This is a genomic window from Kitasatospora kazusensis (genome assembly GCF_039529945.1).
In the GTDB taxonomy this organism is placed as follows: Bacteria; Actinomycetota; Actinomycetes; order Streptomycetales; family Streptomycetaceae; genus Kitasatospora; species Kitasatospora kazusensis.
This window is the reverse complement of sequence record NZ_BAAANT010000006.1, coordinates 57292-172634: the sequence shown is the minus strand read 5'-3', so window position 1 is coordinate 172634 and position 115343 is coordinate 57292. Positions and strand designations below refer to the sequence as shown.

General features: G+C 73.2%; 68 protein-coding genes and 1 pseudogene (1 of these 69 running past the window's edge). 42 read left to right on the top strand and 27 right to left on the bottom strand.

Annotated features, from left to right (window positions below; translation table 11 throughout):
- The 3 genes in view from ABD330_RS07760 to ABD330_RS07750 are tightly spaced (at most 17 nt apart) and all read right to left on the bottom strand, a layout consistent with a single transcriptional unit that may run on beyond the window.
- A protein-coding gene (locus ABD330_RS07760) for a hypothetical protein (protein ID WP_344462218.1) crosses the window boundary here: on the bottom strand, positions 1–1312 show its 5' portion. The gene continues 1148 nt to the left of window position 1, outside the view; the window shows 1312 of its 2460 coding nt (coding positions 1–1312); its start codon is at positions 1310–1312; its stop codon lies off the left edge, out of view.
- Positions 1313–1329: 17 nt separating this feature from the next.
- The gene (locus ABD330_RS07755) at positions 1330–2466 is read right to left on the bottom strand and encodes a methyltransferase (RefSeq protein ID WP_344462216.1); all 1137 of its coding nucleotides are present in this window, start codon (positions 2464–2466) and stop codon (positions 1330–1332) included.
- Positions 2463–3170: an SGNH/GDSL hydrolase family protein gene (locus ABD330_RS07750; RefSeq protein WP_344462214.1), complete on the bottom strand. Its 708-nt coding sequence runs from the start codon at positions 3168–3170 to the stop codon at positions 2463–2465. Before ABD330_RS07750 ends, ABD330_RS07755 begins: the two co-directional genes overlap by 4 nt.
- Positions 3171–3728: 558 nt before the next feature.
- On the opposite strand from ABD330_RS07750, the gene ABD330_RS07745 reads away from it, so the two are divergent.
- Both ABD330_RS07745 and ABD330_RS07740 read left to right on the top strand, forming a co-directional pair.
- A complete protein-coding gene (locus tag ABD330_RS07745; RefSeq protein ID WP_344462212.1) occupies positions 3729–5183 on the top strand; it encodes a DHA2 family efflux MFS transporter permease subunit in 1455 nt (484 codons plus the stop codon).
- A 34-nt stretch (positions 5184–5217) separates the two neighbouring features.
- Complete coding sequence (locus ABD330_RS07740; protein WP_344462210.1) at positions 5218–5817, top strand: TIGR03086 family metal-binding protein; 600 nt, start codon at positions 5218–5220, stop codon at positions 5815–5817.
- A gap of 85 nt (positions 5818–5902) precedes the next feature.
- Here the strand turns inward: ABD330_RS07740 and nadE are convergent, their stop codons facing one another.
- Positions 5903–6745: an ammonia-dependent NAD(+) synthetase gene (nadE, locus tag ABD330_RS07735; protein ID WP_344462208.1), complete on the bottom strand. Its 843-nt coding sequence runs from the start codon at positions 6743–6745 to the stop codon at positions 5903–5905.
- Between the two features lie 247 nt (positions 6746–6992).
- On the opposite strand from nadE, the gene ABD330_RS07730 reads away from it, so the two are divergent.
- The 3 genes from ABD330_RS07730 to ABD330_RS07720 all read left to right on the top strand — a co-directional run bounded on the left by ABD330_RS07730 (position 6993) and on the right by ABD330_RS07720 (position 12330).
- On the top strand, positions 6993–9506 hold the full coding sequence (locus ABD330_RS07730) for a helix-turn-helix transcriptional regulator (protein ID WP_344462206.1): 2514 nt from the start codon (positions 6993–6995) through the stop codon (positions 9504–9506).
- Between the two features lie 286 nt (positions 9507–9792).
- Positions 9793–11211, top strand: coding sequence for a WXG100-like domain-containing protein (locus ABD330_RS07725; protein ID WP_344462204.1), 1419 nt, complete (start codon positions 9793–9795; stop codon positions 11209–11211).
- A gap of 288 nt (positions 11212–11499) precedes the next feature.
- A complete protein-coding gene (locus ABD330_RS07720) occupies positions 11500–12330 on the top strand; it encodes a YhjD/YihY/BrkB family envelope integrity protein (protein WP_344462202.1) in 831 nt (276 codons plus the stop codon).
- An 85-nt stretch (positions 12331–12415) separates the two neighbouring features.
- On the opposite strand, the gene ABD330_RS07715 is transcribed toward ABD330_RS07720, so the two are convergent.
- Positions 12416–12769 carry a hypothetical protein gene (locus ABD330_RS07715; RefSeq protein ID WP_344462200.1) on the bottom strand — a complete coding sequence of 118 codons (354 nt, stop codon included), beginning with the start codon at positions 12767–12769 and terminating at the stop codon, positions 12416–12418.
- 172 nt (positions 12770–12941) lie between these two features.
- Here ABD330_RS07715 and ABD330_RS07710 point away from each other — a divergent pair, with 172 nt between their 5' ends.
- Positions 12942–13778 (top strand): SDR family oxidoreductase, encoded by an 837-nt coding sequence (locus ABD330_RS07710; protein ID WP_344462198.1) that lies wholly within the window; start codon positions 12942–12944, stop codon positions 13776–13778.
- A gap of 37 nt (positions 13779–13815) precedes the next feature.
- Here ABD330_RS07710 and ABD330_RS07705 read toward each other — a convergent pair whose 3' ends face one another.
- The 4 genes from ABD330_RS07705 to ABD330_RS07690 all read right to left on the bottom strand — a co-directional run bounded on the left by ABD330_RS07705 (position 13816) and on the right by ABD330_RS07690 (position 19448).
- Positions 13816–14541 carry a TIGR03943 family putative permease subunit gene (locus tag ABD330_RS07705; RefSeq protein ID WP_344462196.1) on the bottom strand — a complete coding sequence of 242 codons (726 nt, stop codon included), beginning with the start codon at positions 14539–14541 and terminating at the stop codon, positions 13816–13818.
- Complete coding sequence (locus ABD330_RS07700; RefSeq protein WP_344462194.1) at positions 14538–15629, bottom strand: permease; 1092 nt, start codon at positions 15627–15629, stop codon at positions 14538–14540. Before ABD330_RS07700 ends, ABD330_RS07705 begins: the two co-directional genes overlap by 4 nt.
- A 226-nt stretch (positions 15630–15855) precedes the next feature.
- Positions 15856–17958, bottom strand: coding sequence for a radical SAM protein (locus ABD330_RS07695; protein ID WP_344462192.1), 2103 nt, complete (start codon positions 17956–17958; stop codon positions 15856–15858).
- Between the two features lie 8 nt (positions 17959–17966).
- A complete protein-coding gene (locus ABD330_RS07690) occupies positions 17967–19448 on the bottom strand; it encodes an NAD(P)/FAD-dependent oxidoreductase (RefSeq protein WP_344462190.1) in 1482 nt (493 codons plus the stop codon).
- A gap of 330 nt (positions 19449–19778) precedes the next feature.
- Here ABD330_RS07690 and ABD330_RS07685 point away from each other — a divergent pair, with 330 nt between their 5' ends.
- The 3 genes from ABD330_RS07685 to ABD330_RS07675 all read left to right on the top strand — a co-directional run bounded on the left by ABD330_RS07685 (position 19779) and on the right by ABD330_RS07675 (position 22401).
- Positions 19779–20240 (top strand): hypothetical protein, encoded by a 462-nt coding sequence (locus ABD330_RS07685; protein ID WP_344462188.1) that lies wholly within the window; start codon positions 19779–19781, stop codon positions 20238–20240.
- Positions 20241–20319: 79 nt separating this feature from the next.
- On the top strand, positions 20320–20796 hold the full coding sequence (locus ABD330_RS07680; protein WP_344462186.1) for a hypothetical protein: 477 nt from the start codon (positions 20320–20322) through the stop codon (positions 20794–20796).
- Positions 20797–21081: 285 nt separating this feature from the next.
- Positions 21082–22401: a cation:proton antiporter gene (locus tag ABD330_RS07675; protein WP_344462184.1), complete on the top strand. Its 1320-nt coding sequence runs from the start codon at positions 21082–21084 to the stop codon at positions 22399–22401.
- A gap of 13 nt (positions 22402–22414) precedes the next feature.
- On the opposite strand, the gene ABD330_RS07670 is transcribed toward ABD330_RS07675, so the two are convergent.
- The 6 genes from ABD330_RS07670 to ABD330_RS07645 are packed head-to-tail and all read right to left on the bottom strand — an operon-like array spanning position 22415 to position 42564.
- Positions 22415–23131: a class I SAM-dependent methyltransferase gene (locus tag ABD330_RS07670; RefSeq protein ID WP_344462182.1), complete on the bottom strand. Its 717-nt coding sequence runs from the start codon at positions 23129–23131 to the stop codon at positions 22415–22417.
- A gap of 42 nt (positions 23132–23173) precedes the next feature.
- Positions 23174–23923 carry a thioesterase II family protein gene (locus ABD330_RS07665; protein WP_344462180.1) on the bottom strand — a complete coding sequence of 250 codons (750 nt, stop codon included), beginning with the start codon at positions 23921–23923 and terminating at the stop codon, positions 23174–23176.
- Positions 23920–25068: a Gfo/Idh/MocA family oxidoreductase gene (locus tag ABD330_RS07660; RefSeq protein WP_344462178.1), complete on the bottom strand. Its 1149-nt coding sequence runs from the start codon at positions 25066–25068 to the stop codon at positions 23920–23922. The genes ABD330_RS07665 and ABD330_RS07660 overlap by 4 nt, the downstream gene beginning before the upstream one ends.
- Positions 25065–26189: a saccharopine dehydrogenase NADP-binding domain-containing protein gene (locus ABD330_RS07655; protein WP_344462176.1), complete on the bottom strand. Its 1125-nt coding sequence runs from the start codon at positions 26187–26189 to the stop codon at positions 25065–25067. Before ABD330_RS07655 ends, ABD330_RS07660 begins: the two co-directional genes overlap by 4 nt.
- Entirely contained in the window at positions 26186–31675 is a 5490-nt protein-coding gene (locus ABD330_RS07650; protein WP_344462174.1) for a non-ribosomal peptide synthetase, read from the bottom strand. Before ABD330_RS07650 ends, ABD330_RS07655 begins: the two co-directional genes overlap by 4 nt.
- Complete coding sequence (locus tag ABD330_RS07645) at positions 31672–42564, bottom strand: amino acid adenylation domain-containing protein (RefSeq protein WP_344462172.1); 10893 nt, start codon at positions 42562–42564, stop codon at positions 31672–31674. The genes ABD330_RS07650 and ABD330_RS07645 overlap by 4 nt, the downstream gene beginning before the upstream one ends.
- Positions 42565–42886: 322 nt before the next feature.
- On the opposite strand from ABD330_RS07645, the gene ABD330_RS07640 reads away from it, so the two are divergent.
- Both ABD330_RS07640 and ABD330_RS07635 read left to right on the top strand, forming a co-directional pair.
- Entirely contained in the window at positions 42887–44665 is a 1779-nt protein-coding gene (locus ABD330_RS07640; RefSeq protein WP_344462170.1) for a (2,3-dihydroxybenzoyl)adenylate synthase, read from the top strand.
- Between the two features lie 10 nt (positions 44666–44675).
- Positions 44676–46010, top strand: a complete 1335-nt coding sequence (locus ABD330_RS07635) for a salicylate synthase (protein WP_344462168.1) — start codon at positions 44676–44678, stop codon at positions 46008–46010.
- A 39-nt stretch (positions 46011–46049) separates the two neighbouring features.
- Here ABD330_RS07635 and ABD330_RS07630 read toward each other — a convergent pair whose 3' ends face one another.
- Together ABD330_RS07630 and ABD330_RS07625 are read right to left on the bottom strand one after the other, a co-directional pair.
- Complete coding sequence (locus ABD330_RS07630) at positions 46050–46499, bottom strand: nucleotide triphosphate diphosphatase NUDT15 (RefSeq protein ID WP_344462166.1); 450 nt, start codon at positions 46497–46499, stop codon at positions 46050–46052.
- Between the two features lie 22 nt (positions 46500–46521).
- Entirely contained in the window at positions 46522–48048 is a 1527-nt protein-coding gene (locus ABD330_RS07625) for an SDR family NAD(P)-dependent oxidoreductase (RefSeq protein ID WP_344462163.1), read from the bottom strand.
- 199 nt (positions 48049–48247) lie between these two features.
- Between ABD330_RS07625 and ABD330_RS07620 the strand changes: the two genes are divergently transcribed.
- Positions 48248–49000, top strand: a complete 753-nt coding sequence (locus ABD330_RS07620; protein ID WP_344462161.1) for a class I SAM-dependent methyltransferase — start codon at positions 48248–48250, stop codon at positions 48998–49000.
- A gap of 3 nt (positions 49001–49003) precedes the next feature.
- Here ABD330_RS07620 and ABD330_RS07615 read toward each other — a convergent pair whose 3' ends face one another.
- Both ABD330_RS07615 and ABD330_RS07610 read right to left on the bottom strand, forming a co-directional pair.
- Positions 49004–49333 (bottom strand): SHOCT domain-containing protein, encoded by a 330-nt coding sequence (locus ABD330_RS07615; RefSeq protein WP_344462159.1) that lies wholly within the window; start codon positions 49331–49333, stop codon positions 49004–49006.
- A 286-nt stretch (positions 49334–49619) separates the two neighbouring features.
- Positions 49620–50444, bottom strand: a complete 825-nt coding sequence (locus ABD330_RS07610; RefSeq protein ID WP_344462157.1) for an arylamine N-acetyltransferase family protein — start codon at positions 50442–50444, stop codon at positions 49620–49622.
- 637 nt (positions 50445–51081) lie between these two features.
- Between ABD330_RS07610 and ABD330_RS07605 the strand changes: the two genes are divergently transcribed.
- The 11 genes from ABD330_RS07605 to ABD330_RS07555 all read left to right on the top strand — a co-directional run bounded on the left by ABD330_RS07605 (position 51082) and on the right by ABD330_RS07555 (position 66566).
- Positions 51082–51672, top strand: a complete 591-nt coding sequence (locus ABD330_RS07605; protein WP_344462155.1) for a cysteine hydrolase family protein — start codon at positions 51082–51084, stop codon at positions 51670–51672.
- Between the two features lie 56 nt (positions 51673–51728).
- Entirely contained in the window at positions 51729–52754 is a 1026-nt protein-coding gene (hypE, locus tag ABD330_RS07600; protein ID WP_344462153.1) for a hydrogenase expression/formation protein HypE, read from the top strand.
- Between the two features lie 13 nt (positions 52755–52767).
- Positions 52768–55137, top strand: a complete 2370-nt coding sequence (hypF, locus tag ABD330_RS07595) for a carbamoyltransferase HypF (RefSeq protein WP_344462151.1) — start codon at positions 52768–52770, stop codon at positions 55135–55137.
- Positions 55134–56378 carry an ATP-grasp domain-containing protein gene (locus tag ABD330_RS07590; RefSeq protein ID WP_344462149.1) on the top strand — a complete coding sequence of 415 codons (1245 nt, stop codon included), beginning with the start codon at positions 55134–55136 and terminating at the stop codon, positions 56376–56378. The genes hypF and ABD330_RS07590 overlap by 4 nt, the downstream gene beginning before the upstream one ends.
- A gap of 70 nt (positions 56379–56448) precedes the next feature.
- On the top strand, positions 56449–59085 hold the full coding sequence (locus ABD330_RS07585; RefSeq protein ID WP_344462147.1) for an ATP-grasp domain-containing protein: 2637 nt from the start codon (positions 56449–56451) through the stop codon (positions 59083–59085).
- Positions 59082–60374 (top strand): MFS transporter, encoded by a 1293-nt coding sequence (locus ABD330_RS07580; RefSeq protein WP_344462145.1) that lies wholly within the window; start codon positions 59082–59084, stop codon positions 60372–60374. The genes ABD330_RS07585 and ABD330_RS07580 overlap by 4 nt, the downstream gene beginning before the upstream one ends.
- Positions 60375–60453: 79 nt before the next feature.
- Entirely contained in the window at positions 60454–61974 is a 1521-nt protein-coding gene (locus ABD330_RS07575) for a pyridoxal phosphate-dependent decarboxylase family protein (protein ID WP_344462143.1), read from the top strand.
- Between the two features lie 44 nt (positions 61975–62018).
- The gene (locus tag ABD330_RS07570; RefSeq protein ID WP_344462141.1) at positions 62019–63236 is read left to right on the top strand and encodes a fatty acid desaturase; all 1218 of its coding nucleotides are present in this window, start codon (positions 62019–62021) and stop codon (positions 63234–63236) included.
- Between the two features lie 69 nt (positions 63237–63305).
- Positions 63306–63758, top strand: a complete 453-nt coding sequence (locus tag ABD330_RS07565) for a cobalamin-dependent protein (protein ID WP_344462140.1) — start codon at positions 63306–63308, stop codon at positions 63756–63758.
- Positions 63751–65172, top strand: a complete 1422-nt coding sequence (locus ABD330_RS07560) for a methylaspartate mutase (RefSeq protein WP_344462138.1) — start codon at positions 63751–63753, stop codon at positions 65170–65172. The genes ABD330_RS07565 and ABD330_RS07560 overlap by 8 nt, the downstream gene beginning before the upstream one ends.
- Positions 65169–66566 (top strand): aspartate aminotransferase family protein, encoded by a 1398-nt coding sequence (locus ABD330_RS07555; protein ID WP_344462136.1) that lies wholly within the window; start codon positions 65169–65171, stop codon positions 66564–66566. Before ABD330_RS07560 ends, ABD330_RS07555 begins: the two co-directional genes overlap by 4 nt.
- Positions 66567–66677: 111 nt before the next feature.
- Here ABD330_RS07555 and ABD330_RS07550 read toward each other — a convergent pair whose 3' ends face one another.
- Positions 66678–67826, bottom strand: a complete 1149-nt coding sequence (locus ABD330_RS07550; RefSeq protein WP_344462134.1) for a lactonase family protein — start codon at positions 67824–67826, stop codon at positions 66678–66680.
- Positions 67827–68529: 703 nt separating this feature from the next.
- On the opposite strand from ABD330_RS07550, the gene ABD330_RS07545 reads away from it, so the two are divergent.
- The 11 genes from ABD330_RS07545 to ABD330_RS07495 all read left to right on the top strand — a co-directional run bounded on the left by ABD330_RS07545 (position 68530) and on the right by ABD330_RS07495 (position 95205).
- A complete protein-coding gene (locus tag ABD330_RS07545; RefSeq protein ID WP_344462132.1) occupies positions 68530–70188 on the top strand; it encodes a peptide ABC transporter substrate-binding protein in 1659 nt (552 codons plus the stop codon).
- Between the two features lie 220 nt (positions 70189–70408).
- Positions 70409–71338, top strand: coding sequence for an ABC transporter permease (locus ABD330_RS07540; RefSeq protein ID WP_344462130.1), 930 nt, complete (start codon positions 70409–70411; stop codon positions 71336–71338).
- A 12-nt stretch (positions 71339–71350) separates the two neighbouring features.
- The gene (locus ABD330_RS07535) at positions 71351–72262 is read left to right on the top strand and encodes an ABC transporter permease (protein WP_344462128.1); all 912 of its coding nucleotides are present in this window, start codon (positions 71351–71353) and stop codon (positions 72260–72262) included.
- 49 nt (positions 72263–72311) lie between these two features.
- Complete coding sequence (locus tag ABD330_RS07530; protein ID WP_344462126.1) at positions 72312–73346, top strand: ABC transporter ATP-binding protein; 1035 nt, start codon at positions 72312–72314, stop codon at positions 73344–73346.
- On the top strand, positions 73339–74349 hold the full coding sequence (locus ABD330_RS07525) for an ABC transporter ATP-binding protein (protein ID WP_344462124.1): 1011 nt from the start codon (positions 73339–73341) through the stop codon (positions 74347–74349). The genes ABD330_RS07530 and ABD330_RS07525 overlap by 8 nt, the downstream gene beginning before the upstream one ends.
- Positions 74350–74605: 256 nt before the next feature.
- The gene (locus ABD330_RS07520; RefSeq protein ID WP_344462122.1) at positions 74606–77827 is read left to right on the top strand and encodes a hypothetical protein; all 3222 of its coding nucleotides are present in this window, start codon (positions 74606–74608) and stop codon (positions 77825–77827) included.
- Positions 77824–81366, top strand: coding sequence for a hypothetical protein (locus tag ABD330_RS07515; protein ID WP_344462120.1), 3543 nt, complete (start codon positions 77824–77826; stop codon positions 81364–81366). Before ABD330_RS07520 ends, ABD330_RS07515 begins: the two co-directional genes overlap by 4 nt.
- Positions 81363–82400 (top strand): hypothetical protein, encoded by a 1038-nt coding sequence (locus ABD330_RS07510; protein WP_344462118.1) that lies wholly within the window; start codon positions 81363–81365, stop codon positions 82398–82400. Before ABD330_RS07515 ends, ABD330_RS07510 begins: the two co-directional genes overlap by 4 nt.
- Positions 82401–82408: 8 nt before the next feature.
- A complete protein-coding gene (locus ABD330_RS07505; protein WP_344462116.1) occupies positions 82409–93451 on the top strand; it encodes a hypothetical protein in 11043 nt (3680 codons plus the stop codon).
- 49 nt (positions 93452–93500) lie between these two features.
- Positions 93501–94253 (top strand): G1 family glutamic endopeptidase, encoded by a 753-nt coding sequence (locus tag ABD330_RS07500; RefSeq protein WP_344462114.1) that lies wholly within the window; start codon positions 93501–93503, stop codon positions 94251–94253.
- Between the two features lie 235 nt (positions 94254–94488).
- Complete coding sequence (locus ABD330_RS07495) at positions 94489–95205, top strand: flavodoxin family protein (RefSeq protein WP_344462112.1); 717 nt, start codon at positions 94489–94491, stop codon at positions 95203–95205.
- 25 nt (positions 95206–95230) lie between these two features.
- Here the strand turns inward: ABD330_RS07495 and ABD330_RS07490 are convergent, their stop codons facing one another.
- A complete protein-coding gene (locus ABD330_RS07490) occupies positions 95231–97108 on the bottom strand; it encodes an ABC transporter ATP-binding protein (protein ID WP_344462110.1) in 1878 nt (625 codons plus the stop codon).
- 338 nt (positions 97109–97446) lie between these two features.
- Between ABD330_RS07490 and aroB the strand changes: the two genes are divergently transcribed.
- Both aroB and ABD330_RS07480 read left to right on the top strand, forming a co-directional pair.
- Positions 97447–98694 carry a 3-dehydroquinate synthase gene (gene aroB / locus ABD330_RS07485; RefSeq protein WP_344462108.1) on the top strand — a complete coding sequence of 416 codons (1248 nt, stop codon included), beginning with the start codon at positions 97447–97449 and terminating at the stop codon, positions 98692–98694.
- Positions 98681–99577: a carbohydrate kinase family protein gene (locus ABD330_RS07480; protein WP_344462106.1), complete on the top strand. Its 897-nt coding sequence runs from the start codon at positions 98681–98683 to the stop codon at positions 99575–99577. Before aroB ends, ABD330_RS07480 begins: the two co-directional genes overlap by 14 nt.
- Here the strand turns inward: ABD330_RS07480 and ABD330_RS07475 are convergent.
- Genes ABD330_RS07475 through ABD330_RS07465 form a run of 3 tightly spaced genes read right to left on the bottom strand, consistent with a single transcriptional unit; the run spans position 99543 to position 102684 of the window.
- Positions 99543–100706 (bottom strand): sugar phosphate nucleotidyltransferase, encoded by a 1164-nt coding sequence (locus tag ABD330_RS07475; protein ID WP_344462104.1) that lies wholly within the window; start codon positions 100704–100706, stop codon positions 99543–99545. The genes ABD330_RS07480 and ABD330_RS07475 overlap by 35 nt on opposite strands.
- A complete protein-coding gene (locus tag ABD330_RS07470; RefSeq protein ID WP_344462102.1) occupies positions 100703–101665 on the bottom strand; it encodes a sugar phosphate isomerase/epimerase family protein in 963 nt (320 codons plus the stop codon). The genes ABD330_RS07475 and ABD330_RS07470 overlap by 4 nt, the downstream gene beginning before the upstream one ends.
- The gene (locus ABD330_RS07465) at positions 101665–102684 is read right to left on the bottom strand and encodes a BadF/BadG/BcrA/BcrD ATPase family protein (protein WP_344462100.1); all 1020 of its coding nucleotides are present in this window, start codon (positions 102682–102684) and stop codon (positions 101665–101667) included. Before ABD330_RS07465 ends, ABD330_RS07470 begins: the two co-directional genes overlap by 1 nt.
- 172 nt (positions 102685–102856) lie before the next feature.
- Between ABD330_RS07465 and ABD330_RS07460 the strand changes: the two genes are divergently transcribed.
- The 6 genes from ABD330_RS07460 to ABD330_RS07435 all read left to right on the top strand — a co-directional run bounded on the left by ABD330_RS07460 (position 102857) and on the right by ABD330_RS07435 (position 110332).
- Positions 102857–104005: an MFS transporter gene (locus ABD330_RS07460; RefSeq protein ID WP_344462098.1), complete on the top strand. Its 1149-nt coding sequence runs from the start codon at positions 102857–102859 to the stop codon at positions 104003–104005.
- Complete coding sequence (locus ABD330_RS07455; protein ID WP_344462096.1) at positions 104002–104910, top strand: SDR family oxidoreductase; 909 nt, start codon at positions 104002–104004, stop codon at positions 104908–104910. Before ABD330_RS07460 ends, ABD330_RS07455 begins: the two co-directional genes overlap by 4 nt.
- Positions 104907–106352: a trehalose-6-phosphate synthase gene (locus ABD330_RS07450; RefSeq protein ID WP_344462094.1), complete on the top strand. Its 1446-nt coding sequence runs from the start codon at positions 104907–104909 to the stop codon at positions 106350–106352. The genes ABD330_RS07455 and ABD330_RS07450 overlap by 4 nt, the downstream gene beginning before the upstream one ends.
- A complete protein-coding gene (locus ABD330_RS07445) occupies positions 106345–107628 on the top strand; it encodes an aspartate aminotransferase family protein (RefSeq protein WP_344462092.1) in 1284 nt (427 codons plus the stop codon). Before ABD330_RS07450 ends, ABD330_RS07445 begins: the two co-directional genes overlap by 8 nt.
- The gene (locus tag ABD330_RS07440; protein WP_344462090.1) at positions 107625–108653 is read left to right on the top strand and encodes an alcohol dehydrogenase catalytic domain-containing protein; all 1029 of its coding nucleotides are present in this window, start codon (positions 107625–107627) and stop codon (positions 108651–108653) included. The genes ABD330_RS07445 and ABD330_RS07440 overlap by 4 nt, the downstream gene beginning before the upstream one ends.
- Positions 108654–108880: 227 nt before the next feature.
- Entirely contained in the window at positions 108881–110332 is a 1452-nt protein-coding gene (locus tag ABD330_RS07435) for a recombinase family protein (protein ID WP_344462088.1), read from the top strand.
- A 574-nt stretch (positions 110333–110906) separates the two neighbouring features.
- Here the strand turns inward: ABD330_RS07435 and ABD330_RS07430 are convergent.
- From ABD330_RS07430 to rpsB, 3 genes and pseudogenes are all read right to left on the bottom strand, one after another.
- A complete protein-coding gene (locus tag ABD330_RS07430) occupies positions 110907–112361 on the bottom strand; it encodes an esterase/lipase family protein (RefSeq protein WP_344462086.1) in 1455 nt (484 codons plus the stop codon).
- A 23-nt stretch (positions 112362–112384) separates the two neighbouring features.
- Positions 112385–114358 carry a CHAT domain-containing protein gene (locus ABD330_RS07425; RefSeq protein ID WP_425555476.1) on the bottom strand — a complete coding sequence of 658 codons (1974 nt, stop codon included), beginning with the start codon at positions 114356–114358 and terminating at the stop codon, positions 112385–112387.
- Positions 114359–114556: 198 nt separating this feature from the next.
- Positions 114557–115324, bottom strand: a pseudogene (rpsB, locus tag ABD330_RS07420) (30S ribosomal protein S2); the annotation flags it as partial.
- Positions 115325–115343 lie beyond the last annotated feature (19 nt).

The following is a 115343-nucleotide window of genomic DNA, read 5'->3' as shown; positions in this document are numbered from 1 at the left end:
GGCCGGCCGAGCGGGCGATGTCGTAGGTCAGTTCGCGCTCCTCCCGGTCCAGCGTGCCGCACTGCCAGAGCATCCGGACCGGTTCCCGGCCGACCAGCCGCGCCACCTCGGCCAGGGTGCCCTCGGCCACCCGCAGGACGGCGGCCGGGCGCGGCGGCGGGACCGGGACGGGCTCCGACACCGGCGCGTCCAGGACCGCGCGGGACACCAGCAGCACCACCGGCCCCTGGTCGGCCTCGTACGCCTCGAACGCCTCGGCGAGGTCCTGCGGCAGCCGGGCCGGGTCGTCGAGGTAGCAGGAGCGCAGCCGCCGGGCCCGCAGCACCTCGCGGGAGTCCTCCGCGCCGTGCACGGTGCCCTGGAAGGGGAACCAGGCGTCGGACTCGGAGTCGGCGCAGACGATGAACCCGCGCGCCCGGGCCTCGCGCAGGTTGGCGAGCGTCCCGCGGAACTCGTCCACCATCCCGTTGGTGACCACGATCAGGAACGGCGCCCCGTCCAGCTGCCAGCGCGCCAGCGCCCCGCAGGCCAGGCCGTGCTCGCTCGGGCCGCGCAGCACCGGGTTCCCGGACCGCTCCGCCGTCTGCTCCAGCTCCCCGATCAGGCCGGTGACCAGGGAGCCGGTGTAGTAGTGCAGCCCCCAGGCGGTGCCGGCCCGCGCGGCCAGGAAGCCGGTGAGCGCGTCGGCCAGTGCCCGCGCGGGCGGCGCGGTCTCGCGCAGCACGTCCGCCGCGTCGTGGAACTGGGCGAAGTCCGCCAGCGCCCGCACCACGTCGGCCGCCAGCAGCCAGGGTTCGCCGGGCAGCCGCCGGACGGTGTACGGCGGCGCCAGCCGGGCCCGCTCCGGCGCGCCCGCGTCGTCCGCGTACACCTGCACGGTGTACGCCGACAGGTCGGCCCGTACGTCCTGCGGCAGCCCGGCCCGCAGCTCGTGCAGGGCCGGTCCGACCGTCTCGGTGAGCGGATCGGCGCTCAGCCCCGCCCCGACGGCGTCCACCAGCAGCAGGGCCAGGGTGGCCGGGCGGCCGCCGTCGACCGCTTCGCGGAGCGCGTCGGCGACCTCGGACAGGGTGTCCACGCGCACCTGCTCGACCTGCTGCCCGGCCAGCGCGCGGCCGAGGAACCGGCGTGCGCGGCGCACGGTCTCGCCGTAGGCCGGGTGGTGCCCGGCCCACCCGGCGGGGTGGGCCGACGGGTCGCCGAGGGCGTCGGCGAGGGCGGCGGTGACCGTGTCGTGGAACCCGGGGGCCTTGCCGACACTCACCGCCAGCAGCCGCTCTGGCAGCGCTGCTGGCTGGTCGCTGCTGTGCATGGCTGACCTCCGGTCGGTCATGGGAGTGGGCAGGGCACGGCTTCGATCAGGCTCTCCGCGCGGGCCGATCTCAGCGGTGCGGCGCGTACCGCGCTGACCTCGAAGCCGGCGGCGGTGAGCAGGGCGCGGTACTCGGCCTCGGTGCGGTCGTGGCCGTCGAGCGTGACCAGCATCAGCAGGTCGATCAGCCGGCCCTGGAACACGGCCTGCGCCGCACGCTCGGAGGCCGGCGGCGCCGGCTCGCCGGGCTCCTCCTCCAGCCGCTCGAACACCAGCAGGCGGCCGCCCTCGGGAATCGCCTCGCGGACCCGGCGCAGGATCGCGAGGGCCTGCTCGTCGTCCCAGTTGTGCAGCACCCGGGTCAGCGTGTAGACGTCGGCACCCTTGGGCAGCGGGTCGAAGAAGCTGCCGGCCGCGAACTCGGCCCGCTCGGCCAGACCGGCCGCGGTCAGCTTTACCCGCGCCTGCTCGACGGCCTCGGGCAGTTCGACCAGCACCCCGCGCGCGGCGGGGTGCCGGGCCAGCACCCGGGCGAGCAGGCCGCCGTCGCCGCCGCCGACGTCCACCAGGGTGCCGAGCCCGGTCAGGTCGCAGGCGGCCAGCGCGGTCGGCACCGAGGCGGTGCCCATCGCCGCCGAGAAGGCCGCGCCGGTGTCCGGGTGGTCCTCCAGGTAGCTGTAGAACGGCGCGCCGTGCACCTGCTCGAAGGCCGGGCGTCCGGTCCGCAGGGTGTGCAGGATCTGCCCGAACGACTGGTACACCTCCTCGCCGAACAGCACGGCGGCGACCGCGCTGGAGCGGTTGGTCCGCGTGCAGAGCAGCCGCGTCGCGGGGGTGAGCCCGAAGCTGTCGTGGCCGTGGTCGCGGAACAGCCCGGCCGCCGCGAGGACGTTCAGCACCCGCCGCAGTGCCCGCGGGTCGCTGTCGGTGGCGGCCGCGATCCCGGTCACCGGCCGGGGGCCGTCGGCGAGCAGGTCGGGCACGCCGAGCTTGGTCAGCGCGTAGCAGCACTGGGCGATCCAGCCGCCGGTGAGCACCTCGAAGAGCGCCGTCCGGTCGGCGTAGCCGGGGGCGGAGCGCTCGTCCGGTGTGGGTGTCCCGGCCGTCGGCGGCTGTGGTGTCTGCGATGTCGGCGGTGTCGGCGTCGTGGTCATCGGGCGGCTCCGGTCGCGGGGGTGGTGGCCGAGAGGTGGGCACCGAGGCGGCGGACCGCCTCGGCCGCCGAGATCGCGTGGCAGCGGCGGTTGCCGTGCCGGCCGTCCCGGCTGAAGATGTCGGTGGCGGAGGCCGGATGGCCCGCCAGGTCGACGTGCAGGGTGCCCAGTTCGGCGGCGAGCCGACGGGTGAGTGCGGTCAGCGCGGTCAGCCGGTGTTCCAGCTCCAGCCGCGCGGCCTCGGAGAGGCGCGGTGAGCTGGTGCCGCCGAACATGCTCACCGTGATCACGTCGCTGCCCTGGTCCCGGAGCGCGGCGACGATGGCGCGCAGCTCCCCTTCCAGGGCGGCCGCGTCGAAGACCCGGCGCAGGATGTCGTAGCCGCCGCAGGCCACCAGGGCCAGATCGGGCCGGAAGGCCAGCGCCGGCTCCAGCTGGGTGGCCCGCACCTGGGCCGCCGGGGTGTTGCGCCGGCCGAGGTTGAGATAGACCGAATCCGTTCGGTGGACGGCCAGTTCACGGGCTATCCGGGCCGCCCACGGCTCGTCCGGGTAGCCCGGCACGGCGTCTCCGATGCCTTCGGCGACACTGTCCCCGACGACGACGAACCGTTGCCAGGGGTGGCCGGCCAGCACTCTCGCCGCCTCTCCCTCGCGCAGGCAGTACGGGTCGGCGGCCTCGCCGCTCGCTTGCTCGCTCAGCATGACGTCGACTCGCATTCCGTTCGGGGTCGGTCGCAGCGCGCTATCGGGCACAGGATTTATAGCACGATCGGTCAGTCAATTTGGGGGCCGAGTTGCTCCTTTCCAGGATGTTCACCGGACGCCCCTGAGGAGGGTGGCCGAGCCCCGTTCGGACGGTGGCGGCGGGCGTCGGACCCGGCTCCTCCGGAGCAGCCCGGCGGGTGCCCGGACCGGCGGCGCGGCGCCACCGGCCGGCGGGGCCCGCGAGTGTCGGGTGCCCGCCCAGCTGGGCCGCAGTACGCGATTAGCCGGATGCGGGTGGCTCTTTCGAGGCGGCGTCCGGCGGCTCGGCGGCCGTCCTCCGAGCCGCCCGGATCCCGGCGGGGCGCCGCGCGCCGTGGGGGAGGCGGCGCGCGCGGGGGCCGGTGCGTATGCGACCGGGGCCGGGTGGCCGGGCCTCCGTTCACGGCGAATTAAGTGCACGACCGTTCGTGTATGGGCTAGGCTCTGTTCGACGCCGACCGTGGCCACGATCTGCCGATTCCGCCCGGTCTGCCCGACATCGGAGGGATTCGCGCCATGACCACCGTTCCGTCGCAGCCGCCGCTGGCCCAGGCCGCGCAGGCCGCGCAGGCCGCGCAGGCCGCGCAGGCCGAGCCGCTCGAAGCGGCCGCACCGCCCCGCACATCCGTCGAACGTGTCGCGCTGGTACTGGCCTCCGGCGCCACCTTCCTGGCCGTACTCGACACCACCGTCGTCAACATCGCCTTCGCCGACCTGCGCAAGAGCTTCCCGACCGAGTCGCTCTCCCACCTGACCTGGGTGGTGACCGCCTACACGGTCGTCTTCGCCGCCCTGCTGGCGGTCGCCGGGCGGGTGGCCGACGTGGTCGGGCGCCGCCGGCTGTTCATCTGGTCCACCGCGCTGTTCACCCTCGCCTCACTGCTCAGCGGCCTCGCCCCCGGGGTCGGGATGCTGGTCGCCGCCCGCGCCCTCCAGGGCCTGGCCGCAGCCGGGATGATCCCCGCCGCCCTGGGCCTGGTGCTCTCGCACACCCCGACGGCCCGCCGCCACGCCGCCGTCGGCATCTGGGGAGCGGTCGGCAGCATGGCCGCCGCCGTCGGCCCGAGCCTGGGCGGGCTGCTGGTGGACGTCTGGGGCTGGCGCGCCGTCTTCCTGATCAACATCCCGATCGGCATGCTGATCGTGACCCTGGCGGTACGCGGGCTCAGCGCCGACACCAGCACCGGACGCCGACTGCCCGACCCGATCGGCACGGTGGCCCTCGCGCTCGGCCTCAGCGGCCTGGTCTTCGGCGTCACCCAGGGCAGCGACTGGGGCTGGAGCGACGCCCGGGTGCTGACCCTGCTGATCGGCGGCGCGGTGCTGACCGCGCTGGCCCTGCTGCTCTCGCGCCGGCACGAGTCGCCCGCGATCGAGTGGGACCTGTGGCGCAGCCGGGTCTTCGCCGGCACCAACCTGAGCTCGCTGCTGTTCGGCGCCGCGATGTACGCCTACCTGCTCAGCAGCCTGCTCTTCCTGAACGCGGTCTGGGGCTACTCCGAGCTGAGGGCGGGCCTGGCGGTCACGCCCGGCGCCTTCTCGGCGGCGATCGGCGCGGTGCTGGTCGGCAAGTTCGCCGGCCCCGGGCGGCAGTGGCTGGCCGTGCTGGCCGGCTCGGTGCTGTTCAGCGGCGCCCTGTGGGCGATGTACGCCTACCTCGGTCCCGAGCACCACTACCTCGGCTTCCTGCTGCCGATCGGGATCCCGGCCGGTGTCGGCATCGGTGCCGCGCTGACCGGCATCTCCAACGCGGCCGCCGCCGCGCTGCCCCCGGCACGGTTCGCCGCCGGCACCGGCCTGCTGATGACCTCCCGCCAGGTCGGCGGCGCGCTGGGCATCGCGGTGTTCGCCGCGATCCTGTCCAACACCGGGGTGATCGGCCCCACCGGCTACCTGCGGGCCTTCCTGGCCTCCGCGATCTGCGCCGCGGCCGCCGCTCTCTCGGCGGTCCTCCTGCGCGAGCGGGCCTGACCCACCACCTGCTGGACTTGAGGAGTACGTACCGATGGACATCCGCGCACTGCACGCCCGGGCGCTGGTCCTGGCCACCGAGGTGGTCGACCAGGTCGGGCCCGCACAACTGGACCTGCCCACGCCCTGCGAGGGCTGGACACTCGGCCGCCTGCTGGAGCACATGATCGGCGCGAACCACGGCTTCGCCGCCGCCGCCCAGGGCCTGGGCGGCGACCTGGCGCAGTGGCGGGACCGGCCCTTCGAGGGCGCGCCCGGCGCGGACTGGGCGACCTCGGTCGACGAGGTCGCCAAGACCTTCGCCGACCCGGTCGAGCAGTTCCTGATCCCGGAGATCCGGGTGGGCGCCGAGTTCCCGGCCGAGCTGGCGATCTCGTTCCACTACCTGGACACCCTGGTGCACGGCTGGGACGTGGCGGCGGCCCTCGGCCTGCCCTTCGAGCCGGCGCCCGAGCTGAGCCGGGTGCTGCTCGCGGTGGCGGCCAAGGTCCCGGCCACCCCCGAGTACCGGGCCCCCGGTGCCCAGTTCGGCCGGGTCCACGCCGTCGACCCGGCCGCCCCGGCGTTCCAGCAGGCGCTGGCCCTGCTCGGGCGGGATCCGGGCTGGGCGGCGCCGGGCGGGTCGCCCGCCTGAGCCGCTTCGACACGTGTGTGAGGGTGCCTCCCGGCCGTCGGCCGGGAGGCACCCTCACACGCGGCGGAGCCTCAGCGCGCCGGGATCAGCGCCGCCACCAGGTGTCGTGCGGGGTGGCCGGGACGGTCCGCTTGTGCCGGGTCGCGAGGTAGATCGACTCCACCTTCGCCGCCACCTCCGGCGCGACCTCGGCGCCCTCCAGGTAGTCGTCGATCTGGGCGTACGTCAGGCCGAGCGCCGTCTCGTCGGGCAGGGCCGGCCGGTCGTCCTCCAGGTCGGCCGTCGGCACCTTCTCCCAGGTGCTCGGCGGTGCGCCCAACTCCTGGAGCAGGGCCGCGCCCTGGCGCTTGCTGAGGCCGGTCAGCGGCGTGAGGTCGACACCGCCGTCGCCGTACTTGGTGAAGAAGCCGGTCACCGCCTCGGCCGCGTGGTCGGTGCCCACCACCAGCATGTTCAGCTGCCCGGCGATCGAGTACTGGATCACCATCCGCTCGCGGGCCTTGATGTTGCCGCGGACGAAGTCCCGCAGCTCGGGCCCGTCGCCCAGCAGCTCCCGCAGGCCGAGCGCCGCCTCGGCGGCGACGGCGTCCGCGCTCGGCTTGACGTTCACCGCGACCGACCGGTCGGGCCGGACGAACTCCAGGGCGATCTGCGCGTCGTGCTCGTCGGCCTGCACGCCGTAGGGCAGCCGGACCGCGACGAAGGCGGCCTCGTGCCCCTCGGCACGCAGCTCCTCGGCGGCCAGCTGGCACAGCCGTCCGGTCAGCGTGCTGTCCTGCCCGCCGCTGATCCCCAGTACGTAGCCGGTGGCCGGGGTCGACCGCAGGTACTCCTTGAGGAAGTCGACCCGTTGCCGGATCTCGACTTTGGGCACGATGGTCGTCTTGACGCCGAGCTCGGCGAGGATCTGCTCCCGTACGTTGGCCATCCACGTACTCTACTGGCCGGAATCCGACGGCGAGGAGGCGGCTCCCGACGCGGCCCCGGTGGGCCGCCGGCTGCCGGGCCGGGCGGCCGCCGCCCGCCGATCCGGCCGATTCCCCGGTGCTTCCGGCCGATTCCCTGGTGCTTCCGGGCGGTCGCCGTAATCTTGTTGCCGGTCCGCCGGCGGCACAGGCGCCGACGGGCCGGCCATCTTCTTGGTCTGGCGTCGACTCGTGGGGGCGGGCGTGGGCGTGATCGGACGTGACGGGTCCTTGGCCGTGCTGGCGGCCGCGACGGCGGAGGCCGGCGCCGGCCGGGGCGGGCTCGTCATGGTGCGGGCGGATCCGGGCCTCGGGCTGAGCACGCTGCTGGACGCCCACCTGGCGGCGGCCCGCAGCGCCGGACTGCGGACCTGGCGGGTGCCGGTGCTGCCCTCCGGCCGTACGACGCTGTCCGCCGGGGTGCCCGAGTGGACCGAGCCGGCCGTGGTCGTGATCGACGACCTGCACCGGGCGGACGACCCGACGCTGCTGGCCCTGCACACGCTCGCCGACTCGCTGCCCCGGCGGGCGCTGCTGGTCGTCGCCGGACGCCACCGGGGGGTCACGCCCGCCCGGTTCGCCCAGCTCGACCGGATCGCGCTCGGCCACGACCTGCCGCCGCTGGACCGGGACGCGGTCGACGCGCTCGTCGCCGAGCTCTTCGGGGCCGGACCGGGCTCCCCGCTCAGGGAGTCGGCCGAGGGCGCCGGCGGCAGCCCCTGGCTGCTGGCCCGGCTCACCGACCCCGACCGGGCCTCGGCGGTGACCGGCTGGGCGGCCGAACTCGCCGGCGCCGACACCGGACTGCTGCGCCTGGCGGCCCTGCTGGGCCCGGCCGCGTCGGTGGACCGCCTGGCGTCGGTGTCCGGCTCGCCGCCCGAGGAGGTGCTGGCCGCGCTCGGACGGCTGGGCGCGCTCGGGCTGGTCGAGCAGGACGCCGCGCGGGCGCGGATCCGGTACCCGCTGCTGCGGGCCGACCTGGCGGCCGCCTCGGCGGGCCTGCGTCCCTCGCTGGCCCGCCGGCTGGCGGGCCGGGACGCCGAACCCGAGGCGGTCGTCGCCCAGCTCGGCGGGGCGCCGATGGACGGCTGGACGGCGGACTGGCTCACCGCCCACGCCGACCGGCTGGTCACCCGGCCGGCGCCGGAGCTGGTGGACCTGCTGCGCCGCGCCACCGCCTGGCTGCCGCCCGGCGACCCGAGGCACCACCGGATCAGGGCCGCGCTGGCCGAGGCGCTCCAGTGGTCGGGCCGGTTGGACGAGGCCCGGCGGACGGCGGCCACCAGCCTGGCCGCCCGTCCGGAGCCGCCCGAGCGGCAACGGCTGCGCGGGGTGCTGGCCCGGATCGCCGTCGCGGAGATGGACCCGGACGGCGTCTTCGCGGCGCTGGAGCCCGAGCGGGTGGACGGACGGCTGCCGCCCCGGCTCGGCGTGCTGCACGCCTACGCCTGCGGGCTGGCCGGTGATCTGGCGGGGGCCGAGCAGGGCGTGGTGGACGCGATCCCCGCGGCCGCCGAGGACCCGGTGGTCGAGGTCTCGATGCTGAACCTGTGGGCCGTGGGCCGCTGCGTGGAGTACGACCTGGCCGGCGCGATGGAACTGCTCGACCGGGCCGACGCCGTCCTGGACATCGCGGTGTCCGACCCCGCGCAGTGGCTGCAGTCGCGGCTGATGCGCGCGGTGGTCCAGCACCTGCGCTTCGAGGCCGCCGCCTCCGACACCGTCGAGGAGGCCCGGCCGGTCGCCGAGGCCCTCGGGGCGGGCTGGCTGGCCTGGCTGCACACGGTCGCGGCGCTGGCCGCGCACAACGACGGCCGCCTCGCGCAGGGCCTGGCCGAGGTGGACGCGGCCATGGCGTTGCCCGACCAGTACGGCATGGCCCGCCCGCTGCACGCCACCGCCGCACTGATCCTGCTGCGCCAGGGGCGCCTGCCCGCCGCCCGGGCCCGGCTGGAACTCGCCGAGCAGCACCCCGGCACCGGGATCGCGATGTTCTACGAGCAGGTGCTCGCCACCACGCGGGCCCTGCTCGCCGACCTGGAGGGGAGGCCGGGACGGGCACTGGAGATCGTGCGCGGTGTGGCCGACGGGGCGGTCGGGGTGCGGGCCGCGCTCTCGGTGATGGGGGCCGGCAGCTGGCTGGTGCGGATCGCTCTCGACGGCGGCGACCACGACCTGGCGCGGCGCCTGGTCGACGAGGTCCGCAACCGGACCACCGACCCGTCGGTGGGCGTGCGGGGCGCGCTGATGTTCTGCCAGGGCATGGTGGACGGTGACGCGGAGCTGCTGCTGGCCGCCTCGCACCAGTTCGCCGGGATCGGCTCGGAGGTCGCCGCCGCCGACGCCGGCGACCACGCGGCGCGGGTACTGGCCACCTCCGGCCGGCTGGAGGACGCGCGAGCGGCCCACCGGGACGCGATCAGCCGCTACACCACCCTCGCCGCCACCGGTGACATCGACCGCTCCACCGCCGCGCTGCGCTCCCACGGCGTACGGCTGGGCGCGACCGGCTCCCGCCGCCGGCCCAAGCACGGCTGGGCGGCCCTGACCGGCGCCGAGTACCGGGTCGCCGAACTCGTGGCCCAGGGCCTGTCCGACCGCGAGATCGCCGCCCGGCTGCTCGTGTCGGTGCGCACCGTCCACTCGCACGTGTCGCGGGCCCTCGGCAAACTCGACTACTCCTCCAGGATCGAGATCGTCCTCGGCTTCCAGCAGCGCGGCTGACCCCCTCGCCCGCCCCGGCCCGCGCGGCGGCGGGCGTGCCGTGCGGCGGATCCGTACGGGTACCGAAGCGTCGGTAATCGTGCGGATGATTCCGGCGCGCGTCGGTGGTGAGCTTGCCGTCGTACCCGCTCGGCCCGAGCCGGTACGACCGCATCGCAGCGCGGTGACCGCCCGCCGGGGCGGCCACCGCGCTGCGGCGCCGCACGGACACCGGACCGACCGTCGGGTCCCATCTACATCGCCGCGCGTGGGCTCCGAGGGGGGCACGTGGCGGCTCGGGGGAGACATGGCACTGGAGCTACCGCCGGAACTTCAACCCGTCCTCGGCCTGCTCGGGGTGGACTGGCCGCAGGCGAACGAGGACGAGGTGGCCGCGCTGGCGGACCAGCTCAGGAAGCTGGCGTCGGGGCTCGACTCCGTCCAGATGACCGCCGACAAGGCTCTCGACGAGCTGGGCAAGGTCTACCACGGCGACTCCGCGGACGGGCTGGCCGAGTTGTGGAAGACCGTCTCGAAGTACTCCGGCACGGTCGTCGAGGTCTGCGGGACGATCGCCACCGCGCTCAACGCGGGTGCACTGCTCATCGAAGGGGTCAAGGGCGCGACCCTGGCCCAACTGGCCCTCACCCAGGGCGAGGTGGCGGCCAGCGCGGCCACCGCGCCGTGGAGCACCGCAGCCGTGATCGCGGCCGGCAAGCAGATCGTCTCCGGCCTCCTGGACGCCGCGGTGTCGGCGGTCGGCCAGGCGATCGCCCAGCCGGTGGGCGATCTGGTGGAGAGCCTGGTCAAGGGTGTGACCGGCGGCGGATCGAAGGCGTCCGGCGGGTCCGGGTTCGGGGTGGACCTCGCCCAGCTGGCCTCCTGCGCTCTCCAACTCCGCGGCCACGCCGACGACATCACCTCGCACGGCAGCTCGTTCCAGCAGATCGTCGGCAGTCTGGACCTGGGCCAGCCCGGCGAAGCCATCGGCCAGATCGTGGTGACCGCCGCCGAACAGATCGCCACCACCATCGGCGAGGAGGTGATCAAGCGGCTGCTCGCCGCGTTCCAGGGAACGGCCGACGGGATGGACCAGGTCGGCCGCAACGTGACCGAGAACGAGGAGACGCAGACCCAGCAGTTCAACGCCGTGCTGGCCGGTCATAGCTCCCCGGCCGCCGCCGTCCCGCTCGCCCTCGCGGGCGGGGCCGCCGCCGTCCCGTCCGCCGGCCTCCGGCACCACGGCGGGCCGACGGCCTTCGACGGGCCGGGCACCGGGCTCGACCACGCCGATCTCGGCAGCGGCGACGGCAGCGGCGACGGCAGCGGGGACGGCAGCGGTGCCCCCGGCACGGCGGGCGTCCCGGCCGGCCCCGGCACTGTCCCGCAGCAGCAGCAACGGGACGTGTCGGGCGCGCCCCAGCTCGCGGTTCCGCAGTACCGGACCGGGCCGGTGCTGTCCGGGAAGGACCTCGGCGGCGGCATCCGGGCGTCCGAGCCGGTGGGCCCCGGCCGCTCACCCGTGCCGGGCGCGATGGGTCAGGTCCCGTACGGCCAGGCGGGCGGCGGGCAGCAGCCGACCCCGCGACCGGGCGGGGGACAGGTGCGGACGGCTCTGCTGGAGCAGCAGCGGGCCGCTTCCCCCACCCGCCGGGACGCCCTCCCCGACGGCGCCGACGAGCCCGCCGCCGAACCGTCCGAGGAGGACCTGGCCTCGGCCGGCTGAGCGGTTCCGCCGGCCGGCGCCCCGGGGCGATCTCCGGGAGCGCCGCCCGCGTCGGAACCGGGCGGCGCCGGGCCGCCGCGTTACGCTCGCGTCGTCGGGAAGCCCCCGAGCCAGTGAAGCCCGGACCTGTGAAGCACCCAGACCTGTGAAGCACCCAGACCCGAGGAGGCCGGGACGGCCGCCGCCAAGCGTGAGCGCCTGGTCAGAACGCTGACGTTCTGGCTCCGCCCGGCCTTCACGCTGCGCGTCGTCAACCGCTTCCAGCGGATCGTCGGCTTCGACCGCTCGATGGCGCTGGCCTCCAGCGCGCTGACCGCGCTCGTCCCGCTCGCGGTCCTCGGCGGCGTCGTGGCGAGCCGGATCGGGCAGCGGGACCTCGCGGACCGGATCGTCAACCGCTACGGCCTCACCGGGGGCGGGGCCGAGGCGGTCCGGCAGCTGTTCTCGCCGGCCGCCGGCGAGGACGGCAGCCTGGGACTCATCGGTGTGCTGTTCCTGATCGTCTCGGTGCTGAGCTTCACCCGGGCCGCGCAGCGCCTGTTCGAGCAGGCCTGGGAGCTCAAGCCGCTCAGCGTCCGGAACACGGTGAACGGCCTGCGGTGGGTGTTCGAGCTCGCGGTCTACCTGCTGGCCACCGGCTGGCTGCGGGTCCTGCTCGGCCGGGGCCGGTTCGAACTGGGGGCCTCGCTCTGCGAGGTGCCGCTGACGGCGCTCTTCCTCGTCCTGACCGGCCGGATGCTCTCCGCGAAGCGGATCGCCTGGACGGAACTGCTGCCGTTCGGGGTGGTCGCGGCGCTGCTCACGGCCGCGTACTCGGTGGGCGCCACCTTCTACCTGCCGCACCTGTTCAACACCTACGCCACCCGCTACGGCGCGGTGGGCGCGGTCTTCGCGATGATCTCGGCGCTCTTCGGCGCGATGCTCGTCCTGGTCGGATCGGTGGCAGTGGGCCGGGAGGTCCGCGACGAGCTGGACCGGATCGCGCAGGGGCAGCGGCCGCCCGACGACGAGGTCCGGCGCCAGTGGGACAGCGTGGTCGACCAGATGCGGTCGCGCTGGCGCTCCGCCCGGCAGCAGATCTCCGCCCGCCACGACCGCGGCGGCCCGGAAGGCCCCTGAGCGCGGGCCCGCTGACGGCCCGTCCGGCGCGGGACGGGCCGGGAGGCGGGCGGACCCGGCCGGGCCGCCTCCCGGCCCGGCAGGGTCAGGCCGGGGTGACGTAGCCGACGGCGCCGAGCGCCGCGTGCGCCCGCTCCAGCGCCCGGTGGAGGTCCTCGGCCGCCGTGGTGGCGTCGGTCAAGGCGGCGGCGGCCGCGGCCAGTTCGCCGTCCAGGTCGTTCCGGTCGCTGCGGAGTGCGCCGACCGCGTTGAGTTGGGTGAGGAAGGCGAGCAACGGCTCGAAGCTCCGGGGCAGTTCCTCGGCCAGCGTCATGAGGTTCCCGACGGTGGAGTGGACCTCGGTCGGGTAGTCCAGGCCGTCGGGCACCGCCTGGCTGAGTGTACGAACCGCCTCGGCGGCGGCTGCGGCGATCTCGGTGGGCTTCTGCGGAAGGCTCATGGTGTCCATCCTGGCGGGCCGCGCCGCCGGATGCAGGTGGATTGACGCCGGGCTGTGCGGGGTACGGGGGCTGGGATCGTGGTGGGCGGTAGAGGCGATGCCGGCGCCCGGCCGGCGGCGTGGGGAGTACGCCGTCCGCCGTGGACGTCCGACCCGTACCGAGGGGGAGAAGATGACGCGCTGTTGGCTGGTGACCGGGTGTTCGTCGGGGCTGGGGCTCGCGCTCGCCACCGCCGTGGTGGGCGCGGGGGACCGGCTGGTCGCGACCAGCCGGGGGCCGTCCGCCCTCGACGGACTCGCCGCGGACTGCCCGGACCGGATGGCCACCACCCGGCTCGACCTGCGGGACGCGGACTCCTGCGCGGCGGCTGTCCGGCTCGCCGAGGAGCGCTTCGGCGGGGTCGACGTGCTGGTGAACAACGCGGGGGCCGGGCTGTTCGGTGCCGTCGAGGAGGTGTCGGACGAGGAGTTGCGCGCCCAGTTGGAGATCCTGGCGGTCGCGCCCTGGCGGCTGGCCAGGCTGGTGCTGCCGGGGATGCGCGCCCGGGGCTCGGGCCACATCGTCAACGTCTCCTCGCTCGCTGGCCGGGTGGCCTTCCCTGGGCTCGGCGCGTACGTCGCGGGCAAGTACGCGCTGGAGGGGATGAGCCAGGCACTCGCCGTCGAGGCCGCCGCGTTCGGCATCCGGGTCACCGTGCTCGAACCGGGCGGCTTCGCCACCGAGTACGGCAACTCGATCGCCGCGAGCGCCGTCCGCCTCGCCGCGTACGACCCGGCCACCGGACCGATGCGTGACGCGATGCGGGGCATGAAGGACAACGCCGACCTGAGCCGCCCCGAGGACTTCGCCGCCCTGGTGCTGCGCACCGTGGCCACCGACGGCACACCGCTGCGGCTGCCGGTCGGCCCGGACGCCTACGCGTACCTGGACACCGTCGAGGAGCACAGCCGGCAGGAGCTCGCCGCCGCCCGCGCGTTCGCGCTGGGCGACGCGCGGGCCGACGGGTGACGGCCCGCGCGGCCGGCCGCTGACGGCCGCCCCGCGCTCAGGGCTGCACGGTGTCCTGGTACTGGTCCTTCGGGGTGGCGATCGACGTGAGCCCGGTGGCGTCCAGGGCAGGGCCCGCGGTGTCCTGGTGCCAGGTCCCGGTGACGGTGACCCAGCTGTCGGTACTCGGAGCGGGGACACCGTGGATCAGCACGGTGACGACCTTGGCGTCGGCGGCGCAGCAGGTGACGATCAGCCGGCTGAGGTGCCAGGTGGTGGCGTCCACGGGGGTCACGAAACCGGTGAGGCGTACGGTCCGCCCCTTGAGCGAGCCCTTGTCGTCCCAGACGGCGCGGCTGCCGTAGTCGGTCAGGGTCAGCACCAGCGGGTCCTGCGCGGGGAGCGGGGGGAAGACGGTCCGTTTCGCGACGGCGCCGGAGCCGTCGCGGGCGACGGTGTAGGAGCCGAGGGCCGGCGGGGCGAACAGCAGCAGCATGACGGCCGGCGCGGCGAGCAGCCAGGCCGTCCGGGGGCCGGCCGGGGAGTGGCTGTGGCCGTGATCGTCGTGCTCGTCGGGTCCGTGGCGCTCCGGGGCCGTCGGAGGGCGGCGCCGGTCGCGGATCACGGCGATCACGCCGAGCGCGATCAGCAGCACCCCCGAGGCGATCACCAGCGGCCGGAGCCCGGCCTTGACGTACCGCAGGTAGAGATCGCTCAGCAGGCTGACCCGCAGCAGGGCGCTGCCGGTGAGCACGAGCAGGGCGGCGGGCGCGAAGCGTCTCAAAGCAGGATCCCTCCGACCAGGCCGCTGACCAGGACGGCCGTGGCGAAGGTCACGGCCGAGAAGCGGGCGGCGAAGGCGCGGCCGAAGGTGCCGGCCTGAAGGGCGATCAGCTTGAGGTCGACCATCGGGCCGACCACCATGAAGGCGAGCCGGGCGGTGGGCGAGAACCCGCTGAAGGAGGCCGCGACGAACGCGTCCGCCTCCGAACAGATCGACAGCAGGACGGCGAGGCCGGCCAGCAGCAGCACCGACAGCCAGGGCGAGCCGGCGAAGGTCTCCAGCAGGGGCGGCGGGACCAGGATGTTGAAGGTGGCCGCCGCCGCGGCGCCGAGCACCAGGAAGCCGCCCGCGTGCAGGAAGTCGTGCTGGAGGGCGCGGGTGAAGGCGGCGGTGCGGCTGCCGCCCGGGTCGGCCGGTCCGGTGCGGGTGGGCAGCTTCAGCCACTCGGGGCGGCCGAGCCTGAGCCAGAGCCAGCCCATCGTCACCGAGGTGGCGAGCGAGGCCAGCAGCCGGGCCAGCACCATCTCCGGCCGGCCGGGGAAGGCGATCGAGGTGGCCACCAGCACCACCGGGTTGACGGCGGGCGCCGACAGCAGGAACGACAACGCCGCCGCCGGGGCGACGCCGCGCCGGATCAGGCTGGCGGCGACCGGTACCGAGGCACACTCGCAGCCCGGCAGGATCGCCCCGGCGGCTCCCGCGACCGGTACGGCGAGCACCGGGTTGCGGGGGAGCAGCCGGGTCAGGATCCGGTCCGGCACCAGCGCGCCGATGGCGGCCGAGACCAGTGTGCCGAGCAGCAGGAACGGCACGCCCTGGATGACGACGGCGGCCAGCACCGTCCCCCAGGCCTGGAAGGCCGGGACGCCGACCCGGTGCACGAAGTCGGGGACGACCTGGGAGAGGGCGAAGCCGACCACCACCAGGCACACGGTGGCCTGCCAGACCGTGCCGAGCACCTCGGACAGCCGCGGCCGGTCCCTGTCCCGGTCCCGGTCCGGCGGGGCGTCGGGCGGCGTCGGCCGGGGCACGGCCGGTGTCGGCGGGGCCGGCGCGGTCTGCCGGGTGCGGGTCGTCTCGTCGGTCACGGTCACTCGGTCTCCGGGCGCCCGCTGCCGGCCAGCGGGGACGGGGCGGCAGCCTAGCGGTGCTCTCCGCGCCGCTCGCGGGCGGCCCCGGTCACAGGTCCGGGACCGGCCGGGCCGGCCTCGACCGTCGAGGCGCCGCGCCCGTCCGGCGGGGTCGGACGCCCGCCCCCGCCCCCTCGGTGGGGACGGGGGCGGGGAGGAGGACCACGGCGGGGCACCGTCCGCCTCACGCGTTGACCGGCACCGCCTCGCCCGCCGTCGCTCCCGCCGTCTCCGGCTCCGCCTCCGGGGCCGGAGAGGCGACCGTCCCGGGGTCGTCCCGGTCGACGGCGGACTCGCGGAGCGGCGAGACCAGCCCGCGCCAGACCAGGACCACGAACCGGCTGAAGGTCGAGCCCGGGCGGAAGTCCGCGAGGAAGCCGGGTGCCGCGCCGATCCGGCCGGTCACGGTGCCGCCGGCGGGGCCGTGCAGGTCCGGGGGGAGGTCGCCGGCCTCCCGGAGCAGGTCCAGCAGGCCGGTCGGGGCGGTGAAGGCGAGCTGCTCCCGGCGGCCCGTGATCATGGAGCGGAACACGGCTCCGGCGGCGAGGTCCAGCTCTTTGGCGGCGCGCAGCGAACCGGCGTCCGGCCGCAGGTGCCCGGGGACGGACCCCAGCAGCAGGCCGACGGCCTCGTCGACGAACCGCTCCAGCCCGTCCGGGTCCTTCACCAGCGCGTGCAGCAGGGCTTCGAAGTGGGTCTCCTGGCGGCCGTACAGCTCGCCGCTGCCGACCTCGATCCCGAGCTCCCGCTCGATCAGCTCCCGGTCGACCAGGCCCGGTTCGGTCCAGGCCAGCCGGTAGTTCCGGGCGATCGCGTGGGCGGTCGACTCCCGCGACCCCTCGAAGAGGAAGTCGCGCAGCCGTTCGCACAGGTCGACCATCCGGACGCCGCCCGCCGTGTGCAGCAGCCGCAGGGTGCAGCGCAGCAGGGACTTCTGGAAGAGGTAGAGGCAGAGCCGGAACTCCAGGCCGCGCAGCCACTCCTGCTCGGTCATCGTCGCGTGCGCCACCACGGTGTCGCCGGTCAGCTCGGGATCGCTGACGTCGACCGGGAGGTGGCGCACGACGATCTTCTGGTCCCGCCGGAACTTCTCCCGGGTGTAGTCGGTGTTGTTCAGCAGCAGCAGCGGGAAGATGATCGGCGCGCCCCCGGCGGTGAGCACCTCCTCGGTGCCGGTCAGGAAGCTCTCGTACGTCTCCCCGGGCATCCCCCAGATCAGGTCGGTGTAGGTGGGGATCCCCAGGTCGCGGAACTCGGCCTGGAGCTTGCGGAAGTTGTCCACCCGGATGTTGGACCGGTTGGCGAGGTCGAGCGCGGTGGTGCTGAAGGACTGCGCGGAGAGCGTGACCGGTGCCAGCAGCCCGCCGTCCCGCAGCAGGCCGGCCATCTCGACGATCCGCTTGTTGCAGTTCTTCGCCCAGGTGACGAAGAAGTCCACCTTCTTGTCGTACTTCCGGCAGGTCTCGACCAGCAGCCGGGCGATCTCGACGTCCCTGGGCAGGATGCCGAAGTTCGCGTCGGCCAGCGCCAGCATCATGTGCGGGTCGGCGAGCCGGATGATCCGGTCCAGGTCGGCGGCGATCCGCTCCATCGGGAACCGGCGGACCTTCGAGTTCGTCGCGCCGCCCCAGTAGCAGAACGCGCAGCCGTACGGGCAGCCCCGGTTGGTCTCGTACACCAGCAGCGAGGTGGTGGCCAGTTCCGCGTCCGAGTAGACCGAGATCGGCGACGGCACGGTGGACAGGTCCTCGATGCGGTCGGCCGCCGGGGTGGAGAGCAGCCGCCGGTCCGGTCCGGCCCCGTCCCAGTAGCTGATGCCGTCGACGCGGGCGAGGCCCTCGCCGCCGCGCAGGAACGCCCGCAGCACCTCGGTGAACCTGAACTCGCCGTCCCCGTGCACCAGGACGTCCGTCCAGGGCGCCTCGGCGAACAGCGTGTCCTGCTGGTAGCTGACGTCGTTGCCGCCCAGCACGATCCGGCACCCGGGCCAGGCCAGCTTGATCCGGCGCGCCAGCTCCAGCGACTTCGCCCGGTTCCAGAAGTAGACGGTGAAGGCCACGGCCAGCGGGTCGTCGAGCGAGGCGAGCACCTGCTCGCAGACCGGCTCGAACCAGGACCCCCGGGAGAGCAGGGCGTGCCGGGTGAACGAACAGCGGGCCGCGACCTCGGGATCGGCCTGCGCGGCCGCCTGGAGGTAGCCCAGGGTGGGGCTGTAGGTGGCACCCGCGATGGTGGTCAGGTCGACCAGGTGCACCTGGCGGCGCGGGAGGGGGGACGGCGTGGTCATCTCCCCGGTCACCGCGTCGCGGTCAGGTCGGCGCCCTGGGTGTCCCGGGCGCTCTCGGCAGCCGTAGCGGGCCGGGGCGGGCGGGCGGCCCCGCCTGCGGCGGCCGGCTCCTCGCGCCGCAGGCCGAGGCGGGGCGAGGTGACCAGGCGCAGCCGCGAGTCGTCGTCGTAGAGGTCCTTCGGCATGATCTCGACCAGGTCGAGCGGGGCCTCCTCGGCGGTGTCGTCCGGGCCCGCTCCGCCGTGTTCGGCGCGCTTGCCGTGCTCGGCGTCGAACAGGTCCGAGATGCCCGCGACGATCTCGACGAAGGCGGCGTTCGGCCGGACGGCCTCCGCCGCGGGGGTGCCGGTGAGCCGCTGCGCCAGCCAGAAGTAGTTGGCCTGGCCCTGGTACTGGTCGTACATGCGGGAGACCATGGCCAGCATCCGGGTGTACGCGTTGCGGTACAGCGACTCGTAGAAGGCTGCCGCCTCCTGCTCGGTCACCTCGCCGTCGACCACGGCGGTGATGGACGCGGCGGCCAGCAGCGCGCTGTACGAGGCGAGGTGCACACCGCTGGAGAGCAGCGGGTCGAGGAAGCAGGCCGCGTCGCCGGCCGCGAAGTACCCGGGGCCGCAGAAGCTCGCCGAGACGTACGAGTAGTCCTGTTCGACCCGCGCCTTGGCCAGCCGGGTGTCGCCGCGCAGCAGGGAGCGGACGGTGTCCGACTCGTCGACCAGCGCCGCGAGCAGGTCGTCGGGCGAGTCGTAGCAGGGGCGGCGCTCGCGGAAGGCGGACTCGTGCATCACGAAGCCGACGCTGCGCCGCCCGCCGCGCAGCGGGATGACCCAGTACCAGCCGTCCGGCGAGGAGATGATGTTGCTGCCGCCCTGCGGGGTGTCCGGCAGCAGTTCCTCGCCGTCCCAGTAGCTCCAGATCGCGACGTTGCGGAACACCTCGTGCTTGGTGCGGTTGCGGAAGTGCCGGGCGGTGAGCACCCCGGCCCGCCCGGAGGCGTCCACGACGAAGTCGAAGGTGGTGCGGCGGGGCTCGGCCGGGTCGGCCTGGCAGACCCACTCGGCGGCGACGGGCCGGCCGTCCTCGAAGACGACCTGCTTGACGGCCGCGCCCTCGACCACCCGGGCGCCCTGCTCGGCGGCGTTCTTCAGGAGCAGGTGGTCGAATTCCGAGCGGTCCACCGACCACGAGCGGACTTCGTCCCCGAACAGCTCCGTCCAGTCCGCGGACCAGTCTTTCTCGGCCCCCCAGCGGAACAGCCCGCCGTGCTTGCTCACGAAACCGAACTCGTCGACTTTCCGGGCCGCACCGGCGAGCTCAAGAATCGACCGGCAGGAGGAGGCCAGTGCCTCGCCGATGTGATAGCGCGGAAATACCTCCTTTTCGAGCAGGAGAACGTCGATTCCGGCCCGGGCGAGCAGTGCCGCCGTGAGTGAACCGGCCGGTCCGCCGCCGATGACGAGAACCTTCACATGATCGGTTTTCCTGTTCACTTGACCCTCCATCAGGATGTATGCGCATCGGATCGCTGCTCACGATAGAGGCCGGTCGGCCTAGTCCGATAGGCGGCATTGGGCCGTTCGGGCGAGGCCTGACATGCGGACGTATTCATCGTTTTCTCGGGTTGTCGGTTGAACGATTGTCGGAGTTTCCCGTTGGAAAGGATTCATACGAACGGGCGCCGTGATCGGTGTCTGAACATCCGTCAGGGCCGTTATAGTTCATTCCGTTCGCGTACGGCGCATGCGTCAGTTCGATCGGGGTCGATCAACTGCTGCGCGGACGTCCAATGAGAGTCCCTATTCGGTAGAAAGGCGTTCTCCATGAACTCAACCCGACGGCTGACGTTGGCCGCCCTGTGCGTCACCTCGCTCACCGCCGCGCTGCTGGCCGCGTCTCCCGCAGGGGCCGCCCAGCCGACCCAGCACCGCGACCCGGCCTGCGGGGCGGCGCCGTCGGACTACGACGGGACCTTCGCGGGCCTGTTCAACAGGACCGACGGAGACACCGTCTCGGTCACCTTCTCCGCGCCCCGGGCCGTGGCGACGCAGTGGAACGTCAACGGGTGGAGCGGCTCCGGCAGGGGTGAGTACGAGCTGGGCGCCACCGGCCCCCAGTGGACCAACTCCAACACCGTCTCCGGCCCGATCATGGGCACGGACTCCGAGGTCTACCGCAGCGGAGAGGTCTCCTGCGACAACGGCGGCAGCCAGGTCACCAGGATCGCCGGTGTCGTCGACTCCGGCTCGGCGCAGATCCCGTTCGTGATCGACCGTCAGAACTAGTACCCGTCGGCCGTCCACCGTGGCGGCCGGTCACCCCTTTCGGCCCTGCACCGTGCTTTCCGTAGAAAGGCGTTCCCCCATGAAGTCGACCCGACGGCTCGCGCTGTCCCTCCTCTGCGCCACCTCGCTCTCCGCCGCCCTGGTCGCGGCGTCCCCCGCCGTGGCCGTGCAGCCGCTCCAGCCCCGCGACCCCGCCTGCGGGGCCGCGGACCAGGACTACAACGGGACGTTCGCGGGCACCTTCGACAAGGCCCCCGGTGACACCATCGCGGTCGCGTTCAGCGCGCCCGACTCGGTCACCACGGACTGGGTGGTGGAGGGCTGGAAGGGCCACGGCTCGGGCACCTTCGAGCTGATCGCCAACGGCGTGAAGTGGAACAACTCCAACTCGGTCTCCGGCCCGGCCACCGGCGTCGACACCGAGACCTACCGGAGCACCAACGTCACCTGCGCCGCCGGTACCAGCGAGGTCGAGACCATCAACGGCGAGGTCTTCGCCCCCACGGCCACCGGCGGCACCGTGACGTACGCGTTCACGGTCACCCGCAGGAGCTGACCCCGGCGGAGCGCACCCCGTGAGGGGCCGGCCCGCCGCCAGGGCGGAGGGCCGGCCCCCGCTGCGCTGTGCCCCCGCTGCGCTGTGCCCCCGCTGCGCTGTGCCCGGCGCAGGCGGGTGGCGCGCAGGCTAGGTGAGGGCGCCCGCAGGTGCCACCGGCGCACCCGCCGCCGCCCTGGTGCGGCGGGCCGGCGTCGAGCAAGCTGGACGGGCCCGAACGACCGCCCTGCCGACCATGTCCGCGGGACGCAGCAGCCGAGGGGGCCGATCCTGGACACCGAACGCATGGCCACGGCAGCGATCCTGGGCACCGGGGCGGTCACCTCCCTCACCGTGCTCGCCGCCCCGGTCTGCCGGCGGATCGGACAGCCCGTCGTGGTCGGGCAGTTGGTGGCCGGCGTGGGGCTCGGCCTGCTGCCGGGCCGCCTCACCGCCGTGCTGTTCCCCGCCGAGGTGCTGCCCTTCCTCAACGTCATGGCCCAACTCGGCCTCGTCCTCTTCCTGTTCTCGGTCGGCTACGAGCTCGACCTGCGCTTCCTGCGCACCCGGCAGCGTGCCGTCCTGCTGGTGTCGGCGGGCAGCCTGCTGGTGCCGCTGGCGCTGGGCGGCGTGCTGGGGTGGGTGCTGTGGGACGCCGGGCTCCTGGGCAGCGCCCCGGGGGTGCGGGCGGGCCCCGCCGTCCTGTTCACGGCCGTGGCCCTGTCGATCACGGCCGTCCCGGTGCTGGCCGGCATCGTCCGGGAGCGCGCGCTCACCGCGAGCCTGCCCGGGGTGGTGGCGCTGGCCTCCGCCGGGGTCATCGACGCGATCGGGTGGCTGCTGCTCGCGGCCGCGGTCGCCGCGGCCACCACCGGCCGGCAGCCCGGGGGCAGGTCGGCGGCCTTCGCCGGCTACCTGCTGGTGCTGGTCCTCGTACTCCGGCCCGCCCTGCGGCGTTGGATGCCGCCGGGCCGCCCGGCCGGGCGGGAGCGGGCGCCCGTGGTCGTCGCGCTGGTGCTGGCCTCCGCCTGGTGCACCGCCCAACTCGGCCTGCACCCGGTCTTCGGCGCGCTGGCCGTCGGCGTGCTGATGCCCCGCGACCGGGACGGCTCGCCCGACCGCGACCTGCGGCACGCGGTGGAACAGGCCGGATCGGCCCTGCTGCCGCTGTTCTTCGTCGTCACCGGCCTGTCCGTGCGGATCGGCCGGCTGGACGGGGCGGACTGGCTGGTCCTGGGCGTGGTGCTGCTGCTCGCGACCGCGGGCAAGCTCGGCGGCGCGACGCTGGCGGCCCGGCTGGGCGGGCTGGGCCGCCGCGACAGTCTGATCGTCGGGACGCTGCTCAACACCCGTGGCCTGACGGAGCTGATCGCGCTCAACGCGGGGTGGAGCGCCGGACTGATCGGGCGTCATCTGTACGGCGTCCTGGTGCTGATGGCGCTGGTCACCACCGTGCTGACCGGCCCGCTGCTCACCCGGCTCGGCGTCCCGTCCCCGGGCCGCGGACACCCGCACCGGCAGCGGGGCCGCCGCCTGACCGCCCCGGCGCCGCCCCGGGCTTACGGGGAACCGCGCGGGAGCGGCGGCGGGAACGCCTCGCGTACCGGTTCGGGCGGAGCCCCGTGAGCCCGGGGCGGGCCTACCGCAGCAGGACGCCCAGCTCGGGGGTGAGCTGCTTGGCCGTCAGCCCGGTCTCGGCCGCCAGGTCCTCCAGGCCGAAGGTGTACCACTCGTGCGTGACGTCGATCTCGCGCACCGCCTCGCCGTCGCGCAGCACCCGCCAGGTGGCGGACCACCGCATCCGGTCCGGGCCGCACGGCTCGCCCGAGAGCCAGGCCTCGTACTCCTGCTCGCCGAGCCGCTGGCGGGCGATCCGCATCGGGGCGACGGGCTGCGGGACCTTGACGGCCATCAGCTCCACCACGACCGGGGCGCCGGAGGGGAGCCGGGGGAGCAGCCGGCCCCAGAGCGCGGCGCGTTCGGCCCGGTCCAGGTAGCCGAGCACCCCGCAGATCACCACGGCCGAGAGCCGCTCCGGCAGCTCCACCTCCTGCGCGCTGGAGGCCACCACCGTGACGCGGCGCCGTAGTTCCTCATCCCGGACCACCCGGCTGGTCAGGGCGGCCCGCATCGCGGGCGACGGCTCGACGGCCAGCACCCGGGCCTCGGGCAGGGCCCGCGCGATGACCTCGGTGGAGCGGCCGGTGCCGGCGCCGAGGTCGAGCACGGGGCCGTGGGCGGTGTCCGTCCCGGTGAGCGCCGTAGCGAGCAGCGGGTCGCTCTGCGTCCAGCGCTGGACGCCGACCAGGTCGTAGAACTCCGCGGTGGGGGAGTAGTAGTCGATCACTCTGAGCATTCCTCCGTGAAGACGTGAAGGCATCAAGAAGCGGGCGGGGGATCAGCGGGCGGCCGTCGCCGGAAGCAGGCAGGCGGCGAGCACCGCCGCCACCCGCTCCCGGTGCGGCAGCAGGTAGAAGTGGTCGCCGGGAAAGGTCCGGAGCTCGAACGGGCCGGTGGTGGAGCGGGCCCAGCCGCCGGCCTGGCCGGGTGTCAGCTCCGGGTCGTCCTCGGCGGCGAACGCGGTCACCGGGCAGCCGAGCAGACGTCCGGCGGTCGGCCGGTAGGTCTCGATCAACCGGTAGTCGGCCCGGATGACCGGCGCCATCAGCTGCCAGAGTTCGGCGTCCTCGAAGAGCAGCCGGCTGCTGCCGCCGAGCCGGGCGAGCTCGGCCCGCAGGGCGGCGTCGCCGCCCAGGTGGACCGTCCCGGCGACCACCTGCTCGACCGGTTCGCGCGCGGAGACGACCAGATGGACCGGCTCCGGCCGGCCGTGCCCGGCCGACCGCAGCGCCACCTCGTGCGCGACGGCCGCGCCCATGCTGTGGCCGAACAGGGCGAGCGGCCGGTCGTCCGGCCCGGCGAGCTCCTCGGCGAGCGCGTCGGCCAGCACGGACAGGTCGGTGAGCAGCGGTTCGGTGAACCGGTCCTCCCGCCCGGGGTACTGGACGGCCAGCAGCTCGATCCACGGCGGCAGCAGGCCGGGCCAGCCCCGGAAGGCGCCGGCGCCGCTGCCCGCGTGCGGGAAGCAGACCAGCCGCAGCGTGGCGGCCGGGCGGGGCAGGTAGCAGCGCAGCCAGCGGCCGGTCACACGCGCTCCAAGGTCACGTCGGGCTCCACGGTCAGTTCGCAGGGGTGGACGGGCGGTGCGTGCGTACCGCTGATCAGTTCGGGCCGGCCCAGCCGGGTGGTCAGGTCCTGCCACATCCGGCTCACCGTCAGGGTGTACTGGGCGTCAGCCGACCCGCCGGCCAGCACGGCCGCCCGCAGCTCCGCCAGCGCCCGGCGGACCCCGGCGGGCCAGAGCTCGGCGAAGGTCCGGCGGAACGGCTCCGGCCGCCCGGTGCCGAGCAGGGAGCTGGTCGGCTGGTCCAGATGCCCGGTGCCGGGGCCGTCCAGTGCCAACCGGCCGTCCGCGTCCCGGCCGACGTGCAGCCTCGGGGTCCACAGCACCGGGCCGTGGGTGTCGGCGAGCGTGAGCGTCCCCGCGTCGGTGCCGAGCGCGACGCGGTGCAGCAGGTGCGCGTGGTTGTCGGGGTCGGCCGGGTCGAGCTGGTTCTGCACCCGCAGGGTGAGCGGCACCCCGGCGATCACCCCGTGCACCAGCCGGAACGGCACCGGTACGCCGGTCGCGGCCCGGACCTCGGCCACCGGCGCAGGATCGGCGAACGCCCACGGGCCGAGCCCGCCGAGCGCCCGCCCGAGGATGTCCAGCAGCGGGAGGAGCACCTGGCTCGAACACGCGCCGTCCACGTACCGGACGGTCCGCAGCTCGCGCAGCGCCCGCGCGCCGGCCAGGAAGCGCCGCACCGGCTCCACGTGCGGGTAGAACGAGTTGAGCCGGTACTGCACGCCGTGCTCCCGGGCCAGCCGCAGGCAGCCCGCCACCTCGTCCGGATGGGCCGGCTGCTCCTGCAGCACGTGCACCCCGCGGGCCAGCAGCGCCCGGGCCAGCTCGCCGCCGGCCCCGCCCGCCACCGCCGAGCGGACCACCACGCAGGCCGCCTGGGTGTCCGGCGGGAGCTCCTCGACCCGGGTGTAGTACGGCACTCCGTACTCGGCCGCGCTCGCCCGCGAGCGCGGACTGCCGCCCGCCAGCACGCCGGTCAGCGTGAAGGACGGCTCGAAGGACCGCAGCGCCTCCAGGTAGAACCGGCCGAACACCGTCCCGCAGACCACGGTCCGCAGCGGTCCGGACGGCGCCCCGGTCACCGCCCGCCCGCTCGGAGCGTTCACAGGGCGCCCACCACGTCGGTGAGTTCGGCCGGGCCGTACGACACGTCGAGGGTGACCCCCGGGGTGGCGGCGATCCGCCGGACGGCCGCGCCGGGGTCGAGCACCTCGGCCGCGTAGTGCAGTCCGGCCGGAACCTCGCCCGCCAGGGTGGCGGCCACCGCCAGCGCGCCCACGGCGGCCGTCACCCGGTAGCTGTCGCCGGTCCCGAGCACGGCGGTGACCGCCCCGGCGGGGGAGTCCAGCGCGAACACCATCCGGTAGTACGGCCGGCGGCCGGTCAGGTCCAGCTCGGCGGCCCGGACCAGCCGGCCGGCGGCGTCGTCGAGCGGGGCCCGGCCGCCGGCCAGGGACGCCAGCACGGCCCGGACCCGCCGGCCCGGGAACACGTTGTACCAGTCGAGCCCGGCCAGACCCAGCGCCACGGCCAGCCGCTCGGCCTCGGTGCTCAGGTACGGCTGAAGGGCCACCTCGCCGGGGAAGTACGGCAGTTGGGCCGCGTCCTCGGCGCGCAGCGCCCGGCCGGCCCGGCGGCCGTCGCGCCAGGCCGCCAGCGGCTCGCCGAACGGCGGCTCCGCCGGACCGCCGCCGAGCGAGAGCACCAGATCGGCCGCCACCGTGCGGCTGCACCGCTCCAGCCCGCCCGCCCACACCGTCAGCCGCCCGCCCTCGCCGGGCCGCTGCCCGGCCAGCCACCGGGGCAGCAGCCCCGACAGGCCGGGCAGCAGGCCCGCCGACAGCACCGCGCTGCGCCCGAGCGTCGCGAGGCCGGCGCCGCGCAGCTGCTCGTACGCCGGGTCGTCGCCCGCGACGTCCACGTAGTCGGCCCCGGCGGCGAGCGCCGCCAGCGCGACCCGCCCCTTCACCTGGTACGAGGGCCCCGCGCAGTTCAGCACGGTCGAACAGCCCGCGCAGAACGCCGCCAGGCTCCCGGCGTCCGCCAGGTCCACCACGACCGCCTCCGCCGGGCCCCCCGGCAGGGCGGCCGCGGCCGCCGCCACCGCCTCCGGCCGCCGCCCGCCGAGGCGCAGCGGCCCCACGCCGAGACCGCGCAGCGCGGCCGCCGCGGCCCGGCCGACCACACCGGACCCGCCGAGCACGCCCACCGGCCGCCGGCCCGTCATGCGGCATCCCCGCCGAGCAGGCCGCGCACGGCCGCCGCCCGCGGACCGGCGATGCACCCGAAGTGGTCGCCGTCGATGTCCCTGACCTGGAGCTCGCCCAGGCAGACGCGCTGCCAGTACGCGCCCATGTCCTGCTGGAGGCCGGGCAGGAAGCCGTACGTCCCGGTGTGCCGCAGGAAGGTGATGTCACCGGCGTACGGGTCCGGCCGGTAGCGGGTGACCGCGAACAGGCTGTGCCGGAAGATCCGGTACTGCCGGGCGAGCCGGGCGTGGTCCAGCGGCCCCGCGGCCGCCGCTTCGGCGGCCCGCGCGACGGCCGCCAGCCGGTCCGCCGGGTCGCGTCCGGCCAGCGCGCGGAAGGCCGCGGCGACCTCGGCCGAATCGCCGTCCAGGGCGGCCAGCGCCCCGGCGCCGAGCCGGCCGGGGGTGTCCGCGAGCACGGCCTCGATCGCCCGGCCCAGCGCCACGCCGTCCGCCGGGAAGCCGACCGCGGCCGGGTCCACGCCGAGCGAGAGCGCGAAGGTGTACTCGGCGAGCAGGTCCTCGTGCACCTCGAAGGCCGGCCGGTAGCAGCTGATCACCGTCAGCCGTTCGACCTCCGCGCCGCTCTCGGCGAGCGCCCTGGCCACCTCGGTGGCGATCAGCCCGCCCATGCAGTAGCCGACCACGTGGAAGCGCCGCCCGCCGTCGGCCAGCAGCAGCCGGGCGTACTCCCCGCCGAGGCGGCCGATCAGCAGCGCCGGGTCGGAGTCCAGGTAGCGGCCCGGCGAGCCGGCCTCCAGGCCGACCACCGGCCCGGCCGCCGGGCGCCGCCGGTACTCCTCCAGCAGCGCCCGGTACGGCAGCAGGGTGCCGGTGCCGTCGTGCACCAGGACGGTGGTCGGGGCGTCCGTCCGTCCGGCCAGCAGCCGGGTCGGTGCGGGCGGGCCGTCCGGTTCGGCCTGCGGAGCGGCGGCCGGCCCGCCGCGCAGGAAGCCCGCGAGCGCCGCCACGGTCGGGCGCTGGAGCATCTGCCGCAGCAGCTGCTCCCACTCGACCCCGGCGGCGGCCGGCTCGCTCTCCCGCAGCCGGCCGACCAGCCGGGCCACCAGCAGCGAGTCGCCGCCGAGTTGGAAGAAGTCGTCCTCGCGCCCGACCCCGGGACGCTCCAGCACCTCGCCCCAGAGCGCGGCGATCCGGCGTTCGAGCTCGTCGGCGGGCTGCGCCGGGACGGCCGCCGCCCGGCCGGGCTCGCCGGGTTCGGGCAGCCGCCGGCGCAGCAGCGCGCGGTCGACCTTGCCGTTGGGGGTGAGCGGCAGCTCGTCCAGGATCTCCAGGTGTGCGGGGAGCAGGTGCTCGGGCAGCCGGCCGGCGAGGTGCCCGGCCAGCTCGTCCGTGGTCAGCCTGGCCCGGTCGGTCTTCACCTGCGAGAAGAAGATCTGCTGCCCGGCCTGGGCGAGCACGTCCTCGGGCGCGGGGAAGCAGAACCTGAGGTCCGCCCCGGCCTCCGCGAGCAGACCGGTCCACTGGGGGTGGGTCAGGAAGGTCTGGTCGGCAGCCTCCCGCAGGTCGCCGAACCCGCCGCTCAGGCCGTCGACGAACTCCATCGACACCAGCAACGGATGGCGCTCCACGGTGGCCTCCATGAACACCAGCCACCCGCCCGGCGCCAGCAGCTCGCGCAGCCGGCGCAGCGCCGTCCCGGCGTCCTTGGCGTTGTGCAGGACGTTGGCGCACAGTACGACGTCGAAGCCGTTCGCGGCCAGGCCCTGCCCGGCGGCGTCGGCGTTGAGGTCGAACAGCCCGTAGCGCACCCACGGGTACGGCTCGAAGCGCCTGCGGGCCTCGCCCAGGAAGAACGTCGAGACGTCGGTGAACAGGTAGTCCACCTCGGACCCGGCGAGCGCCGGGATCAGGTCGGTGCTGGTGCCGCCGACGCCCGCGCCGACCTCCAGGATCCGCAGCGGACCGGGGTGCGGGTGGCCGGCGGCCAGCTCGCGCAGCCCGGCGACGGCGACCCGGTTCAGCGTGCGGCTGACCAGGTTGTCCCGGTACGCGGCCTCGGCGACGTCCAGGTTGCCCTGCGGGAAGAGCAGCTCCAGCGGGTCCTCCTCGCCGCGCAGCAGCTCAGGCAGGTGCTCGCTGCTGGTCCGCACCAGGCGCAGCAGGTCGGGTCCGTAGTCGAGCCGGCGCCCCAGCTCCTCGACCTGCCGCCAGCCCTGCTCCGGGTCCACCGGGTCCGTCGCGGGCAGGCCGGTCCAGCGGCCGGTGGCGGGGTCGTGCCGCAGCCGGCCCGCGCGGGTGAGCGCGCGCAGCCAGCGGCGGACGGCCCGGGTGTGCCGGGCGTGCGCGCCGAGCGCGGCCGCGGCCTCCGGCGCGGTGTGCGCGGCCTCCGGGCCGGCGAACAGCCCGGCGGCGCGCAGCGTCCGGGCGATGGCGGCGAGTGCGACCTCGTCCGTCAGCGCCAGGAACCGGGCGAGCGGCTCCCGGTCGACGGCCGCTCCGGCCTCGGCCGCGGCCGCCGCGGCCGCGCGGACCACGGCGGGCGCGGTCTCGTCGGCCGGCCGGTCCGCGCGCACGGTGGTCGCGAAGGCCGCCAGCCGCCGCCGGGCCGGATCGTCACCGGTGCTCAGCGCCACCGCCGACGCCACCGCCGGGTGCGCCTCGACGGCCGCCGCGAGTTCGGCCGGCTCGACCCGGTGGCCCCGGATCTTCACCTGGTCGTCGATCCGGCCGAGCAGCTCGATCCCGCCGTCCGGGAGGTAGCGCCCCAGGTCGCCGGTGCGGTACATCCGCTCGCCGCTGCGGGGGTGGGTACGGAACCGCTCGGCGGTCCTGGCCGCGTCCCCGAGGTAGCCGAGGGCCAGCCCGGCGCCGGTGATGTACAGCTCGCCCGGTACGTGTTCGGGGCTGTCCAGCAGCTCGGCGTCGAGCACGTGCCAGCCCTGGTTGGCCAGCGGCCTGCCGTACGGGACGCTGGGTCCGCTCGTGCGCTGCGGGTCGATCGGGTGGGCGATCGACCAGATCGCCGCCTCGGTCGCGCCGCCGAGGCCGACCAGTGCGCAGCCCGGCAGGCGGCGGCCGAAGCGCTCGGCCAGCGGGACGGGGATCCAGTCGCCGGAGAGCAGCGCGAGGCGCAGCGAGGACGGCGCGGCCGCCCGGTCCGTGCCCAGGTAGTCGTCCAGCATCTCCAGCTGGGCGGGGACGGAGTTCCACAGTGTGACGCCGTGCCGGGTGATCAGCTCGGCCCAGTGCGCGGGGTCGGCGCGCCGCCCGGCCTCGGGGAGCACCAGGCAGCCGCCCCGGGAGAGCGGCCCGAAGAGGTCGTACACCGAGAGGTCGAAGCCGAGGGCGGCCAGGCCGAGCACCCGGTCGTCCGGGCCGACGGCGTGCCGGTCGTTGACGTCCTGGACGGTGTTGAGCGCGGCCCGGTGGCTGACCATCACGCCCTTGGGCGCGCCGGTCGAGCCCGAGGTGTAGATCACGTAGGCCAGGTCGTCCGGCGCGGTCGCGGGCTGCGGCACCGGGCCCGCCGGCGTCGTCCGGGTCCCGTCGACGGCCAGCACCCGCAGGCCCGCCGGCAGGCCGGCCGCCAGCCAGGGCTGGGTGAGCACCGTCCGCACCCCGGCGTCGGCCAGCATCGCGTCCCGGCGGGCGGCGGGCTGGTCGGTGTCGACCGGCAGGTAGGCGGCCCCGGCCAGCAGCGTGCCGAGCACGGCGGCCACCTGCTCCCAGCCCTTGTCCATGACCACGCCGACCAACAGGCCCGCCCGGTCGCCCTCGGCGGCCAGGGCCTCGGCCACCACGACGGCCTGGTCGAGCAATTGACGGTACGTCAGTTCGACGGTACCCGCGAGGACGGCCGTCCGGTCCGGGGTGGCGAGCGCCTGCGCGACCACCCCCGCGTGCAGCAGGGCGTCCGGCAGTGGCCGCGCCGTCCGGTTGGCCCGCTCGCGCCGGGCGCGCTGGGCGGCCGGCAGCTCCACCAGGGAGGGAGCCGTCCAGGCCCGGTCCTCGGCGGCCAGCCGCCGGACGGCCGCCTCGAAGGCGGCGAAGGCCTCCTCGGCCAGGCCGTCGGGGAAGACGTCCCGCCGGACGTCCCAGCCCAGCAGCAGGTCGTCCCGGTGCTCCATCACCTGGCAGTCGATCCACACGTGCGGGGTGCGGCTGGAGCCGAGCACGATCTCGCCCTCGTGCAGCCGGGGGGCGTCCCCGGCCGCTCCGTCGCCGAGGCCCACGGTGCTGGTGAACACCACCGGCATCAGCGCGGCCTCCTGGCCGCGCCGACGGCCGAGCTCGCGCAGCACCTCGACGCCCGAGCACATCGGGTGGTCCAGGTCCTGCCACAGCCGCGCCTGGACGGCCGCCGCGCGCTCGGCGAACGAGCCGCCCGCCGACCGGTCCACCGTCAGCAGCTCGACCGAGGTGAAGTCACCGACCAGGGACCCGACTTCGGGGTGCAATGGCAGCCGGTGGAACATCGGCAGGTCCAGTGTGAACCGGGAGCTGCCGCTCCACCGGCCGACCACCTCCGCGTAGGCGGTGAGCAGCGCGACGGTCGGTGTCACCCGGTGCGCGGCCGCCCGCCGGCGCAGGTCCTGCCACCCGGGCCCGTCCAGCCGGGCCTGCAAGCGCTCGAAGCACGGCGTGCCCCGCCCCGCACCGCGCGTACGGACCGGCAGCGCGGGCGCGGGCGCCAGTGCGTCGGGGCCGTCCTCCTCCAGCCGGCTCCACCAGTACGCGCGGTCGCGCTCGAACGAGCTCTCGCGCAGCCGCCGTTCGGCCGCCAGGTAGTCCCGGTAGCGGACGGACGGCTCGGGCGGGGCGGCGCCCGGGCGCAGACAGAGCAGCTCCAACTCGCCCAGCAGCAGCTGGACACTGGCGTAGTCACAGATCAGCAGGTCGATCGAGAGATGGACCAGCAGGTCCCGGTCGGTCCGGGTCACCCGCAGCTCGTGCAGCGGCCACCGGTCGGACTCGTAGTCACGGGTGGCGAGTTCGGCCCGGGTCCGCTCGACGGCCTGCTCCCGGGCGGCCGGGGAGGCGGCCCGCAGATCGGCGACCGGCACCGGCAGCTCCGGTACCTCGGCCAGCACCTGCTGGTGGCCGTCGGGGTGGACGACCGTCCGCAGCGCGTCGTGCCGGGCGATCAACTGCCGCCAGGCCGCGCCCACTCGCTGCGGATCGAAGGCGGGGAACCGCACCTCCAGGTACGCCTGGCAGCCGACGCCCCCGTACTCGTAGGCGCCGCTGCGCCCGAGCAGGTACGAGGACTGGACGTCGGTGAGCGGGAAGGGCTCGTACCGGGCCGCCGGGTCGGCCGTGAGCTGCGGGGCGGCCGCGCTGCGCCGCAACTCTTCGAGCACGGCGGGCTTGTGCTGCCGCAGGCGCGCGAGCCGCTCCTCCGTCATCACGTGGCGGGGCGCGCGGTAGCGCAGTAGGCCGTCCTCCTCCCACAGCCGTACGCCGATGTTCTCAAGTTCGCCGATGAGCTCGACTACCGTCACAGTGTGCCGTCCTCCGTGTCTTCGGCCTCGGTGCCGGGGTGCTGGCGCTCGATGAGCGTCGCGAGCCCGGCGATCGTCGGCTCGCTGAGTAGTTGGCGTAGGGACATCTCGCAGCCGAACCGGTCGCGCAGCCGCTGGACCAGCCGGGTCGCCAGCAGGCTGTCGCCGCCGAGGGCGAAGAAGGTCGCGTCGCGCGGTACGGCGGCCCGCCCCAGCAGGCCGCTCCACAGTTCGGCGAGCGCGGACTCCACCGGTCCGCGCGGCGCCTCGACGCCCGCCGGCCCGCCGGCCGGCTCGGCCGGCGGCCTGAGCGCGGCGCGGTCCACCTTGCCGTTGGCCGACAGCGGCAGCGCGTCGAGCACGGTCAGGCCGGACGGGCGCGCGTACGGCGGCAGCCGGTCGGCCAGGTAGTCCTGGAGTTCGGCCGTGTCCAGGGCCGCGCCGCCGGTGGCCACGAAGGCGTGCAGGCGGCGGCTGCCGCGTTCGCCCACCGGAATCACGACGGCGTGTCGGATGGTGGGGTGGTGGTGGAGGGTGGTTTCGATTTCGCCGGGTTCGATGCGGTGGCCGTTGATTTTGAGTTGGTGGTCGGTGCGGCCGAGGAATTCGAGGGTGCCGTCGGGGTGGTAGCGGCCGAGGTCGCCGGTGCGGTACCAGCGGGTGCCTTGGTGGTGGATGAATTTTTCGGTGGTGCGGGTGGGGTCGTTGCGGTAGCCGGTGGCGAGTCCGGTGCCGCTGATCCAGAGTTCGCCGGGGACCCAGTCGGGGGTGTCGTGGTGGTGGGTGTCGGTGGTGCGGTAGTGCTGGTTGGTGAGGGGGTGGCCGTAGGGGACGGAGGTCCAGGGTGGGTCGTTGGGGGTGGTTTCCCAGGCGTTGGACCAGATGGCGGCTTCGGTGGCGCCGCCGAGGGCGATGAGGCGGCAGTGGGGGAGTTGGGTGGTGAGGCGGGGGTGGAGGTCGGTGCCGACCCAGTCGCCGGAGGTGAGGGCGAGGCGGAGTGAGGGGGGTAGTTGGTGGGTTCGGGTGGTGGGGTCGGTGGTGGTTTGGTTGGTGGTTTGGTTGGTGGTTTCGGTGGTGGTGAGGAGCATGTCGAGGAGCATGGGGACGCTGTTCCAGAGGGTGACCTGGTGGTGGGTCATGAGGTCCAGCCAGCGTTCGGGGTCGCGGCGTTCGTGTTCTTGGATGAGGACGATGGCGGCGCCTGCGGTGAGGGGGCCGAAGATGTCGTAGACGGAGAGGTCGAAGTCGAGGGCGGAGAGGGCGAGGAGGCGGTCGTGGGGGGTGAGGGTGCAGCGGTTGTTGATGTCGTGGATGGTGTTGAGGGCGGCGGTGTGGGTGACTTCGACGCCTTTGGGTTCGCCGGTGGAGCCGGAGGTGAAGATGATGTAGGCGGGGGTGTTGCCGGGTGCCGGTGCCGGCCGGGTGAGTGGTTCGTATTCCGCTGCTTGTTGGAGCAGTTGTTGGTCGAGGGTGTGGTGGATGCCGGCGGTGGTGAGCATGCGTTGCCGGCGGTGTTCGGGTTGGTCGGTGCCGATCGGTACGTAGGCGGCGCCGAGTGCCAGGATGCCGAGGACGGCGGCGAGTTGGTCCGGGCCTTTGGGGAGTGTGACGGCGACGGGTTCGGACGGTTCGACGCCTTGGTGCCGTAGGAGGGCGGCGATGCGCAGGGCGTGGTCGGCGAGTTGGCCGTAGCTCATCCGGCCGTCGGTTTCCCAGTGCAGGGCGCAGCGGTCGGGGTCGGTGGCGGCGTGGGTGAAGAACGCGTCGTGGAGGGTGCCTTGGGGGATGGGTGCGGTGGTGGCGTTGACTGCTGTGCGTACGGCGCGTTGGCCGGCCGGGAGGAGGTCGGGGACGGGTGTGTTCCAGTCGGATTCGACGGTCCAGTCGAGGAGTTGGCCGTAGGCCGTGAACATCGCGTCGAGTACGCCGGGCGGGAACAGCTCCTCCACCGCGTCCCAGGTGATCAGCAGGCCGCCGTCCCGCACCATCACCTGCTCGTCCAGCCAGACCTGTGGTGTCTGCGACACGCTCCAGACCGGCCGTCGCAGGCCGTCGCTGAGTGCGTCGGCCACCCCGAGGGCGCTGGTGAACACCACCGGCAGGGTCGCCTCGGCGACCGCCTGCGGCCCGGCGGCCTCGCGCAGCAGGGCGAGGACCGGGGCGTCCCGGTGGTCCAGGTCCCGGCCCAGCCGCTCCTTCAGGCGCCGCACCCGGGCGCCGAACGGCTCTCCGGGCCGGGGCTCGTACGCCACCGGCAGCAGTGAGGTGAAGTCGCCGAGCACCCGCTCGATGTCGGGGTGGACGGCCCGGCGGTCGAACAGGGTGAGTGCGACGGTCAGGTCGCGGCGGGTGCTCCAGACCCCGAGCACCTCCGCGTAGCAGGCCAGCAGCAGCGCCGACGGCGTGCACCCCGCGTCCCGGGCGCGGGCCTGGAGCGCCTGCCAGCGGTCCGGGCCGAGCCAGGTCTCGCGGCGGACGAAGCGCGGCCGCGCCACGGCGGCCGGGTCGACCGCGAGCGGCAGCGCGGGCGGCGGCGGCAGCTCCGGCAGTCGCTCCCGCCAGTGGCTCAGCGAGCGGTCCCGCTCGGCGGGCGTCGGCCCGGCCTGGCAGGCGTAGTCGCGGAACGACACCCCGATCGGCGGCAGTTCGGCGTCCGGGTCGCGCAGCAGCAGGTCGAGTTCGGCGAACAGGACCATCATGCTGAGGCCGTCGACGAGCAGGTAGTCCAGCCCGATGCCCACCCGGGTACGGCCCCGGCCGTACCGGACGGCGCGGACGTCGAACAGCGGCCACACCGAGGGGTCCAGCACCTGGTGCGACATCTGCGCCCGCAGCGCCGCCAGTGCGGCGTCCGCCGCCGCCCCGGGGGCGTCCACCACCGGGATCACCAGCCGGGGGACCTCGGGCAGGACCAGCTGGCTGCCGTCCTGGTCGAAGACCGCGCGCAGCGTCTCGTGCCGCGCGATCAGCAGGTTCCAGACGGTCTCCAGCCGGCCCGGGTCCAGGTCCGTCCCGTCGAACTCGCAGTAGTAGTACGAGCCGACGCCGCCGAGCGTGAACGACGGCGACCGGCCGACCCAGTAGGCGCGTTGCAGCTCGGTCGGGGCGAACGGCAGGTGCCGGTCCGCCGGGACGGCCAGGACAGGCGCGGGCGGCTGCTCGGGCGGCGCCCCCAGCGAGAGCCCGGCGGCGAACCCGGCCAGCACCGGCGTGCTGAACAGGCCGCTGATCCGGGCGCCGCCCGCGCCCGCCGAGCGCAGCCGGGACACCACCTTGGCGGCGAGCAGCGAGTCGCCGCCCAGCGCGAAGAAGTCGCTGTCGCGGGCCGGGTCCGGCCGGCCGAGCACCTCGGACCACACCTCGCCCACCAGCCGTTCGGCGGCGGTGCGCGGCGGTTCACCGGCGGCGGCCGACGGAGTGGCCGGGGCGGCCGCGGCCAGTGCGGCGCGGTCGACCTTGCCGTTGGCGGTCAGCGGCAGGGCGGCCAGCAGCAGGATCTCCGCCGGTACCGCGTGCCGGGGCAGCCGTTCGGCGAGGAAGGCGCGTAGCTCGTCGACGTCCGTCCCGCCGTCGTCCGCCACCACGTGGGCCAGCAGCCGCCGCCCGGGCCCGCTGTCGTCGGCCGTGACGACGGCGTGTCGGATGGTGGGGTGGTGGTGGAGGGTGGTTTCGATTTCGCCGGGTTCGATGCGGTGGCCGTTGATTTTGAGTTGGTGGTCGGTGCGGCCGAGGAATTCGAGGGTGCCGTCGGGGTGGTAGCGGCCGAGGTCGCCGGTGCGGTACCAGCGGGTGCCTTGGTGGTGGATGAATTTTTCGGTGGTGCGGGTGGGGTCGTTGCGGTAGCCGGTGGCGAGTCCGGTGCCGCTGATCCAGAGTTCGCCGGGGACCCAGTCGGGGGTGTCGTGGTGGTGGGTGTCGGTGGTGCGGTAGTGCTGGTTGGTGAGGGGGTGGCCGTAGGGGACGGAGGTCCAGGGTGGGTCGTTGGGGGTGGTTTCCCAGGCGTTGGACCAGATGGCGGCTTCGGTGGCGCCGCCGAGGGCGATGAGGCGGCAGTGGGGGAGTTGGGTGGTGAGGCGGGGGTGGAGGTCGGTGCCGACCCAGTCGCCGGAGGTGAGGGCGAGGCGGAGTGAGGGGGGTAGTTGGTGGGTTCGGGTGGTGGGGTCGGTGGTGGTTTGGTTGGTGGTTTGGTTGGTGGTTTCGGTGGTGGTGAGGAGCATGTCGAGGAGCATGGGGACGCTGTTCCAGAGGGTGACCTGGTGGTGGGTCATGAGGTCCAGCCAGCGTTCGGGGTCGCGGCGTTCGTGTTCTTGGATGAGGACGATGGCGGCGCCTGCGGTGAGGGGGCCGAAGATGTCGTAGACGGAGAGGTCGAAGTCGAGGGCGGAGAGGGCGAGGAGGCGGTCGTGGGGGGTGAGGGTGCAGCGGTTGTTGATGTCGTGGATGGTGTTGAGGGCGGCGGTGTGGGTGACTTCGACGCCTTTGGGTTCGCCGGTGGAGCCGGAGGTGAAGATGATGTAGGCGGGGGTGTTGCCGGGTGCCGGTGCCGGCCGGGTGAGTGGTTCGTATTCCGCTGCTTGTTGGAGCAGTTGTTGGTCGAGGGTGTGGTGGATGCCGGCGGTGGTGAGCATGCGTTGCCGGCGGTGTTCGGGTTGGTCGGTGCCGATCGGTACGTAGGCGGCGCCGAGTGCCAGGATGCCGAGGACGGCGGCGAGTTGGTCCGGGCCTTTGGGGAGTGTGACGGCGACGGGTTCGGACGGTTCGACGCCTTGGTGCCGTAGGAGGGCGGCGATGCGCAGGGCGTGGTCGGCGAGTTGGCCGTAGCTCATCCGGCCGTCGGTTTCCCAGTGCAGGGCGCAGCGGTCGGGGTCGGTGGCGGCGTGGGTGAAGAACGCGTCGTGGAGGGTGCCTTGGGGGATGGGTGCGGTGGTGGCGTTGACTGCTGTGCGTACGGCGCGTTGGCCGGCCGGGAGGAGGTCGGGGACGGGTGTGTTCCAGTCGGATTCGACGGTCCAGTCGAGGAGTTGGCCGTAGGCCGTGAACATCGCGTCGAGTACGCCGGGCGGGAACAGCTCCTCCACCGCGTCCCAGTCGTAGTGCAGACCGCGCGGCGAGTCGTACACCTGGTTGTCCAGCCAGGTCTGCGGAGTCTGCGAGACGCCCCACACCCGGGGCAGCAGCCAGTCGGACAGGTCCAGCGACAGGTCGCGCGGCGTCCCCAGCGCGCTGGTGAAGACCACCGGCACCGCCCGGTCGGCGACGCCCTCGGCCCGGGCCAGCTCGCGCGCCACCCGTACGGCCGACCAGGCCCGGTGGCCCAGATCCTGCCCCAGGCGCAGTTGCAGGGCCCGGGCGCGCTCCAGGAAGCCGGCGCCGGGCGACGGCTCGTAGGCCACGAGCAGCAGCGAGGTGAAGTCGCCGACGATGTCGTCGACCGCCGGGTGCACCTCCTGCCGGTCGAACAGCGTCAGGTTGACGGTCAGGTCGCGGCGGGTGCTCCACCGCCCGAGCACCTCGGCGTAGCAGGCGAGCAGCACGGCGGACGGCGTGAGCCCGTACGCCCGGGCCCGGTCGGTGACGCGCTGCCAGGACGAGGCCGGGAGCAGGCCCGAGCGGCGGGCGAAGCGCGGCGCGGTGACCTTGGCCGGGTCGGTGGCGAGCGGCAGCCGGGGGGCGGGCGGCAGCTCGGCGAGCCGGGACCGCCAGTACCGCTCGGCGGCCGCGAGTTCGGCCTCGCCGGGCCCGGCCTGGAGCAGGTAGTCACGGAAGGACAGGCCGTCCACCGGTGGGAGGGCGGCGTCCGGCGACCGGTGGAGCGCGGCGAGTTCGGCCAGCACGATCATCATGCTGCGGCCGTCCAGCACGATGTTCGGCAGGCTCAGCCCGAGCCGCACCCGGCGCTCGCCGTCCCGCCGGTACACCACGGCCCGCAGGTCGAGGAGCGGCCACACGGCCGGGTCCCGCAGTTGGTGCGACATGGCGGCGCGCAGCCCGTCCGGCCCGGCGGCCTCGACGACGGGGATCGTCACCTCGGGCACCTCGGGCAGGATCCGCTGTCCGCCGTCCTCGTCGAAGACCGCGCGCAGCATCTCGTGCCGCGCGATCAGCAGGTTCCAGGCGGTCTCCAGCCGGGGGAGGTCGAGGTCCGGGCCGTCGAACTCCAGGTAGTAGTGCGCTCCGACGCCGCCGAGCGGCAGCCCGGCGTCGCGGCCGGTCCAGTAGGCGCGCTGCACGTCGGTGGGCGGGAAGGGGTCATGGCGGTGCGCGTGGTCGGCGGTCACGCCCGACGCCCCGGCCGCCGGGGCCGCCACGGGCGTCACGGTGGCGGCGAGTTCGCGCAGCACCGGGGTGGCGAACACCGCCGCCAGGTCGACCGCGAACCCCGCCTCCCGCAGCCGGCCCACCAGGCGGGTGGCCAGCAGGGAGTCGCCGCCGAGGGTGAAGAAGCCCTGGCCGCGGCCGACCCGGGGGAGGCCGAGCACCTCGCACCAGGCGGCGGCGAGCGCCGTCTCCACCGGGCCGTGCGGCGCGTCCTCGGTCTCGGAGCCGGCCGGATCCTCGGGGGGCAGTGCCGCGAGCAGGGCGGCGCGGTCCACCTTGCCGTTGGCGGTGACCGGCAGCGTGGTGGCGCCGAACAGCCGGTCCGGCAGCATCGCGGTGGGCAGCCGGGCCGCCAGCCACTCCCGGACGGCCGCGTCCGTGGGCAGCCCGGCGTCCGGCGCCTTGACGGCGCGCAGCAGGACGTGGCCGCCGGGCAGGGCCTCCCCGCCGGTCGCCGGGTCGAGGCCGTGGGCGGCCAGCAGCGGGTGCCACCGGGCGACCGGCAGCAGCGGGCTGCGGCGCGAACGGCGGACCGGGTCGAGGTCGGTGAAGCCACGGGTCGGTACGGCCGCGGCGATCAGGGCGAGCGGCGGCAGTTCGGTGCGTTCCACTGCGAGCAGCAGACCGCCGGGCACGAGCAACAGCGCGGCGAGGCGGGCGGCTTCGGCCGGGTCGGCCTCGGCGTGCAGCGCCTGGTCGGCCAGCACCACGTCGAACCGGGCCAGCAACCCGCCGGGCAGCAGCCCGCCCGCCAGGCGGTGGCAGCCGACCCCGCCCGGGTGGCCGGCCAGCAGCCGGGCCGCTGCGTCGAGCCGGGCGGCCGAGCCGTCGAGCAGTGTGTAGCGGTGGCCGTGGGCCGGTGCCGACCGGAGCAGCCGGTGCACGGTGGACCCGCCACCCGCCCCGAGAACGGCGATCTCCAGCCCGGGACTCCCGGGCAGCGCCGCCGCCAGCGCGGCGAGCGCCTGCTCCGCGCCGGGGGCGCGGGCGGCGAGCGCGGCGGGGGCGAGCACCGGGTCGTCGAGCAGTACGCGGTGGTCTAGGCCACCCCTGAGCACGGCGGCCAGCTCCTCGGCCCGCTGCCGGAGCCGCTCGGCGACCGGCGCGAGCCGGCCGTCGGCGGGGTCGTCCGCCGCGCGGCGGCGGCACACCTCGGCCAGCCGGGGCCCGGCCGCGTAGCCGTTCCGGTCGCGGCTCAGCACGCCGCGCGTGGTGAGCCAGTCCGACCAGAGCCCGAGCAACGGCTGCCACTCGGGCGTCGCGCCCCAGCGGCGGGCCAGTTCGGCGGGGGCGGTGGGCCGGGTGGTCACGCCCGCCTCGCCGACCAGCAGCCGGGCGAGCACGGACTCGACCAGCCGGGCTTCGTCCTCCTCCCCGGTCACGGCCGGGAGCGCGGCCGCCGGTCCGGTGCCGGCAGCGGGGTCGGGGTCGGGGTCGGGGGCCGGGGCTGCGGCCGACGGACGGGCCGCCGGGGTCGCGACGGCCACCAGCCGCCTGGCCCGGTCCGGGCCGACGGCGGCGACCACGCAGCGGCCGACCGACGGGTGGGCCCCGAGCGCGGCCTCGATCTCGCCCGGTTCGGTCCGGACGCCACGGATCTTGACCTGCTGGTCGCGCCGGCCCAGGAACTCCACGGTGCCGTCCGGCCAGTAGCGCGCGCGGTCCCCCGTCCGGTACCAGCGCCCTCCCGCGGAGTCGACGAACCGGTCCCGGGTGAGCGCGGGGTCGCCGAGGTAGCCGAGGGCCACCCCGGCGCCGCCGATCCACAGCTCGCCGGGCGTCCAGTCCGGGCAGTCGTGCCCGGCCGGGCCGACCACGCGCAGGCACTGGTTACGCAGGGGGGCGCCGTACGGGATGGACGTCCAGCCCGGGGGGACGTCGGTGACCTCGAACAGGTTCGACCAGATCGCGGCCTCGGTCGCACCGCCGAGGGCGGCGAACCGGCAGGCCGGTCCGGCCTGCCGGGCCAGCCGCCCGGGCAGGTCGAGCCCGATCCAGTCGCCGGAGACCAGGGCCAGCCGCAGCCGCGGCAGGGCCGCCGGCCCGGTCAGCAGCATGTCCAGCAGGACCGGGACGGAGTTCCAGACCGTCACCCCGTGCCGGGCGATCAGCCCGGCCCAGGCGGCGGGATCGCGCCGCTGGTCCTCGGCCACCAGCACCAGCGCGCCGCCGGCCGACAGCGGGCCGAACACGTCGTAGACGGACAGGTCGAAGTCGAGCGCGGACACCCCGAGCACCCGGTCGGCCGGGCCGACGGCGAACCGCTCGTTGACGTCGTCCACGGTGTTGGACGCCGCGCCGTGGGCCACCATCACCCCCTTCGGCTCGCCGGTGGTGCCGGAGGTGAAGATCACGTAGGCCGGGGCCCCGCCGCCCGCCTCGGCCGGGGCGGCGAGCGGCGGGTGCTCGCAGGCCGTCTCGATGTCGAGCACCGCCACCTGCGGCGGCAGCCCCGCCGCACCGGCCGCGTGCCCGGCGTCGGTCAGCAGCAGCCGGACGTCCGCGCGCCGCAGGATGCGCTCACGCCGACGCGCGGGCTGGTCGGTGCCCACGGGTACGTACGCGCCCCCGGCGGCCAGCACCCCAAGCACGGCGGCGACCTGGCCGGCGCCCCTGGGCAGCGAGACGGCCACCGGCTCGCCCGACCGCAGCCCGCGCGACCGCAGCAGCCCGGCCACCCCGAGCGCCTGCCGGGCCAACTCGCCGTAGCTCAGCGCCGATCCGTCGCCCCACAGCAGCGCGGGGCGGTCCGGGCGGCTCGCCGCGTGCCGGAAGAACTCCTGGTGCAGGCCGCGCCCGGTGAGCGGCCCGGCGGTGGAGTTGGCCCGGTCGCGGACGGCGCGCTGCCGCCGGGGGAGCGGCGGGCGGGCGGGCACCGCCCAGTCGGCGTCCGGCGCCGACAGCCGGTCGGCCAACTCCCGGTAGGCCCCGAACATGTCGTCGAGGAGGCCGGGCGGGAACAGGTCGTCGGCGGAGTCCCAGCAGAGGTCGACGCCGCCCCGCGACTCGTACACCTGGTGGTCCAGCCAGACCTGCGGGGTCTGCGAGATCATCCACCCCAACTCGCCCAGGGTGGAGCGGAACTCCTCGCCGACGAGCTCGCTGCCCAGCGTGCAGGCGAACACCACGGGTGCGCGACCTGGCCCGCCCGGATGCGTGCGGGCCAGGTCGCGGAGCACCTCCACGCCGGAGTACGCGCAGTGGGCGGCGGCCTCCCGGAAGCCGTCCTGCACCGCGCGGGCCCGGTCGGCGAAGCCGGCCTCGCCCGACAGGTCCAGGTCCAGCAGCAGCAGGTCGGTGAAGTCGGCGACCATGCCGGGGACGGCGGGATGGACGGCCTCGCGGTCGAACAGCGGCAGGTTCAGCAGGAAGCGCGGGCTCTCGCTCCAGGCCGCGAGCACCTCGGCGTACGCGGTGGCCAGCGCCATCGCGGGCGTGGTGCCGCCCTCGCGGGCGCGGCGGGCGAAGCGCTGCCACTCGGCCGGTTCCAGACGGTGCCGGCGCCGGGTGAAGCGGGGAGCACCGAGCAGGGCCGGATCGGTGGCGAGCGGCAGGGCGGGCCCGTCCGGCAGGCCGGCCAGCCAATCCTGCCAGTACTCCCGGGCCCGCTCGCGTGCCCCGGCGCGCCGGGCCGCACGGTCGGCGAGGTAGTGCGGGAAGCCGAACTCCGGTGTGGCGGCGTCCGGTGCGGCGGGGTGAGGTGCGTCGGGGTCCAGGTAGGCCCGGGCGAGGTCGGCCAGCAGGATCCGGATGCTCTCGACGTCCGCGACGAGCAGGTCGATGCCCAGGTGGATCCGGGTGGCCGTACCCGGCAGCAGGCTCAGTTCGAGGTCGAGCACCTCGCCGCGCGCCACGTCCGTCCGATGGTGCGACAGCGACTCGCGGACGGCGGCCAGCCGGGCCGCGACCCGCTCCCCGGGCTCCTCGCGGAGGTCGTGCACGACCAGGCCGGGCCACCCGCCGACGGGCATCACCTGCTGCCTGCCGTCCGCCAGGAACCGGGCCCGCAGCATGCCGTGCCGGGAGATCACCCGCCGTACGGCGTGCTCCAGCCGGCCGGGGTCGACCCGCGATCCGTCGAACTCGAAGTAGGCGTGGCAGCCCACCCCGCCGAGCACCTGGTCGTCGCGCCGGCCGACCCAGTAGGCGTGCTGGACGGGCGTCAGCGGGAAGGGCGCGGCGCCGTCCACCTCGGCGGCGGGCGTCGCGGGCAGGACGTGACCGGGGTGCGCGTGGTGGGGGTGTGTGTCCGCGGAGGCCGTTGCGGCGGGTGGCCGGGCCTCCGGGAGCCGGGCGCCGGCCAGCGCCGACCAGGCCGCGACGGTCGGACGGCGTGCCAGATCGGGGAAGGTGACGGGGACCCCCTGCCGGCGGAACCGCCCGGCCAGGTCCATCATCCGGATCGAGTCCATGCCGTGCTCGGCCAGATCGTCGTGGTCCGCGAGGTCCTGCGGGTCGCAGCCGAGCATATCGGCGACGGTATTCCTGATTCCGTCCCGCGCAACTGATTCGCGGACGGATGACTCCGTGTCGCTCCCGGTTGACGAAATACCCTGTTCCGGTGAAAGCATCCCTCGCCCCTCCCCATGGCCGCCGCTCGGACGGTGGTGCGCTGCTTCAGGTCGATGATTGTCCGCAGATTGTGCGTCCTGAAACTAATACACCAACTCTCCCGGCTCCGGCAAAGCCGTAGCGATGGTGGGAGCGAATGCCAGGTGGCGCTAAAGTGTGGCGACATCGGGGCGGCCGGGCGGGTTGGAATCGCACGGCGGGTGACTCATAGGAGATTCGGATTATTCTGATGAAATCCAGCTGCGGACGGGTATTCCGACGTCCTCCCAGGGTGCGGCCTGTCGCCCTGGCCGACCGGCCGGCCGGCGGCGGAGCGGGCCGGTGACCGCGCTGCCACAGCCGTCGGCGGCCCCGGGCGGGGGCGGGCTCCGGCACCCGGACGGGCACGTGCGCTACCCGGACGACCTGGTGGAACGCTACTGCGAGGCCGGATTCTGGCGGCCCGAGACGCTCGGCGACCTGTTGCGCACCCACGCCCGACGGCGGCCCGCCCGGCCCGCGCTGGTGGCGGACGGGCGGGTCACGGACTACGGCGAGCTGGACGCGGCCGCCGACCGGCTGGCCGGCCGGCTCGCGCTGCTGGGGATCGCCGCCGGTGACCGGGTCGTGGTGCAGCTGCCCAACTGCACGGAATTCGTACTTGTTCTCTTTGCATTTTTTCGAATGGGAGCCGTCCCGGTGCTCGCGCTTCCGACGCACCGGAAGAATGAGATCGACCAGCTGTGTAGGATGACCGGAGCGGTCGGCTACACAATCCCCGGAAGAGGGCACGAGGCCGACTCCGGTTTCGATTACACGGCCCTCGCCGAGGCCGTACGCACCGACAATCCCGGGCTGCGGCACGTCCTGCTCACCCGGACATCCGCCGGGACATCCGGTGCGGCGGCGGAAAGCGCACCGGACGAGGCATTCACCCTGCTGGACGGCGGCCGCCACCGCGCATTGCCGTCCGGCGGAACGCCGCCCGCACCCGCCCGTCCCGACCCGGCGGCCGTCGCACTGCTCCTGCTCTCCGGCGGGACGACCGGCGCCGCGAAGCTGATCCCCCGGACCCACCGGGACTACGCCTACAACCTGCGGGCCAGCGCCCGGCTCTGCGGGCTGGACGACCGGAGCGTCTACCTGGCCGCGCTGCCGGCGGCGCACAACTTCGCCCTCGGCTGCCCGGGAGTCCTCGGGACGCTGTCGGCCGGCGGCACCGTCGTGCTGGCCCCGGACGCCGGGCCCGACCGGGCCTTCGCGCTGATCGAGCGCGAACGGGTGACGGTGTCCGCGCTCACCCCGCCGCTGCTGGCGCTCTGGCTGGCCGAGGCCGAGTGGACGGGCGCCGACCTGTCGAGCCTCGCGCTGCTCCAGGTCGGCGGCGCCCGGCTGGGCCGGGCGGCGGCGGAGCGGGTGCGGCCCGGGCTCGGCTGCCGCCTCCAGCAGGTGTTCGGGATGGCCGAGGGCCTGCTCTGCTTCACCCGGCCCGAGGATCCCGACGAGACCGTGCTGTCCACCCAGGGCCGTCCGCTCTCCGCCGGGGACGAACTCCGGGTGGTCGACGCCGCCGGCCGCGAGGTCCGGCCCGGCGAGGTGGGGCAGCTCCTGACCCGTGGTCCGTACACCGTCCGGGGCTACTACCGGGCGCCCGAGACCGACGCCACCGCCTTCACCGCGGACGGCTACTACCGGACGGGCGACCTGGTGCGGATCACCCCCACCGGCCACCTGGTGGTCGAGGGGCGGGTCAAGGACGTCATCAACCGGGGCGGTGAGAAGGTGCCGGCCGCCGAGGTCGAGGACCACCTGCTGGCCCACCCCCTGGTAGCCCAGGTCGCACTGGTCGGCGTGCCCGACGCGCAGCTGGGCGAACGCAGTTGCGCGTTCGTGGTACCCCGGGCGGGTACGCCCGGCCGGGCCGAGCTGGCCGCATTCCTGCGGGCCAGGGGGCTGGCCGCCCACAAGCTGCCCGACCGGGTGGAGCTGGTGGCCGCCCTCCCGCGCACCGGCGCGGGCAAGGTCGACAAGCGCGCACTGGCCGCGCCCCTGGCCGCGGCAGAGCCCGCCGACCGCGCCGCGCGGTCGGCCCGAGAGCCGTCCAGGCTCTGTCCCGAGTGAGGAGAACGCCATGAGTCAGCGTCAGCACTACGCCGAGACCGAGGTCGACGCCCCGCACGACCCGCTGCTCACGGTCGCGCGGCTGGCCGCGCTGCACCGGGACGACAGCCACGTCGTCCACGAGCAGGGCGCGACCTGGCACTTCTGCGCGGGCGCGCTGGCGGAGATCACCGTCGACCGGCGGCAGGTCCACTACACCTGCGGCACCGACCGGCGCAGCATCCCGTGGACCCGCCGGCCGTTGGACGTCGTCGCCGACCTGCTCGAAGCGCTGCCGGTACGCCGCTGGCGTGCGTACGGCTGGGCCGGGTTCGAACTCGCCGAGGCCCAGGCGGGACGCCCCCCGGCCGCCGGGGCCGCACCGCTCCTGCACCTGGTCGTCCCGCGCGAGGAGGTACGGATCACCGCCGGCCGCGCGCTGCTGCGGACCACCGGCCCGGACGGGCCCGACCGGCTCGCCGCGCTGCTCGCCGGACCGGCGCCGGAGCGGGTCAGCGGGCAGCGCGGCATCGCGGGTCTGGACCTGGGCGTCGGCGCCGACCAGTACCTGAAGTCGGTCGCGGCGGCGGTCGACGAGATCGGCGCGGGCGCGTTCGAGAAGGTCGTGCTCAGCCGGGTCGTGCCGGTGCCGGCCGCGATCGACCTGGTCGCCACCTTCGTCCACGGCCGCCGCCACAACACGCCCGCCCGCTCCTTCCTGCTCAACCTCGGCGGCCTGCGCGCGGCCGGCTTCAGCCCGGAGCTGGTGGTGTCGGTCACGGCCGCCGGGCTGGTGCGGACCCAGCCGCTGGCCGGTACCCGGGCGCTCACCGCCTCCGCCGCCGAGAACCACCGCCTGCGCGAGGAGCTGCTCGCCGACGCGAAGGAGATCCACGAACACCAGATCTCGGTGACGGCCGCGTACGAGGAACTCGGCACGGTCTGCGAGCCCGGCACCGTCACGGTCGAGGAGCACATGGCCGTCCGGGAGCGCGGCACCGTCCAGCACCTGGCCTCCCGGCTCTCCGGCCTGCTCGCCCCCGGCCTGCGCAACTGGGACGCGTTCGCGGCGCTGTTCCCCGCGATCACCGTCTCGGGCATCCCCAAGTCCGCCGCCCTGGCGGCCGTCCGCGCGTACGAGCCGGTACCGCGCGAGATGTACGGCGGCGCGGTGCTCGCCGTCGACCACGACGGCGAGCTGGACGCGGCCCTGGTCCTGCGCGCCGTCTACCAACAGGCCGGACAGGTCTGGCTCCGCGCCGGCGCCGGGATCGTCCGCCAGTCCACCCCGGAACGCGAACTGGAGGAGACCTGCGAAAAGCTGCGCAGCATCGCCACCTACCTGATCCCGGCCCCTACCCCCTGATTCCCCGGCGCTCACCCCCACCGCCCCAGGGGCGCCAGGTCAGTGACCCACGACCGCGTAGCGGTAGGCGCCCTCGGCCGCCGGCCGGTAGTCGGGCAGCCAGCACCCGAGCACCAGCCCGGACGGATAGAACATCGGTTCCGGCAGCGCGTCGAGCGCGAAGCGCTGCCACCCCGCACAGCTGTGCGGCTCGGTGACCTCGGCCGGGGCGTCCGTCGGCGGGGCGAGCACGGCGGCGGTCAGCCGGGGCCGGCCGAGCTGGTGGTCGAGCAGGACGGCGAGCACCCGCATCCGTCCGGCGGGCACCACCAGCCCGGTCTCCTCGGCGAGCTCGCGTGCCGCGGCCTGCTCGAAGGACTCGCCCGGCTGGTCCACCTTGCCGCCGGGCAGCCCCCAGCTCGGCGTCTCACCCGCGGTGATCCGCCGGCCGAGGAGCACCCGTCCGTCGGTGGTGGGCACGATCACGCCGGCGCCGAGCACGGGTGCCATCGGTCGGTCCTCCTAGGGGGGCTTACCAGGGGGAGGGGGCGAAGTCCTTCAGGAAGCAGCCGTACAGGTCCTCGCCCTGCTCGCCCCGGACGATCGGGTCGTAGACCCGCGCCGCGCCGTCGACCAGGTCGAGCGGGGCGTGGAAGCCCTCCTCGGCGAGGCGCATCTTGTCGGGGTGCGGGCGCTCGTCGGTGATCCAGCCGGTGTCGACGGCGGTCATCAGGATGCCGTCGGTCTCCAGCATCTCCTTGGCGCTGGTGCGGGTGAGCATGTTCAGCGCGGCCTTGGCCATGTTGGTGTGCGGGTGCCCGGCGCCCTTGTACGCGCGGCTGAACTGGCCCTCCATCGCGGAGACGTTCACCACGTACTTGCGGCGGGCCGGGGAGGCCGCCATCGCCGGGCGCAGGCGGCTGACCAGCACGAACGGCGCGGTGACGTTGCAGAGCTGGACTTCCAGCAGCTCGATCGGGTCGACCTCGCTGACGGTCTGGACCCAGGTGTTGGTCGCGGCCAGGTCGGGGACCAGACCGCCGGCGTCGATCGCCGTCCCGGCCTCGATCCGGGCCGGCGAGGCCGAGCCGGTGACCAGCGCGAGGGCCGTCACGTCCTCGGCGGTGAGCGCTTCGTGCGCGCCGGAGGACTGGCCGGGCAGCGCCGGGCGGTCCACGGTGCCGCTGCCGAAGCTGCCGATCACCACGGCGGGGGGCAGCTCGCCGGCGGGCAGCGGGGCGGACTCGGCGGCGATCAGCTCGCTGTACGCCTTCGGCGAGCGGCGCACGGTCTGCGCGGCGTTGTTGATCAGGATGTCCAGCGGGCCGTCGGCCGCGACGGTGTCGGCGAGCGCGACGACCTGGGCCGGGTCGCGCAGGTCGATCCCGATGATCTTCAGGCGGTGCAGCCAGTCGGCGCTGTCCGGCATCGCCTTGAAGCGGCGGATCGCGTCGTTCGGGAAGCGGGTGGTGATCGTGGTGTGGGCACCGTCACGCAGCAGGCGCAGCGCGATGTACATCCCGATCTTCGCCCGGCCGCCGGTGAGCAGCGCGCGGCGGCCGGTCAGGTCGGCCTTCTCGTCGCGGCGGGCCCGGTTCTGCTTCGCGCACGGCGGGCAGAGCTGGTGGTAGAAGGCGTCCACCTCGACGTAGCGGGTCTTGCAGGTGTAGCAGGAGCGCGGACGCTCCAGGATGCCGGCGATCTCCGTGGTGGTGGCGGTGGTCAGGCCGAAGGCGCCCGCCGTCTCGTCGTCGATCCGGCCCGGTGCGCCGGTGGCCGTGGCGGCCGTCACCGCGCGGTCGTTGGCGGTCTTGCGGGCGCGGGTCTCCTGGCGGCGGCGCTGCTTGAGCGTCCGGAAGACGCCACCGACGGCCATCCGGACGGTGATCGCGTCCGGGTGGTCCACGTCCAGCTCGTTCAGCTCGGCGAGCACGTCGAGGAAGAGCTCCAGCCGCTCCGGGGCGATGCCCGGGCCGTGCTCGGTCTCGGCCTCTGCCGTCTGCTCCGACCGTTCGGTCTGGATCTCTTCGGTGATCTGGATGTCCTCGCCCGCCGTCATGCCCGCAACTGCTTCCTCGTCCGCCCTGCCTGGTTTAAGGGTGAACTCTACGGAGTGCCGGGCGGGTCGCCAAACGAGTAATGACCGGAAAGCTCTTGTGTCCATTACCGGCAACCCCTAAAGTCGGTAACAGATGAAGTGCCAATGCACCTCTTACTGATCCCGTTACCGATCCCGTTCCGATCCAGGGGGAAGAGCCATGACCGACCAGAAGCACTGGGACAGCTGGCAGCGCAGCTGGGACCGCCAGCAGGAGTGGTACCTGCCGGACCGCGAGGAGCGGTTCCGGGTGATGCTCGACCTGGTCGAGGCCGTCGGCGGCCCCCGGCCGCGCGTGCTCGACCTCGCCTGCGGCACCGCGAGCATCAGCGAGCGGCTGCTCGCCCGGCTGCCCGGTGCCGTCAGCGTCGGGGTGGACCTCGACCCGGCGCTGCTCGCCATCGCCGGCGGGCACTTCGCCGACGAGCCCCGGCTGACCCTGGTCACCGCCGACCTCCGGGACCCGGACTGGGCCGACGGGCTGCCGCCCGGCCCGTACGACGCGGTGGTGACCGCCACCGCACTGCACTGGCTCGCCACCGACGACCTGGTGCGCGTCTACGGCGACCTCGCCGCCCTGCTGCGCCCGGGCGGGGTGTTCCTCAACGCCGACCACACGCCGGAACCGGCCACCCCGCTGCTCAACGCCGCCGACCTGGCGTTCCAGCGCCGCCGCCGGCAGCGCGAGCGGGCCGAGGGCGTCCTGGACTGGGCCGACTGGTGGGCCGCCGCCGCGGCGGACCCGCTGCTCGCCGACCACGTCGCCGCCCGCTCGGAGATCTACCGCGCGCACCGGGACGGCGACACGCACCCGGCCTCCTGGCACACGGCCCGGCTGGTCGAAGCCGGGTTCCGGGAGGCCGGGGTCGCCTGGCGGTCCGTCACCGACTCGCTGGTCGCGGCCGTGCGCTGACCGTCAGCCCGTCGGCGGCGGCCCCGTGCCCGGCCCCGCTCCCGGACCCGGCTGCGCGCCGCCGCGGAGTTCGGCCAGCCGCTGTCGGTAGTCGTCGATCTCGATCTCACCGCGCGCCAGGCGGTCGGCCAGCACCTGCTCGGGGGAGCGGTGCTGGTCGGCCGCGGGCGGCGGCCAGTGTGCCGCCGGTCCCGGCTTCACGGACCGGTGCGACCAGGCGCGCCAGACCAGCACCAGAACGGCGATCAGCACCAGCCACAGCAGCACCATCGTGATACCGAACGGGACCCACCCCCACCCGCCGTGATGCCCGAAGTGCCCGTAGTGCCTCATTCCTCGCTCACCTGCCACCGGCGCCGGCCGACTGCCGCCCGGCACCGCGCTCGTCCTCCACCACCGCCCCGGAGCCCGGCCGACCCCACGTACGAGTGGTCTACCTCTACGTATACGCCCAGCAATTAAGAGCAGCGTTAAAACCGCCCTGCCTGTTCACCTGAGGGGGTCGGGTTGCCCCAAGGGGCGCGTGGGGGTACCTCCCGGCCGAAGGCTGGGGGAGAACTGCGCGAAGCCGGAAGCAACGGCCGCCGCACCCTCCCGCCCCGCCCGCTCACCTGAACACCTAGCCGCGCGCGACCGGGAGCCGGTCCAGTTCCATCCCGAACAGCGTTCGACAGGCGTCGAGCGCCGCCGCCTCGTCGAGGTCCCGTTCCTCGCGCTCGCCGTCCGTGCTGCGGATCAGCCGGGTGCCGGTCAGTGAGACCCGGCCCGACTCGGTGAGGCGTGAGCAGAGGGTGGCGCGGGCGAAGGGCGAGTCGGGAGACGTGCTGTGCCACCAGCAGGTCGGGACGAAGTCGGAGAGCGCGTACGGGCGCGGGTCGAGCCGGTACTGCGGCTTGCCGTCCAGCAGGACGTCGAGTTCCTCGCCGTGCTCGACCACCGTGAAGACGCCGCCCGGGTCGGTCTGCGGTTCGCGCAGGTCCAGCCGCAGCGGCTGGACGCTGAATCGTCCGAAGCCGACATCGACCAGCCACGGCGTGTCCGTGTCACCCGTGCCATCCGTGCGGTCCGCTCCGCCGGGCCCGTCCGGCCCGTCCCGCTCGTCCAGCCGGACCCGCAGTGCCAGGTGGTCGAACGGCGGTCCGGGGACCGGCCCGTTGATGACCCGGGCGGCGAGCAGGTCGACCCGGTAGCCGAGCGCCGTGAGCAGTGCGGCGAAGGCGCCGTTGAGTTCGTAGCAGAAGCCCCCGCGCCGCCGGTCGACCAGCTTGGCCAGCAGTGACGCTTCGTCCAGCAGTACCGGCTCGCCGAGGTGGATGCTCAGGTTCTCGAACGGCACGGTCAGCAGGTGGGCCCGTTGCAGTCGCCGCAGGGCCGCCAGATCGGGCCGGCCGGGGCGCTCCGCGCCGATCCGGTCCAGGTAGGACTCCAACCGGGACTCCTCCACGAGCTGCTCCTTGATCCTCGTCAGGGCGGACCGGATCGTCCCCGTCCGCTTTCGGTACTTTCCCACAGGCCGACGGGCCGGTTCCGGCGGCCGGAGCGCAAGGTGATTTCAGATCCCGGCCAGGGCAACGGACTTGGCACTCCTCGTGGCCTCGGGTGCCGAGGTTCGGTTACGTAGCGTTGCGGATCCGACGGTCGTGCCGACCCGCGCTACGGGCGTCACACGCTGTCCCGGGCCGATGCTGCGGCCACGACCTTCCGGCCGGTCCGAGGGTTCGGCGGCCATGGCCGGGCAACTTCCAGCACATCCAGCCGATTTGAGCAAGTGTCAATTCATCTGAACCTCTCCGAAACTCGGAGCAGGGCGTTTGTACGATGATCTTGACGCTGCTTGATCGCCTGTGCCAAAGTCAGCGCGCCGCAGGGCCGCAGTTCACAGCAGGCCGCGCTGCGGCCCCAACCGCCTTCCCGGCGGCGAGCTTCCGCCAATTCTCCGTCCAGGGCCGTACGCGGGATCGGGCGCACTCTCGTCACCGTCAGTGACCGACGGCCGGGCATCGCAGCCCCCCTCGACGCCTTCACCGCGCCACGCGCGGCACACTCCTCTGCCACGCTCCACGTCACCGCAAGGAACCACCATGGGCAAGATCGCCGTACTCACCAACGACCTGCAGGCCGACGTGGTCCACAAGACCCCCGAGCGGACGGCCGCCATGGCGGGTGCCCAGCCGCACTTCGTGCAGTTCCTCGACGAGATCCGCCGTCGCGGACACGCCGTCTACCACCTCCAGCTGGTCAACCTGCCGGACGACCCGAACGTGGAGCGCGACCTCGACGGCACCCTCCCGCTGCAGCGCGGCTCCGAGGGCGCGGCCATCCTGGCCGACTTCTTCGACCCGTCCGACGTGACGGTGGAGAAGAACAAGGACAGCGGTTTCTACGAGACCGAGCTGCACGACCGGCTCCAGGAGGCCGGTATCGACACGGTCCTGGTCACCGGCCTGCAGACCCAGATCTGTGTGCAGACCACCGCCGCCGACGCGTTCTTCCGCGGCTACAACGTCTGGGTCCCGTCCGACTGCGTCGTCTCCGGGAACCCGGAGGACCGTGACCGCGCCCTGGAGTGGCTGGGCGGCTACTGCGCCACGGTGGCCGACTCCGCCGAGATCCTCGCCGTCCTCGACGCCCAGGGCGAGCTGCCCCGCAAGGTCGTCAAGATCCTTCCGTAGCACCCCCTTCCCCGTCCGTCGGCCCCTCTCCCCCTGACGTCCTGAAGGGACACCAGATGACCAGCTCGGCACCCGACCTCGGTGAGGTCGTCCTCGACCACGGCAGTGGGGCGCAGCTCAGCCACGATCTGATCTCGCTGATCGTGGAGACCCTCGGCGACGTCTACATCGGCGAGATGGAGGACAGCGCGATGCTCCCCGTCACCGGCGGGCAGATCGCGATGACCACCGACTCCTTCGTCGTCGACCCGCCGTTCTTCGGCAACGGCGACATCGGCAAGATCGCGGTCTGCGGCACGGTCAACGACCTCGCGGTGGTGGGCTCCAAGCCGACCTACCTGACGCTGGGCATGATCCTGGAGACCGGCCTGCCGATCGCGAAGCTGGTGCAGGTGCTCACCTCGATCCGGGAGACGGCCAGGGAGGCCGGGGTCCAGATCGTCTGCGGCGACACCAAGGTGGTGCGCAAGGGCGAGGCGGACCAGATCTACCTGAACACCGCGGGCGTCGGCCTGTTCGAGCGCACCCCGCTGCGGATGCGCGACGTCCGGGCCGGCGACCGGGTCATCCTCAGCGGCCCGATCGGCAACCACACCGTGCACCTGCTGTCGATCCGCGAGGGCCTCGGCTTCGAGCAGCGCGTGCTCAGCGACTGCGCGCCGTTGAACGGCCTGCTGGACAGCCTGTTCGACCAGGCCCCGGAGGGCTCCGTGCACTCCGTCCGCGACGTCACCCGGGGCGGCCTGGCCGCCGTGCTGCACGAGTACGCGGCCGCCAGCGGCCGCACCATCCGGATCGAGCAGGCCGCGCTGCCCATCCAGCACGAGACCGTGATGGCGATGGACATGCTGGGCATCAACCCGATCCACGCCGCGAACGAGGGCTGCGTCGCCCTGTTCGTGGACCCGGCCGCCGAGCAGGAGGTGCTGGCCGCGCTCCGCTCGCACCGCTACGGCGTCGACGCCGTGACGATCGGCGAGGTCACCGAGGAGGCCGAGGTGCTGGTGCTGATGCGCGACGCCGACGGCCGGGACTCGGTGATCGAGGAGCTCCAGGGCTCCGAGCTCCCGCGGCTCTGCTGAGCCGGGGCAGACCGTGCAGAACAGCGAACCGCCGGTCCGCCGGCGCATCCGGGTCACCGGCGTGGTGCAGGGCGTGGGCTTCCGGCCCTTCGTCTACAAGCTGGCGCTGACCCACGAGTTGACCGGATGGGTGCTCAACGACCCCGAAGGCGTGCTGATCGAGGTCACCGGCCGGGCCGGCGCGCTGCGCCGGTTCGGCGCGGAGCTGACCACCGGGGCCCCGCCGCAGGCGCGGGTCGACGAGGTCCTGGTGACGGAGCTGCCGGGGCTCGACCCGCAGGCGGACGGCTTCACCATCCGGGAGAGCACGCACGAGGGCCGCCGGGTGACGGTCGTCCCCCCGGACGCCCACGTGTGCGCCGACTGCCTCGCCGAGCTGCGCGACCCGGCGGACCGGCGGTACCGCTACCCGTTCATCAACTGCACCAACTGCGGGCCGCGTTACTCCATCGTGCGGCAGCTGCCGTACGACCGCGCGCAGACCACCATGGCGGCCTTCACCATGTGCGGTCCGTGCGGCCGGGAGTACCGCGACCCGCTGGACCGCCGCTACCACGCGCAGCCCAACGCCTGCCCGGCCTGCGGCCCCCGGCTGCTGCTGGCCGACCCGGACGGCGGCCGGTGGGACGGCGAGGACGCGCTCGCGGGTGCGGCGCGGGCCCTGGCGGCCGGCCGGATCGTCGCGGTGAAGAGCGTCGGCGGGTTCCACCTGGCCGTGGACGCCCGCAACCCGGAGGCGGTGGCCCGGCTGCGGGCCCGCAAGCGGCGGGACTCCAAGCCGTTCGCGGTGCTGGCCCGCGACCTGGCGACCGTCGCCGGCTTCGCGGACTTCGACCCGGCCGAGGCCGAGCTGCTGGAGTCCTCGGCCCGTCCGATCGTGCTGGTCCGCAAGCGGGCCGGCGGCCTGCCCGAGACGGTCGCCCCGCGCAACCCCAACCTCGGCGTGATGCTGCCCTCCGCCCCCCAGCACCACCTGCTGGTGGACCGGGAGGATCTGGACGCGCTGGTCATGACCAGCGGCAACGTGTCGGGCTACCCGATCGCGTACCGCAACGAGGACGCGCTGGCGCAGCTCTTCGGCATCGCCGACCTGATCCTGTTCAACGACCGCGAGATCGAGACCCGGGTCGACGACTCGCTGGTGCGCTACTCGGCCCACCCGGAGCTGGACCGGCCGGTGGTCAGCTTCCTGCGCCGGGCCCGCGGCTACGCGCCGTACCCGGTCGAGGTCGGCGTCGAGCTGGCGCCGCTGGTCGCGTACGGGGCCGAGCTGAAGACCACGGTGGCGCTGGCCGGCGGCACCCGGGTCTACCTCAGCCAGCACATCGGCGACCTGAAGAACGACGAGACCTTCGAGTCGCACCGGGAGACCGCCCGGCACCTCGCCGCGCTGCACGAGCTGACGCCCCGGCACGCGGCGGTCGACCTGCACCCGCAGTTCCGGGCCACCCGGTTCGCGCTGGCGGAGCAGGGCGGCGCGTTCGGCCGGGTGCTCCAGGTGCAGCACCACCACGCGCACATGGCGTCCTGCATGGCGGAGAACCGGCTGACCGGCCGCACCCTCGGGGTGGTCTTCGACGGCGCTGGGTACGGCGTGGACGGCACCACCTGGGGCGGGGAGTTCCTGCTCGGCACGTACCGCGAGGTACGCCGGGCCGCGCACCTGCGCCCGGTACCGCTGCTCGGCGGCGACCGCGCGGTGAAGGAGCCGGTCAGGACCGGCTTCGCCCTGGCCCTGGACGCCCTCGACGGTGACACCGCCGCCGTCGTCGCGGCCTTCCCCGTGCTGGAGCTGCTCGACGAGCAGCAGCGGCACGTGTTCGGCGCCATGGCGCGACGCGGCATCAATGCGCCGCTCGCGTCGAGCATGGGTCGGCTGTTCGACGGCGTCGCCGCCCTGCTGGGCGTCACCACGCACGCCGAGTACGAGGCGCAGGGCCCGATCGAGCTGGAGGGGCTGCTCGGGCGCGACCTGGCGATGTCCGCTCCGGCGGAGCGCTACCGGTTCGGCTGCGAGGACACGGCCGAGGTGCCCGAGATCGACCCCCGGCCGGTGGTGCGGGCCGTCGCCGCCGACCTGGCGGCGGGCGTCGACACCGCGACCGTCGCCCGGCGGTTCCACTCCGCCGTGGTGGACATGGTGGTGGACCGCTGCCGGGCGATCGCCGCGGCCGAGGGCGGGACACGCCAGGTGGTGCTCTCCGGCGGGGTGTTCCTCAACGAGTTCCTGCTGGTCAACTGCCTGGTGGAGCTGGGCCGCGCCGGGTTCGACGCGTACTGCCACCGGCAGGTGCCGACCAACGACGGCGGTATCGCGCTGGGCCAGGTCATGGTCGCCGACGCGATGCTGGCCGACCCCCGGACCGAGGGGCCGGGCCGGTGACCGGCCGGGAGCGGCACGATCCGCCGGAGCTCCTGGTGGTGCTGCACCGCTGGCGCGACGGGCACGCCCGCTACACCGACTACCTCGACCACGAGGCGTACCGGGTCGGCTATGTGACGACGGAGCTGGGACGGGCCGCCGTCCCCGGGGCCGCCGCCGCGGTGGCGGTCGTCGCGGCCACCGAGGACCTGGCCGAGGTCAGGGCCGCGGTGGCCGGGCTGGCCGAGCGGTTCGGGCCGGTCCGGCGGCTGGTGGCGCTCAACGAGGGCGACCTCGACACCGCCGCCGAGCTGCGGGCCGAGCTGGGCCTGCCCGGGCAGCGGCCCGAGGACCTGGAGCGCTTCCGGGACAAGCTGACGATGGTCGCGCTGGCCGACCGGGCGGGCCTGCGGGTGCCCGCCTACGCGGACGCCCCGGACGCGGCCGCCGTCCGGGAGTTCGGCGAGCGGCACGGCTGGCCCGTGGTGGTCAAGCCGCGACGCGGCACCGCCAGCCGTGGCGTCGCCGTGCTGCGCGGCCCCGCCGACCTGGAGCGGCTCGGCGGGCTGCCCGCCGAACCGCTGCTGGTGCAGTCGTTCGTCGCCGACCCGGTCTTCCACCTGGACGGCCTGTGGACCGGTACCCGGCTGGGACCCTGGCGCGCCTCGCGCTACCTGAACACCTGCCGGGAGTTCACCGACGGGGCCTACCTCGGTTCGGTCGAGGTCGACGACCCGGCCCTGACCGGCCCGCTGGAGCGGTTCGCCGCGGGCGTCGGTGCCGCGCTGGGCGGCGGGCGGCCCTGGGTGTTCCACCTGGAGGCGTTCGTGGGCACCGGCCCGGACGGCGCTGTGCAGCCGACCTTCCTGGAGGCCGGCGCGCGGGTCGGCGGCGCGGAGATCCCGTTCGTCTGGCGCGAGGTGCACGGCGTCGACCTGATGGCGGCGGCGGTGGACGTCCAGCTCGACCGCGAGCCGGCCGCCGAGCCGCTGCGGGCCGGCGGGACGGCCGGCTGGCTGCTCCTGCCGCTGCCCGTCCCGCCGCCCTGCCGGGTGGCCGAGGCCGGGTGCGACCTCCCGCCGGGGGAGGGCCCGTACGCGCGGGTGGTCCCGGAGCGCGGCACCGTGCTGCCGAAGGTCGGCGGCTACGAGCACGTCGCCGCCCGCTTCCGGTTCCGCGGCACCTCCGAACAGGAGGTCGAGGCGGCGATCGCGAAGACCGCCGCCGCCTTCCGGATGCGCTGCGAGTCCCTCCCCACCTGATCCCCGGCCGCGCGACCGTCCCACGGCGGCAGCGGGCACCCGAACGACGAAAGGAAGCGGTGAGCAGCCGATGCGCGACAGGAAGAGCCGTCTCATAGTGGTGGGCAGCCGGTTGAAGGCCTACCGCGAGTACGCGATGGCCTCGCTGGCACGGGAGTACGAGATCGCTCTGGTGACGTCCCAGCCGATCACCTGGGAGGAGCGCTACATCTCCCTCTCCCGGGCCGCCGACACCACGGACGCCACCGCCCTGCGGGCCGCCGTCGAGGAACTCCTCACCGCGCCGACGACGCCGGACGCGCCGCAGGGCGTGGGCGAGGTCGGCCTGTACACCTGGGACGAGTCCTCGCTGACCGCCACCGCCGAGGTCGCCGAGCAGCTGGGCCTGCCCCACCTGTCCGCGAAGGCGGCCGCCGCCTGCCGCGACAAGTACGCCACCCGGACCCTGCTGGACCTCGCCGGGCTGCCGGGCGTGCGCCACCGCCTGGTGCACACCGCCGAGGACGCCGCCGCGGCCGCCGAGGCGATCGGGTACCCGGTGGTGCTCAAGCCGCGCGCGCAGGCGGGCAGCATGGGCGTCGTGGTGGTCCGCGACCCCGAGGCGCTGCGGGCCGCCCACGCGCAGGTCAGCGGCACCGCGCTGCCCGGCCTGCCGGCCGAATCGGGCGTGCTGGTCGAGGAGTTCCTCCAGGGGCCGGAGATCAGCATCGACAGCTGCGTCTTCGAGGGCGAGGCCGAACCGGTCTTCGTGGCACGCAAGCGGCTCGGCTTCGACCCGGGCTTCGAGGAGGTCGGACACCTGGTCGGCCCCTGGCGGCACGAGCCGTGGGCGGCCGAGGTCGCCGAACTCGTCCGGGCGGCGCACCGCGCGCTCGGAGTCGACCGGGGCGTCACCCACACCGAGATCCGGCTCACCCCCTCCGGCCCGCGCCTGATCGAGCTGAACGGCCGCCTCGGCGGCGACCTGATCCCGCACCTGGGCGCGCTCGCCACCGGCATCGACCTGCCGCTGGCCGCCGCCGACCTCGCCTTCGGCCGGTGCCCCGACCTCAGTGCCGCGCACGACCGCTGGGCCGAGGTCCGCTTCCTCTACCCGCCGCACGACGGGATCCTGGAGCGCCTGGAGCTGGGCGCGGCGGCCGAGGTGCCGGGGATCGCCGAGGTGGTCGTCCTCGCCGAGCCCGGCGCGGAGCTGCTGCTGCCGCCGAAGGCCCTCACCCCGCGCACCGCCGCCGTGATCGCCGTCACCGCCGACCGGGCCGGCTGCACCGCCGCACTGGACGCCGCCGAGGCCGAGGTGCGGCCCGTGCTGGGCGGTTCCCCGCTGGACGGGCTCGGCGCGCTGCTGGAGAACCCGGTCACCCGCCGCTACCTCGCCCTGGAGCGCGGCCTGGAGAACATGACCGTCCCCGGCGTCCGCAACGACTGGAACCGTTACGGGGCCGGCGGCGGGCAGTCGCTCAACCGCCCGGTGTTCCTGGCGACGGCCGACCGGCTGCGGCTGGAGGCCGACCTCAACGGCCTGTTCGAGCTGCTGACCACCATCCCCGACCGGCTGTTCGGCGGCGACCGCCGGGCCTTCGCCGAGGCCGTCGGCATGACGCCCACCCAGATCGACCTGGTGATGCGCGGGGCCGGCCTGCGGATGCCCGCGATGTCCCGCGCCGACATGTACCGCGAGCCGGCCGGCTTCAAGCTGATGGAGCTCAACACCGGCAGCTCGCTCGGCGGTTGGCAGATGGGCGAGTTCTCCCGCAGCGTGCGCGAGGACCGGGCCTTCGCCGCCTTCGCCGACGCCGAGGGCCTGGTCCACCCGGACCCGGTGGCCCAGATCGCCGCCGTGCTGCGCACCGAGGCCGCCGACGCGGGCTTCGACCTGCCGGAGCGCCCGGTGCTGGCGCTCACCGAGTGGCCCGACGGGTATGTCAAGACCAAGCCCTGGCTGGACTACGTGGTGCCCGACTGGCTGCGCAACGGCTTCGACACCGTGGTCTGCCACCTGGGCGAGTTCGACTACCGGGACGGCGTCCCGTACATCCACGGCCGCAAGGTCGACGTGGTGTACCGGATCTTCCTGCCCGGCGAGATGGCCGACGAGCAGCGCAGCTACGACCTGGTCGACCCGCTGCTGGACGCCGTCGAGGCGGGGCACACCTTCCTGTTCGCCGGGCTCGACTGCGAGCTGTACGGCAACAAGGGCAGCCTGGCGATGCTCAGCGACGAGCGCAACCGCGCCGCCCTCAGCACCGCCGAGCACGAGCTGGTCGAGCGGATCCTGCCGTGGACCAGGTTCCTGCGGGACGAGAAGGTCCAGCGGCACGGCGAGACCGTCGACCTGCTGCCGTACGTGCTGGCGCACAAGGACAGCCTGGCCCTCAAGCCCACCCTGCTCTACGGCGGGGTCGGGGTCGTCCCCGGCTGGTCGGTGACGCAGGAGGAGTGGGCCGCGCACATCGAGGGCGCCGTGGACGGGCCGTTCGTGGTCCAGGAGCGGGTGCTGCCGGTGGCCGAACGGTTCGTCGCCGACGGCGGCGGCGGGTTCGAGCGGATGGTCGTCGCGTACGGCGTCCTGATGGTCGGCTCCTCCTACGCCGGCATGCTGGTCCGCGGCACTCCCGACCCCGAGGTCGGCATCGTCAGCATGTCCAACGGAGCGCAGATCGGCTGCTGCTTCCACCCGGACGAGCGGGCCGGGGGCACCGCGTGAGGGCGCCCCGGTTCGACGGGCTGTGGCGGGACCGCGAGTTCCTGAAGCTCTGGTCGGGCGAGTCGGTCTCCCAGCTGGGCGCCCAGGTGACCCAGCTGGCCCTGCCGCTGGCCGCCGTCTACCAGCTCAAGGCCACCTCCACCCAGCTCGGTCTGCTCAACTCGGCCAGCTACGCGCCGTTCCTCGGCCTCACGCTCTTCATCGGGGTCTGGGTCGACCGGCGCCGCCGCCGGCCACTGATGATCATCGGCAACCTCGGCCGGGCGCTGCTGGTCGGCAGCGTGCCGCTCTGCGCCGCGCTCGGGATGCTGCGGATCGAGTACCTGTACCTGGCCGCGCTGGCGATCGGCACGCTGACCGTGCTGTTCGACATCTCCTACCAGTCCTACCTGCCCTCGCTGATCGAGCGGGAGCACCTGATGGAGGGCAACAGCAAGCTCCAGGCCACCAGTTCGATCGCCCAGGTCGGCGGGCCCGGCCTGGCCGGCCTGCTGGTCGGCCTGATCACGGCTCCGATGGCGCTGCTGGTCAACGCCTTCTCCTACCTGGTCTCGGTCGGCAGCCTGCTGGCGATCCGCCGCCCGGAGCCGCACCCCGCGCCGCCCGAGGAGCGCACCTCCACCGCGCGCAGCATCGCGGAGGGCCTGCGGGTGGTCTTCGGCAACGCCTCCATCCGGGCGATCGCCCTGGAGGCCGGCACCTACAACCTCTGCTGGATGTCGCTCCAGACCGTGTTCGTGCTGTACGCCGCCCGGCAGCTCGGCATGAGCCCCGGCACCATCGGCCTGCTGATGGGCGTCGGCGCGATCGGCTCGCTGCTCGGCGCGGTGGGCGCCGGGCCGCTCAAGCAGAAGCTGGGCCTGGGCCGCGCGGTGATGGCGGAGCTGGTGCTCTGCTGCGGCGCGCCGATCCTCGTCCCGCTGGCCCCCGGCCGGGGGCTGCTCTCGTACGCGATGTACGTGACCACCTTCGCGCTGTGCGGGCTCGGCTCGACCATGTCGACCATCCACGTGGTCAGCCTGCGCCAGGTGATCACCCCGGACCACCTGCTCGGCCGGGTCAACGCGGGCTGCCGGTTCATCGCCTGGGGCCCGCTGCCGCTCGGCGCGCTGCTCGGCGGCTACCTCGGCGACACGCTCGGGCTGCGGCCCACCCTCTACCTGACCGCCGTCGGGTTCCTGTTCGCGCTGCTCTGGGTCGCCTTCTCGCCGGTACCCGGCCTGAAGGACTTCCCCACCGACCTGCCGCACCAGCAGGCCGCCCCGGTCCCGGCCGACCAGCAGTCCTGACCGCCGCGGCCGCCCCCAGGCGCGCGGCCCGCACCCACCCCGTCCCGCAAGTCCCGCAAGTCCCGCAAGGAGAACACTCGTGACCACGACCGTGCCCGGACCGCTGTACCAGCCCGCCGGGACCGCCGCCGGCCTGGAGAGCGTCCGGGGGCTGGTGAACACCGCCCTGGACATCCTCCAGGAGGTCTCCGCCGCCCGGCTCGGACCGGTGGCCCCCGGCGGCCCCGAGGGCGCGCGGTCCGCCGCGGCGAAGGCGCTCGCCGGACCGCTGCTGCCCGAGCAGGGCGGCGACGCCACCGAGGTCCTCGGCGACCTCGTCCGCTCGTACGCCGAGTGGTCGGTGGACATCACCCACCCGGCGGCGCTGGCCCGGATGCAGCCCCCGCCGACCGACGTGGCCGCCGCCGCCGAGCTGGTCGGCGCCGTCCTCAACCAGTCCCTGCACGCCTGGGAGAGCGGCCCGTTCGCACTGGAGCTGGACCGCTGGGTGATCGCCCAGCTGGCCGAACTGGTCGGCTACGACAGCACCGAGGCCGGCGGCACGCTCACCTCCGGCGGCAGCGTCTCCAACCTGATGGCCATGACCATGGCCCGCGACACCACCATCGCCGACAAGCTCGGCCGGCACGCCTTCCAGGAGGGCCTGCTGCGGCTCGGCGTCCAGCCCGTGGTGCTCTGCCCGCAGGGCGTGCACTTCTCGATCGAGCGCGCCGTGCGCCTGCTGGGCATCGGCGAGGACAACATCCGCACCGTCCCGATCGACCGCGACGGCCGGATGATCCCCGCCGAGGCCGACCGCATCCTCACCGAACTCCCCGAGGGCGAACTGGCCGTGGCCATCGTCGCGGTGGCCGGTTCCACCGACCTCGGCATCGTCGACCCGCTCCCCGAACTGGCCGTGATCGCGCGCAAGCACGGGGTCTGGCTGCACGCGGACGCGGCCTACGGCGCCGGCGCCCTGTTCTCCCCCCGGCTGCGCGGCATGCTGGACGGCATCGCCGAGGCCGACTCGGTCACCATGGACCTGCACAAGTTCGGCTGGACCCCGGCCTCCTCGGCGGCCCTGCTGGTGCGCCGGGCCGAGACCATGCTCTCGTTCGGCCTCCAGCCGACCACCTGCCTCAGCGCCGACGACGACACCTGCGCCGGCTACATCGGCTCGCAGAACACCTCGCTGCAGACCACCCGCCGGGTCGACGCGCTCAAGATCGCGGTCTCCATGCGCACCCTCGGCCGCGAGGCGGTCGGCGCCATGGTCGACACCTGCCACGACCTCGCCCGCCACGCCGCGGCCCGGATCCAGGCCGAGCCGAAGCTCGAACTCGGCACCGAACCGCCGCTCACCGCCGTGCTGTTCCGCTACCTGCCGGGCCACGGGCTGGACGCCGACGCCTTCAACGGCGCCCTGCGCCGCCGGGTGATGGAGGACGGCCGGGCGCTGCTGGCCCGCACCCACATCGCGGAGGAGGACGGCACGAGCCGGGTCTTCCTCAAGCTGATGCTGCTCAACCCGGAGACCACCACCGGGCAGCTCGACCGGATCATCGACGAGCTGCTCGCCACGGCAGCCGAGCAGGAAGCCGCCGCGGCCGGCGCCTGACCGCCGCCGACCGTACGTCCGAGGTTCCAGGAGAGAGACCGGCGATGTCCAAGGTGGACCAGATACCCGCGCAACCGGGCCACGACGACGGCGCGGCCGACCCCGTGCGCGAGTCCATGCGGCGGCTGCCCGGCCTGTTCGCCCTGCCCCTGACGCTGCTGACCGGCCGGCCGCACGCCGGTCAGCGGCCGATCGCCCACACCCCGGCCGGGCACCTGCGTAACGCCGTCCAGTCCGTGCTGGCCGGCCTGCTGGTCAGCGCGTTCGCGCTGGCGGAGGCCGGCTGGGCCCTGGTCCTGCTGCTCCCGGGGTGGGCGATGACCCTGCACGGGGCCCGGAACCTGCGCATGATGATCTACCACCAGTGCGCCCACGCGAACATGTGGGGGAACCGGCGGGCGGACGCCGCGCTCGGCCGGGCCATCGCGGCCCTGCTGATGATCCAGGACTTCGGCCGGTACAGCGCCGAGCACGTCAGCGACCACCACGCGCTGCACCACATGACGCGCCGTGACCCCACCGTCCAGGCCTTCCTGCTGACGCTGCGGCTCCGGCCCGGGATGAGCCGGCGCCGGATGTGGCGGCGGGTGCTCGGCCGGACCGTCTCGCCCGTGTTCCACCTGCGCTTCCTGACCGCCCGGATCCGGTCCTACTTCCACGCGGCGACCCCGGCCGCCCGCACGGCCACCTCGGCCGGCCTGCTGCTGGCGGCCGGGCTGGCCGGCTGGCTGCACCTGTGGACGCTGCTGCTGGTCGGCTGGGTGTTCCCGATGACGGTGCTCTACCAGATCAGCAACACCCTGCGGCTGTGCGTCAAGCACACCTTCCCCGCGCCGGAGCAGACCGTCCGCCGGGGCCGGGAGTACTTCGCCGGCCTGACCAACGGCATCTTCCTCGGCGAGCCCGCACCCGCGCCCGGCCTGCCGCCCGCCCGGCGCTGGGCGGCCTGGCTCCGCTGGTGGACGCGGATGCTGCTGGTGCACTTCCCGGCCCGCTACCTGGTGCTGACCGGCGACACGGTGGTGCACGACTTCCACCACCGCTACCCGATGAGCCGCAACTGGGCCGACTACCTCTTCGCCCGCGAGGAGGACCACCGGCGCGGCAGCCCGGGCTGGCCGCCCTACCGGGAGGTCTGGGGCCTGGTCGCCGCGATCGACCTGGTCTTCGACTCACTCCGGGCCGCGGACCCGCTGGAGTACGACCCCGACCTGCTCGCCGAGGCCAACCACCGTCAGCTCTTCGCGGCCTTCGACGACTGATCACCCGTCACACCGACTGCGTGGCCGCCAACCACCGGCGGACCCAACGGACTTACGGACAGGTGCCCATTGAACACCTCTCACGAGCGGCGCCAACGCCTGGTCATCCTGGGCGTGGCCGAGAGCGACGCGCACGCCGTCGCCAACCACCTGATAGGCATGCAGCTGCGCGAGCACGGCTTCACCGTGGTCAACCTCGGGGTGTGCACCCCGCTGAGCGAGTTCGCCGACGCCTTCGACCGGCACCCCGGGGCCGAGGCCGTCCTGATCGGCAGCCTCAACGGGCACGCCCACCAGGACCTCGGCAAGCTGCCCGAGCTGCGCGCCGCCGGCCGGCTGGCCTGCCCGGTCGTCGTCGGCGGCAACCTCTCGGTCGGCAGCCACAAGAAGCAGAGCGACCGGCAGCGCCTGTACGACCTCGGGGTCGACCACCTGCTCTCCGACTCCGACGAACTCGTGCTGCTGCTCGACCTGTTGCACGCGGCCGGGGCGGCCAGGGCGCCCGAGTTGCAGAATGGCTGACCTGAACGGCCTGGAACTCGATCCGCAGGTCGCCGCCGAACTGCCGGACTGGCACGACATCCTGGCGTACCTCCGGGAGCCCGGCCGCCCGCACGCCGTCGAGGTGCTGCGGGCCGCCGACGCCGCCGGGCGGCCCGCCGTCCAGCCGCGCTGCGGCGTCGGCGGCCACGACCGGATGCTGGCGCTGCTGCGCGAGCTGGAACCCGCCGGGCCCGGGATCCTCTCGCTCACCATCGACTCGCACACCCGGCTCCGCAGGTTCGACACCGCGCGGGCGCTGCTGGACGGCGACCCGGCCGACCTGAACGGCTACCCGCTGGTCTCGCACGGCTGGCGGCGCGGCCGCGAACTGGCCGAGGCCGTCGCCGTCCCGCTGGAGGTCCGGCACGGATCGCCCGACGGCCGCGACCTGTTCGCCGTCGCCCTCGCCGCCGGCATCACCTCCTTCGAGGGCGGCGGCATCGGCTACAACCTGCCGTACTCCAAGAACGTCCCGCTCGCCCACTCGCTGCGCGCCTGGCAGCAGGTGGACGCGCTGTGCGGCGTGCTCGCCGAGTCCGGGGTGGTGGTCGACCGGGAGCTGTTCGGCACCCTGACGGCGGTGCTCGTACCGCCGTCCGTCAGCCTGGCCGTCACCCTGCTGGAGGCGCTCGCGGCCGTCGCCGAGGGCGTCCGCTGCCTGTCGGTGGCCTACCCGCAGGGCGGCGAGGTGCACCAGGACATCGCCGCGCTGCGCGCCGTCCGCTCGCTGGCCCGCCGCTACCTCGGCCCGGAGGTCGAGGTCTTCCCGGTGCTGCACGAGTTCATGGGCGTCTTCCCCCGGACGCCCGACTACGCGAACCTGCTGATCCTGCAGGGCGGTCTGGTGGCCCGGCTCGGCGGCGCGACCAAGGTGATCAACAAGACCGTCCAGGAGGCGTACGGCATCCCGGACGCCGCCGCCAACGCCGCCGGGATCCGCTCGGCGGCCCTCGGCGCCTCGGACCTGCTCGACTTCGTCCGGATCGACGAAGCCCGGGTGGCCGAGGAACTGCACTGGATCGAGCGGGAGGTCGCCGAACTCGTCGAGCCCGTGCTCGCGGCCGGCGACCTGCTCACCGGCATCGAGGCGGCCTTCCGCAGCGGCCGGCTGGACATCCCGTTCAGCGCCAGCATCCACGCCCGCTCCCTGGTGGTGCCCCGCCGGGACGGCGACGGCGCGATCCGGTACGCCGACGCCGGGGCGCTGCCGTTCTCCGGCGCGGTGCTGCGCCGGCAGGCCGACCTGCTGCGCGGAGCCGAGAACGCGCGGCCGCGCTCGCTGGTCGAGGCGGCCACCGCCGACATCCACTACTTCCTCGAAAAAGAGCGCCGCTCCCTCCCGGGAACGGCCCACCTCCCGCTGACCGACGACCCCCGATCGAGGTACCGATGACCACCGCAGACCTGACCATCCACCAGTCGCCCGACGGCGCACCGGACCCGGCGGAAGGGGAGCGGGTCTTCGCCGAGGACCGGGCCCACCTCTTCCACTCCTGGGCCGCCCAGGGCGCGGTCAACCCCGTACCGGTGGCCGGCGCGGCCGGCCGCCACTTCTGGGACTACAGCGGGAAGCGCTACCTCGACTTCTCCTCCCAGTTCATCAACCTGAACATCGGCCACGCCCACCCCAAGGTGATCGCGGCGATCAAGGAGCAGGCCGACCGGATCTGCATGATCGCCTCCACCTTCGCCAACGACAAGCGCGGCGAGGCGGCCCGGCTGATCGCCGAGCTGGCCCCCGGCGACCTCGACCACGTGTTCTTCACCAACGGCGGCGCCGACGCCAACGAGCACGCCGTCCGGATGGCCCGGATGCACACCGGCCGCCCCAAGGTGCTCTCGGCCTACCGCTCGTACCACGGCGGCACCTCCACGGCGATCAGCCTGACCGGCGACCCGCGCCGCTGGGCCAACGAGAACTCCGGCAGCGCCTCCGGGAACGTCGCGCACTTCTTCGGGCCCTACCTCTACCGCTCGCACTTCCACGCCACCACCGAGGCCGAGGAGTCCGCCCGCGCCCTGGCCCACCTGGAGCAGGTGATCGCCTTCGAGGGCCCCTCGACGATCGCCGCGATCCTGCTGGAGCCGGTGGTCGGCACGGCCGGCATCCTGGTGCCACCGGCCGGGTACCTGGCCGGGGTGCGCGAGCTGTGCGACCGGTACGGGATCGTCTTCATCGCCGACGAGGTGATGTCCGGCTTCGGCCGCACCGGCGAGTGGTTCGCGATCGACCGCTGGGGCGTCACCCCGGACCTGATCACCTTCGCGAAGGGCGTCAACTCCGGGTACGTCCCGCTCGGCGGCGTGATCGTCTCGAACGCGATCCACGAGACCTTCCGCGAGGTGCCCTACCCCGGCGGCCTCACCTACTCCGGACACCCGCTGGCCTGCGCCGCCGCCGTCGCGACGATCACCGCGATGAAGGAGGAGGGCATCGTCGAGAACGCCGCCCGGATCGGCGAGGACGTACTCGGCCCCGGCCTGCGCGAGATCGCCGAGCGGCACCCCTCGGTCGGCGAGGTGCGCGGCCTCGGCGTCTTCTGGGCGGTCGAGCTCGTCCGCGACCGCGAGACCCGGGAGATGCTCGTCCCGTACGCGGCCACCGGCGCCCAGAGCCGCCCGGTCGACGAGGTGGTCGCCGCGTGCAAGGAGCGCGGGATGTGGCCGGTCTACAACTACAACCGCATCCACATGGTCCCGCCGTGCACCATCACGGACGCCGAGGCCCGCGAGGGCCTGGAGATCCTCGACGCGGCACTGGACGCGGCCGACCGGCACGTGGCCTGACCGCCGGCCCTCGGACGGCGCGGAGCGCGGTCCGCCACGCGGAGCCGGCCCGTCGGTGGCACCCGGCAGGCCGGCTCCGCGTGGCGTGCGCCGTGCGTCGTGCGCCGTCGGTCAGAGGGCGACGATGCCTTCGCCGCCGACGGCGCGCGGCACGGGCTGGGAGCCCAGGGGCGTGAGTGAGCCGTCGTCGTTGACGGCGAACTCGTCGACGATGCCGTTGACCCCCGTCTGGGCGTAGAGGTAGTGCCCGTCCGGGGAGACCGCGGCGTCGACGGTGCCGGGGTCGGTGGGCGTGTTGCCCAGGGGGGTCAGCCGGCGGCCGCGGTCGGAGGCCCGGAAGCCGCTGAGGGTCGAGCTGCCCGCGTTCGAGGCGTAGAGCAGGTCGTGGACGGCGACGATCCAGCAGGTGGCCGACTGGCCCGTGGCGGCGAATGCCTCCTGCGTGGCGGTGCCGTCGCGGTGGACGGTGAACGTGGCGACGGCGTTCGTGCCGGCCTCGGTCAGGAACAGGCCGTGCTCGCCGTTGGGGACGAAGGCGAAGGGCACGGCGCCCGGCAGGTTCGTGACGACGGGGGATTCGGCGGGGGCGCCGGAGTGGTCGAGGCCGAACACCAGGAGGTTGCTGCCGTTCGCCTTGGTGGTGACGACGAGTTGGGAGCCCTCGCCGGTGAAGCCCACCTGCCCGGGGGTGTTGGTGAACTGGGGCGTGGCGTCCGGGTCGAGGCCCAGGCAGCGGTTCCAGTCGGCCTGCTCGTGCAGGCGGCCGTCGTGGACGGTGTAGCCCTGGACCGAGCCGCCGTCCAGCGCGTTGAGCACGTACACGACGTCGTCGTGGACGGCGACGCTCACCGGGAAGCGGCCGCCCGAGCCGACGACCTGGCGCAGGGTGAGCCGGTCGCCGTCCACGGAGAACACGGAGACGGTGTCGCTGCCGGCATTGACGGCGTACAGCAGGGCGTGACGGGTGTCGTACGTCAGGGACCCCTGCGAGGCGAGGTGGTCCGCGACCGACCCGGCCAGCACGCCGCCGAGGCCGTTCGTGTCGTAGGTGCCGGCCTGGGTCAGCCGTCCGTCGTCCGCGCGCCGGTAGGCGACGATCTGGTTGCCCGCCGGGTCGTCGGTCTGGACGAACACGGCATGGTGGCCGCCGCGGCCGTGCTCGCCGTCGGCCTGCGTCGCGGCAACGGCGGCCGGGGCACAGACGGCCACCGTTGTGAGTGCGGTGGCGAGGGCCACGGCGAGACGAGTGCTCTTCTGCACGGTGTTCTGCCTCCTTGAAGGGTCGGGACCGACGTCTCGGCCGGAGGCCTACGTCTCTGGTCGAGCCAGAGTCGGGCGTTGTGGCCGCGAGCCGAGACGACATGAACGAGGGCGGTGACGGGCGTGCACGCGATGCCGCCTCGGGCCGCCGGCTTGCCGTCCACCACTCCCGCAGACACGGTATGTGACGGTTTGTCCCAAACAGTGGAACGCTGCGGTTCGGCACCGCCGCGCCGCACGGTGGCAGCCGCTGCCGTCTTGTGACCCCGGTCCGTGCGCCGGGCGTGGCAGAAGATCTGACGGTCCGTCAATCATCAAGGCCCACCAGTGGGATGGCGTGTTGTATGAGCAGCGACAATCCTCCGAGTAACGATCGGGAGCCAGATCCGGCTGCAGGTTTCACCGGGCAAATGCCGGTCCTGCGAAAGTGATCATTGATATCAGGGAAATGGATTATCGAATTCCGCGGCCGGAATGCCGGAATTTGCCAAGCATTGTCCCGGGTTGGCCGAAGCGCGTAACTGAAAAGAGATGAACCAGGCGATTCCACGGGAGGGGTCGACGGATCGATAGTGGCTTTGCGCGTGACAGCGGCCACAACGCCAACTCTGCGGGTGTGCCCTGACGTTGCCATCCCTGTGCCCGGAACACGGACGACGGGGTCGCCACTTCGTTCCCACGCCCTGAATCGAGAGGCAGCTGAATGAAGCTCACCAAGGCACTGCAGTGGACGGCGGTGGCAGCGGCCACCGCCCTGGCCGTGTCCGCCTGCAGCAGCGGCAGTACCGGCCCCAAGCCCGGCCCGAGCACGGCCGCCAAGGACGGCGGAACGTTCCGGCTGGGCATCGTCGAGCCCACGGCCATCGACCCGTACAACACCCAGGAGTCCGAGGGCACGCTCGTCACCCAGAACCTGTTCACCGGGCTCACCAGCGTCTCCGCCGACGGCAAGATCTCCAACGCGCTCGCGGAGAGCCGCACGCCGAACGACGACTGCTCGCAGTGGACGTTCAAGATCAAGGGCGGCACCACCTTCAGCAACGGCGAGGCGGTGGACGCGGCGGCCTTCATCCGGGGCTGGACCCGGGCGGCGGCCAAGGTCTCGGCCTCCGACGTGGCCTACCACCTGGGTGAGATCGACGGGTTCAAGGAGCTCAACACCGGCACCGCCACCACCTTCCGGGGCCTCTCGGCGCCCGATGCCACCACGCTGGTGGTCAAGATGGCCATCCCCGACTGCGAGTTCGACGTCCGGACGTTCCACACCGTGTTCAGCCCGGTGCCGACGGTGGCGGGCGCGGCCTCCAACAAGGCGTACAACGACCAGCCGATCGGCAACGGCCCGTTCAAGATGGACGGCCCCTGGCAGCACAACAGCAAGATCACGCTGGTCCGCAACGACAGCTACGGCCTGACCAAGGCCCACCTCGACCGGGTCGAGATCTCCATCCTCAACGCGGCCAACGCCGACCAGCTGGAGTACCAGGGCTTCCAGGCGGGCCAGTTCGACTGGGCCCGGATGCCCACCGAGCAACTGACGGCGGCCAAGGCGACGTACAAGGCCAAGGGCGACTGGTACGAGTGGGACGCCAACGGCATGAACTACCTGCTGCCGATGCTCACCAGCGGCCCGATGAAGACCAAGGAGGCCCGCGAGGCGATCTCCTACGCGATCGACCGTGACGCCATCGCCCAGGGCGTCTTCAAGGGCTTCCGCACCTCAGCCACCACCATCGTTCCGCCCGCCTTCGCCGACGCCTACCAGAAGGGCCTCTGCGTCAGCTGCGTCAAGCAGGACAAGGACAAGGCCAAGCAGCTCGCCGCGCAGGCCGGGCTGACCCCGGGCACCAAGCTCTACTTCGGCTACAACACCGGTGGCGGGCACGAGGCCTGGGTGCAGGCCGTGGCGGCGCAGCTCAAGGACGTGCTCGGTCTGGACGTCCACATCGACGGCATCCCGTTCAAGCAGCTGCTGGACAAGGAGAAGACCCCGGACGCCACCGGGATCTACCGGGCCGCCTGGGGCGCCGACTACCCGACCCCCGGCAACTTCCTGAACCCGCTGCTGGCCACCTCCTCGATCAACGAGGACCCGGCCACCCACCAGGTCCAGGGCGACAACCGCGGCCGCTACAGCAACCCGGCCTTCGACACGCTGCTCCACCAGGCCACCGCCACCAAGGACCTGGCCGCCCGCACCAAGCTCTACCAGCAGGCCGAGAAGATCGCGATCGGCGACGACCTGGCACTCATCCCGCTCTGGAACCGCAGCCAGCAGCGCGTCGCCAACAACGAGAAGTGGGCCAACCTGACCTACGACTTCAACGAGAACCCGACCCTGGCGACGGCCTCGCAGAAGTAGCGCACCTTCGCAAGCGGCTTCGCCAGTAGGTGCACCTATCAGGATTGGGCAACCCAGGGGCGCGGGGAACTGCGCGAGGGCGGAAGGCAACGGTCCGCACTCTCCCGCTTCGCGCAGTTCCTCGCGCCCCTGGCTATGGCTGATCGGGTGCCTATCTACTGGCGGACGCCCTAAGGGCGGACGACGCCGCTCTGGCGCGACCCACAGAGAGGGCACAACCATGGGCAGGTACCTGCTGCGAAGGCTCGGCCAGATGATCGTCGTGCTGCTCGGCGCGACGTTGATCCTCTTCGCCTGTCTGTTCGTCATCCCGGGCGACCCGGTCGGCTCGCTGGCCGGCAGCGAGCGCGCCCGCGACCCCGCCGTGGTCAAGCAGCTGCGCGAGCACTACGGGCTCGACAAGCCGCTGGCCGTGCAGTACGTCACGTACATCGGGCACCTCGTCCAGGGCGACATGGGCGAGGACTACACCCAGCGCCGCCCGGTCACCGAGATCCTCGGCCCGAAGCTGGTCAACACCTCCAAACTGGCCGTCGCGGCGATCGTCTTCGACGTCCTGATCGGCGCGGGGGTCGGTGCGCTCGCGGCCCTGCGGCGGTACTCGATCTGGGACACCGTCGTCACGCTCGTCACCACCGTCCTGGTCGGCTTCCCGACCTTCGTGATCGGCATGCTGCTGCTCAACCTCTTTGCCGTGCAGCTCAAATGGGTGCCGGTGATCGGCGACGCGAGTGATCCGGTGCAGGTGATCCTGCCCGCGATCACGCTGGCCGTCATCGACGCGGCGCTCGTCGCCCGGTTGATGCGCGGCACGATGCTGGAGGTCCTGCGGGCCGACTACGTGAAGACCGCCATCGCCAAGGGCGTGCCGCGCAGGCAGGTGCTGCTCAAGCACGTGCTGCGCAACTCGGTGATCCCGGTGGTCACCTACATCGGCATCTCGTTCGGCAGCCTGCTGGGCGGCGCCATCATCACCGAGACCATCTTCAACTGGGACGGCGTCGGGATGGCGATGTCCACCGCGATCCAGCAGCAGAACAATCCGATCGTGGTCGGGGTGGCCACCTGGAGTGTCGGCATCTTCGTGGTGCTCAACCTGGTGGTCGACCTGATGTACGCGATGCTCGACCCCCGAATCCGGCTGAGCTGAGGGCGCGCCGACATGACTGACGAGACGACAACTGCCCTGCCCCGCAGGGGAAGTACCGACACCTCCGGAGAGCCCGCGATCCGGGTGGTCCGGGAGTGGCAGGAGGTCTGGCACCGCTTCGCCGCCAACCGGCTGGCGCTGCTCGGTCTGGTCCTGGTGGTCGCCCTGCTGGTGACGGCCGCCTTCGCGCCCTGGATAGCACCGTACGACCCGCTCAAGCAGGACCTCATGCACACCATCGAATCCCCCACCGGCGCGCACCTGTTCGGTACCGACGCGCTCGGGCGCGACCAGCTCTCCCGGGTGATCTACGGGACTCGGATCGCGGTGATCGTGGGCCTGGTGTCCATCCTGCTGACCCTGGTCATCGGCATCGTGCTCGGCGCGGTGGCCGGGTACTTCGGGCGGTTCTACGACACCGTGGTGATGCGCGGCGCGGACATCTTCTTCGCCTTCCCGCTGCTGATCGGCGCGATCATCATCATCACCGTGACCGGCCGTGGCATCTGGCCGGTGGTGCTCTCGCTCGCGGTCTTCGGCTGGGCCACCGTCGCGCGCCTGCTGCGCAGTTCGGTGCTCTCCGCCCGGGAAATGGACTACGTGCACGCGGCCCGGGCCCTCGGGGCCGGACACCTGCGGGTGATCGTCCGGCACATCCTGCCGAACTCGATCGCCCCGGTGGTCATCTACGGCACCTTCAACGTCGGCACGGCGGTGGTCGCGGAGGCCTCGCTGTCCTTCCTCGGCGTCGGCGTCAGCCCCGAGGTGCCGGAGTGGGGCAACATGCTCGCGGCCGGGCGCGGGTTCATCGGCGTGGCCGACTACATGTGGATGCTCCCCTCGCTCGCGGTGGTGCTGACCACGCTCGGCTTCATCTTCGTCGGCGACGGAGTCCGCGACGCCCTCGACCCCAAGCTCCGGTGACCGGCGTGAAGTTGACGACAGCGGAAGCGACGACGGAAGAGGGCGGGCGATGAGCAAGTCAGTGCAGGACACTCCGGTGGCCGAGCCGCCGCTGCTGCAAGTCGACGGCCTGCAGGTGGAGTTCAAGACCCGCGACGGCATTGCCAAGGCCGTCAACGGGGTCAGCTACAGCGTCGACGCCGGTGAGACGTTGGCGGTGCTCGGCGAGTCCGGCTCGGGCAAGTCGGTCACCGCGCAGGCGATCATGGGCATCCTGGACACCCCGCCGGGGCGGATCACCGGCGGCCGGGTGCTCTACCGGGGCGACGACCTGCTCACCATGCCGGAGGACCAGCGCCGGTCCGTCCGGGGCCGGAAGATCGCCATGATCTTCCAGGACGCGCTCTCCGCACTCAACCCGGTCTTCTCGGTGGGCTGGCAGCTCGGCGAGGTCTTCCGGGTGCACGAGGGGATGTCGAAGCGGGACTCCCTCGCCAAGGCGGTCGAGCTGATGGACCGGGTCCGCATCCCGGCGGCCAGGCAGCGCGTGGGCGACTATCCGCACCAGTTCTCCGGCGGCATGCGCCAGCGCATCATGATCGCCATGGCGCTCGCCCTCGGGCCGGATCTGATCATCGCGGACGAGCCCACCACGGCGCTCGACGTCACCGTCCAGGCGCAGGTGATGGGCCTGTTGGCGGAGTTGCAGGCCGAGTACCGGATGGGTCTGATCCTGATCACCCACGACCTGGGCGTGGTCGCGGACGTCGCGGACAAGATCGCCGTGATGTACGCCGGACGGATCGTCGAGACCGCCCCGGTGCACGAGCTGTACGCCCGGCCCGCACACCCGTACACCAAGGGACTGCTCCGCTCGATCCCCCGGCTCGACCAGCGCGGCCAGGACCTGTACGCCATCAAGGGGCTGCCGCCGAGCCTGCTGCAGATCCCCGCCGGCTGCGCGTTCAACCCGCGCTGCGAGCAGGCCACCGGCCGATGCCGGGACGAACTCCCGCTGCTCCAGGAGGTGTCGGACGAGGACGGCAACGACCTGCCCGGCCGGCACAGTGCCTGCCACTTCTGGAAGGAGACCCACCGTGGCTGAGCCCATTCTGAAGGTCGACGGCCTGGTCAAGCACTTCCCGCTGACCCAGGGCATCGTCTTCAAACGCCGGATCGGCGCGGTGCAGGCGGTCGACGGGATCTCCTTCGAACTGCACAAGGGCGAGACGCTCGGCATCGTCGGCGAGTCGGGCTGCGGGAAGTCCACCGTCGCCAAGGTGCTGATGAACCTGGAGCGGGCGACCGCCGGCCAGGTGCACTACAAGGGCCAGGACATCACCGGCCTGACCGGCAAGGCGCTCAAGGCGGTGCGCCGCAACATCCAGCTGGTCTTCCAGGACCCTTACACCTCGCTCAACCCCCGGATGACGGTCGGCGACATCGTCGGCGAACCGTTCGAGATCCATCCGGAGGTGGCTCCGAAGGGGAACCGCCGCAAGGCGGTCCAGGACCTGCTGGACGTGGTCGGCCTCAACCCCGAGTACATCAACCGCTATCCGCACCAGTTCTCCGGCGGCCAGCGCCAACGCATCGGCATCGCCCGGGGGCTGGCGCTCAAGCCGGAGATCATCATCTGCGACGAGCCGGTCTCCGCGTTGGACGTCTCGGTCCAGGCCCAGGTGATCAACCTGTTGGACCAGTTGCAGAGCGAGTTCGACCTCAGTTACGTCTTCATCGCGCACGACCTCTCGATCGTGCGGCACATCTCCGACCGGGTCGGCGTGATGTACCTCGGCAAGATGGTCGAGATCGGCACCGAGGAACAGATCTACGAGCACCCGACCCACCCCTACACCCAGGCCCTGCTCTCCGCCGTCCCCGTCCCGGACCCGACCGGGCGGGAGGACCGGCACCGGATCATCCTCTCCGGCGAACTCCCGTCCCCCGCCAACCCGCCGTCCGGCTGCCGCTTCCGTACGCGATGCTGGAAGGCGCAGCCGCGGTGCGGCGAGGAGGAGCCGCTGCTCGCCAACCCCGAGGGGATGGCGGGGGAGGCGCTGCACCACTCGGCGTGCCACTTCGCGGCGGAGCGGGAGCACGTCTGAGCGGACGTGCCCCACAAGTCGCCCGGCCCGCCTGGACGTCGAGCCGTTCGGTGAGTGACCGGACCCCCGACCTCATCGCTGAGATCACGTCCGAGGCTGCCGTCGGTCTCGCCCTCGCCGACGGCACCGACGTCCGGGCTGCTCCAGCCGGGTGGTTTCACAGCGGGTGGGTGGGTCGACGCGATGGTTCGAGTGCGTACGGCTGGTAGAACGTTGCCCGGGCCGAGCAGCTCGGCCGGGTGGACGGAGGCATGCCATGGGCGGGTCGGACGAGGCGGCGCCGTGGCCCGCGCCGGTGATCACCAGAGTGTGCTACGACGGTGGCGTCCTGGCTGTCTCGTGGACCGGGCCGGAGAAGCCGAGCCCGGTGGTGACGTACGTGCTGGTGCTGCTGGAGAACGGCAGGGAGCTGGTGCGGGACTGGGTGGAGGCGACCACCAGCGGGACCATCGCGTTCGTCCCGTTGCCCGGCCGGAGGTACACGGCCCTGGTCGAGATGTACATCGGCGGTGGACCGCATCCGACACCCTCGAAGCGGGTGGACGTGATCACGGAGTCCGTGCAGGTCGAGCGGGCCGAGACGGATCCGGCCACGGGCACCCTGACGCTCCACTGGGAGTCCGCCGGCGAGTTCCTGGTCCAGCTCGTGGTGAACGGCGCCGCGCCGGATCCACAGCCGCCGTCCCCGGCCGGCGGCGGCAGCTACCGGGTCGAGCACCCGCCACCGGCCGGCGCGACCGTTGCGGCCGCGCTCGCCAGGGTGGGCACCGATCCGGCCGTGGTGAGCACCGGACCGTACGGGCCGGGGTTCGCGGTGCCCACCGAGCGGCCCGAACTGCTCGCCGTCGGGTACGACGCCGGTCTGCTGTCGGTGGCGTGGAGCGCAGTCCCCGGCGCGGACGGGTACCGGGTCAGCGTGCTGACGGGCGGTGAGGTCTTCGGGGCGGCCGTCGAGGTCGCCGCGCCCGCCACCACCGTCGAGTGGGGGCCCGGGATCCCCGGCCGGGGCAGCTACCGGGTGGTCGTGCAGGCCGTCGGCGTGGCCGGCTCCGGGCCGGCCTCGGCGCCGCTCGCCCTTGTGCTCGGCGCGCCGACCGTCACCGCTGTGACCTCGGGCGGCGCGAGTGTCGTCATCGAGTTGGAGCCCCCGGACTTCACCCCCACCGGTTATGCCGCCGTGCTGCTGCGCGACGGGGCGCCCGTCCGGCGGGAGACGCTCGCCCCCGCAGGCAGTGTCTCGCTCGCCGTGCCCGAGCCGCGGCCGCGTGGCGCGGCCTACGAGGTCTCGGTCCGGGCCCAGGCCGGGCGCTCGGTCGGACCGGCCGCTACCGCCCCCGCCGTGCCCGCCACGGCCGAGGTCGCCGCCGTGGTCTGCGACGCGGACCTCGTGGTGACGGCTGCCCCGGGCCACCTGGCCGGCGGCGTACCGATCGAGGCGGTGCTGCTGGCCGACGGAGTGCCGGGCGAACCCGAGCGGGTCGGGCCGGACGGTACCGCCGTCTTCGCCGTGCCGCCCGGCCGGGTCACCGTCGCCGTCCGGGGGGTCGACGGCCCGGCGACCGGGCCGTGGTCCGTGCCCGTCTTCGCCCCGACGGGCGCGCCCGAGGCCACCCTCGCCCACGCCGACGGCGACCGGGTCGAGCTGGCCTGGACCGGACCGCCCGACGGGACGTACCTGGCCGCCGTCGGCGAGACCACGCAGCTGACGCGGGGCCGGACCGCTCGGTTGCCGCTCACCGGCGACCGGGCCACCGTCGCCCAGGTCGCCGGCCCGGCCCGGGGGCCGGTGACCGCTCTCGACCTGGTCACCGCCGGCCCCCGGCTCACCGCCGTGGCGCTCGGCGCCGACCGGAGCGTGACCCTGGCGTACGCACCGCCCCAGGCACCGGCGCTGACCCGGCTGCGGCCCGTCCTGCGCTGGGACGGCACCGAGACCGAGCTGCCCGACCAGCCGGCCGGTGCCGGGCCGCTCACGCTGACCCTGCCGGAGGGCATCCCGAACACCGCCACCGTCGCGCTGCGCGGTGTCGCCGGTGTCGCCGTCGGCCCGCCGGGGGAGGCCGCCGTGCTGCTCACCGTCGCGCCGGGCGGCGTGCGGGTGGCCTACGACGGCAGCACGCTGCGGGTCTGCTGGGCGGAGCTCGCCTCGCCGCTGGCCGACGGGTACCGGGTGGTGCTGACGGCCGACGGGCGGGAGACCGTGCTCGGCGACACCACGGCCGGCTCCGGCAGTTGGCCGGCCGAGATCGCGGACGCCGCCGCCACCGTCACCGTCCGGGGGCTCGCCGGCCTGGCGCTCGGGGCGCCGTCGGTGCCCGTTCCGGTGTACACCGAGACGCTGGTGATCGGCCCGTCCTTCCTCGCGCCGCAGCGGGGGCCGGAGTTGAAGGCGTTCGAGCTGACGCTCGGTCTGCCGGAGCTCTTCCGGGCCCGGCGCACCGGACCCGTCGAGCTGCCGCTCGACTTCGTGCTGACTCCGGCCGACAGCGGGCCGTACGCGTACGCGCTGCGGATTCCGGCGAGCAGCAAGGTGTGGGAGTTCGGCGCAGCCCGGCCCGACGTGATCGCGGAGTGGGGCGAGGCACTCACCGAGCTGGCGGCGCTCGGCCTCACCCCGTACGGGTTCGCGGCGCTGGGTGAGGCGGTGTCCCGCTCGATCCCGCAGACCTTCACCGAGATGCTGTACTTCGCCTACGGGCTGCGCTTCGACCAGGGGTACTTCGACCTGCGCCCGGGGCTGGTGCTGCGGGCCGAGTACGAGAGCTACCAGAGTGTGCAGGCGGACCTCGCGGTCTCCGGGTTCGTCACCGGTGGCGTCGCCGACTACGAGGTGGCCTCCTACGACAACGGCGGCACCTGGACCAACGGACTGGACGCGTTCCTCGCCCGGCTGACGGTGCTGGGCGGCGTCGAGGTGCCCGACCCGACCTGGCCGAGCAAGGGGGAGCTGTACGGCAGCGGGGGAGTGCTCGACCTGTTCGCGGCGCCCCTGGCACAGCCGTACGCGCGCCTGGTCTACCCGGCCACGCTGGAGTCGGCGATCCCGGCGAAGAAGGGTTCGCTCAAGCCGCAGAACAACGTCGTGCTGCTGGCGGCGGCCGAGCTCGGCAAGCTGGACCAGGCCACCAAGGACGTCCGGGAGCGGAGCACGCCCACCGGCGCCGCCGCGGCCTACCTGCGGGGACGCGCCGTCATCCGGGCGCTGGTGCGGGTCGGCGTCAACGGCGCGCCCCGGCTGGTGCCGGTCGGGACGACGCTCGGCAACCTGCTGGCGAGCGAAGGCCGCCGGCCGCCGGCCGTCGGGGTACCGCTGACCGGGGTGACGGTGCGCCGGCCGCGCACGGCGGCGGCGCCCGCCGACGGTCCGGCCGGGGACTGGCCGGTGCTCCCCGGCTGGCGGCCGCGCGACCCGGCGGCGCTCGACCTGCCGCTGCTGCACGGCGACCGGATCGAGATCGGGACGGACTGCGGCCGATGACCGGGCTCACCTTCACCCGCTTCGGCGACAGCCGGCTCTACTGGGCGGACCCGGCGGACCCGGCGGAACCGGCGGACCCGGCGGAGCGGGTGGCGGCCTTCTACGCCTCCAGAGTGCTCGGCGCCCGGCTCTCGCTCGGCGAGACCTGGCTGGACGGCGGCGGCACGTACGTCTTCCTCGGCGAGCCGGCCGCGGACTCGGCGGGCTTCCTGACGGACCTGCAGGAGTGGGTGGCCTCCCGGGGGCCGAAGGGCGCGCCGCGCTTCCTCTGGGTGGCCGACCCGGCGCTGCCGCCGGCCCAGTGGCTGACCACCGGGCTGGGCGTCCGATCGGTCCTCGGCGGGTGGCAGGCGACCGGGACGAGCTTCGAGCTCAGGAACTACCAACTCGCGCTGCCCGGCGGAGGGTTGATCGCACCGGCGGAGTCGGGCCGGGGATTCGTCCTCGGGGACGCGGGCACCCGGCCCGCCGTCGTGCTCAACACGCCCCAGGACCAGTACCCCGCCCGGCCGGGCACCACGCTGCTGAGCATGGCCCCCGGGCACACCGGCGCCTGGCGGTTCGTCATCGACGCGCCGGCCGGCCAGGACGCGTTCGAGGGGCTCGGAGCCGACCTGCGCTTCTTCACCCCGGCACCGGACGGCCTGGTCAACCCCGTCCGGTTCGCGGTCGTGCGCCAACCGGCGGGCGTCACGCTGGAGTTCCATGCGCAGATCGACCCGCTGCGCCCGCTCGACGCCGAGCGCACCTCGCTGGGCTTCTTCGGGGACGCCGCCGGTGCGGCCGCGCCGCCGGCCCTGCCGTCGGGTTATGCCACGGTGCTCGGCCACGGGGTGGACCTGCGCCCGCTGTCCGGCGGGCCGGGCACCACGGGAGCGGCCCGGCTGGTGTTCGGCCTCGCGCCGTACGCCAGTAACGAGTCGGGCAGCGCCGTCTACTACCTCGTCCCGGACGGGCCGTTCGCCGTCGAGACCGCGGTGGCGGGGTCGCGGGTGATCTGCGGTGCCTCCGGCCTGGAGTACCTGGGCCTGCCCGAAGCGGGCGGCACGATCTCCTTCGTCCCCGGGCAGCCGGCCTTCGCCCCGCTCGGCCCGGACCGGACCGGTGGGAACTCGCTCACCGACCACGGGACCACCGCCTGGGTGCGGATCGAACCGGTCGAGGCCGCGAACGCGGTCACCTACTACAGCCAGCCGGAGGACGCGCCGCTCTACCGCGCCGGGGCCGCGACGGCCGCCGACGGGATCGGCCTGCTGGACTACCAGGAGGTGCCGGCCGCGGCCGCGACCCGGACTCCCTTCCCGATGGCTCCCTTCCACGGGCTCGCCGCGCAGGCGGTGGCGGACGCGGTGGCCGTCGAACAGCTGGCGATCGCACCCACCCGGCGCACGGTGCTGCTGCCCGGGGCCGGCGGCGCCTTCGCCGACGCCCCGGAGACCGTGGCCGTGACCCCGCAAGGGCTGGCCGTCGGGCTGGCCCCCGACTTCGACTGGAACTGGCTCGGCATCGGCCACAACAGCGGCCCGGCCGCCGTTCCGGATCTGCGCTTCACCACGGTCGCCGGGCCGTTCCGGCAGGCGATGCAGACCAACAACCTGTTCCTGGTGCTCGGCGACCCGTCCGAGTTCAACCGCCACGGCTCGGTCGGGTACCTGCTCACCGAGGCCGTCCTGGGCGTCATCGCCGGCATCCCGGCCGATCACGGCGGCGTGCCGAGGGACGTGCTGGCGGCCGTCAAGCAGGCGATGCAGGGCGTCCCGTACGACACCCGGGACGCGTTCGTCAGCGCACTGCTGCGGGCCTGGCCGACGATGACGGAGGATCAGCAGCGGGTTTTCCTGCGCTACGCCGGGCAGCTCACCCCGGTGGCCGGCGGCTGGTCGTTCCGGCTCTCGCCGGACAACTGGCGGCCCGACACCTTCCTGATCGTCAAGTTCGTGCTGGGACGCAGCATCGCTGACCTGGTCGGCGACGTCTCCACCTGGGCCTGGCCGCAGGCCTCCTCCCGCACCCAGGACCCGGCCGACGCCCAGCGGGCCGTCCGGGAGGTGATCGACGCCGCCCGGCAGGCGGTGACGGACCACCCGCAGCAGGGCGGGCCCTACGCGCCGTTCCTCCAGGTGGTGGACGACCCGGACTGGACCGGGGTGCTGGCCCTGTCGGCGGACGTCCCGCTGGACCAGCTCCCCGTCGAGCTCCAGGTACTGGCGGCCGGGATCGACCCGGCGCGGTTCCTCGCCCACCACGTCGGGCTGTCGCTCACGCCGTACCGGCTCGACGGCGGGCAGCTGGTCTTCGACCGCTCGGCGATGTTCGGGCTGATCGACTACCAGAACCCCGAGGACCAGTACTTCAGCGAGGACACCGCCTTCGCCTTCCAGGTGCTGCAACTCACCGTCGGCGTACGCAACTCGGCGGTCACCACCTTCACCAGCCGGGCCGAGCTGCTGGTGAACCGGCTGTTCGGCGCGCCCACCCGGCTGCAGCCGACCGCGCACGGGAACAACATCATTCTGGACGGCGCGCTCCAGCGCCAGCGCGTTCCCGGCGACGCCGCCGAGCACGACACCTACGTGTTCTCGATGGCCGCGCAGAACACCTTCGAGCTCGCCGGGCCGGTGCTGTCCAGCGTCGAGTTGCTCTCCACCCAGCTGGTCACCGCGAGGGGCGCGGACCCGGCCTCCGGCAACGCGCGGGTCGAGGCCGTCTTCCAGCTCGCCGGCAACCTGCGGTTCTACGAGCCGGCCGGCTTCGACCCGTTCTGCTGGGGCGTGGACGCGGCGGGCACCGACGGCTACCTGCGGTTCGGCGGCCTCGCCGTCGGCATGGCCTTCGACCTCGGCGATCCGGCCGGGACCACCCGGTTCACGCTGAAGGACGGCAACCTCTCCTTCGACCCGGCCAACAGCAAGCCGCGCCCCGACTCGCTGGTGAGCCGCTTCCCGATCCGGCTGAACGGCCTGATCGCGATGCCGGACCCGGCGCTGGCCCCGGGCCCGCCGCCCGCGCCGCAGACGCCCGCCGACCTCGGCTACGTGAGCGTCACCGCGCCGATCGACCAGTCGGTGCTCACCCAGCCCTGGTACGGACTGGACTACACCGTCGACCTGGGATCGCTCGGCGCGCTGGCCGGCAGCAAGGCGCTGGCGCTGCGGGTACTGGTGGCCTGGAGCCAGGGCGCCGCGGGTGACGGGCCGATGGTCTACCTGGGCGTCGGACTGCCGGGCGCCAAGGGGGTGCTGGGGGTCAACCTTCCGCTGCAGGGAGTGGTCACCATGGGGTTCCGGGCGGTGGAGTTCCTGGTCGCCGAGCAGGACGGGCAGCCGCGCAGCTACACCCTGCGGCTGCGGGACTTCGCGCTGCGGCTGCTCGGCCTGGCCTTCCCGCCCGGCAACAACGACGTGGTGCTGTTCGGCAACCCCGACCAGAGCGGCGCATCGAAGGTCGGCTGGTACCTCGCCTACACCTCGGCCAACGACCCGAAGCGCGAGCCACCACCGCCGGTGCGGGCGGCGCTGCGCACCGAGCGGAGGGGATGACCGTGCCGCAGAACCCGTTGACGGTGGTGAAACTGCTGTGGTGCGGTCAGGGGCAGCTGGGTCTGGTGGAGATCTACAACGACGGCATCGAGAAGAAGGACGCCGACTTCCTGGCCCTGATCAACTGCGGTGGCGAGACGAAGTACGCGCAGGAGTCGCTGGACTACATCACGGCCAAGGTCGAGGCCAGGCACCGCAAGCTGCTCAACCTGGTCGTCTTCACCGCGATGGACGAAGGGAGCACCAACCTGCTCGACGAGCTCGCCGGGCGGCTGACACCGCTCGATGCCCGGATGACGGCGTGCTTCGTCACGGGGAGCGACTGGGAGGGCAAGGGGCCCGAGGCCGTCAAGGGGTTCGTCGGGAGCCTCAACTTCTCCTTGGACTCGGTCGAGTTCGCCGGCGCGCGCCAGAGCGACTACCTGGGCACCGGAACGGCACCGACCTGGATCGCCGAGCACAACGGCACGTACGTCCGGATCCTGGCGACGGACGACGGGCCCACGGTGATGACCACCGTGCTGGTCGTGGAGAACGGGATCTTCTGCGTCGTCCTGCCCGGTCGGCTGAGCCTGTCGATGATGAGGGCCATCAGCGCGATCCCGGAGCTCAAGACGCGGCTGCCGGGGAACCGGGCCCTGCTGCTGCCGAACCGCAGCGCGCTGGAAAGCCTGGTCACCGACTACCGGATGGACCCGACCGGAGGGAACGCGGACCGGATGAAGGTCGTCGAGGACTTCGCGGCGGCCGTCAGCCCGACCGGCATCTGCGTCAGTGCCGGTGTGAGCAGCGGCAGTCCGGTCGCGCAGGTCCTGGAGAAGTTCACGGCCGATCTGGCGGAGGGTGTCGAGCACACGTACGTCTGCTACGACCTGCCCGACGCCGCCAACATCTTCGGGGAGTGGCAGACCAGGACCACCACGAAGGCGATCCGCACCACCCTCCGAACCTACGGCGCTCAGCAGCAGACGACCTTCGGTCAGATCCGGATCTCGTCCAGGCTGCGCTCTGTACTGACCGATTCCGAGCAGTAGGCGACCCCGTGACAGTCGACGAGATCTACCGCGTGTTCCAGGCCGCCGTGGCGAGCGGAGCCCTCTCCGCCGGCACACCCCTGCCCGGCCTCGATGACCTGCTGGCCTCGCTCGGGGTCGGCAGTCTTCCGGTCCAGGGCGGCGCCGCGTCCTCCGACCGGAAGCGCGCGCTGCTCACCGGCAGCACCACCTACCTCAAGACCGACTGGAAGCTGAACCTCACCGGTGCCCCGGAGGAGGGCACCGACCGGGTGGTGCTGGTGCTGGAACTCACCGCCGTCGCGGGAGCGGTGCCGTGGACCTTCGCGGGCGCCTTCGGCGAGCTGCCGCAGAGCCGGCGTCTGCCAGAGGGGGGCAAGGGCGGGCTGCTGGTCGGGCCGAGCGTGGTCGGCCCGCTGATCCTGGACGGGCCGGTGATCACGGCCGACACCACCTGGCCCGACCCCCGGCCCCGGCTCTCGGGCACGCTGCTGATGCTCGGCAGTGACAAGGTGCCGGGGAGCAGACTGCTGGCCGAGTACGCGAGTTACCTCGGCGAACGCCTGCTGGTCACCGGGCCGCTGGCCTTCCCGCCCGGCAAGCCGGTGGAGCTGGAGCTGCGTGCCGTCACCCCGGGCCAGGAGCTGAAGCTGGGCGAGATGCAGAGCGCGGCGGTCGGCCTGATGCTGACCACCGACTACCCGGACCCGTACCCGATGCCCGAGCCGCAGGCGCGGCGCTCGGCCGCGCTGCTGTACGCCGAGGTGAAACTGCCCACCGAACCGGTGCGGACGGTCACCGTCAGCGGCCCCCTGGCCTGCGGGGACTACCTGTGGCCGCTGCTGGTCGGCCTGGCGCCGCCGCTCGGGCTGCAGGGCGCGATCCAGGCGCTGATCACCATGACCGGCGCCCCGGGCAAGGACTTCGCGCTGCCGCCCGGCATCGCGCCGTTGGATGCGTTCCGCCTCAGGGACGTCGGATTCGGCCTGGTGCCACCGGTCGGCCTGGGGCTGCCCACCCTGTCGTACTCCTCGGTCTCGATCGTGTCGGGGGAGCCCTGGAACCCGCCGGTGCCCTTCCTGATGATCGACGAAGTCGGCACCCGGTGGCAGTTCGGCTTCGCCGACGGCAGCGTCGCGAACTACTCCGGCGTGGTCTTCGGGACCATGCGGTTCGGCCAGAAGTCCGTCTCGCCGGCGCCCGGCCGGCTGACGGACGTCGTCGTGACGGTCCAACTGTCGCTGCCCGAGCTGGAGTTCTCGGCCTTCACCGAGGAGCCCTTCGACCTGCCGATCGGCCAGGTGCTGGAGGTCTTCTTCGGCAAGGGCGGCACACCGATCACCGGCCCGCAGCTGACCTGTGACTCGCTGGGCATGCAGGCCTCGCTGACGCAGAAGCGGTTCGCGGCCGGGCTGAGTGTGCGCGGGGAGTGGCTGGTCCAGGCCGGGCTGGTCTCCTTCGCGCTGACCGGGCTGCAGCTGCAGGTCAAGGTCTCGGCGAGCTCGGTCACCGGCCTGCTCCTCGGCAAGGGTGAGATCACGGCCGGCGGGGCTGCCCCGATCGAGCTGACCGCACAGGCGAGCCGCCCGGCCACCGGTGCCTGGGAGTTCACCGCGGGCATGGTCGGCACCGTGGACCTGCCCCGGCTGGTTTACGCCCTGATGGCCAGTGAGCCACCGGAGTGGGTGCGCGGGCTGCAGATCGAACTGGGGGACCTCAGCCTCTGGTTCAGTACGGCCGACGGCAACCCGTACAGCGCCTCCGGCACCCTGCGGGCCGCAGTGGCGGAGAGCCTGCTCGGCATGGCGCTGGAGCTGGTGCTGACGGCGCAGATCAAGCGGAGCCTGCGCACCACGCCCGCCGACGAGCAGTTGGCCGTCGCGCTGAGGGACACCGGGCAGGTCGATCCGCAGACGGTGCTGACCGGCAGGCTGGCCGGAAGCTTCGCGATCAACAAGCTCAAGATCACCGCCTCGGTCTCGGTGGCCGACCAGGGCAAGGACTACACCTTCGAAGTCGCTTACGGCAGCCTCTCGTTGCGTGCGGCGACCAGCTGGACCGGGGAGGCGGCCAAGCGCCACCAGATCCTCACCGTCCGGCTGACCGGCACGCTCGGCGAGCTGCTCACCACCCTGGTGGCGCTGGCCAACCCGAACGCCACCTTCCGCCTCGACCCGCCGTGGAGCTTCCTGAACGGCATCGACCTCAGTGGCCTGGTGCTCACCATCGACCCGACCGAGCAGGCCGTCGCGGTCGAGTACGGCCTGACCCTGGACCTCGGGTTCGTCAAGATCACGAAGGTCGGGCTCAGGTACGACCGCTCCACCGGGACGCCGGCGGTGGCGATCGTGCTCGACGCCCGGCTGCTCGGTGACGACAAGGCCAAGCCGCTGAGCTGGGACCCGGTCTCCCAGGCGCCGCCGCAGCCGCCGGGCCTGGGCCAGAAGCTGTTCACGCTGCGGTACCTGGGCCTGGGCCAGCACGTGTCACCGAAGAACCTCCCGCAGGACAAGAGCATCGCCGCGATCGTGGACTCGATGGTCGCCGCGATGCGCCCGGTGAACCCGGCCACCGGCAAGCCGCCGATCAACCCGGCGTTGATGGTCTTCGACGCGGCCAGTCAGTGGCTGTTCGGGATCGACGCGGTGCTCATGAACACCGTCGCGGTCAAGCTGGTGATGCACGACCCGGACCTCTACGGCATCCTGCTGGCGCTGAACGGCCCGCAGGCCGGCTCGCTGGCCGGGCTCAGCGTCGAGCTGCTGTACAAGAAGGTCACCGACGACATCGGGGTGTTCCACGCCCGGCTGCAGATCCCGGACGCCTTCCGGCAGTTCCAGTTCGGCGTGGTCTCGGTGACACTCGGCGTGATCACGGTCGACATCTTCACCAACGGCAACTTCCGGGTGGACCTCGGCTTCCCGGCCGGCGGTGACTTCACCGACTCCTTCGCCCTGGAAGCCGGTTACTTCAACGGGCGGGGCGGCATCTACTTCGGCGTGCTGAACGGCGCCACCTCCAACCGGGTGCCGAAGATCAGCAACGGGACCTTCAGCCCGGTGCTGGAGCTGGGCGTCGGCCTCTCGATCGGAGTCGGGCGCACCTTCCAGCGCGGCCCGCTGAAGGCCGGGCTGTACCTGAACCTGGTGGTGATCTTCGAGGGGGCGCTGGCCTGGTTCCACCCCGACGAGGGCGGCCGGAGCACCGAGCTCTACTACTGGTGCCGGGGCACGGTCGGCATCGTCGGGCGGCTCTACGGCACGGTCGACTTCAAGGTGATCCGGGTCGACATCGAGCTGCAGATCTCCGCCATGGCCACGGTCGAACTGGCGGCCTACCGCGCCACCGTGATCTCCCTGAACCTGTCGGTGCGCGCCAGTGCCAGCATCAAGATCTTCTTCGTCAGGATCCGCTTCTCCTTCTCGCTGACCCTGCAGACCTCCTTCGAGATCGGCACCGACCGCACGCCGCCCTGGCGGGAGGTCCGTCGCACGGCCGCCCGCGCCCTGGCCGGCCCGGGGCCGGAACTGCTGGGCTACCGGCTGCACTTCGACCCGGACGCGCACGTCTTCCCCGGCGGGCAGGTGAAGACGTCCTACCTCAGCCTGGTCCCCGCCTACACCGTCGCGGGCGTGCCGGTCTCCTGGACCGGCGAGCAGCCCGCTGCCGAGGAGCAGCCGGACTACCGGCTGGTCGTCATGCTGGTCACCGACAACGCCGTGCCGGTCGAGGCCGCCACCATCGCCGAGAGCCTGCGGCCCGACGTGTCCCGCCACCCGCGTGCGGCCACGCCCGCCGACACCTCCTTCGGCCAGCTGGCCGAGGGCCTGCTGCTCTGGTCGCTGAACGCGCTCGGGGTCACCGGCACGACCGTCACGCTCGCCGAACTGAAGGACCTGGTCGAGCAGTTGGCCATGCCGGAGGCCGGTGACTCGGGCTTCAGCTGGAAGAACATCAAGGGCTTCCTGGCCAACAACCTGCACCTGGTGATCAGCGGCACGGCGGCCGGGGAGCCGCCGGACGTCCCGGGCACCCCCTTCCCGATGATCCCGGTGCTGAAGTGGGTGGCCACCGGCCTGCCCGACCCGACCGAGCTGGAGCGCGACTTCGCGCGCCACCAGCAGATCGACGCGACCTACGAGCAGGAGGCGGCCGCCTACTTCGCCGATCTCGACCCCGTCCCGCCGCAGGACGGGCCCGCCACCGGCGCCCGGCCGCTGGTGGCCGAGCCCAGCGAGTCGATGGCGACCTTCGTGCTGCGCGACTACTTCCGGATGGTCGCCCGGGCGATGGCACAGGAAGCCGTGAACCTGCTCACCGCCTACCCCCACCAGGTGCGCCGGACCGACTCGCTGAAGTCGATCGGCGACGGCTTCGCCTCCCCGGTCACCCCGGCGGCGATCGCCACCGCCAACCCCGGCCGGCCGGTGGCCGAGGGCACCCCGATCACGCTCGGCACGCTGGCGGTCCAGCTCACCGAGCGGCAGACCCTGGGCGGGCTGGCCACCGCGTACGGCGTCGACCGGGCCACCCTGCTCGACCACCTGCGGGACACCACCCCGCTGCTGCGCGCCGGGGCCACCGTGCCGCTGCCCGACTTCGTGCACGCCGGGCTCACGGTGGACGAGACGGCGGCGGTCTTCTACGTCCGGCTCGGACTCACCGTGGCCGCCGAGGTGCCGCTCGCCGACTGGTACCAGGCGGCGATCGACCGGCTCAACCCGGGCGAGGCGCTGCCTGCCTCGCTCCTGGTGCCGGCCGGCTACCAGAGCCCCGACACCGTCCGCTGGACCATGCTGCCCGGTGACACCGTGCTCGACGTCGCCGCCTACTTCGCGCTGCTCCAGAACGTCGTCCCCGGCACCCCCTATGCCGCCTGGCGCGAAGCCGTGCGCGAGGCCAACCAGCAGGCCGGCCCGGCCGGGGTGCGGCTGCCCGCCGGTGCCGCCGCCGTGGTCGCGCCCAACGACACCCTCCGCCTGCTCCAGGCGCGGCTGCTGCTGGCGGCCGACCAGGCCCGCTTCGACCGCTACCTCGCCCCGGCGGAGGCGCTCGTCCCGCTGGTCACCGTCGAGGTGCCGGACGCGCGCGGCACCACCGGTGCGGGCCTGACCCTGCTGACGCTGGCTCAGCAGTACGGTCTCGGCCTGGAGGACCTCGCCGGGCGGATCGCCGATGACCCGGGCGTGCTCGCCGAGAGCGAGGACCCGCTCACCGTCCCCGACGTACCCGCGATCACGGTGGAAGACCTCCTGGCCGCGCTGCACGACGGCCCCGGCGTCGCGAGCGCGAGCGGTCAGGTGTCCAGGTTCATGCTCGGCGGGCTGCGGCTGCCCGCGCCGGTCGAGGAGGACGGCGTCTACCACGCCACCGGCGCGATGACCGGCTGCTACCAGCTGATCGGCCAGCAGGTGGTCGGACCGCCGCCCCCGGAGGACTCGGCGGACCCGGTGGTGACCTTCACCGTGGACAAGTCCCAGGCCGCCGGCTGGCTGACCTTCGCCGACGCGGCCGTGGTCGACGGCCGGATCGAGGTCGGTACGGCCCTGGCCGACCGGGCCGTCCTCTCGATCACCGGCGAGGACCTGCGCACGTACTACCCCGCGACCGAGCTGCTGCCCGAGGTGCAGACCCCGCTCGCGCCGCTGCCGCTCTCGCACCTGGTCGGTACCCGGCACTCCGTCAGCCAGGTGATCCCCTGGCAGACCACCACCACCGTCCAGCTGCCCGGCACGCCCTCCACCCTGCCCTCGCTCTGGCCGCTGCCCGCCGAGCTGACCGCCCTCGCGGGAATCGACCGCAGCGCCTCCGCGTACCTGCTGGAGCAGACCGTCCCGCAGGCCGGCATCGGTGCGAGCTACCCCGAACTCGGCAGCTACGCCTGGGCGACCCTGGTCTCCTTCGCCGTCCGGAAGATCCCCGGCCTGGCCGGCACGGTCGAGGTGCTCGGCGCCGACACCGCCGACCGGCAGCGGATCGCCGAGCTGCTGGACTACCTGCGCGCCGTCCCCGGCAAGCCGGCCACCGGTGACTACCCGGCCCCGCCGGACGGCGAGCAGCCGCTGCTCACCCTGCTCTGGCAGCTCCCGCCGGCCCCCGGCCTGACCCAGGGCCTCACCTCCAACCCGCTGGACCCCGAGGCCACCTTCATCGTCCAGACCAACCTCTCCACCGAGACCAGCAGCGGCTCTTCGGCCGCGAGCGCCACGGCCGGGCGGCACTACGCGGCCATCGCCGACACCGGGCGGTTCCTCACGCTGCTGTGGGAGTGCAGCGTGGTCGGCGGGGGCGGCTACTGGATGCAGTACCGCGGCGAGGTGTCCGACGCGATCTTCGACCAGGACGGGCTGGCCCGGTTCTCGCTGCTGATCCAGCTCCCCTCGCAGAGCAGCGGCCCCCAGCCGGACCGGCACCTCTACGCCTTCACCAACCTCGCCGTGGTCGGCGACGGCGTGGACCCGGCCTCGGTCGCGCTCACCGCCCGCGCCGTCGACCCGCCCGAGCTGCGCCCGGTCGCCTCGGTCGACCCCGGGCAGCTCGGATTCTCCGCACGGTTCGCCAACCCGGGCGAGGACGGCAGCAAGCAGGGCCTGCTGCGCCGGCTCTACGGGCTGCTCGGCTTCCAGCTGGACGCGACACCGGGCTTCCGGGCCAGCGCGGAGGGCCGGGCCGTCTCGCCGAAGCCGGCCGACGGCACCGACGAGCTGGGGCTGCTGACGGCACGTGAGGAGGACGAGAAGATCTGGGACCTCACCCGGGTCCTCGACATCAGCCGGTTCGCCCTGGAGCGCCGCCCGGCCGTCCCCACCGCCCCGCCGCCCGGGCTCGACCCGTACGCGGGCATCGCCGAAGGCGCGTACAGCCAGGTCTCGGTGCGGTTCCAGGACGTGTTCGGCAACCGTTCCGGCAGCCCGGCGCGGCTCCCGCTGCCGGTCAGGTACACCGACCCGGTGATCGGCGTCGGCGGCTGGCCCGCCACCACCCTGCGCTACACCCTCGAACCGGCAGGCCGCCAGGCGGACCTGACCGTCGCCGTCGACCTGCAGACCGTCGCCTACCAGCCCGCCGCCGACGCCCCCGGCCTGTCCGCCGCCGCGGCGGCGGTCCGCGACCTCGCGAAGCTGGTGCCCGTCTACTACCAGGTCAGCAGGCCCGACGTGCACGCGGCGCTGCGCACCTCGCTGCAGCAGCAGCCGGGGGCGGAGCCCACCCCGCTCGCCGTCGACGTCGCGGTGCTGCGCCGCTACGTGACCGGCGCCCACGCGCTGCTCGGCTCGCTCGCGGCCATCGGCTCCGCCCCCGCCGAGGGCGTCGTGACGCTGGACGAGCTCTGCACCAGCTACGGCGTCGGCTACGACGAGCTCGGCGCCGCCAACGCGGACGCGCCGATCACCGGGATCCTCGACACCGGGCAGCTCGCGGTGCCGGTGATCGCCGCCTTCCGCAACCAGGACACCGTGAAGGGGATCGGCGAGGGGATCGCCGACCCGGAGCAGGTGCTGCTCGACGAGGACAACACCGTCCTGCCGCTGAACCCGGCCGTCGAGCTCACCGTCCCGGCGCGCGAGGTGACGGTACCGGCCGACCGCCCGACCGCCGCGAAGCTGGCGGCCGACCAGGGCTGCTCGGTCACCAGTCTGGTGACGGCCAACCAGGGGGCCGCCGCGCTGTTGGCGCCCGGCTTCGTCTTCGTCTGCAACGGCGTCGAGATCGAGGTCGGGCGGGACGTTCCCGAGGACGCCACCCTGCGCGAGGTGGCCCGGAAGTACCTGCCGTTGGACGCGGCGCAGGTGGTGTCGCTGAATGCGCAGACCACCGGCCTGTTCCGGGCGGGTGCGCGGCTCCAGGTCACCGGCTACCTGGTGCAGAACGGCGACACGCTGCTGCGCAACAAGGCCGGGCTGAGCCCCGAGGACCTTGCGCCGTGGAACACCACCACCGTCGACCTCTTCACCCCGGGCACCCCGGTCTACCTCACCGCCGTTTCGACCCCGGTGCCGCAGGGGGAGACCCTCGCGGCGTTCGCGGCCGAGCACGGGACCACCCCCGGTACCCTGCTGCGGCACAACGGCTCGGTCCGCCTCGCCGTCGCCTCGCCGCCGGTGGTGCCGGGCACGTGGGCCTGGCCCGCCGACCCCGCCGCGCTGCGGGTGCCGTACACCGTCCGTACCGGCGACTCGCCGGACGGCATCGCCGGGCACTTCCCCGGCGCCGACCTGGTCGAGGTCAACGACCGGATGCCGGCGACGATCGGCGCCGGGGTCCGGATCAGGGTCGGGGAGCAGGAGGTGACCACCACCGCGCCGGTCTCGTTCGCCGAGGCCTGCGAGCTGTTCGACCCGGCCGTGGAGTTGTCCGCGCTCGCGGCCGCGATCGGCCCGCGCACCGATGTACTGGCCGTCGGCGCCCTGCTGGTCTGCCCGCCCGGGCTGCTCGCCGGGGCGCCCGGCAGCGGGCTGACGCCGGAGCAGGCCGCCTCGGCGTTCGGCGTCGGCGCGACCGCCCTGCTGGCCGCCAACGCCGGTACGCCCGGGCTGCTGGTGCCCGGTCAGGTGCTCAAGGCCGGGCCGGCCGACCGCAACGGCAGGGTGGCGGTCGAGACCGTCGCGCCACGCGACACGCTCACCGCGCTGATCGAGCGGCTGCGGCGGCGCGGCGTGGTGACCGGCGTGGCCGCCGTGGCCGAGGCCAACCCCGCCACCGCCTTCCTGCGGGCCGGCACCCGGGTGGTCGTCCCGCCCGCCACCGCCCGGCTGACCGCCCGGCTCGGCGAGCCGGCCTGGTCGTTCCCCGACTTGATCTTCCCGCTCACGGTGGCGCTGGAGCTCGCCCGCGAACCGTCGCTGGTCGACCCCGCGCCGGCCGCCACCGCCACCCGCGCGAGCACCGCCGTGCCCGCCGACCGGGGCGCCGACCCCGCGCAGGACGGCGCGCTCACCCTCAAGGCCTTCGCCGAGCAGGTCCAGGAGGCCGTGCCCGCGCTGCGGCTCGCCACGGCGCCGGGCCGGACCGCCGGCACCGACGTGTGGGCGGTGGTGTTCGGCGGTGAGGGCATCCGGAAGGTCACCATCGAGCCCCCGCTGGAGATCGGCGGCAGCCCGCAGCCACGCACCTTCGCGATCCGCCCGCTGAGCACCACCCTGATGGCCCGCCAGCATGTGACGACGCGTGGTTTCGACCCGGCGACCGGCGAGCTGACGGGTGAGCAGACCGGTGACTACCAGGGCATCGACCTGGAGGTGTGGGCGCAGGGCTTCCTCGCGGACCTCGAACTGCTGCTGTCGGCCGCCTACGTCCGGGGCGCGTACGCGCTGGCCCCGGGCACGCTCGACGAGATCATCGACGTCAAGAAGTCGCTCGCCGACGCCGTCGCCCAGGGGCTGGACCACATCCTGGACGGCGCGGCGCCGGGCGGCCCCGAGGACCCCGGGCGCGCGGCGGCGGTCGAGCGGCTGCGCCAGGAGCTGCTGGTCTCGCTGACCCGGGGTTACGCGACCTCGGCCGTGCTGCAGTACGACACCACCGCCGAAGTCCCGCCCGGCACGTACGCGCGGCTCTCCGGCAATCCGGTGGCCGACTACCTCGACGGGCCGCGGACCGCGACGCTGTCGAGCGGCAAGGTCGCCCTCGCCGACGGTGACTCGCAGATCACCTTCCTGCTGACCGTCCCCGACGTGGCCGCGCACGCCGCGCTCGACTTCACCCTGGACTACTCCGGCGTCGAGCTGGAGTTCGACATCGTGCCGGAGGTCACGGGCTACGAGCGCTCCGACTGGCTCACCTTCGTCACCGAGCTCGGCTCCGGCTCACCGGACGCCCTGCGCTTCGACCTCGGCTCGCCCCGCGTGCCGATCCCGCTGCGGGCCTACCCGCCGACGCCGATCCTGCTCGACCAGCGGGCGCTGACGGAGAACTCCACCACGGTGCTGGAGCAGGTGCTGCACTGGCGCTACCGGTGCGCCGTGCAGCACCAGTCCGCCGAGCAGGACACCGTCGAACTGCGCGTCACCTACAACAGGGCGGCCGGCCGGCCCATGGCCACCGTCGTCGACGACCTGTTCGCCGCCATGGCCCGCTACACCGCCGTCTCGACCCCGCTGCTCGGCCTGCTGGCCGGGCTGGCCGACCGGGAGCGCGCCGACCCGGAGGCGCTGACCAACGCCCTCGGCACCTACCAGGAGCTCGCCGCCGGTGTCGCCGCCGCCTGGCTGCGGCACTGGAAGCCGCCGGCCGCCCTGGCGGTCCCCGAGCCGGTGCCGGCGGGCGCTCCCCAGCTGGAGACCTACCTGTACCAGCTCGGCCTGACGGTCGAGCAGGACCGGTACCGCACCCTCACGCTGACCCGCACGGTCGAAGCCGGGCCGGGTGAAGTGGGCTGGCCGGAGCAGATCGTCTGCATCACCGCTACCGGCGAACGCCACGAGCTGAGGCCCGAGGCCTTCGATCCGGAGGCGCCCGCCCGCCGCTACGCCTTCCCCACCGAGCCGCCGAGGGTCGCGGCGTTCACCCTGCTCACCTTCGAGCTGACCTTCCCGCCCGTGCACGTCGCCTCGCACCAGAACGCCTCGGGCACGACCCGGGTCACCCGCAACGCGCGGCTGCTCGGCGCGGACTGGCCGGAGACCGCCGAGGACTTCGTCTACCGCACCCCGGAGACCGGCGGCAGCCAGGCGGTGGTGCCGTTCATCGACGTCACCAACGCCATCGCGATCGGCGCCTGGGCACCGCCGCTGGACAACCCGCTGGAGCCGCTGCTGAGCGCCGTGTTCGACGGCGACGAGACCGGGCGGACCATCGCGATCGGCGCGTGCTACGCCTACACCCTGGTGGCCGCCGACCCGCCGGTGTCGGCCCTGCTGCCGGTGGTCCAGTCCACCGTGGGCGCCTATGACCGGAGCAGCACTGTCCGGGGGCTGACCGAGGTGCTGGTCGACTGGATCGATCGCGAAGACCCGGAGCCGGCGGGCGGGGCCTGGGCGTTCCGGCTCAGCCTGTACTCGTCCGTCGACACGTCACTCCAACGTCCGCTGCTGCAACTGAGACACCTGTCCTCGCCGCTCGGGGAAGCCTGAGCCGGTGTCAGCCCATCGCCGTCATCGCCGTCATCGCCGGGAGACCGCATTGCGCCTGTCACGCCACCTCGCCCTGGTCACCGCCGCCGCGCTGCTGACGGTGCTCGGGGCCGCCCCGCCCGCCTCGGCCGCGCCGGGCCACCGCCGGCACCACGAACCGGCCCAGGCCGTGGTGAACCAGACCAGCGCAAACTGGTCCGGCTACTGGGTACGCGGCGCGCAGAACCAGTTCTCCGTCGTCGCAGCGCGGTGGACCGTGCCCGAGGCGACCTGCAACAGCAACACGGTCACGTTCTCGGACTTCTGGGTCGGCCTGGACGGTGCCGGTACCAAGACCGTCGAGCAGACCGGCACCTCGGTGAACTGCAATCCCGTCGGCACGCCGGAGTACTACCCCTGGTACGAGATGTACCCGGCCGACCCCGTCGTGTACAACGACCCGGTCATGCCCGGCGATGAGATGCAGGCCCAGGTGCGGTACCTCGACGACGGCAGGTTCGAGCTGGCCCTGAGAGACTGGACCCAGAAGTGGTTCGAGATCACCTATGCGACGCCCCCGAGCGGGTCGACCGCGATGCGGGCCACCGCCGAGGTGATCGCGGAAGTGCCAGGTGACGGGTACAGGCTGACCGACTTCGGCTCCGTCCTGTTCACGGCCGCCAGGGTCAACGGGGAGCCGATCGGGGATCTCGCGCCGGACAAGGTCACCATGGTCGTCCCGGGGACCACCATCCCCCGGGCGATCCCCTCGGCACTGACCGGCGACGGCAAGGACTTCTCGGTGGCCTGGCAGACCTACTGAGTTCGGGGTCAGCGCCTCGTGAACACGGTCACGGCCTGCGCGTCGCAGGCGTGGCCATGCGGGTGATCGGACTACCGACTTCGCCGTCGTTGGCGCGGCGACCGGTCCTCTCGTCCAACGAGGCGGGACAGTGGACGGCATGTCCGGCCGGACCGAGCGGGAGTGCTGTTGACGTCGGCAGCCCCGCCGGGCTCCACCGGCCGACCACCCACCTCGTCCGCAAGGGGAAGCATCGATGACCGCCGCCGCCACGTCCTACCGTGATCTTCGCGCCCTGGTGATCAACTGCACGCTCAAGCGCTCGCCGGAACGCAGTCACACCCAGGGGTTGATCGACGTCAGCACCGGGATCATGGAGCGCCAGGGCGTCGTGGTCGACGTCATCCGAGCCGTCGACCACGACATCGCCACCGGTGTCTGGCCCGACATGACCGAGCACGGCTGGGAGACCGACGAGTGGCCGGTCCTCTACAGCCAGGTGATGGCCGCCGACATCCTCGTCCTCGCGGGACCGATCTGGCTGGGCGACAACTCCTCAGTCATGAAGAAGGTCATCGAACGCCTCTACGCCTGCTCCTCACTGCTCAACGAGGCCGGCCAGTACGCGTACTACGGCCGGGCCGGCGGTTGCCTGATCACCGGCAACGAGGACGGCGTCAAGCACTGCGCGATGAACGTCCTCTACAGCCTGCAGCACCTGGGCTACACGATCCCGCCGCAGGCCGACGCGGGCTGGATCGGCGAGGCCGGCCCCGGTCCGTCGTACCTGGACGAGGGGTCCGGCGGACCGGAGAACGAGTTCACCAACCGCAACGCGACCTTCATGACCTGGAACCTCCTCCATTTCGCCCGGATGCTCAAGGACGCCGGTGGCATCCCCGCCCACGGTAACCAGCGCTCCGCATGGGACGCCGGCTGCCGCTTCGACTTCGAGAACCCCGAGCACCGCTGACCCGCATCCGGCTGCCGGCTACCGGCTACCGGCTGCCGGCCTCGCCGACCGAGGCCCCGGCAGCCGTGGGCGCGGAGCCGACGGCGCCCCCGGTGCCCCCCGCGCCGCCGGCGGTGTCGTCCAGGAAGCCGCCCGACTGGTGCTGCCACAGCTTGGCGTAGGCGCCGTCCGCGGCGAGCAGCTCGTGGTGGGTGCCCTGTTCGAGGATCCGGCCGCGGTCCAGGACGACGAGCCGGTCCATCTTGGCGACGGTGCTCAGCCGGTGCGCCACGACCAGGGCGGTGCGCCCCTCCATGAGCCGCCACAGGGCCTGCTGGACCAGGATCTCGCTCTCCGAGTCCAGGGCGCTGGTCGCCTCGTCCAGCAGCAGGATGGGTGCGTCGCGCAGGATCGCCCGGGCGAGGGCGACCCGTTGGCGCTGTCCGCCGGAGAGTTTGACGCCGCGTTCGCCGACCATGGTGTCGAAGCCGTCCGGCAGTGCGTCGGCGAACTCGGTGACGTGCGCGGCCTCGGACGCGCGGCGGATCTCGGCGTCGGTGGCGTCCGGCCGGGCGAAGGCGATGTTCTCGCGCAGCGTGCGGTGGAACATCGCCGGGTCCTGCGGCACGTAGGCGATCTGACCGCGCAGGTCGGCCTGGCGCAGCCGGCTGATGTCCTGGCCCCCGATCAGGATCCGCCCGGCGTCGACGTCCGTCATCCGCAGCAGCAGCCGGGTGAGCGTGGTCTTGCCCCCGCCGGACCGGCCGACCAGGCCGATCTTCGCCCCGCTGGGCACGGCCAGGTCGAGGCCCTCGAAGATCGGCCCGGCGCCGGCGTGGGCGAAGGTCACCTGTTCGAAGCGGACGTCGGCGGCCTGCAGCCGCAGGGGCTCCGGCGAGGGCGGGTCCAGCACGGTCGGCGGCGTCAGCAGCAGCTCGGTGAACTGCGCGGCCTCCGTCATCGAGCTCTCCAGCCGGCGGTAGATCTGGTTGAACTCGAACATGACCCGCGTCGCGCTGCTGTAGTACGTGAAGGCGACGATCACCTCCTCCACGCCGTGCCTGCCCCCGCCGAGCGTGACCGCGAGCAGCAGGCCCAGCGCGTTCGTCAGCACGGACATCGGCGCGACCAGCGTGTCGATGCGCAGGTTGCTGTAGTCCCAGGAGCGCAGCGACAGCCGACGCGACCGCGCGACGCGGGAGCGGTGTTCGGCGGCCTCGCGCTCCTCGGCGGCGAACGCCTGGACGGTGTCCATGTTCATCAGGCTGTCGGCGACGTGGCCCGACACGAGGGCGAACGCCGCCTCGCGCTGGTCGACCAGCCGCTGGCGGCGCCGGACGAGGGGTGTCACGCACACCGCCGTCAGCGCGATCATCGCCAGCAGCCCGACGACGAGCAGGGGTTGGTACTGCCACAGCACCACCGATCCGAACAGCAGCGGCACGAAGCTGGCCACCACCGAGAACGTCAGCGTGTCCACGAACTCCTCGAAGCGCGAGGCGAAGCTCAGGACCCGCTTGGTCAGCGATCCGGCGAAGTTGTCGTGGAAGAACGCGGAGTCCTTGGCGAACAGCTCGTCCATCCCGAGGACGTACAGGTGCTCGATACCACGCGCTTCCAGGCGGTTCAGGCAGTGCAGGCCGATGCGCCACAGCGTCTCCCCGGCCAGCAGGGCGCCGGCGAAGGCCAGCACGTAGGGCAGCATGGTGTCGATGCCGGCGCCGGTGGTGCCGGCGATGCGGCCGACGAGCTTCGCGACGACCAGCGGCGCGAGGTAGGCGATGCAGATGTTGCCCAGCGCGGGCAGCAGCATGGCCGGCAGCGCCAGCCTCGGAGCCCGGGTCAGCTCCCGTCCGTAGTAACGCAGTACGAGGGCCACCGAGGCTCGGCCCGGCGAGCCCTGGCGTGTTTGTGACGATCCCATCCCAACCCCGAGTGCTCGTGCGGCGGTGTGCGAGAGGCCAAGGACGTAGTGTCCCGCGCGGGCGGCCGGGGAGTCCAAGCGTTTTCCCCGCGGCCGCGAATCCGCACACCTGTACCAGGACCCGGCCCGGCGGCGCCCGCCCGAGCGGTGGCGGCTTGTTCGTCGCACGGTGGGGCGGCGATAGCAGGACAATTATTCGTACAGTATTCATGTTTGGAAATTGCCGGAAAAAGATAGATTGTCGGCGAATCAAATGCTGACGGTGTGTTATTCTCAGCTGCTTGGAATTGGCCATTGGCCAGTTGATTCCGCCGTGGAACACACCGGGATGTGAAAGCATGACTGACTACGTCAGAGTGTCCGAACGGCTCACGCTGCCCCGGGACGCGGGCGTTCCGATCATGGGGTCCGCCGCCCGGTGCGACGAGTACCCGGTCCACGTCTGCCGGGACGAGCCGAGCGCCGTGCAGCGGTTGCACGAGGAGATCGGCGGTCGGCGGGTCGCGCTGATCACGGACGACTCGGTCGCCGTGCTGCACGCCGGCGGGTTGGCCGGTCAGCTGGCCGAGGCGGGGCTGGAGGTGTCGATGACCTCGTTCCCGGCCGGGGAGGCCAGTAAGAGCCTGAAGACCGCGACCGACCTGCTCGACTGGCTCGCCGGCACCGAACTGGCCCGGCGGGACGTGGTGGTGGCGGTCGGCGGGGGCGTGGTGATGGACACCGTCGGATGGGTGGCCAGCGCCTACATGCGCGGCGTGCCCTACATCAACGTGCCGACCACCCTGCTGGCGCACGTGGACGCCGCGCTCGGCGGGAAGGTCGCGGTCGACCATTCGACGGCCAAGAACCTGATCGGCGCCTTCTACCAGCCCAAGGCGGTGGTCTCGAACGTCGGTTATCTGCGCACCCTGGACGTCCGCGGCTTGCGGGCCGGGCTCGCCGAGGCGATCAAGATGGGCGTCATCGCCTCCCCCGAGCTGTTCCGCCTGATCGAGCTGAAACACGCCGACATCCTGGCCGCGGACCCTGCGGTGACGGCCGAGCTGGTGCACGGCTCCAGCGTGATCAAGTGCCGGCTGATCGCGAAGGACCCGTACGAGGACGACCTGCGACGGCCGTTGAACTTCGGCCACACCGTCGGTCACGCGGTGGAGACCGTCACCGGGTACGGCCCGGTCCTGCACGGTGAGGCGGTCGCCTTCGGGATGGCGTGCGCGTCGCGGATCGCCGGGCGGCGGGGGCTGCTCGCCCCGGCGGTCCGGCGGCGGATCGTCGGCCTGCTCCGCGAGGTCGGGCTGCCGACGACGCTCGCCGACCTCCCCGTGCCGGTGGGGCCGGCCGAGACCGTGGCCGCGCTGGACAAGATCCGCAAGATCCGGGACGGCCTGATCCACTTCGTCCTGCCCGTGGAACTCGGCGAGACGGTGATCGCCGACGACGTGTCCGACGAGGAGATCCGCGCCTCGCTCGTGGCCGCCCCCGACGAGGACGCCGTCACCCCCGCCGACAACGGACACCTGGGGCGGGGCAGGGGCGCTGATGACCCGTCGGACACCCGGAACGGGGGAGCCGATGGCCGAGCCTGACGTGTTCGTGGCCGGCGGCGTCGGCGTGGACACCATCGTCCGGGTGCCCGGACTCCCGCTGCCCGAGCGGGACACCATCAAGGTCCCGCCCATCCGGCAGTACGTCGGCCACACCGGCAACGGCGTGGCGATGGGCTGCCACCGCCTGGGCCTGCGCACCCACCTCGCCGACGTGATCGGTACCGACCCGGAGGGTCAGCTGGTGCTGGCCCACTACGCGGCGGCCGGGCTCTCCTTCGACCACCGGACGCACCCCAGCGGCACCAGGCGCAGCGTCAACCTGGTGGACCCGCAGGGCAGCAGACTGTCGCTCTACGACGGCCGCCACCCCAAGGACATGACGGTGGACCCGGAGCTCTACCGCGGAGCGGTCGCCCGGGCCACCCATGTGCACGCCTCGCTCGTCGACTGGGCGCGGCACGCGCTGGCGGAGGCGGTCGACGCCGGCCGGACCACCTCGACCGACCTGCACAACTGGGACGGCAAGGACGAGTACCGCCACGACTTCGCCTACGGCGCCGACCTGGTCTTCCTCTCCACCGGGTCCCTGCGGGGCCGGACGGAGGAGACGGCCGAGGACATCCTGACCCGTGGCCGGGCCAAGGCCGTGATCGCGATGGCGGGCGGCGACGGCAGCTACCTCAAGCTGCCCGGTCAGCCCCTGCGGCACGTACCGGCGGTCGCGCTGGCGCCCGAGCTCGTGGTGGACACCAACGGCGCGGGCGACAGCTATGTGGCCGGATTCCTCTTCGCGTACCTGTCCGGGGCCGGCTGGGAGGTGTGCACCAGGGCGGGATCGCTGGCGGGCGCGCACGCCGTGCGTACGGCCGGGACGCACACCTCGTTCATCACGGCCGAGGAGCTGGGCCGTGAGCTGTCCTGAGCTGCTCCGCCAGTCCGGTGCGATCGGCGGTCAGCCGCTCGCCCGCCAGGACGATGCCGTCCCGTACGGTCACCCCCGCGGCCACGGTGGCTCCGGGCAGCACGACCGAGCGCAGCACCGTCGCACCCGGCTCGATCCGGCAGCCCGGGTGCAGCACGCTCCGCTCGACCACCGCGCCGTCCGGGACGTCGGTGCCCACCAGGCTGCGCCGCTCCGGCACGAAACGCGGGGAGGGCCCGGGCAGCGTGCGCGGCAGAGCGCTCGGCGCCAGCGGGTGCGGCTGCTCCAGCAGCCTGAGCTGTTCGGCGTGGTAGCGGTCGACGGTGCCGATGTCCGCCCAGTAGCCCTCGACGGGGAAGGCCCGAACGTCGCGGCCCTGCGCGATCATCTCCGGCAGCACGTCACGGCTGATGTCGTGTCGCCAGCCGTCGACGCCGCGCGCGGACAGACCGGCGAGCACCTGCCGCAGGGCGTCGATGCGGAACAGGCAGAAGGCGGTGAAGACCAGGTCCGAGGTCGGGTCCGACGGCTTCTCGACCAGTGCGCGCACGCGCAGGTCCGCGTCCACCTCGGCCATCCCGAACAGCTTCACGTACCTGCGCTCGATGCGCTGCACGCCGATGGTGCAGTCGGCGCCCGAAGCCCGGTGGGCGGCCGTCATCGGCCGGTAGTCGAAGAGGTAGACGTGGTCGGCGTGCTGGACGAGCAGGTCGGTCGCCCCGGGAGCGAAGAGGTACTCGGCGGCCGCCAGCAGCGCGTCCGCCGTACCGCGTTCGGCGGGGCGGTCCGGCAGCGTCCGGCCGGGCCTCAGCCCGCCGTCGGCCCGGAGCAGTTCCTCGTGCGGGCCGAAGTGGAGCCGGGTACCGGGGTGGTCGTCCCAGTGCGTCAGCAGATGGCGCACGAGGTCGGACTCCCGGTGCAGGGAGAGCAGCACCAGCTCGGGAAGGCCCGAGCGGACGGCGTTCGCCAGGCTGAAGTCGACCAGCCGGCAGGAGGCCGCGTACGGGACGAGGGGCTTGCACACCCGCGAGGTCAGCGGTCCCAGGCGCTCGCCGCGGCCGCCCGCCAGCAGGGCGCCGCGCACCCCGTCCAGGCCCACCCGGTCCGGATGCACCCCGTGCCGGCTCACCACGTCCTCCCCTGCGGGGCGGCGACGGGCAGCAGCCGGCGCAGCAGTGCGAGCGAGTTGGCCACCCCCTGCTCCGTCGGCAACAGGGCGTCCTCGTGCTCCACGTAGATCACTCCTCGGTAGTCCTCGTCGAGCAGCGCGGCCACGACGGCCGGCCAGGGCAGCTCGCCGGAGCCCAGCGCGCGGAAGCGGACCGCCGGCCCGGGGCCGTAGCGCGACCAGCCCGCACCGCGCGGGGCGAGCGGCTCGCGGAGGTGCTGGAGGTCCTTGGCGTGCACGGCGGCCAGCGCCTCGCCCCAGCCGCGCACCGCCGCGACCGGATCGTGGCCGATCGCGGCGAGGTTCGCCGGGTCCACGCAGAGCCCCACCGCGTCGGCGGCCGCCAGCAGGGACCTGGCGCTGGCCGGGTCGTAGACCACCTGCTTGGGGTGCGGTTCCACCACCACCCGCACGCCCAGCCCGGCCGCCAGCTCCAGGACCGGCGCCGCGGCGAGCACCCAGGCGTCGATGTTGTCCTGCCAGCTGACGTCGCTGCCCCACCAGGACAGCCAGCGCCCGTGATCGGGAACGCCGAGCATCAGCCGTGCCTGCGGGGCGCCGATGCCCGCCGCCAGCCGGACCGTCCCCAGGGCGGCGCGCAGCCCGTACGCCCGCTTGGCCTCCGCCGGACCGGCCAGCACCGGATCGGTGTGCGGTCCGTGCGGCCCGAGTACCAGCTGGGTGTCCCGGCTGTTGCTGACGCAGCCCACCTCCACCCGCGCGGCGGCCAGGCGCGCGCGCAGCTCGCGGTGGTGGCCGGGGTCGTCCAGTCGGGCGGCCTCGACCAGCCCGAAGGTGCTGTCGGTCGGCAGGTCGACGACGTCCACCCCCGCCCGGGCGGCGGCGCGCAGCGCACCGTCGAGGCCGACGGGCGCGAATGCCGCCAGGCACAGGCCCAGCCGGATCGGTCCCCGGGCCATCAGGCTGCTCCTCGTCGAGGCTTGCGAGCCTCGCGGGTCCGTGCGTGCGGCGCCCGAGGGTCCCGGGCCCGAGGGTCCAGGGTTCTGCTCCAGGCCCACCGCCCCGCCAGGGCCTGCGGCAGGCCGTCCGGGTGCTCGCGCAGTGCGGCCAGCACCAGAGCGGGCGGATCCTCGGCGACCGTCGGCGGGGTGTCGGCCCCCAGTTCGCCGACGATCCTGCCGCGCAGCGCCGTGGCGAACTCCGGGCAGCCCCGGAAGACGCCCCCGGCGAGCGTCGCCGACCAGCTCCCGGTCAGTCCCGCCGTGTCCCGGGCCGCCCGCACCCCGCCGACGAGGTGGTCCAGCGCCTCGGCGACGACCCGGCCCGCCACCGCGTCGCCGTCGAGCCAGCAGCGGCAGACCACGGGTGACAGGGCGGCCACCGCGGCCTTGGGGAACGGCTGCGCGGCGAGCCTGCGCGCCAGCTCCCGTACCGGGGCGTCCGCGTACTCGGCGAGCGCCGGGCCGAGCGCCGTGGGCTCCCCGCGGCCGTCGGCGCCCTGGACGGCCGCCCGCAACCCGGCCGCCCCGAGGGCGAACGCGCTGCCCTCGTCGCTGCCGAGGTACTCGCAGCCGCCGACGGAGCTGGGCGGGCCGTGTCCGTCGCCGGCGAGGAAGCCCGAGCCGGTCCCGCACACCACGGCCACGCCCCGGCCGCCGAGCGGGGGAGCGAGCAGCAGCGGCAGGACGTCCCGGGAGATCACCACCGTCCCGGTGATCCCGGCCCGGTCGGCCAGCCGGGTGATGCGGTCGAGTTCGAGCTGCGGTGCGTGGGCGGCCACGGCCGCGGTCGCCAACCAGCCGGTGGCCGGCTCGTCATCCAGGTGCGCCGCCAGCTCGCTCAGCAGGCCCAGCAGTTCCTGCCGGGCGGCCGGTGCCCCGACCGAGGCGGGGTTCACCGACCCCCGGCGCAGCCGGGTGCCGTCGTCGAGCAGTGCCGTGGTGTTGCTGCCACCGGCGTCGATCGCCCAGTATCTCACCGTGGAGTACCTCCACGGTCACTCTGCGTCGACCGTCGTCGGTCGCGCAACCGGAGAAGCAACCGGAGAAGCGGTCGGAGAAGCGGCCGTCGAAGCAACCGGAGGGCGGGTCCAGCGGATGACCGGGCAAGCGCGCGGGGGCCGCGCCCCAGGCGTATTCGGACTGCTGGCCGTGGCGGTCAGCTGGGGCCTCTTCTGGGGCGGCTGGGCCGCCCTGATCCCCGGACTCAAGGCGGATCTCTCGCTGACCGACCAGCAGCTCGGGCTGGCGCTGTTCGCGGTGCCCGTCGCGGCCGTCCCGGCCATGCTGCTCACCGGACGGCTGATGCGGCGGCTGGCCCAGCACACGCTGCCGGTGGTCACGGCGGTCTTCGCCCTCGGTGCCCTGCTGGTGGGCCTCGCGCCTTCGGCGCCGGCCTTCGCCGCCGCGCTGCTGCTGGTCGGCGTGTCCAGCGGGGCCATCGAGGTCGGGCTCAACGCGACCATCGCGGCGCACGAGGCCAGGGACGGTGTCCGGCTGTTCAACAAGGTGCACGCGGCGACCCCGCTGGCGATGGTGCTCGCCGCGCCCGCCGTCGGTGCGGCCCTGGACTTCGGCGCGTCCCCGGCCCAGGCGCTGACCGTGATCGCGGCGCTGGTCGCCCTGAGCGCCGTCCTCGCGATCGACCCGCACGGCTGGCAGGAGCAGGCTCCGGCCGCCGAAGGCACCGGGCCGCGCCGGATCGCGGGCCCCTTCCTGCTGGTCGGGGCGGTGGGTGCCATGGCCCTGCTGATGGAGAACAGCGTGGAGCAGTGGGGTGCGATCCACCTGCGGCAGCAGCTCGGCGCGGGCCCGTTCCTCGCCAGTTGCGGCCCGGCGGCGTACATGGCGGGGCTGTCGGCGGGCCGGATGCTCGCCCAGTGGCGGGGCTCGCAGGTCGGTGACCGCCTGCTGGTCACGCTCGGCGGAATCCTCGGCGGAGCGGGGCTCGCGGTGGCGGCGGCGGGCTGGAACCCCGCGTGGACGCTGGCCGGGTTCGCGCTCGCCGGCGTGGGGCTGGCGCCGGTGGTGCCGACCCTGCTGGGTGCGGTGGGCCGCGCGGTCGGCCCGGACCGCCGTTCCGAGGTGATCTCGACCGTGACCACGGTGTCCTACGCCGGCTTCCTGGGCAGCCCGCCGCTGGTCGGAGCCCTCGCCGGCGCGCTGGGCCTGTCGGCCGCGCTCGGCATCGTCGCCCTCGGCGGAGTCCTCGTGGCGGCGGGCGGCCAGGTCGTCCAGCGCCTGTCGGTCCGTACGGGCGGGGTGGCCCGGACACCGCCGTCGGACCGGGAGACGGCATGACCGGGCAGCTTCGCGTCCTGGTGGTCGGCGCGGGCTACCTCGCGGGCCATGTCGGCCGGCGGCTGACCGAGCTGGGGCACACCGCGATCCTCAGCTCACGGCGCAGACCGGCCACCCCGGAGAGCCGGGGCCTCGACTGGCTGCCCGTCGACGTGGGCGAGCGCCGCTCCGTCCACGCCCTGGTCCGGCTGGCCCGCCCGGACGCGTTCGTCGTCGCGCACGGCCCCTCCGACATCACCTGGTGCGAGGCCAACCCCGAGCGGGCCGCCGCCGTGCACCAAGGCGGCGCGACGCACCTGGCGGAAGCCCTGGAAGGCCGCCGGGCCCTGCTGGTCTCCACCGACAACGTCTTCCCCGGCGTCAAGGACAGCTGCGCCGAGTCCGAGCCCACCGAACCCGCCAACGCGTACGGCCGGGCCAAACTCGCCGCCGAGGAGACCCTGCTGGCCACCGGCAACGCCCTCGCGCTGCGGGTGAGCCTGGTCTACGGCTGGGACCGGGCCGGCCTGCGGCCGAACTTCTTCACCAGCTGCGCGCTGAGGCTGCGCCGGGCCGAACCGGTGGCCGTGCCCCACGACCACTGGAACAGCCCCGTCCTGGTGGACGACGTCGCGGCGTGGACGGCCGCCCTGCTGGCCTCCGGCCACCACGGCGTCGTGCACCTCGGCGGCCCGCGCAGGCTGAGCCGGGTCGCCTGGGCCAGGCACATCGCCAAGGGCTACGGCGTCGACCCCGGCCTGGTGAGCCCCGCGCCGCAGCGCAGCACCGCCTACGCCTGCCGCCCGCGCAACGCCTGCCTGCACAGCGAGCGCGCCGCAGGCATCCCCGAACTGGAGGACCTCGCCCCGATGGACGTCCTCAAGGCAAGCACCGAGCTCATCGCCTCAGGAGAGGACCCGACGTGACCGACCGCCAGCTGTTCCTGGCCAGCAAGCGAGCCGCCGTCAGCTACGCGCCCGACCCGGACACCGGCAGGCTGCGACCGTGGCTGGCACCCGGCGGCACCGGCAACGTGGTGGCCGAGCAGGCCGGGGTGCTCGACGTGTCGTGGATCGCCAGCGCCGACACCGACGACGACCACCTGGCCGCCCGGGAGAACCCCGACGGACTGCGGCTGCGCCTGAGATCCGGGCGCGACATCCGCGTCCAGCTGCTGCGCCACGACCGCCGGACCTTCGAGGTGGTGCAGAACTTCCTCACCGCGCAGCTGCTCTGGGCGGCCAACAACTACGGCTGGGACCGCTGGACGGAGCCGGCCTTCGGCGGTGAGACCTATCAGGCGCTGGAGCACTTCGCGGAGTTCACCGGCGACTTCGCGGACGCGCTGCTGCGCAGCTCCGCCGACGCGGCCGAGCCGGTGTACCTGGTGCACGACTACCAACTCGTCGGTGTCCCGGCGAAGTTGCGCGAGAAGCGCCCCGACGCGCCGATCCTGCTCTTCGTGCACATCCCGTGGCCCTCGCCCGACTACTGGCGGATCCTGCCGAAGCCGATGCGGGTCGGCCTGCTGGAGGGGATGCTCGCCGCCACCACGGTCGGCTTCTTCGCGGACCGCTGGACGCGCAACTTCCTGGACTGCGTGGCCGATCTGCTGCCCGGCGCCGAGATCGACCGGGAGCACGGCGTCGTACGCCGCCACGGCCACCGCACGCGGGTCCGCACCATGCCGCTCGGCTACAGCCCGCTGACCATCGGCGGCGCGGCCCCGCAGCTGCCGGCGGACATCGCCGAGTGGGCGGCCGACCGCCCGCTCGTCGTCCACAGCGGACGGACCGACCCGACGAAGAACGCGGAACGCGCGGTGCGGGCCTTCGTCCTCGCGGTGCGCTCCGACGAGCGCCTGCGTGGCACCCGGATGCTCGTCCGGATGAATCCCAACCGGCTCTACGTCGGGGCGAACGCCGAGTACGTGCGGCGGGTGGAGGCCGCGATCGCCGACGCCAACGCGGAGTTGGGCCCGGACACGGTGCGCCGCCACTGCGACAACGAGGTCGGGCACACCCTCGCCTGCTTCGGCCGGGCCGACCTGCTGATCTTCAACTCCACCGTGGACGGCCAGAACCTCAGCGCCTTCGAGGCGCCGCTGGTCAACGAGCGGGACGCCGAGGTGATCGTGTCCGAGATGTGCGGAGCGGCGGAGCTGCTCGCCCCGGTCTGCCGGATCGTCAACCCGTACGACCTGGTCGAACAGGCCGAGGCGATCGTCGCGGCACTGACCGCACCCCCCGCGGAGCGCGCCAGGTCGGCCGAGCTGCGGCGCGCGGCGGCCGAGCCGTGGACGCTGGAGACCTGGGTGCGCGCCCAGCTCGAAGGGCTGGACGCCGACCACCGGGCCCGCGATGAGTAACACCGCGACGGGCGACCACACGGCCGACCCGCAGCAGTTCGCGCAGTACCGGCTCGGCGACACGGAACTGGTGCGGGGCGAGGGGGTGCGCGCCTGGGACAGCACGGGGCGTGAGTACCTGGACTGCGTGTCCGGCACGTTCAACCTGCTCCTCGGGTACAACCACCCGGAGGTGATCGCGGCGATCCGGGCCCAGGCCGGCGACCTGGTCTTCGCCGGCTCGTCGTTCCAGACCGGACCCACCAACCGCGTGATGCAGCAGCTGGTCGAGATCAGCCCGGCCAACCTGACGCGGGTCAACCTGCGCAGCTGCGGCGGCTCCACCGCCAACGAGGGCGCCGTCAAGATCGCCCAGCACCACACCGGGCGGCGCGACGTGATCGTGCCGTTCCGCGGTCACGTGGGGCAGACGCTGGCCGCCGCGAGCTTCAACGGCACCACCAGGATGCGGGCGCCCTTCCCGCACCGCTTCCCCGGCGCGCTGCACGTACCGGACCCGTACTGCTACCGCTGCTTCTACCGGCAGACGCCGCAGACCTGCGGGAAGCTGTGCGTGGAGCGGATCGAGGACTTCATCACCTACGCCGGCTCCGGCAGCGTGGCGTGCGTGCTGATCGAGCCGGTCAGCGGTGTCGGCGGGAACGTCGTCCCGCCGCCCGGCTACTTCCAGGAGCTGAAGCGCTTCTGCGAGGAGCGCGAGATCATCCTGATCTTCGACGAGATCCAGACCGCGTTCGGCCGTACCGGCGAGATGTTCGCGGCCGACCACTTCGGCGTGCAGCCCCACATGATGACGGTCTCCAAGGGACTCACCGGCAGCGGTCTGCCGCTGGCCGCGATCCTCACCGAGGAGCGGATGGCCGGCTGGGACCGCAGTCTGCACAGCTTCACCTACGGCGGTCACACGCTGTCCGCCGCCGCAGCGGTGAAGACCCTGGAGATCGTGCAGCGGCCCGGCTTCCTGGAGAACGTCCGGGCCAGCGGAGCCGTCCTCGTCGACCGCCTGCGCGCCCTGCAGAAGGACCACCCGGTCATCGGCGAGGTCCGGGGGCTCGGGCTGATGCTGGGCGTGGAACTGGTGAAGCCCGACGGCGGCAAGGCGGTCGAGGAGGCGCACGCCTACCAGCGCGCGCTGGAGCGGCACGGCGTACTCACCCGGGTGTCCGAGCACGGCCTCGGCAACGTCATCGAGCTGCGCCCGCCGCTGGTCCTCACCCCGGCGGACGCGCACCTGGTCGCCGACCGCTTCGGTGAGGCGCTGGAGACCCTCGGATGAGGGTGGTGCTGGGAGCCGACGGTCCGAGGCTGGAGCGCACACCGCCCGAGCGCCCGCCGGGGGAGCACGCTGTGCGGGTCCGCGTCGAGGTGGCCGGCGTGTGCCGCTCGGACCTCAAGGAGGTCGTCGGCGACCGGCACGGCCCGAGCCAGTTCGGACACGAACTCGTCGGAGTGGTCGAGGAGTCCACCCTGCCGGAGCTGCCGCCGGGACACCGCGTCAGCCTGGACCCGAACGTACGGGTACGACGCGGGACGGCGTTCGCCACCCGGATGTGGGCGACCGGCCCGGCCGACCGCCTCACGGCGGCGCTGCCGGCCGTCCCGCACGGCGTCGAGGCCCGCAGGCTGGTCTTCGCCGAGCCGCTCGCCTGTGCGCAGCACTGCCTCGCCGCGGTCTCCCGCCACCTGGGGAGGGAGCTGCGCGGCCTGCGCCTCGGCGTGCTCGGCGCGGGGACGGCGGGCGTGCTGATCGCCGGGCTCGCGGCGACCACGGACGTCGAGGTGGTGCTCGCCAACCGCAGCGAGGACCGGGCCTCGTTCCTGCGCGGACTCGGTCTCCTCGACCTCCTCGGCCTGCGGACCGGGCCGCTGGACTCGCTGCCCGCCGACACGCTGGACGTGGTGGTGATCGCGACCAGCTTCGTACGCCCCTCGGTGCTGCGCGGCGCCCTGCGGGCGGTCGCACCCGGCGGGCTGGTCCAGCTGTACGGCGGCACCGCCCCCGGCGACCGGCTGGACGGACTGGACTGCGACCTGGACGCGGTGCGCCGCCGCGAGCTCGTGGCCGCCGCCGACTGGTGCGGCAAGCCGGTGCGGGTGGGTGGTGGCTACGGGACGGTGCCGGGCGACTTCGCCGCCGCCGTCCGGGTGCTCGCGGCGCAGGCCCCCGTGCTGCTGCCCGTCGAGCGCATGATCACCCGGGAGGTCCCGCTTACCGACCTCCCCGCGGTCCTGCGGGAACAGCTGACCGGCCGGCACTTCGGCAAGACGCTGGTGTGGCCGGCCGGCCCCGCACGCTCGTAGGCGGGTGTGGTGCGGGAGTCGTCCCCACCCTGTTCCGCGCTGTGCCGTGCCGGAGATCTCCCGAGCCGAGGACGTGGAGCTTGGAGGTTCCTGCAAGCCACTTTCTCCCAGTCAGAGAGCCCCATCCATGCGCTTCCTGAACAACCTCAAGCCCGTGTATGACCTCACATACAATTCTAATTGACAGTCACATGGGCCTGGGGGTTCGAACGTTGGACAGATACGGGTTGTACGAGCGACTCTCGCGAGCCACCGAGGCGAGCACGTCGATCGAGCGTCAGGACGAAGCCGCTCGGGCGGAGGTGAAGCGCCGCGGCGGGCGAGTGGTTGGCGCCTTCGTCGACGAGGGCGTCTCCGGGGCGCTCTCGCCGATGGATCGCCCCGCGATGAAGGAACTGCTCCAACAGCTCTCAGGGATGGACGCGGTGATGGTCTGGAAGATCGACCGGATCGCCCGGTCCTTCCTGGGCTTTGCCGAGATCGTCAAGGAGTTGGACAAGCACGGAGTCGCCCTGGTCTCGGCGACCGAGCCCATCGACATGACGGGCCCGACCGGTCGAGCGATGGCTCAGATGATCGCGGTCTTCGCTGAGTTGGAACGCGAGATGATCAAGGCGCGGGTCGCAGACTCGATGCGGAAGGCCAAGGAGGAGAACCGCTTCCACGGCGGGCGCATCCCTTATGGCCTCACTGTGGCCGACCATCCGAGCGGCAAGGGTCGGGTGCTGGTGCGGGACACTCACGCGGTCGGGGTGCTTCGGGAGGTGCTGCTCTGGGTTCTCGAAGGGGCGACCATGGCGGAGTGCGCCCGGCGGCTGAACGACCGTAAGGAACCGACGAGCCGACAGCGTGGCGCTGTACTCAAGGGGTTGGCGAAGGCGGAGGCTGCGCAGTGGCGAGGAGTCTCAGTGAAGCGGATCCTCGCTTCACCCACGATGCTCGGCTATCGACCGCTTCCCGGTGGAAGAGTCCAGACGAATGACGATGGGCTTTCCGTGCTCGTTTGGGAGCCGGTCTTCAGCCGTGATGAGTGGGACGCTCTGCAGACGTGCCTGGCCGAACTCGAGCAGGGCCCCCGTAAGGCACCGGCCGCGTCGCATTGGCTATCCGGTTGCCTGAAGTGTTCGGTATGCGGCGGAAATCTCAAGCAGTGGGTCTCGGGGACGGGGTTGCGGGCGTTCACCTGCAGAGGTCGGGAGACTGCGGGGCACAGCCCGTCGGTCTATGTTCCGGCAGAGCTGGTGGCGGACTGGGTGCGAGAGCAGTTCTCTGTTGTTTACGGCATCTTGCCGGAGGTGGAACGGCGATGGGTCCCCGGAAGTGATGCCTCCCGCGAGCTGTCGGAGGTCCGGGCTGTCATCAGGCGGCTCCGTGACGACCGGGACGTGGGCCTCTTCGACGATGACGAGGACGACTATCGGGAACGGATGGCCCGCCTGGTAGAGCGCCGGAAGGTTCTCCAGATGGTCCCTCAGGTCGAACCCCACTGGGAGGAAGACCGCACCGGACGGTCTCTTGCCGAAGTGTGGTCCGGTCTCTCGGACGAACGGCGGGGCGCCCTGATGATTGAGTACGGGCTTGCACTGTGGGTTGACCCCGCTCCTACTAAGGCAAAGAACACGCCCATCAACTCGCGTGCCCAGTTCGGTCCGTCTGCACCTGCTGTCGGCAGCGGCTGAAATCGGGTGCTGGATCACTTTTGGGGTTCTGGATCACTTTTGGTGCAGGTCTGACGGTGACCCTCCGTCAGACCTGTACCAAAAGTGATCCAGAACCCCATTTCACCCGTCGCCGACAGTGTGAACTGGTTTTCGAGCTGGGTATCGGCAAGGGTGTGGGGCGGCGCTGGGGTGCTCGTGCTGGTCAGAGGCGTGATCGTTGATGGGGGATTCTGTCCCGCGTCAAGCAACTGGCCGGCTTCCGGGCTCGGGAATGGTGTGAGCGAATGGGTCGGCGTGGCCGGCATGGACGTCGTGGGGTCGGTTTCGGGCGAGCGCCTCGTGGGTGGACGGCGGCGTATTCGGTCCGGTGGTCCTCGGCGGGGCGGACCAGGTTTTCCTCCGGCGGCGTCAGCAGATCGATCGGAGACCTTCACAGTGCAGGATCCGCAAGAAGCGAGCCCTGGTGCAAAGTCCGACGGGGAAGATCCGGACCCCTCCACAGTGCTGTTGATCTTGTTCTCGATGGCTCAGTATCCCCGCAGGCGATGGGTGATCTAGCCTGCGTCGACATGGTCTTCGGGCCCAGCACAGTTCACAGCAACCGGATTTGAATGAACTCAGGAAGGAAGCCCGAGCCGAGCGCGGTCTCCAGTTCGGCCAGCCGGTCAGAGGTGGGAGCGGCAAAGTTCAGGTAGCCCGGATCGTCCGGGGCGCGGCCGAGGGGCCCTCGCGAGGCCATGAGGGCGGAGCCTGCACCCAGATGGCCACTGAGCGCAGCCGCCGGCGCGGTGGGCAGCCGCATGGGCTGGCCGGCCAGGAAACGCCAGATGTCCTCCTGTACGGCCGTGAGATTCGGCAGGCTGTCGTGCTTCCCCATCACGTAACGCGTCTCACCGATCCAGTCGAGTTGTGCAGAGGCGAGCGGCACCCGGCCGTCGCCCTCGCGGTGGGGATCACCTGGCGTGCGTTCGGTGACGCGATCCATGTGTTCCCAGCGGAATCCGAAGTGCTTTATGTACGCGAGCCGGAAGAGGGTGCGGTAGCCGACCCCCGCGATGACGGCCATCCGGTCGCGAAGACTCTGGTCAAGCGATTGATGCCAGCTGTGTAGGTCGCGGTGGTGGGCGGCGGCGGCGTCCAGGACGGTTTGAAGCCTCAGCTCTTCCGCTGTGGACAGACCGAGCCGCCAGGCCGGCGCGCTGTACAGGTCGAAGTTCGCGCAGGGATGCGGGTTTTCGGCGACCCCGGCCAACGTGGAAACCGCCGGGTAGATGTCGGCCGGTGCTGGCAGGAGACTCAGGACTCCCCACAGTGAACGGAAGGTGTCGCGACTGAGGTATCGGCCGAGCAGGGCGAGGAGCTCAAAGCCCCACAGGTGGTTCTTGAGATAGCCGCCGATGGCAGGTGAGCCGTAGTGCGGTGTACCCAGAAAGACCACTTTGCCGACATGTCGCCACATCTCGGGGTGGTGCATCAGCGCGGTACGGACGACGAGCCCGCCCATGCTATGGGCCACCAGATGGATCGGCCTGTGGTCAGACCCCTGATCGCGCTCGGCCAGCAGCTTCTCGTGGAGCCGGTCTGCGCTCGCCAGTAGCGGTTTGCGCCAGTCGTACGGGAATGGGATTTGATGGATGCCGTCTCGCCGAGCGGCAGCCACGAGGAATCCCTCATAGGAGAAGTCGACAGCAACGGGCGTGACCCGGAATGCAGGATGCCTGTCGGCGAGCCCGTCGGCAGAGAGGCCCAGGTCGTCGATGTGCTTGCGAAATCGAACGTCAAGCCACCAGATCCCGCCGATCCCCTCGCTTGCTAGGACACTCCCCATGACACCAGGGACGAACACCAGGTTCGTCGGGCCGTTGTCGGCCAGGTGCGTGCTGCCGGTAGCGGTCGCGAGTGCGCTCAGCTCGGAAAACGCAGCCGGACCGAGCAGGGGCTGCAGGACCGGCGTGGCGCCCTGATCCCGTAATAGAGCCAGCCGTGCGCTGGTGTCCCCCGCTAGGAAGCTTGTGGCGATGTCGAGTTCGCGTTGGGGGCCGATCACGGGTACCTCGCTTGGCTGGGCGGTTATCTCGTGGACGGGGTGGTGGGGTACCGGAGCGCCGCCACGTCCTCAGGGCGGGCAAGGTATACCCGATCGTCGTTCACATAGCTGTAGTAGAGGCCGCCCAGACTCCGGTACTCGTCCCAGAAGAACTTCCGGGCCTGGGCAAGAGCTTCCCCTGCCGCCATCGTCCTGCCGCTCGAGTCGCGGAGATAGAGGAAGTGGAAGAAAGTGGTCGCGAACCGCGCGGCGAAGCCCGTCGGGACCTTGCACTCGCTGCCGATGTACGCACGGCAGCCCCGCCCCAGAAACTTCGACTGAAGCTGGTTGGTGAATGTCGGATCCGCTGCGGAGGTCGCGCAGGCATTGATGAACACCAGCGGCTGGTCAAGTAGGTTGGTCTTCCCCATGTCCATGAGCTCCAGAACGTCCTCGGCCCTGTTGGTGCTGCCGAACCGCAGGACCGGCGCAGCGCCTGAGCCCGTCAAGCACTGACAGAAGACGTAAATCAGGGAGACCGGACGCGGTCCGGGTGAGCTGAGGAAGCCTGAGAGCTCCTCCTTGCGCTGGGCATCTCCTCTAGGCAGGAACAAGGGCGACCAGGGGGCAAGCTCGGATCGGTGCCTACGAACCTCGTCCCCAGTGTCATCGCCACCCCAATACAGCAGGTGAGCTCGTGTTGCCGTTGGTATCAGAGAACGGTCGGCTTCACAGGTCTTGACCAGATCCGCCGTCCGCAAGCGCATGCCGAGAAAGCTCTGCGGGTCCACGGCGGCGCCTGCGGCCGGGACCTCCCCGCGATACAGCAGCGCCCAGGGGACATGAGAGAGGGAGGCCTCGGCCGGAGACCAGATGATCCGCAGATTGTCGCCCGGTGCAAGAGCATCCACTTTCGCCCGCAGTACGCTCTGCGGCGGGAAGAGTGCGTCGAAGAGGTCGCTGCCCGTAGAGGCGAGTGCGCGCATCTGGTGGGTCAAGGCGTTCTGCTGCCAGTCGGCCAGGGCTTGTCCGCTGGGCATGCCAGTAGCGGCATTCCAGTCCTGCGTGGGCACGAAGCGTTTGAGCCGCGTGGAGAGGTCCGCTGGGTCGATGGCATTCTCCCGCTCGGAGCTGAACTCGCCTACCTGGTCCAGCGCTTCCCTTGCGGTGAGGATGCGTGGCCTGATGTCGGAACCGTCGGGAGCCCAGTGCGCGTTCCCCCAGGTGTGGGTTGCGGTGTCGCCCTGGCCACGTTTCAGCGTCCATATGGCCTTCGGCGGCAGCAGCGTTAGTGTCAGGGTGGCCCCAGGCTGCTGCCATCCGTGTGGGGGTCGGAGTTGAGTGTGCGCGGCGGGCAATATTCGCCTGGCCGTGACCTTGCTTGCCCTCCACGGGCGTGTCGCGGACCCGTGAGGGCGGCGCAAGTTCAGTGATGAGGGCGGGCATACCCACGCGGTGCTGGAGGTATTACCACACGGGGGCCGGGCCTGAGCGTTCTCGCTCCGTTTTGAGCCGTCCGGGCTCTGAACGGAGCCCGCTGATACCTTGGGGGGCGACCCGTTATCGGCGGAGCTGCCGGGTAGACCCTTGCTGTCGATAGCCCTCAGGTCAATGGTCAGTTCACGGTAGACGTCGTCACCGACCAGGACCATCACCTCGATCCGCGCTACGTCGGCCACCAGCGGGGTTACCTTGATCAGTCGCGGCTCGGATTCACCAGCTGCGGGGATTATCAGCTCGAACTGCGCCATCCACTGGGTACGGTCGCCGGCCTGAGCGGTGGAGACCGTAACGCCCGTCGCATCGCCCGTCGCATCGCCCGTCACCACGCCCAGCGCCACGGTCGTTGACCAGATCAGCCAGGTCGTGCCCAGCCCGGCGGCCGGAATGTCCTCCGGTGGCACCTCACGATCTCCGCCGGCGAGGTTCTCTGGTACGTCGGCGCCAACCTGGAAACGGCCTGTGTAGGTGCGCCCGACGTGCAGTGGGCCATCGCCTTCCGCCGGAGCGTCCGTCACCCAGAAGTTGATGAGCTGTGCGTCGATACTGGCCAGCTCCGCATCGCTCGGGCCGCCGAACGCGCCATGGTCTCTACCGTCAGATGGGTCCTCTCCCTCATCGGGCGGACCAGCGCCTGGGGGACCGTCGCCGGGATCGCGAGGGCCGCCGCTGCCACCTGCCGGTCGCGAACCGAGCACCGCTTCGTCGGAGCCCGCCTCGAGGATCTCCTTCACCCAGTCGGCCAGCAGCTGGCCGGCACCCGACTCGGCCTTGACATCGCCCTTGGCGACACCGGCGCGGGACTTGAGGCCCTCGGCGACGGCGTCGGCGATCACACGGGTCAGCAGGGTGACGGAGCGGATCGCGTCGTCGTTGCCCGGGATCTTGTAGTCGACCTCGTCCGGGTCGCAGTTGGTGTCGAGGATCGCGACGACCGGGATGTTGAGCTTCCGGGCCTCGCCGACGGCGATGTGCTCCTTCTTGGTGTCGACGATCCAGACAGCGCTGGGAACGCGCTGCATGTCGCGGATTCCACCGAGGGTCTTCTCGAGCTTGTCGTGCTCACGCTCGAGGACTAGGAGCTCCTTCTTGGTGAGACCGGAGCCGGCCACATCCGTGAAGTCGATCTCGTCGAGCTCCTTGAGGCGCTGAAGGCGCTTGTAGACGGTCTGGAAGTTGGTCAGCATGCCGCCGAGCCAGCGCTGGTTGACGTAGGGCATGCCCACGCGGGTGGCCTGCTCGGCGATGGCCTCCTGGGCCTGCTTCTTGGTGCCGACGAAGAGGACGCTGCCGCCGTGGGCAACCGTCTCCTTGACGAACTCGAAGGCGCGGTCGATGTAGTTCAGCGACTGCAGGAGGTCGATGATGTAGATGCCGTTACGCTCCGTGAAGATGAAGCGCTTCATCTTCGGGTTCCAACGACGGGTCTGGTGACCGAAGTGGACGCCGTTGTCCAGCAGCTCCCGCATAGTGACGACGGCCATACTCAGGTGCTCCTTGGAG

Coding starts and splice junctions, on each gene's coding strand:
- hypE (WP_344462153.1), top strand. CDS start 51,729: ATGACCAGCTCGGCACCCGACCTCGGTGAGGTCGTCCTCGACCACGGC.
- ABD330_RS07625 (WP_344462163.1), bottom strand. CDS start 48,048: ATGACGGCGGGCGAGGACATCCAGATCACCGAAGAGATCCAGACCGAA.
- ABD330_RS07645 (WP_344462172.1), bottom strand. CDS start 42,564: ATGCTTTCACCGGAACAGGGTATTTCGTCAACCGGGAGCGACACGGAG.
- ABD330_RS07750 (WP_344462214.1), bottom strand. CDS start 3,170: ATGCTGAGCGAGCAAGCGAGCGGCGAGGCCGCCGACCCGTACTGCCTG.
- ABD330_RS07685 (WP_344462188.1), top strand. CDS start 19,779: ATGAACTCAACCCGACGGCTGACGTTGGCCGCCCTGTGCGTCACCTCG.
- ABD330_RS07560 (WP_344462138.1), top strand. CDS start 63,751: ATGGCTGACCTGAACGGCCTGGAACTCGATCCGCAGGTCGCCGCCGAA.
- ABD330_RS07530 (WP_344462126.1), top strand. CDS start 72,312: ATGAGCAAGTCAGTGCAGGACACTCCGGTGGCCGAGCCGCCGCTGCTG.
- ABD330_RS07490 (WP_344462110.1), bottom strand. CDS start 97,108: ATGGGATCGTCACAAACACGCCAGGGCTCGCCGGGCCGAGCCTCGGTG.
- ABD330_RS07480 (WP_344462106.1), top strand. CDS start 98,681: ATGGCCGAGCCTGACGTGTTCGTGGCCGGCGGCGTCGGCGTGGACACC.
- ABD330_RS07440 (WP_344462090.1), top strand. CDS start 107,625: ATGAGGGTGGTGCTGGGAGCCGACGGTCCGAGGCTGGAGCGCACACCG.
- ABD330_RS07540 (WP_344462130.1), top strand. CDS start 70,409: ATGGGCAGGTACCTGCTGCGAAGGCTCGGCCAGATGATCGTCGTGCTG.
- ABD330_RS07740 (WP_344462210.1), top strand. CDS start 5,218: ATGGACATCCGCGCACTGCACGCCCGGGCGCTGGTCCTGGCCACCGAG.
- ABD330_RS07745 (WP_344462212.1), top strand. CDS start 3,729: ATGACCACCGTTCCGTCGCAGCCGCCGCTGGCCCAGGCCGCGCAGGCC.
- ABD330_RS07495 (WP_344462112.1), top strand. CDS start 94,489: ATGACCGCCGCCGCCACGTCCTACCGTGATCTTCGCGCCCTGGTGATC.
- ABD330_RS07570 (WP_344462141.1), top strand. CDS start 62,019: ATGTCCAAGGTGGACCAGATACCCGCGCAACCGGGCCACGACGACGGC.
- ABD330_RS07630 (WP_344462166.1), bottom strand. CDS start 46,499: ATGGCACCCGTGCTCGGCGCCGGCGTGATCGTGCCCACCACCGACGGA.
- ABD330_RS07755 (WP_344462216.1), bottom strand. CDS start 2,466: ATGACCACGACGCCGACACCGCCGACATCGCAGACACCACAGCCGCCG.
- ABD330_RS07515 (WP_344462120.1), top strand. CDS start 77,824: ATGACCGGGCTCACCTTCACCCGCTTCGGCGACAGCCGGCTCTACTGG.
- ABD330_RS07725 (WP_344462204.1), top strand. CDS start 9,793: ATGGCACTGGAGCTACCGCCGGAACTTCAACCCGTCCTCGGCCTGCTC.
- ABD330_RS07605 (WP_344462155.1), top strand. CDS start 51,082: ATGGGCAAGATCGCCGTACTCACCAACGACCTGCAGGCCGACGTGGTC.
- ABD330_RS07620 (WP_344462161.1), top strand. CDS start 48,248: ATGACCGACCAGAAGCACTGGGACAGCTGGCAGCGCAGCTGGGACCGC.
- ABD330_RS07710 (WP_344462198.1), top strand. CDS start 12,942: ATGACGCGCTGTTGGCTGGTGACCGGGTGTTCGTCGGGGCTGGGGCTC.
- ABD330_RS07655 (WP_344462176.1), bottom strand. CDS start 26,189: ATGACGGGCCGGCGGCCGGTGGGCGTGCTCGGCGGGTCCGGTGTGGTC.
- ABD330_RS07455 (WP_344462096.1), top strand. CDS start 104,002: ATGACCGGGCAGCTTCGCGTCCTGGTGGTCGGCGCGGGCTACCTCGCG.
- ABD330_RS07445 (WP_344462092.1), top strand. CDS start 106,345: ATGAGTAACACCGCGACGGGCGACCACACGGCCGACCCGCAGCAGTTC.
- ABD330_RS07680 (WP_344462186.1), top strand. CDS start 20,320: ATGAAGTCGACCCGACGGCTCGCGCTGTCCCTCCTCTGCGCCACCTCG.
- aroB (WP_344462108.1), top strand. CDS start 97,447: ATGACTGACTACGTCAGAGTGTCCGAACGGCTCACGCTGCCCCGGGAC.
- ABD330_RS07555 (WP_344462136.1), top strand. CDS start 65,169: ATGACCACCGCAGACCTGACCATCCACCAGTCGCCCGACGGCGCACCG.
- ABD330_RS07695 (WP_344462192.1), bottom strand. CDS start 17,958: ATGACCACGCCGTCCCCCCTCCCGCGCCGCCAGGTGCACCTGGTCGAC.
- ABD330_RS07670 (WP_344462182.1), bottom strand. CDS start 23,131: ATGCTCAGAGTGATCGACTACTACTCCCCCACCGCGGAGTTCTACGAC.
- ABD330_RS07615 (WP_344462159.1), bottom strand. CDS start 49,333: ATGAGGCACTACGGGCACTTCGGGCATCACGGCGGGTGGGGGTGGGTC.
- ABD330_RS07720 (WP_344462202.1), top strand. CDS start 11,500: ATGGCGCTGGCCTCCAGCGCGCTGACCGCGCTCGTCCCGCTCGCGGTC.
- ABD330_RS07715 (WP_344462200.1), bottom strand. CDS start 12,769: ATGAGCCTTCCGCAGAAGCCCACCGAGATCGCCGCAGCCGCCGCCGAG.
- ABD330_RS07510 (WP_344462118.1), top strand. CDS start 81,363: ATGACCGTGCCGCAGAACCCGTTGACGGTGGTGAAACTGCTGTGGTGC.
- nadE (WP_344462208.1), bottom strand. CDS start 6,745: ATGGCCAACGTACGGGAGCAGATCCTCGCCGAGCTCGGCGTCAAGACG.
- ABD330_RS07635 (WP_344462168.1), top strand. CDS start 44,676: ATGAGTCAGCGTCAGCACTACGCCGAGACCGAGGTCGACGCCCCGCAC.
- ABD330_RS07535 (WP_344462128.1), top strand. CDS start 71,351: ATGACTGACGAGACGACAACTGCCCTGCCCCGCAGGGGAAGTACCGAC.
- ABD330_RS07470 (WP_344462102.1), bottom strand. CDS start 101,665: ATGGCCCGGGGACCGATCCGGCTGGGCCTGTGCCTGGCGGCATTCGCG.
- ABD330_RS07545 (WP_344462132.1), top strand. CDS start 68,530: ATGAAGCTCACCAAGGCACTGCAGTGGACGGCGGTGGCAGCGGCCACC.
- ABD330_RS07675 (WP_344462184.1), top strand. CDS start 21,082: ATGGCCACGGCAGCGATCCTGGGCACCGGGGCGGTCACCTCCCTCACC.
- ABD330_RS07585 (WP_344462147.1), top strand. CDS start 56,449: ATGCGCGACAGGAAGAGCCGTCTCATAGTGGTGGGCAGCCGGTTGAAG.
- ABD330_RS07520 (WP_344462122.1), top strand. CDS start 74,606: ATGGGCGGGTCGGACGAGGCGGCGCCGTGGCCCGCGCCGGTGATCACC.